This window comes from Cellulosimicrobium sp. SH8, assembly GCF_025818875.1.
GTDB classification, from domain to species: Bacteria; Actinomycetota; Actinomycetes; order Actinomycetales; family Cellulomonadaceae; genus Cellulosimicrobium; species Cellulosimicrobium cellulans_D.
Genome location: NZ_JAMXMH010000012.1, coordinates 133,835 through 240,137, shown reverse-complemented (window position 1 = coordinate 240,137; position 106,303 = coordinate 133,835). Strand labels below are relative to the sequence as shown.

Annotated in this window: 91 protein-coding genes and 1 pseudogene; 30 read left to right on the top strand and 62 right to left on the bottom strand. The window is 73.8% G+C overall.

Translation table 11 applies throughout. From position 1 onward, the window contains the following. The 3 genes and pseudogenes from narY to narI all read left to right on the top strand — a co-directional run. Positions 1–405, top strand: a pseudogene (narY, locus tag NF338_RS17470) (nitrate reductase subunit beta); the annotation flags it as partial. Next, a complete protein-coding gene (gene narJ, locus NF338_RS17465) occupies positions 402–1,109 on the top strand; it encodes a nitrate reductase molybdenum cofactor assembly chaperone (RefSeq protein ID WP_264031944.1) in 708 nt (235 codons plus the stop codon). The pseudogene narY and the gene narJ, both read left to right, overlap by 4 nt. Then, positions 1,106–1,840 (top strand): respiratory nitrate reductase subunit gamma, encoded by a 735-nt coding sequence (narI, locus tag NF338_RS17460; RefSeq protein WP_264031943.1) that lies wholly within the window; start codon positions 1,106–1,108, stop codon positions 1,838–1,840. Before narJ ends, narI begins: the two co-directional genes overlap by 4 nt. A gap of 173 nt (positions 1,841–2,013) precedes the next feature. On the opposite strand, the gene NF338_RS17455 is transcribed toward narI, so the two are convergent. The 8 genes from NF338_RS17455 to NF338_RS17420 form a co-directional block, all read right to left on the bottom strand. After that, complete coding sequence (locus tag NF338_RS17455) at positions 2,014–2,358, bottom strand: DUF2249 domain-containing protein (RefSeq protein ID WP_264031942.1); 345 nt, start codon at positions 2,356–2,358, stop codon at positions 2,014–2,016. 91 nt (positions 2,359–2,449) lie between these two features. After that, positions 2,450–5,440 carry a multicopper oxidase domain-containing protein gene (locus tag NF338_RS17450; RefSeq protein WP_264031941.1) on the bottom strand — a complete coding sequence of 997 codons (2,991 nt, stop codon included), beginning with the start codon at positions 5,438–5,440 and terminating at the stop codon, positions 2,450–2,452. After that, positions 5,437–6,696 (bottom strand): hypothetical protein, encoded by a 1,260-nt coding sequence (locus NF338_RS17445; RefSeq protein WP_264031940.1) that lies wholly within the window; start codon positions 6,694–6,696, stop codon positions 5,437–5,439. The genes NF338_RS17450 and NF338_RS17445 overlap by 4 nt, the downstream gene beginning before the upstream one ends. Before the next feature lie 180 nt (positions 6,697–6,876). Continuing rightward, a complete protein-coding gene (locus NF338_RS17440; RefSeq protein WP_264031939.1) occupies positions 6,877–7,947 on the bottom strand; it encodes a TIGR03842 family LLM class F420-dependent oxidoreductase in 1,071 nt (356 codons plus the stop codon). A gap of 26 nt (positions 7,948–7,973) precedes the next feature. Beyond that, entirely contained in the window at positions 7,974–9,410 is a 1,437-nt protein-coding gene (gene hydA, locus NF338_RS17435) for a dihydropyrimidinase (protein ID WP_264031938.1), read from the bottom strand. Positions 9,411–9,437: 27 nt separating this feature from the next. After that, positions 9,438–10,274 (bottom strand): nitrilase-related carbon-nitrogen hydrolase, encoded by an 837-nt coding sequence (locus NF338_RS17430; RefSeq protein ID WP_264031937.1) that lies wholly within the window; start codon positions 10,272–10,274, stop codon positions 9,438–9,440. 61 nt (positions 10,275–10,335) lie between these two features. Beyond that, positions 10,336–11,742, bottom strand: coding sequence for an aspartate aminotransferase family protein (locus NF338_RS17425; RefSeq protein ID WP_264031936.1), 1,407 nt, complete (start codon positions 11,740–11,742; stop codon positions 10,336–10,338). A 7-nt stretch (positions 11,743–11,749) separates the two neighbouring features. Further along, entirely contained in the window at positions 11,750–13,237 is a 1,488-nt protein-coding gene (locus NF338_RS17420; RefSeq protein WP_264031956.1) for a CoA-acylating methylmalonate-semialdehyde dehydrogenase, read from the bottom strand. Positions 13,238–13,453: 216 nt separating this feature from the next. Here NF338_RS17420 and NF338_RS17415 point away from each other — a divergent pair, with 216 nt between their 5' ends. From NF338_RS17415 to NF338_RS17405, 3 genes are all read left to right on the top strand, one after another. Further along, complete coding sequence (locus NF338_RS17415; RefSeq protein WP_264031935.1) at positions 13,454–15,574, top strand: endonuclease/exonuclease/phosphatase family protein; 2,121 nt, start codon at positions 13,454–13,456, stop codon at positions 15,572–15,574. A 144-nt stretch (positions 15,575–15,718) separates the two neighbouring features. Beyond that, positions 15,719–16,192 (top strand): hypothetical protein, encoded by a 474-nt coding sequence (locus NF338_RS17410; RefSeq protein ID WP_264031934.1) that lies wholly within the window; start codon positions 15,719–15,721, stop codon positions 16,190–16,192. Position 16,193: 1 nt separating this feature from the next. Beyond that, the gene (locus tag NF338_RS17405) at positions 16,194–16,787 is read left to right on the top strand and encodes a hypothetical protein (RefSeq protein ID WP_264031933.1); all 594 of its coding nucleotides are present in this window, start codon (positions 16,194–16,196) and stop codon (positions 16,785–16,787) included. A 35-nt stretch (positions 16,788–16,822) separates the two neighbouring features. Here NF338_RS17405 and NF338_RS17400 read toward each other — a convergent pair whose 3' ends face one another. Beyond that, a complete protein-coding gene (locus NF338_RS17400; RefSeq protein WP_412847142.1) occupies positions 16,823–18,274 on the bottom strand; it encodes an NAD(P)H-quinone dehydrogenase in 1,452 nt (483 codons plus the stop codon). Between the two features lie 119 nt (positions 18,275–18,393). Between NF338_RS17400 and NF338_RS17395 the strand changes: the two genes are divergently transcribed. The 5 genes from NF338_RS17395 (at position 18,394) to NF338_RS17375 (ending at position 24,647) form a co-directional block, all read left to right on the top strand. Beyond that, positions 18,394–19,245 carry a purine-nucleoside phosphorylase gene (locus NF338_RS17395; RefSeq protein WP_087471569.1) on the top strand — a complete coding sequence of 284 codons (852 nt, stop codon included), beginning with the start codon at positions 18,394–18,396 and terminating at the stop codon, positions 19,243–19,245. Between the two features lies 1 nt (position 19,246). Beyond that, positions 19,247–21,091 (top strand): phospho-sugar mutase, encoded by a 1,845-nt coding sequence (locus NF338_RS17390; protein WP_264031931.1) that lies wholly within the window; start codon positions 19,247–19,249, stop codon positions 21,089–21,091. 71 nt (positions 21,092–21,162) lie between these two features. Further along, a complete protein-coding gene (deoC, locus tag NF338_RS17385; RefSeq protein ID WP_264031930.1) occupies positions 21,163–22,224 on the top strand; it encodes a deoxyribose-phosphate aldolase in 1,062 nt (353 codons plus the stop codon). Positions 22,225–22,242: 18 nt separating this feature from the next. After that, complete coding sequence (locus NF338_RS17380; RefSeq protein ID WP_253051099.1) at positions 22,243–23,715, top strand: aldehyde dehydrogenase family protein; 1,473 nt, start codon at positions 22,243–22,245, stop codon at positions 23,713–23,715. Continuing rightward, positions 23,715–24,647: an aldehyde dehydrogenase family protein gene (locus NF338_RS17375; protein ID WP_264031929.1), complete on the top strand. Its 933-nt coding sequence runs from the start codon at positions 23,715–23,717 to the stop codon at positions 24,645–24,647. The genes NF338_RS17380 and NF338_RS17375 overlap by 1 nt, the downstream gene beginning before the upstream one ends. Before the next feature lie 84 nt (positions 24,648–24,731). Here NF338_RS17375 and NF338_RS17370 read toward each other — a convergent pair whose 3' ends face one another. From NF338_RS17370 to NF338_RS17310, 13 genes are all read right to left on the bottom strand, one after another. Then, positions 24,732–25,862, bottom strand: a complete 1,131-nt coding sequence (locus NF338_RS17370; protein ID WP_264031928.1) for an adenosine deaminase — start codon at positions 25,860–25,862, stop codon at positions 24,732–24,734. 62 nt (positions 25,863–25,924) lie between these two features. Next, complete coding sequence (locus NF338_RS17365) at positions 25,925–26,164, bottom strand: hypothetical protein (RefSeq protein WP_204540749.1); 240 nt, start codon at positions 26,162–26,164, stop codon at positions 25,925–25,927. A 50-nt stretch (positions 26,165–26,214) separates the two neighbouring features. Next, positions 26,215–27,189 (bottom strand): hypothetical protein, encoded by a 975-nt coding sequence (locus NF338_RS17360; protein ID WP_264031927.1) that lies wholly within the window; start codon positions 27,187–27,189, stop codon positions 26,215–26,217. Next, positions 27,186–27,533: a DUF202 domain-containing protein gene (locus NF338_RS17355; protein ID WP_264031926.1), complete on the bottom strand. Its 348-nt coding sequence runs from the start codon at positions 27,531–27,533 to the stop codon at positions 27,186–27,188. Before NF338_RS17355 ends, NF338_RS17360 begins: the two co-directional genes overlap by 4 nt. After that, a complete protein-coding gene (locus NF338_RS17350; RefSeq protein ID WP_264031925.1) occupies positions 27,530–27,937 on the bottom strand; it encodes a YidH family protein in 408 nt (135 codons plus the stop codon). The genes NF338_RS17355 and NF338_RS17350 overlap by 4 nt, the downstream gene beginning before the upstream one ends. A gap of 2 nt (positions 27,938–27,939) precedes the next feature. After that, positions 27,940–29,289, bottom strand: a complete 1,350-nt coding sequence (locus NF338_RS17345) for a thymidine phosphorylase (protein WP_264031955.1) — start codon at positions 29,287–29,289, stop codon at positions 27,940–27,942. 11 nt (positions 29,290–29,300) lie between these two features. Next, positions 29,301–29,699 (bottom strand): cytidine deaminase, encoded by a 399-nt coding sequence (locus tag NF338_RS17340; RefSeq protein WP_264031924.1) that lies wholly within the window; start codon positions 29,697–29,699, stop codon positions 29,301–29,303. Positions 29,700–29,712: 13 nt separating this feature from the next. Next, positions 29,713–31,008 carry an ABC transporter permease gene (locus NF338_RS17335; protein ID WP_087471559.1) on the bottom strand — a complete coding sequence of 432 codons (1,296 nt, stop codon included), beginning with the start codon at positions 31,006–31,008 and terminating at the stop codon, positions 29,713–29,715. Further along, positions 31,005–32,321, bottom strand: a complete 1,317-nt coding sequence (locus NF338_RS17330; RefSeq protein WP_412847136.1) for an ABC transporter permease — start codon at positions 32,319–32,321, stop codon at positions 31,005–31,007. Before NF338_RS17330 ends, NF338_RS17335 begins: the two co-directional genes overlap by 4 nt. Next, positions 32,318–33,952: an ABC transporter ATP-binding protein gene (locus NF338_RS17325; RefSeq protein WP_264031923.1), complete on the bottom strand. Its 1,635-nt coding sequence runs from the start codon at positions 33,950–33,952 to the stop codon at positions 32,318–32,320. Before NF338_RS17325 ends, NF338_RS17330 begins: the two co-directional genes overlap by 4 nt. Before the next feature lie 223 nt (positions 33,953–34,175). Beyond that, complete coding sequence (locus NF338_RS17320) at positions 34,176–35,270, bottom strand: BMP family lipoprotein (protein ID WP_087471557.1); 1,095 nt, start codon at positions 35,268–35,270, stop codon at positions 34,176–34,178. 226 nt (positions 35,271–35,496) lie between these two features. Then, positions 35,497–36,729, bottom strand: a complete 1,233-nt coding sequence (locus tag NF338_RS17315) for an amidohydrolase (RefSeq protein ID WP_264031922.1) — start codon at positions 36,727–36,729, stop codon at positions 35,497–35,499. Further along, complete coding sequence (locus NF338_RS17310; RefSeq protein WP_264031921.1) at positions 36,726–37,874, bottom strand: mannose-1-phosphate guanylyltransferase; 1,149 nt, start codon at positions 37,872–37,874, stop codon at positions 36,726–36,728. Before NF338_RS17310 ends, NF338_RS17315 begins: the two co-directional genes overlap by 4 nt. A 233-nt stretch (positions 37,875–38,107) precedes the next feature. On the opposite strand from NF338_RS17310, the gene sdhC reads away from it, so the two are divergent. The 4 genes from sdhC to NF338_RS17290 all read left to right on the top strand — a co-directional run bounded on the left by sdhC (position 38,108) and on the right by NF338_RS17290 (position 41,617). Further along, complete coding sequence (sdhC, locus tag NF338_RS17305) at positions 38,108–38,491, top strand: succinate dehydrogenase, cytochrome b556 subunit (RefSeq protein ID WP_087471554.1); 384 nt, start codon at positions 38,108–38,110, stop codon at positions 38,489–38,491. Beyond that, positions 38,491–38,952: a succinate dehydrogenase hydrophobic membrane anchor subunit gene (locus NF338_RS17300; RefSeq protein WP_047233508.1), complete on the top strand. Its 462-nt coding sequence runs from the start codon at positions 38,491–38,493 to the stop codon at positions 38,950–38,952. Before sdhC ends, NF338_RS17300 begins: the two co-directional genes overlap by 1 nt. A gap of 65 nt (positions 38,953–39,017) precedes the next feature. Further along, positions 39,018–40,850 carry a succinate dehydrogenase flavoprotein subunit gene (gene sdhA, locus NF338_RS17295; RefSeq protein ID WP_264031920.1) on the top strand — a complete coding sequence of 611 codons (1,833 nt, stop codon included), beginning with the start codon at positions 39,018–39,020 and terminating at the stop codon, positions 40,848–40,850. Continuing rightward, positions 40,850–41,617, top strand: a complete 768-nt coding sequence (locus NF338_RS17290; protein WP_087471552.1) for a succinate dehydrogenase iron-sulfur subunit — start codon at positions 40,850–40,852, stop codon at positions 41,615–41,617. Before sdhA ends, NF338_RS17290 begins: the two co-directional genes overlap by 1 nt. Before the next feature lie 760 nt (positions 41,618–42,377). Here the strand turns inward: NF338_RS17290 and NF338_RS17285 are convergent. From NF338_RS17285 to sigE, 7 genes are all read right to left on the bottom strand, one after another. Beyond that, the gene (locus NF338_RS17285; protein ID WP_264031954.1) at positions 42,378–43,487 is read right to left on the bottom strand and encodes a YihY/virulence factor BrkB family protein; all 1,110 of its coding nucleotides are present in this window, start codon (positions 43,485–43,487) and stop codon (positions 42,378–42,380) included. A gap of 70 nt (positions 43,488–43,557) precedes the next feature. Beyond that, positions 43,558–44,121: a 2'-5' RNA ligase family protein gene (locus NF338_RS17280; RefSeq protein ID WP_264031919.1), complete on the bottom strand. Its 564-nt coding sequence runs from the start codon at positions 44,119–44,121 to the stop codon at positions 43,558–43,560. Continuing rightward, on the bottom strand, positions 44,118–45,209 hold the full coding sequence (gene trpS, locus NF338_RS17275; protein ID WP_264031918.1) for a tryptophan--tRNA ligase: 1,092 nt from the start codon (positions 45,207–45,209) through the stop codon (positions 44,118–44,120). Before trpS ends, NF338_RS17280 begins: the two co-directional genes overlap by 4 nt. A gap of 71 nt (positions 45,210–45,280) precedes the next feature. After that, complete coding sequence (locus NF338_RS17270; RefSeq protein ID WP_087471548.1) at positions 45,281–45,628, bottom strand: twin-arginine translocase TatA/TatE family subunit; 348 nt, start codon at positions 45,626–45,628, stop codon at positions 45,281–45,283. A 9-nt stretch (positions 45,629–45,637) separates the two neighbouring features. Continuing rightward, entirely contained in the window at positions 45,638–47,095 is a 1,458-nt protein-coding gene (locus NF338_RS17265; RefSeq protein ID WP_264031917.1) for a S1C family serine protease, read from the bottom strand. Then, on the bottom strand, positions 47,092–48,057 hold the full coding sequence (locus tag NF338_RS17260; RefSeq protein WP_264031916.1) for a zf-HC2 domain-containing protein: 966 nt from the start codon (positions 48,055–48,057) through the stop codon (positions 47,092–47,094). The genes NF338_RS17265 and NF338_RS17260 overlap by 4 nt, the downstream gene beginning before the upstream one ends. Next, positions 48,054–48,680 carry an RNA polymerase sigma factor SigE gene (sigE, locus tag NF338_RS17255; RefSeq protein WP_412847129.1) on the bottom strand — a complete coding sequence of 209 codons (627 nt, stop codon included), beginning with the start codon at positions 48,678–48,680 and terminating at the stop codon, positions 48,054–48,056. The genes NF338_RS17260 and sigE overlap by 4 nt, the downstream gene beginning before the upstream one ends. A 252-nt stretch (positions 48,681–48,932) precedes the next feature. Between sigE and NF338_RS17250 the strand changes: the two genes are divergently transcribed. Then, a complete protein-coding gene (locus tag NF338_RS17250; RefSeq protein WP_269430019.1) occupies positions 48,933–49,538 on the top strand; it encodes an O-methyltransferase in 606 nt (201 codons plus the stop codon). Between the two features lie 12 nt (positions 49,539–49,550). On the opposite strand, the gene NF338_RS17245 is transcribed toward NF338_RS17250, so the two are convergent. The 6 genes from NF338_RS17245 to dapE form a co-directional block, all read right to left on the bottom strand. Continuing rightward, positions 49,551–51,179, bottom strand: coding sequence for a leucyl aminopeptidase family protein (locus NF338_RS17245; RefSeq protein WP_264031914.1), 1,629 nt, complete (start codon positions 51,177–51,179; stop codon positions 49,551–49,553). After that, entirely contained in the window at positions 51,180–51,347 is a 168-nt protein-coding gene (locus tag NF338_RS17240; protein WP_064506638.1) for a DUF3117 domain-containing protein, read from the bottom strand. Between the two features lie 120 nt (positions 51,348–51,467). Continuing rightward, positions 51,468–52,685 carry a hypothetical protein gene (locus NF338_RS17235; RefSeq protein ID WP_264031913.1) on the bottom strand — a complete coding sequence of 406 codons (1,218 nt, stop codon included), beginning with the start codon at positions 52,683–52,685 and terminating at the stop codon, positions 51,468–51,470. Next, the gene (gene folP / locus NF338_RS17230; protein WP_264031912.1) at positions 52,682–53,668 is read right to left on the bottom strand and encodes a dihydropteroate synthase; all 987 of its coding nucleotides are present in this window, start codon (positions 53,666–53,668) and stop codon (positions 52,682–52,684) included. The genes NF338_RS17235 and folP overlap by 4 nt, the downstream gene beginning before the upstream one ends. Positions 53,669–53,681: 13 nt before the next feature. Continuing rightward, positions 53,682–54,518 carry a TIGR00730 family Rossman fold protein gene (locus tag NF338_RS17225; protein WP_264031911.1) on the bottom strand — a complete coding sequence of 279 codons (837 nt, stop codon included), beginning with the start codon at positions 54,516–54,518 and terminating at the stop codon, positions 53,682–53,684. Between the two features lie 10 nt (positions 54,519–54,528). Then, positions 54,529–55,656, bottom strand: coding sequence for a succinyl-diaminopimelate desuccinylase (gene dapE, locus NF338_RS17220; RefSeq protein WP_264031910.1), 1,128 nt, complete (start codon positions 55,654–55,656; stop codon positions 54,529–54,531). A gap of 36 nt (positions 55,657–55,692) precedes the next feature. Here dapE and dapD point away from each other — a divergent pair, with 36 nt between their 5' ends. Then, the gene (gene dapD / locus NF338_RS17215; protein WP_264031909.1) at positions 55,693–56,685 is read left to right on the top strand and encodes a 2,3,4,5-tetrahydropyridine-2,6-dicarboxylate N-succinyltransferase; all 993 of its coding nucleotides are present in this window, start codon (positions 55,693–55,695) and stop codon (positions 56,683–56,685) included. 28 nt (positions 56,686–56,713) lie between these two features. Beyond that, complete coding sequence (locus tag NF338_RS17210; protein WP_264031908.1) at positions 56,714–57,691, top strand: hypothetical protein; 978 nt, start codon at positions 56,714–56,716, stop codon at positions 57,689–57,691. 72 nt (positions 57,692–57,763) lie between these two features. On the opposite strand, the gene NF338_RS17205 is transcribed toward NF338_RS17210, so the two are convergent. From NF338_RS17205 to fdxA, 3 genes are all read right to left on the bottom strand, one after another. After that, positions 57,764–59,062 carry a citrate synthase gene (locus NF338_RS17205; protein WP_087471542.1) on the bottom strand — a complete coding sequence of 433 codons (1,299 nt, stop codon included), beginning with the start codon at positions 59,060–59,062 and terminating at the stop codon, positions 57,764–57,766. 114 nt (positions 59,063–59,176) lie between these two features. Then, positions 59,177–60,319 (bottom strand): succinyldiaminopimelate transaminase, encoded by a 1,143-nt coding sequence (gene dapC / locus NF338_RS17200; RefSeq protein WP_264031907.1) that lies wholly within the window; start codon positions 60,317–60,319, stop codon positions 59,177–59,179. Between the two features lie 19 nt (positions 60,320–60,338). Beyond that, positions 60,339–60,656, bottom strand: a complete 318-nt coding sequence (fdxA, locus tag NF338_RS17195) for a ferredoxin (protein WP_024841122.1) — start codon at positions 60,654–60,656, stop codon at positions 60,339–60,341. Positions 60,657–60,810: 154 nt separating this feature from the next. Between fdxA and NF338_RS17190 the strand changes: the two genes are divergently transcribed. Beyond that, positions 60,811–61,113, top strand: coding sequence for a hypothetical protein (locus NF338_RS17190; RefSeq protein WP_264031906.1), 303 nt, complete (start codon positions 60,811–60,813; stop codon positions 61,111–61,113). 5 nt (positions 61,114–61,118) lie between these two features. On the opposite strand, the gene NF338_RS17185 is transcribed toward NF338_RS17190, so the two are convergent. From NF338_RS17185 to NF338_RS17145, 9 genes are all read right to left on the bottom strand, one after another. Further along, positions 61,119–62,117 carry a prephenate dehydrogenase gene (locus NF338_RS17185; RefSeq protein WP_264031905.1) on the bottom strand — a complete coding sequence of 333 codons (999 nt, stop codon included), beginning with the start codon at positions 62,115–62,117 and terminating at the stop codon, positions 61,119–61,121. Then, positions 62,114–63,067 (bottom strand): prephenate dehydratase, encoded by a 954-nt coding sequence (locus NF338_RS17180; RefSeq protein ID WP_264031904.1) that lies wholly within the window; start codon positions 63,065–63,067, stop codon positions 62,114–62,116. Before NF338_RS17180 ends, NF338_RS17185 begins: the two co-directional genes overlap by 4 nt. Next, positions 63,064–63,969, bottom strand: coding sequence for a hypothetical protein (locus NF338_RS17175; RefSeq protein WP_087471540.1), 906 nt, complete (start codon positions 63,967–63,969; stop codon positions 63,064–63,066). Before NF338_RS17175 ends, NF338_RS17180 begins: the two co-directional genes overlap by 4 nt. 32 nt (positions 63,970–64,001) lie before the next feature. Beyond that, positions 64,002–66,836, bottom strand: a complete 2,835-nt coding sequence (locus NF338_RS17170) for a VanW family protein (RefSeq protein WP_264031903.1) — start codon at positions 66,834–66,836, stop codon at positions 64,002–64,004. 132 nt (positions 66,837–66,968) lie between these two features. Beyond that, entirely contained in the window at positions 66,969–67,418 is a 450-nt protein-coding gene (locus NF338_RS17165) for a hypothetical protein (protein WP_264031902.1), read from the bottom strand. Positions 67,419–67,428: 10 nt separating this feature from the next. Beyond that, positions 67,429–68,457, bottom strand: coding sequence for a PIG-L family deacetylase (locus tag NF338_RS17160; protein ID WP_264031901.1), 1,029 nt, complete (start codon positions 68,455–68,457; stop codon positions 67,429–67,431). 13 nt (positions 68,458–68,470) lie between these two features. After that, entirely contained in the window at positions 68,471–70,381 is a 1,911-nt protein-coding gene (gene typA, locus NF338_RS17155; RefSeq protein ID WP_087471537.1) for a translational GTPase TypA, read from the bottom strand. Positions 70,382–70,612: 231 nt separating this feature from the next. Next, entirely contained in the window at positions 70,613–72,379 is a 1,767-nt protein-coding gene (locus NF338_RS17150) for a BCCT family transporter (RefSeq protein ID WP_264031899.1), read from the bottom strand. Between the two features lie 138 nt (positions 72,380–72,517). Beyond that, positions 72,518–74,347: an ABC transporter ATP-binding protein gene (locus NF338_RS17145; RefSeq protein WP_244286089.1), complete on the bottom strand. Its 1,830-nt coding sequence runs from the start codon at positions 74,345–74,347 to the stop codon at positions 72,518–72,520. 65 nt (positions 74,348–74,412) lie between these two features. Here NF338_RS17145 and NF338_RS17140 point away from each other — a divergent pair, with 65 nt between their 5' ends. Further along, positions 74,413–74,991, top strand: coding sequence for a PH domain-containing protein (locus tag NF338_RS17140; RefSeq protein ID WP_264031898.1), 579 nt, complete (start codon positions 74,413–74,415; stop codon positions 74,989–74,991). Positions 74,992–75,056: 65 nt separating this feature from the next. Here the strand turns inward: NF338_RS17140 and NF338_RS17135 are convergent, their stop codons facing one another. From NF338_RS17135 to NF338_RS17110, 6 genes are all read right to left on the bottom strand, one after another. After that, complete coding sequence (locus NF338_RS17135) at positions 75,057–76,094, bottom strand: ABC transporter permease (RefSeq protein ID WP_087471534.1); 1,038 nt, start codon at positions 76,092–76,094, stop codon at positions 75,057–75,059. Then, entirely contained in the window at positions 76,091–77,620 is a 1,530-nt protein-coding gene (locus NF338_RS17130; RefSeq protein WP_264031897.1) for an ABC transporter permease, read from the bottom strand. Before NF338_RS17130 ends, NF338_RS17135 begins: the two co-directional genes overlap by 4 nt. 246 nt (positions 77,621–77,866) lie before the next feature. Then, entirely contained in the window at positions 77,867–79,720 is a 1,854-nt protein-coding gene (locus NF338_RS17125) for an ABC transporter family substrate-binding protein (protein WP_264031896.1), read from the bottom strand. A 326-nt stretch (positions 79,721–80,046) separates the two neighbouring features. Continuing rightward, positions 80,047–81,132: a redox-regulated ATPase YchF gene (gene ychF, locus NF338_RS17120; protein WP_264031895.1), complete on the bottom strand. Its 1,086-nt coding sequence runs from the start codon at positions 81,130–81,132 to the stop codon at positions 80,047–80,049. 51 nt (positions 81,133–81,183) lie between these two features. Then, on the bottom strand, positions 81,184–82,734 hold the full coding sequence (locus NF338_RS17115; RefSeq protein WP_264031894.1) for a hypothetical protein: 1,551 nt from the start codon (positions 82,732–82,734) through the stop codon (positions 81,184–81,186). Positions 82,735–82,751: 17 nt separating this feature from the next. Continuing rightward, on the bottom strand, positions 82,752–83,636 hold the full coding sequence (locus tag NF338_RS17110) for an ABC transporter ATP-binding protein (RefSeq protein WP_264031893.1): 885 nt from the start codon (positions 83,634–83,636) through the stop codon (positions 82,752–82,754). Between the two features lie 120 nt (positions 83,637–83,756). On the opposite strand from NF338_RS17110, the gene rmuC reads away from it, so the two are divergent. Continuing rightward, on the top strand, positions 83,757–85,265 hold the full coding sequence (gene rmuC / locus NF338_RS17105; RefSeq protein WP_264031892.1) for a DNA recombination protein RmuC: 1,509 nt from the start codon (positions 83,757–83,759) through the stop codon (positions 85,263–85,265). Between the two features lie 45 nt (positions 85,266–85,310). Here rmuC and NF338_RS17100 read toward each other — a convergent pair whose 3' ends face one another. Continuing rightward, positions 85,311–86,321, bottom strand: coding sequence for a 4-hydroxy-3-methylbut-2-enyl diphosphate reductase (locus NF338_RS17100; protein ID WP_244286421.1), 1,011 nt, complete (start codon positions 86,319–86,321; stop codon positions 85,311–85,313). Positions 86,322–86,623: 302 nt separating this feature from the next. On the opposite strand from NF338_RS17100, the gene NF338_RS17095 reads away from it, so the two are divergent. From NF338_RS17095 to NF338_RS17080, 4 genes are all read left to right on the top strand, one after another. Next, a complete protein-coding gene (locus tag NF338_RS17095; protein WP_264031891.1) occupies positions 86,624–88,096 on the top strand; it encodes a polysaccharide deacetylase family protein in 1,473 nt (490 codons plus the stop codon). An 82-nt stretch (positions 88,097–88,178) separates the two neighbouring features. Continuing rightward, on the top strand, positions 88,179–89,519 hold the full coding sequence (gene xseA / locus NF338_RS17090) for an exodeoxyribonuclease VII large subunit (RefSeq protein WP_412847116.1): 1,341 nt from the start codon (positions 88,179–88,181) through the stop codon (positions 89,517–89,519). A 61-nt stretch (positions 89,520–89,580) separates the two neighbouring features. After that, the gene (locus tag NF338_RS17085; RefSeq protein ID WP_412847114.1) at positions 89,581–89,877 is read left to right on the top strand and encodes an exodeoxyribonuclease VII small subunit; all 297 of its coding nucleotides are present in this window, start codon (positions 89,581–89,583) and stop codon (positions 89,875–89,877) included. After that, entirely contained in the window at positions 89,874–90,839 is a 966-nt protein-coding gene (locus NF338_RS17080) for a carbohydrate kinase family protein (RefSeq protein WP_264031889.1), read from the top strand. Before NF338_RS17085 ends, NF338_RS17080 begins: the two co-directional genes overlap by 4 nt. Before the next feature lie 78 nt (positions 90,840–90,917). On the opposite strand, the gene NF338_RS17075 is transcribed toward NF338_RS17080, so the two are convergent. The 4 genes from NF338_RS17075 to NF338_RS17060 all read right to left on the bottom strand — a co-directional run bounded on the left by NF338_RS17075 (position 90,918) and on the right by NF338_RS17060 (position 95,488). Then, positions 90,918–92,171: an ABC transporter ATP-binding protein gene (locus NF338_RS17075; protein ID WP_264031888.1), complete on the bottom strand. Its 1,254-nt coding sequence runs from the start codon at positions 92,169–92,171 to the stop codon at positions 90,918–90,920. A 118-nt stretch (positions 92,172–92,289) separates the two neighbouring features. Beyond that, positions 92,290–93,141 carry a carbohydrate ABC transporter permease gene (locus tag NF338_RS17070; protein ID WP_253051041.1) on the bottom strand — a complete coding sequence of 284 codons (852 nt, stop codon included), beginning with the start codon at positions 93,139–93,141 and terminating at the stop codon, positions 92,290–92,292. Continuing rightward, a complete protein-coding gene (locus tag NF338_RS17065; RefSeq protein ID WP_264031887.1) occupies positions 93,141–94,199 on the bottom strand; it encodes a carbohydrate ABC transporter permease in 1,059 nt (352 codons plus the stop codon). The genes NF338_RS17070 and NF338_RS17065 overlap by 1 nt, the downstream gene beginning before the upstream one ends. Further along, entirely contained in the window at positions 94,196–95,488 is a 1,293-nt protein-coding gene (locus tag NF338_RS17060; RefSeq protein ID WP_253051039.1) for an extracellular solute-binding protein, read from the bottom strand. The genes NF338_RS17065 and NF338_RS17060 overlap by 4 nt, the downstream gene beginning before the upstream one ends. Positions 95,489–95,616: 128 nt before the next feature. Here NF338_RS17060 and NF338_RS17055 point away from each other — a divergent pair, with 128 nt between their 5' ends. Beyond that, a complete protein-coding gene (locus NF338_RS17055) occupies positions 95,617–96,294 on the top strand; it encodes a carbonic anhydrase (protein ID WP_264031886.1) in 678 nt (225 codons plus the stop codon). Positions 96,295–96,392: 98 nt separating this feature from the next. Beyond that, positions 96,393–97,838 carry a class II fumarate hydratase gene (locus NF338_RS17050; RefSeq protein ID WP_264031885.1) on the top strand — a complete coding sequence of 482 codons (1,446 nt, stop codon included), beginning with the start codon at positions 96,393–96,395 and terminating at the stop codon, positions 97,836–97,838. Positions 97,839–97,935: 97 nt separating this feature from the next. Here the strand turns inward: NF338_RS17050 and NF338_RS17045 are convergent, their stop codons facing one another. Next, positions 97,936–98,424, bottom strand: coding sequence for a MarR family winged helix-turn-helix transcriptional regulator (locus tag NF338_RS17045; RefSeq protein ID WP_087471517.1), 489 nt, complete (start codon positions 98,422–98,424; stop codon positions 97,936–97,938). 75 nt (positions 98,425–98,499) lie between these two features. On the opposite strand from NF338_RS17045, the gene NF338_RS17040 reads away from it, so the two are divergent. Continuing rightward, positions 98,500–99,921, top strand: a complete 1,422-nt coding sequence (locus NF338_RS17040; protein WP_264031884.1) for an FUSC family protein — start codon at positions 98,500–98,502, stop codon at positions 99,919–99,921. Between the two features lie 58 nt (positions 99,922–99,979). On the opposite strand, the gene NF338_RS17035 is transcribed toward NF338_RS17040, so the two are convergent. From NF338_RS17035 to NF338_RS17025, 3 genes are all read right to left on the bottom strand, one after another. Then, on the bottom strand, positions 99,980–101,356 hold the full coding sequence (locus NF338_RS17035) for a PhoH family protein (protein WP_264031883.1): 1,377 nt from the start codon (positions 101,354–101,356) through the stop codon (positions 99,980–99,982). 269 nt (positions 101,357–101,625) lie between these two features. Continuing rightward, positions 101,626–103,275 carry a DHA2 family efflux MFS transporter permease subunit gene (locus NF338_RS17030; RefSeq protein ID WP_412847108.1) on the bottom strand — a complete coding sequence of 550 codons (1,650 nt, stop codon included), beginning with the start codon at positions 103,273–103,275 and terminating at the stop codon, positions 101,626–101,628. Then, a complete protein-coding gene (locus tag NF338_RS17025; protein ID WP_264031882.1) occupies positions 103,272–103,892 on the bottom strand; it encodes a PadR family transcriptional regulator in 621 nt (206 codons plus the stop codon). Before NF338_RS17025 ends, NF338_RS17030 begins: the two co-directional genes overlap by 4 nt. Before the next feature lie 170 nt (positions 103,893–104,062). On the opposite strand from NF338_RS17025, the gene NF338_RS17020 reads away from it, so the two are divergent. Both NF338_RS17020 and NF338_RS17015 read left to right on the top strand, forming a co-directional pair. Next, on the top strand, positions 104,063–105,535 hold the full coding sequence (locus NF338_RS17020; protein ID WP_264031881.1) for an amidase: 1,473 nt from the start codon (positions 104,063–104,065) through the stop codon (positions 105,533–105,535). Beyond that, positions 105,532–106,086, top strand: coding sequence for a DUF1697 domain-containing protein (locus tag NF338_RS17015; RefSeq protein WP_264031879.1), 555 nt, complete (start codon positions 105,532–105,534; stop codon positions 106,084–106,086). The genes NF338_RS17020 and NF338_RS17015 overlap by 4 nt, the downstream gene beginning before the upstream one ends. Positions 106,087–106,303 lie beyond the last annotated feature (217 nt).

Sequence of the window (106,303 nt, the reverse complement as noted above, 5' to 3'; positions counted from 1 at the left end):
TCCTACATGCGCGACATCAACCTCGGCCACGACGCCAACGAAGAGACCGCGGCCGCGGTCGGCATGACCGGACAACAAGTCCAGGACATGTACCGCCTCCTGGCCATCGCCAAGTACGAAGACCGCTACGTCATCCCCACCGCCCACACCGAGATCGCCCGCGAGCTCGACGAGCTGTCCTGCTCGCTCGACTACGACGGCGGCCCGGGCATGGGCGGCGCGGGACCGACGACGGGCGAGTCCTTCCACGCGGTCGGCGCGGAGGAACGGGCCACCAGCCCGTACACCCCCTCCACCACGGGTCGGGTCAACCTGCTCAACTGGGACGGCGACGGGACCCCGGGCGGGCTCTTCCCGCCGCCGCGACCGGCGGGCGGAACCGAGCCCTCAGGGGGTGCGGCATGAGACGCACGACCAGGTCCCGGTCGGCGTCCTCGACGAGCGCATCGTCGCCCGGTCCCCTGCCGGACGACCAGCGCCGCGCCGCGCACACGGTGATCTCGCTCCTGCTCGACTACCCCACCGCGGAGGCCACCGCGCACCGCATGGACGTCGAGGACGTCGTCGCCGGGCTGCCGTCCGACGTGCGGCGGCCCCTGCGCGCGTTCCTCGACGCCACGGCGTCGCTGTCCCTCGGGGAGCGGCAGGCCGCCTACGTCGCGACGTTCGACCTCAAGCGCCGGTGCTCGTTGTACCTGTCGTACTACGCGGCCGGGGACACCCGAAAGCGCGGGGCCGCGCTCGTCACGTTCGTCGAGGCGTTCCGCGCGGCGGGCTGGGAGACGGACGGCTCCGAGCTGCCCGACCACCTGCCCACGGTGCTCGAGCTCTCCGCGCGCACGGACGGCGAGATCGCCGGCATGGTGCTCGACGCGCACCGCGACGGCATCGAGGTCCTGCGCGCCGCGCTCGAGACCGTCCGCAGCCCGTACGCGCACGTCGTCGCGGCGCTCGTCGCGACGCTGCCGGCGCTGCAGTCGGAGACGGCGGCACGCTTCCGCGACCTGGTCGCCGCGGGACCGCCCACCGAGCTCGTCGGCCTGAGCGACCTGTCCCACCTCACGCCGTTCGCCACGATCCCGAGCCTGACCGAGGAGACCCGACGATGAGCCCGCTCGACGTCCTGCTGTGGGTCGCCGTCCCGTACGCGGTGGCGGCGGTGTTCGTCGTCGGGCACGTGTGGCGGTACCGCTACGACCAGTTCGGCTGGACCACGCGCTCGTCGCAGCTCTACGAGAACCGCTGGCTGCGCCTCGGCTCGCCGCTGTTCCACGTCGGCATCCTCATGGTGATCGGCGGGCACGTCGTCGGGATCCTCGTGCCGCGCCCGTGGCTGGAGGCCGTCGGCGTGGACGAGCACGCCTACCACCTCGTGGCGACGATCGCCGGGACGTTCGCGGCCGTCCTCACGGTCGTCGGGCTCGTGATCCTCGTCCTGCGCCGGAGGCTCTCCGGCGCGGTCTTCCGCGTGACCACCCGCTCGGACAAGCTCATGTACGTCGTGCTCGGCGCCGCGATCGGGTTCGGCACGCTCGCGACGGTTCAGCACCAGATCTTCGGCGACGGGTACGACTACCGCGGCTCGATCTCGCCGTGGTTCCGCTCGCTGCTCACGTTCCAGCCGGACCCGTCCCTCATGGCCGACGTCCCGCTCGCGTTCCAGCTCCACGTCCTGTGCGGCCTGGCGCTGTTCGCCCTGTGGCCGTTCACGCGCCTCGTGCACGTGTTCTCCGCGCCGCTCGGCTACCTCACGCGCCCCTACGTCGTCTACCGGCGCCGCGCGGCCACGACGATGTCGCGCGCCCCGCGCCGGGGCTGGGAGCCTCCGACGACCCCGTAGCGAGGCCTGTGCTCGCCGAGCGATGCGTCCGCGCCCGAGCGATGCGTCCCGACACGCAGCACTCGGGCACCGACGCATCGCTCGATCCGGGGAGCGCACGACGACGCCCGGCGGCCATCCCCGTGCCGCCGGGCGTCCTCGCGTGCCGGGCCGGTCGGGCCGGCTCGGGCTCCTCAGTCCTGTGCGGGCACAGGACGGCGCGTGAGGCGGATGCTCACCTCGGTCGCCTCGCGCGACAGGTACTCGCGGTCGAACGCGCCGGGCTCGCGGCCCTCGAGCTGCGCGAGCAGCGGGAGCGGGTCGTGCGGCGCGACGAGGACGAGCCCGTCTCCGGGAGCGAGCGCCTCGAGCGCCCCGAAGACGACGCCGTGGCGCACGGCGTGCGGGATCGTGCGGACGTCGAGGACGATCTCGGCGTCGTCGTGCGCGCACCCGCAGGTGTGCCCCTCCTCGGGCCCCTCCCCGTGCACGGCCTCGTGCTGCGGGGGCTCCGTGATCTCGATCGGTTCTGCTGCCATGGTGGTCCTCCTGGTCGTGGCGCGAGCGCCGGGTGGGGTGCTGGGTCTGCGGTGCTGCCGGCGTGGACGACGACGCCGGCGGGCGGGCCGGTCAGGGCGTCACGGCGAACGCCCCGGAGGCGCCGCGTTCGGCGTCGGACATGGCGTGCGTGACGAACGGGTAGGTCCCGGCCTCGGGGAACGCGAGCTCGACGAAGCCGCCCTGCGCGGGCAGCAGGCCGAGCACCTGGCTGCCGCCGGAGGCGCCCGACGGCAGCGCGTAGGCGCCCTCGTGATAGACGGTGTCGAACTGGCCGCCGACGACGTGGAACGCGCTCGGGCGGTTCGGTCCGGCGTCGAGCACCCAGACGCGCACGCGCTCGCCGACCCGGGCCGCGAGCGGGTCGTCGCGGTACTGGTTCGCGTACCCGTTGAACGCGAGGAGGTCGGGTTCGGCGGCGGCGACCTTCGCGTCGTCCGCGGACGCGCCCCGCGCGCCGAGGTAGAGCTCGGACTGCACGACGACGTACTCGCGGTCCACGGGGGCGAGGTCCGGCGGGTCGACGATCACCGCGCCGAACATGCCGTTCGCGATGTGCAGCGACATGGGCATGGTCGAGCAGTGGTACATCCAGATCCCCGCCCGGGTCGCCGTGAAGCGGTAGGTCAGCGACTCCCCGGGCGCGATGGTCCGCATCGGCTCGTCGGGCGCGAGCGCGCCCGCGTGGAAGTCGATCGAGTGCCCGATCGTCCCGTCGTTGACGAGGGTGATCTCGAAGACGTCGCCGACCTTCCCCCGCAGCACGGGCCCGGGCGCGGTCCCGCCGAACGTCCACACGGTCTGCTCGACGCCGGGCGCCACCTCCTGCACCGCCTCCGTCACGGTGAGAGTGCGCCGGTGTACGACGGGCTCGCCCGCTGGGTCGATCTCGGCCGGTGCGAGGGTCGCGTCGCGCGCCGTGAACCCGTCGCCCGGGTGCGTCATGAGGTCGACGTCGGACGCGGCCAGCGAGTCCGCCCCGGCCGAGCCCGTGCTCGCGTGCCCGCCGTGCGCATCATGCACGTCCCGGCCGCCGTCGTCCGCCGCGAGCGTCCCGCCGGAGCCGTCCGAGCCGCCGGTGCCCTCGACGTCGATCGTGAGTGTCATGCCCATGAGCCGGTGGCCGGCCACGGAGCACCACCCGTCGAGGTCGCCGCTCACGACGCCCGCGTCGAGGGTCGCGGTCGCGCCCGGTGCGACACGACCGGTCGTCGCGCCGTCGGCGAGGACCAGGTCGTGCACGTCGTCGTCGGCGTTCGTCAGCTCGATGACGAGCCGGTCGCCCGCGGGCACGCTGATGACGTCCGGGACGAAGCGCATGTCGACGGCGTCGACCTGCACGGTCGTCGTGCGGCCGGTCGCCACGACCGGCACGCCGGCCCCTCCGGTCCCGGCGGCGGCCCCACCTCCCACGACGCCCGACCCGACGCCCGCCGCGACCGGGTCGGCCGCGACTCCGCCCACGACCGCGAGTGCCAGCGTCGCGACGGCGGCCGTCACCGCGCCCGCGAGCGGCCTGCGCGCCTGCGCGTCCCGGCGGGCGGCGACGGCGCGGGCGGCGTCGCCGCGGCGCGTGCCCGACGGCGGCGCGTCCGTCGTGAGACTGGCCCCGCCCGGGACGGGCGCCCTGGCCGCGGACGGGGCCGCGGTCTGCCGCGACGCGTCCTCGCGCGCGACCGTGTCGCCCCGCGGGGCTGTATCGCCCCGCCGGGCCGTGTCGCCCCGCGGGGCTGTATCGCCCCGCCGGGCCGTGTCGCCCCGCGAGGCCGTGTCGCCCCGCGAGACCGTGTCGCCCCGCGAGACCACGACGGCGCGCAGCGCGAGCACGAGGAACGCGAGGAAGGTCGCGAAGACGACGAGCGACAGCCCGACGCGCACCCACGACGGCAGCGGCAGGAGGTACAGCGCGAGCCCGCCGTTCGCGACGAGCACGCGGTACGCCCCGCCGACGCCGACGACGGCCTCGGTGCGCCGTCGTCGGGCCGGGCCGCCGCCGAGCACGACGGGGACGAGGTACGTGAGCGCGCCGAGGAGCACCTGCGCGGCGAACCCGACGACGAACGGGAGCAGCAGCCCGCCGATCGCGTCCTGCGCGGCGGCCCACGACGGCGCCGTCGCGACCCGGGCCCCGAACGCGGCGACGCTCCCGGCGAACCACACGACGGACGCGGCGAGGCTCCATGCCGCGAACCCCCAGGCGCCGCGCTGCGCGGCCCGACCCTGTGCCGCGAGGTGCCGCCCGACCGTCACCGTGCCGCTCAGCACGACGGCCGCCCCGGCTGCGACGAGAGGTCGCCAGCCGACCGCGCACGCCGCGACGACGAGCAGGATCCCGGCGGTGAGAACCGGCAGCGCGCGGCGGGCCGCGACGTCGGCGTCGGGCTCGATGCGGGTGCGCAGCACGGTCGGCCACAGGAGCACGAGCGTGCCGAGCACGGTGAGCCCCACCCACCCGAGGACGTTGAGCGTCACGTGCGCCACGTAGAGGCGGCCGTAGGCCTCCGTCCCCGCGCCGCCGCGGGCCATGAGGACGCCGAGCGTCACGCCGACCGGGAGGCACGCGGCGGCGACCACGTAGTAGCGGACGAGCCGGCCGAAGCGCGACGGCAGCGCGCCGCGGCCCTGGAGCACGAGCACCGTCGCGTGCGTCACCGCGCCCGCGCCCACGAGCACCCCGCCCGCCACGACGAGTGGCCATACGTCGGTGAGGAGCCCTGCGACGACGAGCAGCGCACCGGCCGTGTGCGCGGCGAGCCGCGCGAGGTGCAGCGGGCGCCCGCCCGGCGCCTGGCGGCGCAGCATCGTGTCGGCGAAGTGCTGGCTCCACACGAGGATCGCCGTGCTCACGGCGCCGAGCATGAGCACGTGGACCATGAGCCACAGCGCGTCGGGCACGAACCGGTGCACCACGACGAGCACCGCCTCCGCGACGAACCAGGCGAGGACGAGCGCGTGGAGCCACAGGTTGCGCGCGGTGCCCCCGACCTTCTGCGTACCCGGGAGCGGCCCGGCGGGCCGGGCCGACAGGAGCGAGGGTCGCGCGGGCGAGGTGGGCACGGTCACCTTCCGGAGACGATCGGGAGCGCGGCAGCCGAGGTAGAACCCTGGTCCGCTGAAGTAGACCCCCAGTTGGCCGAGGTAGAACCCTGGTCCGCCGACGTAGAACGCTGGTCTTCGCGCGCGTCCACGCGCGACCCTCCGGCCGCGCGGTCCCCGCGCAGCGCCGACCAGACCGCGACCCCGACGAACCCGAGGACGGCGACGACGTTCCCCGCCCCGCCGACGCGGACGGCCGCGACCGCGGCGGGGCCGTCGCCGGCGAGGTCGCCGCCGACCCGGACGGCGAGCGACACGTGCAGCAGCACGAGCGGCGCCCACATCGCGGCGCGGTACGGGAGCGGACGGCGCAGCACGGCGGGGAGGATGAGGGGCGCGTGCGCCATGATCATCGACAGCCCGAACCCGAGGAACACCGCGTGCACGACGGCGTCGTACGTCGTCCCGGAGCGCAGCGTCACCGCGGGGCCGAGCCCGGCGGGCCCCGCGCCGGCCGCGAGGAACAACCAGGCCGCGCCCGCGAGCATGAGCCACGCGTAGCCCGCGAGCATCGCCGCCGCGGCGAAGCGCGGGAGCCCGCGGCCGCGGACGGTGCGGCGCGCGACGTCGTGCCGCAGCAGCGTGACGGCCGACGCCGCGAGCGCCGCCCCAGCGAGGGCGTACCCGGGTGCGGGCGCGAGCAGGGCGAGGCACGCGGCACCGAGGTAGACCAGCGCCCCGACGAGGACCGCGCGCTCGGTGCGGGCGTCGATCTCGAGCCGCGCGAGCTCGACACGCTCGCCGAGCACGGTCCAGGCGACGAACCCGACGAGCCACGGCAGCAGGTCGGGCACCGCGACGCCCGCGGCCCAGAGCGCGGCACCCCCGACGGCGAGCACGGCGCCCGCGGCCTGGACCGCCGTCGCGACGGCGGGCTGCCGCCGCCACACGACGGCGTAGATCACGAGGAGCCCGAGCGTCCCCGCGACGAGGAGCCCTTGGCCCATCCCGCGGGGCAGGGGCGAGAGGAGCGCGAGCGCGCCGAGGCCGAGCGCGGCGGGCGCGAGGTAGGCGACCGGGCGCCGCACCGCGACGGCGCGCTCGAGCGTGACGAGCGTGCCGACGAACCCGAGCACCATGAGGAGGCCGTGCGCGTCCTGGACCCGCGCGGCGGGGACGGGCGACGGGAGCCCGAGCAGGGCGAGCCCGGTCGCGAGCCCCGTGAGCAGCGCGACCCCGGCGGGCAGCACGAGGAGCGCACGGAACGGCGTCCTGGTCGTCACGCCCCGAGGGTTTTCCACGGTCCCGACCGTAGGAATCCGGCGGTACGCCCGGACAGGGCCGAAGGTCCCGTCGCGCCCGGGGAGTCACGTGTGCTGGCTCACGAGGTCCGCCGTGCGGGGTGTCGCGCGGGGTCTCGCATCGGGTCTCGGGTGGGTGTCGCGTAGCTCGGTCGCGCACGCTCACTCGCGCGCGCGGACGAGGTCGCGCACGGCGGGGCCGACCGTCTCGCCGTACGCGCGCAGGGTCTCGTCCTTCGCGTCGTGCTGGAGGTAGACGGCGAACTGGTCGACCCCGAGCGCGGCGAGCTCGCGCAGGCGCTCGACGTGCCGCTCCGCGGGCCCGACGAGGCAGAACCGGTCGATGATCTCGTCCGTGACGAACGCCGTGTGCGTGTTGCCCGCGCGCCCGTGCTCGTTGTAGTCGTAGCCCTCGCGCCCGGCCACGAAGTCGGTGAGCGCGTGCGGGATCGTCACGCCGGCGCCCTCCTCGGACCCGCCGGGCCCGTAGCGCGCGACGATCTCGGCGACGTGGTTGCCCACCATCCCGCCGAACCACCGGCACTGGTCGTAGGCGTGCGCGAGCGCGCGCCGTCCGGCCTCCCCGTTCGACGGCGCGGTGCCTGTCACGTAGGCGGGGGCCGCCACGCAGATGCGCACCGCGTCCGGGTCGCGGCCCGCCCGCTCGGCGGCGGCGCGCACGGCCGCGACGGACCACGCGACGACGTCGGGGTCGGCGAGCTGGAGGATGAACCCGTCGCCCACCTCGCCGGTGAGCGCGAGCGCCTTGGGCCCGTACGCGGCCACCCACACCGGGAGCCGGGAGTCCGGGTTCCACGGCAGCCGCAGCGTCGAGCCGCGGTACTCGACCGCCTCGCCCGACGCGAGGCCCCGGATCACGCCGATCGCCTCGCGCAGCTCGGCGAGCGTCACGGGCCGCCCGTTGATGACGCGCACCGCGGAGTCGCCGCGGCCGATGCCGCAGATCGTCCGGTTGCCGAACATCTCGTTGAGGGTCGCGAAGAGCGAGGCGGTGACCGTGACGTCGCGCGTCGCGGGGTTGGTGACCATGGGGCCGACGGTGACCCGGTGCGTCGCGGCGAGGATCTGGGAGTAGACGACGAACGGCTCCTCCCACAGCAGGTGCGAGTCGAACGTCCACACGTGCGAGAAGCCGTACGTCTCCGCCTGCCGCGCGAGGTCGACGACCCGCCACGCGGGCGGGTCGTTCTGCAGCACCACCCCGAGGTCCATGCGTCCGCCTCCGATCCAGGCTGCGCTCAGCGCAGGTACGCCGACAGCCCGCGGCGCAGGAACCGCCCGTGCCCGGGGCTCCCGTGGTACGTGCCGTCCTCGACGACCACGCGCCCGCGCGACATCACGACGTCCACGTGCCCGGCGACCTCGAACCCCTCCCACGCGGAGTGGTCCATGTTCATGTGGTGCGTCTTCCCGTACCCGATCGACGTGCGCCCCGCGGGGTCGTAGACGACGACGTCGGCGTCGGCTCCCGGGGCGAGCACGCCCTTGCGGCCGTCGAGCCCGAACATGCGGGCCGGCGTCGTGCAGCACAGCTCGACCCAGCGCTCGCGCGAGATCCGCCCGTCGACGACGCCCTGGTAGAGCAGGTCGAGGCGGTGCTCGACGCCCCCGATGCCGTTAGGAATCTTCGAGAAGTCGCCGAGGCCGAGCTCCTTCTGCTCCTTCATGCAGAACGGGCAGTGGTCGGTGCTCACGAGGGACAGGTCGCCCGTGCGCAGGTACCGCCACAGCTCGTCCTGGTGGCCCTCGGCGCGCGACCGCAGCGGCGTCGAGCAGACCCACTTGGCGCCCTCGAAGTCGCCCCACTCCTCGCTGCGCGCGCCGAGCTGCTCCTCCAGCGACAGGTAGAGGTACTGCGGGCACGTCTCGCCGAACACGTTCCAGCCCTCGTCGCGCGCCTGGGCGAGCGTGGCCACGGCCTGCTTGGCCGACATGTGGACCACGTACAGCGGCGCCCCGGTCAGGCGCGCGAGCATGATCGCGCGGTGCGTCGCCTCCTCCTCGGTCTCCCACGGGCGGCTCGTGCCGTGGAAGTACGGGGCGGTGTCGCCACGGTCGAGCGCCTCGCGCACGAGCACGTCGATCGCGATGCCGTTCTCCGCGTGCATCATGATCACCGACCCGTTGTCGCGCGCCTTGCGCATCGCGCGCAGGATCTGCCCGTCGTCGCTGTAGAACACGCCCGGGTAGGCCATGAAGAGCTTGAAGCTCGTGATGCCCTCGGTCACGAGCTCGTCCATGGCCTTGAGCGAGTCGTCGTCGACGCCGCCGAGGATCTGGTGGAACCCGTAGTCGATCGCGCACTTCCCGTCCGCCTTGGCGTGCCACGCGGCGAGCCCGTCCTGGACGCGCTCGCCGGTGCGCTGGACGGCGAAGTCGACGATCGTCGTCGTCCCGCCCCAGGCCGCGGCACGCGTCCCGGTCTCGAACGTGTCCGACGCGTTCGTCCCGCCGAACGGCAGCTCCATGTGCGTGTGGCAGTCGACGGCGCCCGGGATGACGTACTTGCCCGTCGCGTCGATCACGCGCTCGGCGTTCGCGGCCAGGTCGGCCCCGAGGCTCGTGTCCCCAGGCCGCAGCAGCGCCGCGACCTGCTCGCCGTCGACCAGCACGTCGGCGGGCGTCGAGCCCGTGGGCCCGACGACGGTCCCTCCCCGGATCAGCGTGTGCGGCATCGCGTGCTCCCCTCTCGGATCCTCAGGTCACGGCCGGGTGAGGTCGTCGTAGGCGTCGGGGCGCCGGTCGCGGTAGAACTGCCACCGGTCGCGCACGACGCGCAGCAGGTCCAGGTCGAGGTCGCGCACCACGAGCTCCTCCTCGTGGTCGTCGGCGGGGTCGCCGACGAACGCGCCCTCCGGGTCGACGAAGTACGACGTGCCGTAGAAGTCGTCGTCGCCCAGGTCCTCGACCCCCACGCGGTTGATCGCGCCGACGTAGTACTCGTTCGCGACCGCCGCCGCCGGCTGCTCGAGCCTCCACAGGTAGTTCGACAGCCCGCGGCTCGTCGCGCTGGGGTTGAGCACGATCTCCGCGCCGTTCAGCCCGAGCGCGCGCCAGCCCTCGGGGAAGTGCCGGTCGTAGCAGATGTAGACGCCCACGCGTCCGACGGCGGTGTCGAACACCGGGTAGCCGAGGTTCCCGGGGCGGAAGTAGAACTTCTCCCAGAACCCACGCACGTGCGGGATGTGCGTCTTGCGGTACTTGCCGACGTAGCGCCCGTCCGCGTCGATCACGGCCGCGGTGTTGTAGAGCACGCCCGGCTGCTCCTCCTCGTACACAGGCAGCACGACGACGGTGCCCAGCTCGGCCGCGAGCGCCGAGAACCGCTCGACCGTGGGACCGGGGACCGACTCGGCGTACGCGTAGTACGCGGCGTCCTGCACCTGGCAGAAGTACGGCCCGTAGAACAGCTCCTGGAAGCACACGAGCTTCGCGCCCTGGTCGGCGGCGTCACGCAGGTGCTTCTCGTGGACGTCGATCATCGACTCCTTGTCGCCCGTCCAGCGGACCTGGGTGAGCGCGGCACGCACGGTGGTCATGACCCCTCCTCAGTTGTGGGCATGAAATGGGCCTGGTCTGGGGGCGCGAACCGGACCCTTTTCATGCCCGCACCGCCTCGGCCTGCTCGTCGGCGACGTCGAGGGCCGCGTCGATCGCGGCGAGGCCGTGCTCGAGGTCGTCGGCGGACGTGACGAGCGGCGGGGCGACGTGCAGGCGGTTGAAGTGGACGAACGGCCACACGCCGCGCTCCTTTATCGCCGCGACGACCGCACCCATGGGCGCGGCGGCCGGCCCGCTCGCGTTGAACGGGACGAGCGGCTCGCGCGTCTCCCGGTCGCGCACGAGCTCGACCGCCCAGAAGAACCCGAGCCCGCGCACCTCGCCCACGCTGGGGTGCCGGTCCGCGATCTCGCGCAGCCGCGGCCCGATCACGTCGGCGCCGAGCGCGCGCACCCGCTCCAGGATCCCCTCGTCCTCGAACGTGCGGACCGTCTCGACCCCGACCGCGCACGCGAGGGGGTGGCCGGAGTAGGTGAGGCCGCCGGGGAACACGCGGTCGTCGAACGTCCGCGCGACGTGCTCCCCGACGACCACGCCGCCCAGCGGCACGTAGCCCGAGTTCACGCCCTTGGCGAAGGTCACGAGGTCGGGCACGACGCCCCACCGGTCCACCGCGAACCACTCGCCCACCCGCCCGAACCCGACCATGACCTCGTCGGTCACCAGGAGGATCCCGTGCTCGTCGCACAGCGCGCGCACGCCCGCGAGGTAGCCGTCGGGCGGGATCAGCACGCCGTTGGTCCCGACGATCGTCTCGAGCAGGATCGCGGCGATCGTCCCGGGCCCCTCGAGCTGCACGACCTCCCGCAGGTGGGCGAGCGCACGGATCCCCTCCTCCGCGTCGTCGTGCGCCCCGAACGACGACCGGTAGGTGTAGGGCCCGAGGAAGTGACGCACGTGCGGGTCGGGCGCGACCTCGTTGGGCCAGCGCCGCGGGTCGCCCGTGAGGGAGATCGCCGTCGTGGTGTTGCCGTGGTACGACCGGTACGCGGAGAGCACCTTGGCGCGCCCCGTGTGCAGGCGCGCGAGGCGCACCGCGTTCTCGACGGCGTCCGCGCCGCCGTTGGTGAAGAAGACGCGCCACCGCCGCTCGTCGCCCGTCCCTCCCGCCGGACCGCGGGTGCCCGCGCCCGGCGCCCGCTCCGCGATGAGCCGCGCGAGCTCGCCCCGCACGTCGTTCGCGAACGTCGGTCCCACGGTCGCGAGCCGCCCCGCCTGGGCCTGGATCGCCGCGACGAGCCGCGGGTGCTGGTGGCCCAGGTTGAGGTTGACGAGCTGCGACGCGAAGTCGAGGTAGCGGTTGCCGTCCTCGTCCCAGAACCACGCGCCCTCGCCGCCCGCGACGGGCAGCGGGTCGATCGCGCCCTGCGCGGACCAGGAGTGGAAGACGAACCGGTCGTCGGCGCGCGTGCGCGACGTGCGCCGGGCGAGCTCCTCCGTCGTCATCGGTCGCTCACCGGGTCCGGGGGAAGCCGAGGTCGACGCCTGCCGTCGACGGGTCGGGCCAGCGCGTCGTGACGACCTTGGTGCGCGTGTAGAACTGCACGCTCTCCGGTCCGTAGACGTGCAGGTCGCCGAACAGCGAGCTCTTCCAGCCGCCGAACGAGTAGTAGCCGACCGGCACGGGGATGGGGACGTTGACGCCGATCATGCCCGCCCGGGCGTCGACCTCGAACGCGCGCGCCGCGCCGCCGTCGCGCGTGAAGATCGCCGCGCCGTTGCCGTACGGGTTGTCGTTCACGAGCCCGACGGCCTCCTCGTAGGACTCCGCGCGCACGACGGACAGGACCGGCCCGAAGATCTCCTCGCGGTACACCGTGTGCTCGGGCCGCACGTGGTCGACGAGCGTGGGGTGCAGGAAGAACCCCTCCCCCAGATCCCCCGCGCCCGCAGGCGCCTGGCGGCCGTCGACGACGAGCGTCGCGCCCTCCTCGGCCGCCGTGCCGACGCGCGCCACGACCCGGTCGCGGTGCTCGGCCGTGATGAGCGGGCCCATCTGCGACGCGGGGTCCGAGCCAGGCCCGACGACGAGGCGCGCCACCCGCTCCCGGATCGCCTCGACGAGAGGGTCGGCCACCGCACCCACGGCGACGAGCACGGAGACCGCCATGCACCGCTCGCCCGCCGACCCGTACGCCGCGGAGACCGCCGCGTCCGCCGCGACGTCCACGTCGGCGTCGGGAAGGACGACCATGTGGTTCTTCGCGCCGCCGAGGGCCTGGACGCGCTTGCCGTGCCGCGTCCCCGTCTCGTACACGTGCCGGGCGACGGGCGTCGAGCCGACAAAGCTCACGGCCTCCACGTCAGGGTGCTCCAGCAGGCGCTCGACCGCGACCCGGTCGCCCTGCACGACGTTCACGACGCCGTCGGGCAGCCCCGCCTCCTGGAGCAGCCGCGCGACGACGAGCGACGTCGAGGGGTCACGCTCGCTCGGCTTGAGCACGACCGTGTTCCCGCACGCGATCGCGTTCGGAATCATCCACAGCGGCACCATGGCCGGGAAGTTGAACGGCGTGACGCAGGCGACGACGCCGAGGGCCTGCTTCACCTCGTGCACGTCCACGCCCGACGACGCCTGCTCGGTGTACCCGCCCTTGAGGAGCTGGCCGATCCCGCACGCGAACTCGACGCACTCGAGCGCGCGGGCGACCTCGCCCGCCGCGTCGGAGAGCACCTTGCCGTGCTCGGCGCTCACCACCGCGGCGATCTCGTCGCGGTGCTCCACGAGGAGCTGGTGGAACGCGAAGAGGATCTCGACGCGCCGCGAGACGCTCGTCACGCGCCAGGCGGGGAACGCGTCGCGGGCCGCGGCGACCGCGGCGTCGACGTCCGCGGCGGACGCGAGCGCCACCCGCCCCGTGACCGCGCCCGTCGCCGGGTCGTGGACCGGTCCGTACCGCTCCGCGTCGGGCCGCGCACGACCCGCGACCCAGTGCCCGATGCGCGCTTCCCCGGCGCGCCCTTGCCCGTCGTCCGTCGCGGTCGGGGCGCTGGTGGCGCCCTCCGCGACCGGAGAGATCCCCGCGGTCGTCTCCACGTCCTCGCCTCCTCGCGCGCCGAGGTGGTGGCGCGCCGTCGCAGCCGATCCCTCAGTCTGGCACGGAAGACCCGATCGTGTGGTGCGGATCACAGCGCCTGCCCGGTAGCGTCGTGCCTCGTGAGCGCAGCGCAGCCCCCGTCCCCGCGGCCCGTGCCGAGGCCGGTCGCCCGGCCCGACCGGGCGACCGTCGTCCCGCTCCTGCTCGTCGTGACGGTCACCGCGATCGTCGTCGAGCTCGTGCGGTCCAGCGGCCCGCTGCTCGACCACGCGTTCTCCGCGGGCGTCGTCACCGTGGCGCTCACGGCGCTCGCGACGTACGCCGCGCCCGGCGTCCTCGTCGTGATGATCGCGGCGCGCCTCGAGCTCACGGGCAAGGTCGTGCTGCTCGCCGTGGCGTCGCTCGCCGTCGCGCGCCTCGCGCTCCAAGGCCTCGGCGCCGCCATCGCCGGGGGCGTCGACCTCGGGCTGGTCCGCTACGGCGTCGGGCTCGCGACGGTCGCGCTCGGGATCGGCGTGCTCGTGCTCGTGGCCGCGTTCGCGAGCGGGACGGGCGGACCGGCGGGCGGTGCGGACCCGGCGCCCGGGATCGACGCCGCGCCGGGGCCGACTCCGGTCCGCTCCGCGGCCACGCTCGCGCGCGGGTCGCTCGTCGCCGTCGGCATCGTGCTCGGCGCGCTGCTCGCCGGGGCGCTGAGCGCGGTCCTCGGCACCTGGGACGCGTACTGGCGCGCCGACGTCGCGGGATGGGTCGTGACGGTCGTGGTCGCCGCCGGTGCCGTCGCGTGCGCGTGGGCGCTCCGGGGGCGCGCCGCCTGGCCGGGGTCACGCGGGCTGTGGGTGCTCGGCCCGTTCGTCGCGCTCGTGGTGCAGGCGCTCGCCAACCCCGCGTTCGCCGCGTCCCAGACGGGCGTCGCGCTGCCGTTCGCGGTCGCCGCGCTCGCCGTCGCCGCCCTGCTCGCCGCGTGGTTCGTCCCGTGGGCGGGCCGCTCGACCCCGCCGGGATCGCCGTGGGTGTCCCCCGCCCTGCTCGTCGTGGGCGTCGCCGTCGTGTTCCTCGCCGTGCCGCGCATGGACGGGCCGGGGACCGTCGGGGGCTGGGCGCTCCTCGTCCTGCTCGTGCTCCTCGTCCCCGTCGCGGCCCGCACGCTCGCGCTCGCCCTGACGCGCGCGGCGCGCCCGCTCACCTGGCTGCGCCTCGCCGGCGCCGCGAGCGTCGCCGGGCTCGGGGTGGCGGTCCCCCTGCTCGGGTACCAGCTCGAGTACGACGTCCCGCTCCCCTTCCCGCACACGCTCGTCCCCGTCGCCGCGGCGCTCGCGCTCGCCGTGCCGGCCGTCGTCGCCGGCCTCCGCAGCCGGGGCGCCGCGTCCTCCGCGGGCGACCCCGCGGCGCCGGGCACGACGACCGCCGCCGGCCGCGCCGAGGTCCCGGCGCTCGCCGTCGGCGGGGCGGTCGCGGTGCTGGCGCTCGTCGGGGTCACGCAGGTCCACGTCCCGACCACGACGTCCGCCGTCGCCGACTACCCCGTCGGCGACCTGCGCCTGCTCGACTGGAACCTGCACTACGGCGTGAGCGCCGACCCGTCTGTCCGGCTCGACGAGATGGTCACCACGATCCAGGACTCCGGGGCCGACGTCGTCACGCTCCAGGAGGTGTCCCGCGGCTGGGTGCTCGGCGGAGGCGCCGACATGGCGACGTACCTCGCGCGCGAGACCGGGATGCGGGTCGTCTTCGTCCCCGCGGCCGACCGGCAGTTCGGCAACGCGATCCTCTGGGACCCCCTGCGCGGCGACCTCGCCGACGTCGCGCGCCACGCCCTGCCCTACGGCGCCGGACCGCAGGAGCGCTCGGCGGTCTCCGCGACGCTCGACGCCGCGGGCGTCCCGGTCCGGGTGACGTCCCTGCACCTGCAGCACCGCGAGGAGAACACCCCGACCCGGCTCGACCAGCTCGGGACGCTCCTCGCCGACGAGCCCGTGGAGGGCGCGTACGTCCTCGCGGGCGACCTCAACGCCGAGCCCGGCTGGGACGAGATCGCCCTCCTCGAGGAGCACGGCCTCGAGAGCGGTCAGGACGTCGCCGGCGACCCCGACGCGCTCACGTCACCCGCGGTCGCCCCGGCGCACCGCATCGACTGGGTCTTCGGGTCCGACGCCGTGACGTTCCGCTCCTTCGAGGTCCTCGACGTCACCGCCTCCGACCACCGCCCCCTGCTCGCCGAGCTCCGCGCGCGCGGCTGACGGCCGCGTCCGCGGCCCGCGGTCTGACGGCCCCGTGGCCGCGCGACCACGGCCCTGTCCCCGCGTGACCAGGGCTCTACCCCGCGCGACCACGGCTCTACCTCGTGCGACTCGGTTCTCACCTGGCCGCGTTAGGGTCGGCGGGTGCGTATCGAGCTGACCGTGACCGAGGCCGTCGAGATCGCGCGCGCGACGGGCGGGCTGCCGCCGTACGTGCGCTCGGTGACGAGCGAGGGCGACGACGTGCGGGTCGTCGTCGACCTGCGCGAGGTGCCCGACCCGCCGTCGGCGCTCAAGCTCGCCGCGCGGCTGGTCCCCGTGGTCCGGGCGACGCTGCACGTCGAGTCGGTCGTGGCCGGCACCGCCGTGCTCGCGGTCGAGGCCAACGCCGCCGGCCTGCCCGCGCACAAGCTGCTCGGCTTCGTCGAAGCACCTCTCCAGAGCGCGCTGCGCGCGAAGGACCTGCCGCCCGAGGCCGTGCGCGTGCTGCCCGACGCGCGGGTCGCGGTCGACGTGCAGGCGCTGCTCGGCGGGGTGCTCGAGCACACGTTCCCGGGGTTCCAGCTCACCGAGCTGGCGTTCGCGGACGGGACGCTGCACCTGGACGGCCGGCTCTGAGGTGTCGCGGCAGCAGGCGGACGGACGCGCCGCCGCGCCGGCCCTCGTCCTGCTCGGCCCTGCGGCCACCGGCAAGTCCACGCTCGGCGAGCTCGTCGCCGGGCTGCTCGGGGTCGCGTTCATCGACCTCGACGCCGTCGCCGACCGCTACTACCCGGACGTCGGGTGGAGCGTCGACCGGCTCGTCGAGCGCATCGCGGTGGTCGGCCGGGTCGCCGCCGAGCGGGAGTGGGAGCCGGCGCGGGCGCACGCCGTCGAGCGTGCGGTCACCGACCATCCCGGCGCGGTGCTCGCGCTGGGTGCCGGGCACGCGTCGTACACGGACCCGGCGTGCCTGGACCGCGTCCGTGCGGCGCTCGCGCCCGTGCCGCACGTCGTCCTCGTCCTGCCCGGCGCCGACCGCGAGCACGCCCTGACGATCCTGCGGGCCCGGTCGGTCGCGTCGAAGGGCACGGACTGGGTCCGCGACGGCCACGACTTCCTCGCCGAGTGGGTCGACGACCCGGGGACGCGGAGCCTCGCGCACCGCACCTTCGTCACAGGCACCGAGGATCCCGCCGCGAGCGCCCGTCGGCTGGTCGTCACGCTCGGCTGAGGCGCCGCGCCCGCCGGGGCCGCGTGGACGGGTGCTCAGTCCTCCCGGTGGTGCAGCATGCGCGCCACCTCGGCGATCGAGCCGCTGAGCGACGGGTAGACCGTGAAGGCCGACGCGACGTCGTCGACCGTGAGCCGGTGCGACACGGCGAGCGTGATGGGGAACACGAGCTCGCTGGCGCGCGGCGCGACGACGACCCCGCCGAGGACGACCCCCGCCTCGGGGTGCGCGAAGAGCTTGACGAAGCCGTCGCGCATGCCGAGCATCTTGGCGCGCGGGTTGCGCGCGAGCGGCAGCACGGTCGTCACGTACTTGCTGCTCTGCGCCTTGAGCTGCTCCTCGCTGTACCCGACGGTCGCGATCTCGGGTGCGGTGAAGATGTTCGCCGCGACGGTCCGCAGCTTGATCGGCACGACGGCGTCGCCGAGCGCGTGCGACATGGCGACGCGGCCCTGCATCGCGGCGACGGACGCGAGCGGCAGCACGCCGGTGCAGTCGCCGGCCGCGTAGATGCCGCGCACGGACGTGCGTGACACCTTGTCGACCTCGACGTGCCCGCTCGGGGTGAGCCGGACCCCGGTCTCCTCGAGGCCCAGGCCGCTCGTCGAGGGGACCGCGCCGACGGCGATGAGGACGTGCGAGCCCTCGACGACCCGGCCGTCGGAGAGCGTCACGCGCACGCCGTCCTCGGTGCGCTCGGCGGACTCGGCGCGGGACCGCGACATGACGGTCATGCCGCGCGAGCGGAACACGCCCTCGAGCAGCTCGGCCGCGTCGGCGTCCTCCCCGGGGAGCACGCGGTCGCGGCTCGACACGAGGACGACGTCGGACCCCAGCGCGTTGTACGCGCCCGCGAACTCGGCGCCGGTGACGCCCGACCCGACGACGATCAGCCGCTCCGGCAGCTCGGACAGGTTGTAGAGCTGGGTCCAGGTGAGGATGCGCTCGCCGTCGGGCTGCGCCGTCGGCAGGACGCGCGGCGTCGCGCCGACCGCGAGGAGGATCACGTCGGCGTCGAGCTCGAGGGGACCGTCCGCGCCGTCGGGCGCGTCGACGACGACGCGCTCGGGGCCGTCAAGGCGGCCCTCGCCGATGACGACGCGCACGCCCTCGCGCTCCAGCCGCGCGTGGATGTCCGCGGACTGTGCCGCCGCGAGCGCCATGACGCGCGTGTTCACGGCCTCGAGGTCGACGATGTGGCGGCGCATGGCGGGGTGCTGGGCCTTGGCGGTGTCGACGGGCAGGCGGATCCCGAGCTCGGCGGCGCGCTCGGCGATGGTCATCCAGTCCGCGGTCGCGATGAGCGTCTTGGAGGGGACGACGTCCGTGAGCACGGCCGCGCCGCCGAGGCCCTGGCGCTCGACGACGGTCACGTCCGCCCCGAGCCGGCGGGCGACGAGGGCGGCCTCGTAGCCGCCGGGCCCACCTCCGAGGACGACGATGCGGGTGGCCTGATGGTCGATGCTCGCGTGCGTCACGCCGGACATTCTGTCAGGCCGTCGCGTCCCGCGGTGTCAGCATGCGAGACGACGGCGCCGGTCAGGGCCGTGCGGCGGCGTCGCCGCTCGTCGGGTCGGGCGCCCGGGGACGGACTAGCCTTGCGACCATGACGACGACGCCTGCGAGCACACCCCCGCTCGACGACCCCGCGACCGACCCGTTCCTCGTGGCGAGGGCCGCCGCCGACCACATCGCGCAGGCGACAGGGGTCGACGGGCACGACCTGGCGCTCGTGCTGGGCTCGGGGTGGGGCGGCGCCGCGGAGCTCCTGGGCGACGTCGTCGCGGAGATCCCGACGCACGAGATCCCCGGCTTCTCCGCGCCCGCGGTCTCGGGGCACCTGTCGGTGACCCGGTCGATCCGGGTCGAGCGCGCCGACGGCTCGGTCCGGCACGCGCTGGTGCTCGGCTCGCGCACGCACCTGTACGAGGGCAAGGGCGTGCGCGCCGTCGTGCACGGCGTGCGCACGGCCGCCGCCACGGGCGCCGAGACGCTGATCCTCACCAACGGGTGCGGTGGCCTCAACCGGGACTGGGGCGCGGGCACGCCCGTGCTGCTCTCGGACCACATCAACCTCACGGCCCGCAGCCCGCTGGAGGGCCCGACGTTCGTCGACCTCACGGACGTCTACTCGCCGCGCCTGCGCGAGCTCGCGCACCGCGTCGACCCGAGCCTCCCGGAGGGCGTGTACGCGCAGTTCCCCGGGCCGCACTACGAGACCCCGGCCGAGGTGCGGATGGCGGGGGTCCTCGGCGCCGACCTGGTCGGCATGTCGACCACGCTCGAGGCCATCGCGGCCCGCCACTGCGGTCTGGAGGTGCTCGGCGTCTCGCTCGTGACGAACCTCGCCGCCGGGATCAGCCCGACGCCGCTCTCCCACGCCGAGGTCATCGAGGCCGGCCAGGCCGCGGGACCGCGGATCAGCGCACTCCTGGCCGACATCGCGAAGCTGGTGTGACATGACGGACCGCACCGCCGGGTACCGGACCGACCCTGCCGACGACCCGACGTTCGACCCGGGGACCGACCGCGGCGCGTTCCTCGAGCGCATCGCCGCGTGGATCGACGACGACGTCGACGCGGGCGACCAGGACGAGCTCCGGCACCTCCTCGACCTGGCCGACTCGCCCGACCCGCGTCAGCACGACGTGCGCGTCGCGGCCCTCGCCGAGCTGCAGGACCGGTTCTCCGGCCCGCTGGAGTTCGGGACCGCCGGGCTGCGCGGGCGCATGGCCGCCGGTCCGCACCGCATGAACCGCGCGGTCGTGATCCGCGCGGCGGCGGGGCTCGGGGCGTACCTGCGGGGCGCGCTCGGCCCCGCGGGCGCCGGCGGCGCGGCCCGCCCGCGCGTCGTCGTCGGGTTCGACGCCCGGCACCGCTCGCGCACGTTCGCGGTCGACAGCGCGGCCGTGCTCACGGCGGCGGGGATCGACGTCCTCGTGCTGCCGTCGGCGCTGCCCACGCCGGTCCTCGCGTTCGCGGTGCGCCACCTCGGCGCGGACGCGGGCGTCATGGTGACCGCGAGCCACAACCCGCCGGCCGACAACGGGTACAAGGTCTACCTCGGCGGGCGCGTCGTCACGGACTCCGGCCAGGGCGCCCAGATCGTCCCGCCGTACGACGCCCGCATCGCCGCCGCGATCGCGGCCGTCGGACCGGCGCGGTCGGTCCCGCGTGCGAGCGGGGGCTGGACCGTCCTGGACCGGGAGGTCGTCGGCGCGTACGTCCGCTCGGTCCTCGCGCTGTCCGACGGCGCCCCCCGCCGCCTCAAGGTCGTCACCACGGCGCTGCACGGCGTGGGCGGCGAGACGGTGGCGCACGTCCTGCGCGACGCGGGCTTCACGACCGTCGTGCCGGTCGAGGAGCAGCTCGACCCGAACCCCGACTTCCCGTCCGTCGCGTTCCCCAACCCCGAGGAGCCGGGCGCGATGGACCTCGCGCTCGCCGTCGCGCAGGACGCGAGCGCCGACGTCGTGCTCGCCAACGACCCCGACGCCGACCGCTGCGCGGTCGCGGTGTTCGACCCGCGCGTCGGCACCTACCAGGGCGCGGAGACCGCGCGCTCCAACGGGTGGCGCATGCTGCACGGCGACGAGGTCGGCGCGCTGCTCGGCGACGACGTCGCGCGCCGCGTCGCGGCGTCCGGTGCGGCCGGAGGCGTGCTCGCGTGCTCGGTCGTGTCCTCCCGCCTGCTGGGGAAGATCGCCGCCGCGCACGGCCTCGGCTTCGCGACGACGCTCACGGGCTTCAAGTGGATCTCGCGCGTCGACGGGCTCGTCTTCGGGTACGAGGAGGCTCTCGGCTACTGCGTCGACCCCGCGCACGTGCGGGACAAGGACGGGATCAGCGCCGCGCTGCTCGTCGCGCAGCTCGCGAACCGGCTCAAGGCCGAGGGGCGCTCGCTGGTCGACGCGCTCGACGACCTGGCACGCCAGCACGGCCTCCACGTGAGCGACCAGCTCTCCGCGCGGTTCACCGACCTCGACCGCATCGGCGAGACGATGACGCACCTGCGCGCCGCTCCCCCGCGCACGCTCGCCGGCGCCGGCGTCTCGGACGTCGCCGACCTGTCGGCCGGTCTCGACGGCCTGCCACCCACCGACGGCGTGCGCATCCTCACCGCCGACGGGACGCGGGTCATCGTCCGGCCGAGCGGCACCGAGCCCAAGGTGAAGTGCTACCTCGAGGTCGTGCTCCCGGTCGCCACCGACGCCTCGCGCGACGACCTCACGGCGGCCCGGGTCGCCGCCCGCGAGCGCCTCGACCGCGTCACGGCCGACATGGAGCGCGCCCTCGGTCTGTGACCCCCGGTACGGCTCGGACCGGGGTACCCACCGGACCCGACGCGAGCCGTACCGACGGGTAACCTGGGGCGATGAGCACAACGACACCGACGTCGGTCGCCGAGACCGGCCGGGCGGGTGCCGGAACGGCCCCGGCGACCCCGGGTTCGGCCGACCGGTCCGCTGCCGAGATCGCCGATCTCGCGCGCTCCGTGACGGGTTCCGCCCTCCTCGACGACACCGCCTGGCGCCGCTACCTGCACGGGCTGCCGGGGGTGGACAAGGTGGGCGCCGACGGCCGCGCGGCCGCCCTGGGCACCCGATCGATCAAGACCACGTCCAAGGCCTGGGCGCTCGACACGATCATCCGCATGGTCGACCTCACGACGCTCGAGGGCGCGGACACGCCCGGCAAGGTGCGCGCGCTCGCCGCGAAGGCGGTGCGCCCCGAGCCCGCAGACCCGTCGTGCCCGTCGGCCGCCGCCGTGTGCGTGTACAACGACCTCGTCCCCGTCGCCGTCGAGGCGCTCGCCGGGACGGGCGTCAAGGTCGCCGCCGTCTCGACCGCGTTCCCGTCGGGCCGCGCGAGCCGCGCCGTACGCCTCGCGGACACGCGCGACGCCGTCGAGGCCGGCGCGGACGAGATCGACATGGTCATCGACCGCGGCGCGTTCCTGTCCGGCCGGTACTCCCAGGTCTACGAGGACATCGTCGCCGTGCGCGAGGAGTGCCGCGCGAACGGGCACCACGCGCACCTCAAGGTCATCCTCGAGACGGGCGAGCTCGCCACGTACGACAACGTGCGCCGCGCGTCGTGGCTCGCGATGCTCGCGGGCGCCGACTTCATCAAGACGAGCACCGGCAAGGTCTCGCCCGCCGCGACGCTCCCGGTGACGATCGTCATGCTCGAGGCCGTGCGCGACTTCCGCGCCCTCACGGGCGTCCCGATCGGGGTCAAGCCCGCGGGCGGCATCCGCACGTCGAAGGACGCCATCAAGTACCTCGTCGCGGTCAACGAGACCGCGGGCGGCGACTGGCTCGACCCGGACTGGTTCCGGTTCGGGGCGTCGTCGCTGCTCAACGACGTGCTCATGCAGCGCAACAAGCTCGCCACCGGCACCTACTGGGGCCCCGACTACGTGACCGTCGACTGAGCGGGACTGAAGGACACCATGACCACCACAGCTAGCACGGCCGGCTCGCCGTTCGAGTACGCGCCGGCCCCCGAGTCGCGCGCCGTCGTCGACATCGCGTCGTCGTACGGCCTGTTCATCGACGGCGAGTTCACGCCGGCGTCGGACTCGGGCTCGTTCAAGACCGTCAACCCCGCCACGGAGGAGGTCCTCGCCGAGGTCGCGGAGGCGACCGAGGAGGACGTCGACCGCGCCGTCCGCGCTGCGCGCCGCGCGCAGGAGAAGGTGTGGGGCCCCATGCCGGGCCGCGAGCGCGCCAAGTACCTGTTCCGCATCGCGCGCCTGCTCGCCGAGCGCTCGCGCGAGTTCGCGGTGCTCGAGACGCTCGACAACGGCAAGCCGATCCGCGAGTCGCGCGACGTCGACGTCCCGACGGCGGCCGCGCACTTCTTCTACTACGCGGGCTGGGCGGACAAGCTCGAGCACGCGGGCTACGGCCCCGACCCGCGCCCGCACGGCGTCGCCGCGCAGGTGATCCCGTGGAACTTCCCGCTGCTCATGCTCGCGTGGAAGATCGCCCCGGCGCTCGCGACGGGGAACACGGTCGTCCTCAAGCCCGCGGAGACCACGCCGCTGACCGCGCTCCTGTTCGCGGACCTGCTCCGCCAGGCCGAGCTGCCGGCCGGCGTCGTCAACATCGTGACCGGCGCGCGTGCCACGGGCTCGGCCCTGGTCAACCACCCGGACGTCGACAAGATCGCGTTCACCGGCTCGACCCCGGTCGGCAAGCGCATCGCCCAGGAGATCGCGGGCACGCGCAAGCACGCGACGCTCGAGCTCGGCGGCAAGGCCGCGAACATCGTGTTCGACGACGCGCCGATCGACCAGGCGATCGAGGGCATCGTCAACGGCATCTTCTTCAACCAGGGCCAGGTGTGCTGCGCCGGGTCCCGCCTGCTCGTGCAGGAGTCGATCGCCGAGGAGCTCGTGGACCGGCTCAAGGCGCGCCTCGGCACGCTGCGCGTCGGTGACCCCATGGACAAGAACACCGACGTCGGCGCGATCAACTCGCCGCAGCAGCTCGCGCGCATCACCGAGCTCACCGACGCGGGCACCGCCGAGGGCGCCACGCGCTGGAGCCCCGACTGCGAGCTGCCGTCGTCGGGCTACTGGTTCGCCCCGACCCTGTTCACGGGCGTCTCCGCCGCGCACCGCATCGCGCGCGAGGAGATCTTCGGCCCGGTGCTGAGCGTCCTGACGTTCCGCACGCCCGCCGAGGCCGTGGCCAAGGCGAACAACACCCCGTACGGCCTGTCGGCGGGGATCTGGACCGAGAAGGGGTCGCGCATCCTCTGGATGGCCGACCAGCTCCGCGCGGGCGTCGTGTGGTCCAACACCTTCAACCGGTTCGACCCGACCAGCCCGTTCGGCGGCTACAAGGAGTCGGGCTACGGACGCGAGGGCGGCCGGCACGGCCTGGCGCCCTACCTGATCGAGGGGAGCACCTACTGATGGCCCGCACGACGAAGGCGCCCACCGCGACCCGCACGGCGCCCGAGCGCCTCGGGGTGCGCAAGACGTACAAGCTCTACGTCGGCGGGAAGTTCCCCCGCAGCGAGTCGGGCCGCACCTACGAGGTGACGGACGCCAAGGGCCGGTTCCTCGCGAACGTCGCCCAGGGCTCGCGCAAGGACGCGCGCGAGGCCGTCGTCGCCGCACGCGCCGCGCAGGCGAAGTGGGCCGGTGCGACGGCGTACAACCGCGGCCAGGTGCTCTACCGCGTCGCGGAGATGCTGGAGGGGCGCCGCGAGCAGTTCGTCGCCGAGGTCGTCGCGGGCGAGGGGCTCACGGCGCGCCAGGCCGAGGTCGCGGTCTCCGAGGCGATCGACCGCTGGGTCTGGTACGCGGGCTGGACGGACAAGGTCGCGCAGGTCGCCGGCTCCGCCAACCCGGTCGCCGGCCCGTACTTCAACCTGTCCTCGCCCGAGCCGACGGGCGTGGTCGTCGTGCTCGCCCCGCAACGCTCGTCGCTGCTCGGCCTCGTCTCGACGATCGTCCCGCCGCTCGTCACGGGCAACGCCGTGATCGTCGTCGCGAGCGAGCGGCGCCCGATCCCGGCCGTCACGCTGTCCGAGGTACTCGCGACGTCGGACGTCCCGGGCGGCGTCGTCAACGTCCTCACGGGCTTCACCCAGGAGCTCGCTCCCCCGCTCGCGTCGCACCTCGACGTCAACGCGATCGACCTCGCGGGCGCCGTCGGCGCCGAGGGCGTCGCGTGGGGCGAGCTCGAGGCCGCCGCGGCCGACTCGGTGAAGCGCGTCCTGCGCCCCGCCGTCGGCCGTCGCGGCGACGACGCCGAGCCCGACTGGACCGAGGCCCCGCGCCCCCAGCGCATCCTCGCGTTCACCGAGACCAAGACGGTCTGGCACCCCAAGGGCGCCTGACCCCCTGCACGACCGTGGTGCCGTGATCGACGATCACGGCACCACGGTCGTGTCAGCAACCCGCGGGAGGGTCTGCAGGTTCCGTCAGAGCTGGGCGCCCTGGACCTCCTGGTAGCCCGGGAGGATCACGTCGTCGACGAGCGCGCGCCGCTCGTCGTGGTGGACGAACGCGCTCCACGCGGCGGTCATCGTCACGTCGGCGAGGTCGTCGATCGTCCACCCGGCGTGCTCGACGAGGAGCGCCATCTCCTGGGTCATCGTCGTGCGCGACATGAGGCGGTTGTCCGTGTTGAGCGTGACCGCGAAGTCGAGCTCCTTGAGGCGCGTGATCGGGTGGTCCGCGACCGACGCCGCCGCACCGGTCTGCACGTTCGACGACGGGCACAGCTCGAGCGGGATCTGATGGTCGCGCACCCAGTGTGCGAGGAGACCGAGCGCGGCCGTCCCGGACTCGCCCTCCGCGCTGTGCGGGTGCTCCGGGTCGAACGTGATGTCCTCGACGATGCGCACGCCGTGACCGATGCGGCTCGCCTGGCCCAGGTGCACGGCCTCGGCGATCGACCCCGGGCCGGCGGCCTCGCCCGCGTGGATGGTGACGGGGAAGTTCTGGTCGGCGAGGTAGCGCCAGATCTCGGCGTGGCGCGACGGCGGGAACCCGTCCTCGGCGCCCGCGATGTCGAACCCGACGACGCCGTTCGCGCGGTTCGCGACGGCGAGCTCGGCGATCTCCTGCCAGCGGTCGGCGTGGCGCATGGCGGTGACGAGCTGCCCGACGCGGATGGTCCGGCCCTCGGCCTCAGCCTCAGCGACGCCCTGCTCGATGCCGGACTGGACGGCGTCCACCGTCTCCTGGAGCGTGAGCCCGCGCTGGAGGTGCTGCTCGGGCGCCCACCGCTGCTCGGCGTACACGACGCCGTCCCGCGCGAGGTCGAGCACCGCCTCGCGCGCCACGCGCGCGAGCGCGTCACGCGTCTGCATCACGGCGATCGTGTGGTCGAACGTCTCGAGGTAGCGCACGAGCGAGCCGGAGTCGGCCGACTCGGCGAACCAGGCGCCGAGGGACTCGGCGTCGCCCGCCGGGAGCTGGTGCCCGACGTCGGCGGCGAGCTCGAGGATCGTGGCGGGGCGCAGTCCCCCGTCGAGGTGGTCGTGCAGCACGACCTTGGGCAGCGAGCGGATGACGTCGACCGTCAGGGGGGCGTTCTCGGTGGTCATGCGCTCACGGTACCGGCCGGTACGCCTGCGCTCGCGCCGAACGGCCGGGCGCCCGGGGCCGGTCAGGCGTAGTCGTCCTCCTCGCCCGGCACGGCCGACGCCTGCTCGACGACGTCGGCCTCGTTCGCCTCGCCCTCGAGGTCGGGGCGCGCGGTGCGCGGACGGTACTCGTCGCTCTCGTGCTCGGCGTCGTCGACGCCGGGGCCGTCGTCCTCGGACTCCTCGACCAGGCTCACGACCTCGTCGTCCTGCTCGACCAGGCCGGCGTCCCGCCACGCGTCGTTCCCGGGCACGGTGCTCATCGCGACTCCTCACCTGACGACTCGGCGCGCCACGGCCGTGGCGGCCGTCTTCATCCTCCCGCCGGGTGCGGGGCCTCGCCAGCCCGGCCGACGACGGGCAGGAGCGCCCAGCAGACGTGCGGCCAGCCCCCGAGCGCGCTCCGCACCGCGGGCTGGCGGGCGCCGTCGAGCAGCGACGCCACGTCCAGGTCGTGCACCGTGCCCGAGGACGGCTCGTAGACTCGGCAGCGCCGCGCCCGAGCGCCGGACACGGTGCCGTCGTCGGCGTCGACGTCGGTGAGCAGCACGACGTGGCGCGGCACGGCGGTCGCGACGCCGAGGGCGAGGTCGCCCCCGGTGAAGAGCGGGACGGGCACGCCGCGCGCGGCCGCGACAAGGGCGGCCCGGACCACGGGGCCGCGCTCGTCCCGGTCTGCGGCGACGACACGCTCGGTGTAGCGCACGTCCGCGTGGCGAGCGGCCCGCGCGGCGCCCCACGGCGGGGTCCCGAGGGACGCGGGCCACGGCAACGGGCCGAGGGCGGCGTGGTTGGTGCGCCGCTTCACCACCCGCTGCAGCTCCCCGAACCGCGCCGCACCGCCCGGCCAGGAGCGACCGCCCGGCCCGGGGTCGTCGCCCGGTCGCAGGCCCGTGGCGAGCCACAGCGCGAGCACCGGGTCGCCGGCCGCGGCGAGCAGCCCGAGCACCGCCGAGCCGCACGTCGTCGCGTCGGTCTGGCGCGCCGGCTCCCCGCCGAGCTCGAGCGGTCGGACCCTGCGGTCGTCGCGCGACGTCACGGAGGCCGTACGACCCAGCGGGTCGACGACGGCGCGCCGGGCTCTGGGATCGAGCGCACCGAGCGTGCCGGCGAGCGCGCGCACCCGGTCCTCGGGGTGGCCCGCGCGGCGGGCGAGGCCGAGCGCCCGGTCTGTCCCGCCGTCGGGCCGGTAGACGCCGCCAGGAGGCGCCTGCGGCACCGCGCGCGCGGGCACGAGCCGCGCGAGGTCGGTGACGCGGAGCGCGCCGAGCCCGCCGCGGAGGTTCATGCCGTCCCCAGCGCCCGGCCGAGCGCCCAGACGGCGCCCACGACGGCCAGCACGACGACAAGGCTCGCGACGCGCACCAGGAAGGACCACGAGTACAGCCGCCCGTCGCCGGGCAGCCCGCCGGTCGGGGGCCTCAGGACGGCGGGGACGAGCGCCAGCACCCCGACGGCGACCGCCGCGCACACCGTGACCGTCGACCCCGAGCGGAGCCCCGCGCCGGCCAGCAGGAGCGCGCCCACGACCACGCCGAGCACCGTCCGCTGCCACGCGAGCGCCGTGCGCTCCGGCTGCATCCCCTCGTCCCGGGCCGGCGGCGAGGGCACCTCCCCCGGCGGCGTGCTCACGGCCCGCTCGCCGAACCCACGGCGTAGCCCGCGAGCAGCAGCGCGAGGACCACGACCCCCGCCACGAGCACGGGCAGCCCGCTCGGGGCGGGCAGCCGCCGACGCAGGCGCAGCGCGCGCTCGTTGCGGCGCCAGGAGACGAGCGCGTAGCCCGCGAACCCGGCGCCCACGAGGCACGCGACGCCGGCGACGACGTCGAGGACGCCCGGCATGTCGGCGAACGTCGCGAACGACGTGAGCGCGACGCCTCCCGCGACCAGGCCGAGGCCCGTGCGCACCCACGCGAGCGCCGTGCGCTCGTTGGCGAGGCTGAACCGGGCGTCGGGCTCGGTCCCGACCCCGTAGACGGAGCGCGGCCGACGCGTGTCAGCCGGCTCGCCGGCGCGCGGCTCGTCAGGTGCCACGCTCAGTCGACGCGGTCCAGGACGACGGGCCCGCGCTCGACGACGGTGCCCGGGTCCGCGATCCCCCATGCCCCCTCGAGCGCCTGCACGGCCCGCTCGAAGCGCTCCGGGGTGTCGGTGTGGAGCGTCATGAGGTGCTGGCCCTTGCGCACCGGGTCGCCCGGCTTGGCGAACAGCTCGACGCCCGCGCCCGCCTGCACCGGGTCCTCCTTGCGCGCACGGCCCGCGCCCAGGCGCCACGCGGCGACCCCGACGGCGTACGCGTCGAGCCGCTCGAGGACGCCGTCGCGGTCGGCCACGACGTGCTCGCGCTCGCGCGCGACGGGCAGCGGGGCGCGCGAGTCGCCACCTTGCTCCGCGATCATCTCGCGCCACTTGTCGAGTGCGCGACCGCCCACGAGCGCGTGCCGCACGTCGTCCTCGTCCTGCGGGCGTCCCGCCCCGGCGAGCATCTCCAGCGCGAGCGCGACCGTGAGGTCGACGACGTCCTGGGGTCCGGCGCCCTGCATCACCTCGACGGACTCGCGCACCTCGAGCGCGTTGCCCGCGGTCAGGCCGAGCGGCGTCGACATGTCGGTGAGGAGGGACACCGTGCGCACGCCCGCGTCGGTGCCGAGGTCGACCATGGTCCGCGCGAGCTCGCGCGCCGAGTCGAGCTCCTTCATGAACGCGCCGGACCCGACCTTGACGTCGAGCACCAGAGCCCCGGTGCCCTCCGCGATCTTCTTGCTCATGATCGAGCTCGCGATGAGCGGGATGGACTCGACCGTGCCCGTGACGTCGCGCAGCGCATACAGCAGCCGGTCCGCGGGCGCCAGGCCGGAACCCGCCTGGCAGATCACCGCGCCGACGTGCTCGAGCGCGTTCATCATCTGCTCGTTGGTCAGCGCCGCTCGCCACCCCGGGATCGCCTCGAGCTTGTCGAGCGTGCCGCCCGTGTGCCCGAGTCCACGCCCGGAGAGCTGCGGCACCGCGACGCCGTACACCGCGACGAGCGGTGCGAGCGGCAGCGTGATCTTGTCCCCCACGCCCCCGGTCGAGTGCTTGTCCGCGGTCGGTCGCGAGAGCCCCGAGAAGTCCATCCGCTCGCCCGAGGCGATCATCGCCTGCGTCCAGCGGCCGATCTCGGTCCGGTCCATGCCGTTGAGGTAGATCGCCATCGCGAGCGCGGCCATCTGCTCCTCGGCCACGACGCCACGCGTGTAGGCGTCGATCACCCAGTCGATCTGCGCCGGGTCGAGCCGCGCGCCGTCACGCTTCGTCCGGATGACGTCGACCGCGTCGAACGGCTCGGGCGCCGGTCCCTCGGCCGTGGCCTCCTGGTCCTCGGTCCCGCCACCCTGCGGGGTCACGTCGTCGCTGGTCACGAGCGATCCTCCAGATCCTCGGGCCCGAAGGCGTCGGGCAGCACGTCCTTCATCGTCTTGATACCACGCACGGTGTCGACCAGCAGGTCGGGGCCCCCGTGCTCCCACAGGAGCTGCCGGCAGCGACCGCACGGCATGAGGGTCGCCCCGTGCCGGTCCACGCACGCGAACGCCACGAGGCGGCCCCCGCCCGTCCCGACGAGCGAGCTCACGAGCGAGCACTCGGCGCACAGCGTCACGCCGTACGCGGCGTTCTCGACGTTGCACCCGACGACGACGCGGCCGTCGTCCACGAGTGCCGCCGCCCCCACCGGGAAGCCCGAGTAGGGGGCGTACGCGCGGGTCATGATCTCGCGCGCGGCGTCGCGCAGCGCGTCCCAGTCGACGTCCGTCATCGGCACCGCGGCCTCACTTCACGTAGGGGATGCCCTCGGCGGCCGGCGGGCGCACGCGCCCGACGAGACCAGCGACGGCGAAGATCGTCACGACGTACGGCGTCATGAGCATGATCTGGCTCGGGATCGGCGTGCCCACGATGCCGAGCACCGTCTGGAGGTTGTCCGAGAACCCGAACAGGAGCGCCGCGACGAGCGCGCCCACCGGGTTCCAGCGCCCGAGGATCATGGCCGCGAGGGCGATGAAGCCCTTGCCGCCCGTCATCTCCTTGCCGAACGCGAGCCCCGACGCGACCGTGAAGAAGGCGCCGCCGAGGCCCGCGACCGCGCCGCCGAGGATCGTGTTGCGCACGCGGGTCGCGTTGACCTTGATGCCGACGGTGTCGGCGGCCTTGGGGTGCTCGCCGACCGCGCGCAGGCGCAGGCCCCAGCGGCTCCGGAAGAGGAAGACCTGGAGCAGGATCACGACGACGTACATGATGTAGACGAGCAGGGTCTGGCGGAACAGCACGGGCCCGACGACAGGGATCTGCGACAGGACCGGGATCTCGATGACCGGCAGCGGGTTGCGCGAGTTCCAGGTCGCGGAGTCCTCGGTGAGGATCGTCGAGTACAGGTAGCTCGTCACGCCGACCACGAGCACGTTGAGCACGACGCCGACGATGATCTGGTTCACCCAGTACTTCACCGAGAAGAGGACGAGCAGCACGCCCACGAGGGCGCCCGCGATCGGGGCCGCGATGAGACCCGCGTACGCCGACGACGTGAGCGAGGCGACGACCGCGGCGAGGAACGCGCCCGCGAGGAGCTGACCCTCGATCGCGATGTTGATGATGCCGACCCGCTCGCAGAGCACGCCGGAGAGCGCGCCGAACACCAGCGGGACCGCGAGGAAGAGCGAGCCCTGCAGCAGACCCGTGAGCGGGATCGCGGACTTGCCCGCCCCCGCCCAGCACAGGAACGCGAAGACGACGGCGACGCCGAAGACGATGGGCAGCCAGATGCCGACCTTGCGGCGGTCGCGCGCGGCCCAGAAGGACAGGCCCGCGAGGAGGAGAGCGAGGATCGACAGGAACAGGGCGGCCCCGGTCGAGCTGACGGAGATCGGCTCGATCTGGAAGAAGTCGCTCGCGGTGGAGAGGCGGAACGTCGTCTGCGTCCCGCCGGCCGGCAGGAGCGCGAAGAAGACGAGCGAGAGCAGCCCGATGACCGCGTAGGCGATGGGGGCCTTCCAGCTGATCGGGGGCAGCGGCTTGGCGGCGCGCCCCGATGCGGTCGCGGGGGCCGGGGTGGTGGTCGCGGTGCTCATGCTCCGGCCTCCTGCGTCGTCGTGGTGGTCGTGGCCGCCTTCGCGCGCTGCCTCGCGGCGTGGCGCTCGGCCCGCGTCGGGCCGCCCGGCGTGGGCAGCCGGAAGATCGCCCGCACGAGCGGCGGGGCGGCGATGAAGAGCACGATGAGGGACTGGACGACGAGCACGATGTCGATCGGCGTCCCGGTCCGCGCCTGCATCGCGAAGCCGCCGGCGCGCAGCGCGCCGAAGAGGAGGCCCGCGAGGACCGTCCCGAGCGGGCGGGACCGGCCGAGGAGGGCCACCGTGATCGCGTCGAAGCCGAAGCTCGCCGCGACGCCCGCGGTGAGCACCTTCTCCGTGCCGAGCACCTGGGCGCTGCCGGCGAGGCCGGCGAGGGCACCGGCGATCGCCATGACCCAGACCGTGGTCCACGGCACCGACATGCCCGCGGTGCGCGCGGCGTTCGGGTTCTCGCCGACCGCGCGGAACCGGAAGCCGAGCGTCGAGCGCTCCATGAGCCACCAGACGCCCACCGCCACGAGGAGCGCGAGGACGAAGCCGAGGTGGAGGCGAAAGCCCTCGCCGAGCAGCAGCGGGAACGTCGCGCTGCCGGGGATCGGCGGGCTGATCGGGTTGCTGCTCCCCGGTCGCTGGAACGCCGGGGTGGTGAGCAGGTACGCGACGAGGTAGATCGCGATGTTGTTGAGCATGATCGTGACGATCACCTCGTGCGCGCCGGTCCGTGCCTTGAGCACACCGGCGATGCTCGCCCAGATCGCCCCGCCGAGCGCCGCGCCGAGCACGGCGAGCAGCAGGTGCAGGCCGGGCGGCAGCGCGAACGTGAAGCCGATGAACCCGGCGAAGATGCCACCGAGGATGATCTGACCCTGCGCACCGATGTTGAACAGGCCCGCACGGAAGCCGATGCCCAGACCCAGGCCGGCCAGGATGAGCGGCGTCGCCACCGTCATCGTCTCGGTGAGCGGTCGCAGCGCGCGGGCGAGGTCGGGCGCCTGGAAGTTGATGACGGCGCCCTGGAACAGGGCGCTGTACGCGCCGAACACGGCGTTCCACACCGCGGCGAAGAAGTCCGACGGGCGCGCGAAGAAGTACGTCGCCGCCTCCTGGACCGCCGGGTCGGCCGCCGCGATGAGGACGCCGCCGAGGATCAGCGCGGCCACGATCGCGAGCAGCGAGACCAGCCAGCTGCTCTCGAGCATCTCGCGCAGGATGTTCTGGCCCGCGGGCGGCTCCGTCTTCGGGGTGTCGCTGGGAGGCGCCGGCGTCGGCGGGAGCGCCCCGGCGTCGTCGGGCGTTGCCTGCTGGGTCACTGGATCTCCTCCTCGCGGGCGGCGGCCGCGTCCGTGTCGTGGTCGGCGCCCGTGCCGGACGGCGCGTCCTCCGCGACGATGTCGGCCTCGCCGAGGGTCGTGTGGTGCTCGGCGGCCTGGACGACGGCCTCCTCGAGCGGGACCCCGGCCATCATGAGGCCGAGGACGTCGCGGTCCGTGTCGCCCGGGACGACCCCGACGACGCGACCGCGGTACATGACGGCGATCCGGTCGGCGAGCGCGAGCACCTCGTCGAGCTCGGTCGACACGATGATCACGGGCGTCCCGTTGTCCCGTTCGGAGACGATGCGCTGGTGCACGAACTCGATCGAGCCCACGTCGAGACCGCGCGTGGGCTGCGACGCGATGAGCAGGCGCAGCGGGCGCGACATCTCGCGCGCCAGGACCACCTTCTGCTGGTTGCCGCCCGACAGCGTCCCGGCGGGAGCCTCGACGGACTGCGTGCGCACGTCGAACTCGACGATGCGCTGCTCCGCGTTGTCGCGGATGGTGCCGCGCGCCAGTGCCCCGCCCCGGGAGAACGGCGGCGACGTCACGAGGTCCAGGACGAGGTTCTCCTCGACGGAGAACGTCCCGATGATCCCGTCGGTGCTGCGGTCCTCGGGGACGTACCCGACCCCGGCCTCGAGCACCTGGGAGACGCTGCGGCCCACCAGCTCCCTGTCGTCGAGGCGGATCGAGCCCGCGACCGGCTTGCGCAGGCCCACGATCGTCTCCGTGAGCTCGGTCTGACCGTTGCCCTGGACCCCCGCGACCACGAGGATCTCGCCGCGCGCGACGTCGAGGCTCACCCGGTCGACCACCGCGGTCCCCGCGTCGTCCATGACGGTGAGGTCGTCCACGCGGAACGTCGCCTCTCCCGCGTCCGCCGGTGCCTTGTCGACGCCGAGCGAGACGGAGCGGCCGACCATGAGGGACGCGAGCTCGGTCTCGCTCGCGCTGGGGTCGGCCGTGCCGACGACCTTCCCGCGACGGATGACGGTGATGCGGTCCGCGACCGCGCGCACCTCGCGCAGCTTGTGGGTGATGAAGACGATCGAGGTCCCCGCCGCCTTGAGCTGGCGCATGATCGCGATGAGCTCGTCGGTCTCCTGCGGGGTGAGCACGGCGGTCGGCTCGTCCAGGATGAGCACGCGCGCGTCGCGCGAGAGCGCCTTGATGATCTCGACGCGCTGCTGCACGCCGACCGGGATGTCCTCGACCATCGCGTCCGGGTTCACCTCGAACCCGAAGCGGTCCGAGATCTCCTGGACCAGCCGCCGTGCGCGCCGGGCGTCGATGAGGCCCGCGCCCTTGACGGGCTCGTGCCCGAGCGCGACGTTCTCCGCGACCGAGAACACGGGCACCAGCATGAAGTGCTGGTGCACCATGCCGATGCCGGCGGCCATCGCGTCCCCGGGGCCGGTGAACTGCACCGGGGCGTCGTCGACGAGGATCTGCCCGTCGTCCGGGTCGTACAGCCCGTACAGCACGTTCATGAGCGTGCTCTTGCCCGCGCCGTTCTCCCCGAGCAGGGCGTGGATCTCGCCGGGCTCGATGACCAGGTCGATGTGGTCGTTGGCGACCAGGGACCCGAAGACCTTCGTGATCCCGCGCAGCTCCAGCTTCACCGGTCTGCCTCTCCTCGTGCTTCGCAGTGTTCGTCGCGGTGCCCGGCCCCGCACACGTCGCGGTACTCCATCGAACCGCACTCGCGGGAGCGCGGCGCGTCGTGGCCCCGTGGACGTCGTCGCAGGCCCGACGACCCCGTCGTCGTCATGACGGTGGCCCGGGCGTGGTGCCCGGGCCACCGGTGCCGGCTGCCCGGAGGCGGCCGGCGGGTTCAGCGTCGCGTCACGGCGAGTTCGGCGACTCGACGACGAGGTCGCCCGCGATGATCTGCTCCTGGTACTGCGCGAGCTGGTCCTGCAGCTCGGCCGGGACCGCGTCCTCGAAGTCGTGGAACGGCGCGAGGCCGACGCCCTCGTTCTCGAGCGTCCCGACGTACGGCTCGTTGGTGAAGTTGCCGTCCGCCGACTCCTTCACGGTGTCGAACACGGCCGGGCCGATCTGCTTCATGACCGACGTGAGGATGAGGCTCCCGTAGTCCGTCGTGAGGAAGCCGTCCGAGTCGACCCAGATGATCTTGGCGCCGGCGCCCTCGGCCGCCGCCGCCGCGCCCAGACCCACCGGACCGGCGACGGGCATGATGATGTCCGCGCCCTGGTCGATGAAGCCCTGCGTGACGTTCTGGCCGTTGGCCTGGTTGTCGAAGTCACCGGTGAAGGTGCCCGTCTGGGCCGCCTTGTCCCAGCCGAGGACCTTGACGTCGGTGCCGTTGTCCTCGTTGTACTTCGCGACGCCGTCGACGTAGCCGTCCATGAAGATGGCGACCGACGGGATCTGGATGCCGCCGAAGGTCGCGACCGTGCCCGACTCGGTCATGCCCGCCGCGAGGTAGCCGGCGAGGAACGCCGCCTCGGCGGTGTTGAACAGGATCGGCTTGGCGTTGTCGATCTCGACCGGGTTGAAGTCCGCGTCGGAGAACGCGGAGTCGATCAGCGCGAAGTGCGTGTCGGGGTTGGCCTCGGCAGCGGTCTGGATCGGGTCCTCGAGGAGGAAGCCGACGCCGATGATGAGGTTGCAGCCCTGCTGCACGAGGCTGTCGATGTTGGGCGCGTAGTCCGTGTCCGCCTGCGACTCGACCTCGTGGGTCGTGATGCCGAGCTCGTCCTTGGCCTGCATGAGGCCCTCGTAGCCGGACTGGTTGAAGGACTGGTCGTCGAACCCGCCGGCGTCGGACACCATGCACGCGGAGAAGTCGGAGTTGCCGCCCGCGGTGTTCTCGCCGCCGCCGGTGGTCTCGTCGTCCTCGGGCGCGGCGCCGCACGCGGCCAGCGCGAGCGCGGCGACGGCCGCGAGCGCGGTGACCTGAGTCGCTCTCTTCACCTGATAGCTCCTGTCGTTCTCGTAGCAGGGCCGCGCAGGGAAGGACCCCTGGGTCCTCCCGAGCGTCGTTGCACGGGAGGACCGGTCCGTCGGCCTCTATAGGACCGAACACTAATCAGCCGGAGGGGTCCTGCACGTTACTTGCCGGTAACGCGGCTGCTTCGTTATGCAAGCGTCACTTTGCGTCTGAGGCGTGACACACCCCTGTCCACGGTTCGGGACCGCTTCACCCACCCTGACCGGCGGCGACGCGGGCCAGGAGCCGCATCCCCGCGTCGACGGCGCGCTCGTCGACCTGGAGGTCGCCCTGATGGATGTCGTAGCTGCGCCCGCCCGGCGTCCGCGTGCCGAGCCGCGCCATCGCGCCGGGGACCTTCGTCAGGTACCAGGCGAAGTCCTCTCCCCCGAGCGACTGCTCGGTGAGGAGCACGGAGTCCGGGCCGAGGACGTCGCGCGCGGCCGCCTCGAGCAGCCCCGTGCAACGCTCGTCGTTCTCGACGGGCGGCACGCCGCGCGTGTGGTGCACGGTCACCTCGACCTCGTACGGTGCGACGACCTGCTCGACGGCGTCGTGCAGCACCTGCCCCGCGAACTCCCACGCGCGCACGTCCAGGCAGCGCAGGGTGCCCCGCACGGTCCCCGTGCTCGGGATCGCGTTGTGCGCGGACCCCGCGTGCACGGCGCCCCACGTGAGGTTCACGCCCGAGCGCGGGTCCAGCCTCCGGCCCAGCACCGCGGGGACCTGCGTGATGACCTGGCCCAGCGCGTACACCACGTCGCCCGTGAGGTGCGGGCGGGACGTGTGCCCGCCGGGGGACGCGATGGTCACGGAGACCTCGTCGGAGGCGGACGTGATGGGACCGATGCGCGTCCCGATGCGGCCCACGTCGACCTTCGGGTCGCAGTGCACGGCGTAGATCTCGTCGACGCCGTCCATGGCACCGGCGGCGAGCACGTCGAGCGACCCGCCCGGCTGGACCTCCTCGGCCGGCTGGAACACGAGCCGCACCCCGCGGCCCAGCTCGCCCTGCGCGTGCAGGTCCGCGAGGACCAGCCCGGCGCCGAGCACCGCCGCCGTGTGCACGTCGTGCCCGCACGCGTGCGCCACGCCCGGGACCGTCGAGGCCCACGGGAGGTCGCACCTGTCTTGCAGCGGCAGCGCGTCGATGTCGGCGCGCAGGGCGACACGGCCCGGGGCGTCCGACGACGCGCCGTCGGACGACGGCGCGGCCGCGTCCCCGGGCTGCGGGCCGACGTCGCACACGAGGCCCGTCCCGGGCAGGAGCCGCGGCTCGAGCCCCGCGGCGCGCAGCCGGTCGGCGAGCAGCGCCGTCGTCCGGGTCTCGGCCCGCGAGACCTCCGGGTGGGCGTGGATGTCGCGACGGATCGCGATGACCTCGTCCACGTGGCGCGCGACGGCGGCGCCGATCCGGGCGGCGAGCGTCACGTCGGCGCTCACAGGAGCTCGTCCATCCCGAGCTCGCGCACCGTGTCGACCATCGACTTCACCTGCTGGGCGCGGGCCCGCGTCGTGACGAGCAGGGCGTCCGGGGTGTCCACGACGACGACGTCGTCGAGGCCCAGCACCGTGACGACCCGGTCGCTCGCCGGCACGACCACCGACCCGGCGCTCTCCCGGCGGACGACCCGACCCGTGTCGCCGAGGACCTTCGAGCCCGCGCCGTCGACGGAGGGCAGCAGCGCGGCGAGCGAGTTGAAGTCGCCCACGTCGTCCCAGCCGAACGTGCCGGGCACCACCGCCACGCCGCCCACGGCGGCGACCGGCTCGGCGACGGCGTGGTCGATCGCGATCCGCTCGAGCGCCGGCCAGCGCTCGGCGAGCACGCGGTCGCGGTCAGGGCCGTCCCAGACGGCGGCGATCGCGCGCAGGCCGTCGTGCAGCTCGGGACGCTGGTCGGCGAGGTGCCCCAGCAGCACGGAGGACCGCACGATGAAGATGCCGGCGTTCCACCGGTACTCGCCGGACGCGAGGTAGCGCTGCGCGGTCGCGGCGTCCGGCTTCTCCGTGAAGCCGCGCACGTGCTGCGCGCTCGGCGCCCCCGCGACGCCGAGCGGCGCGCCGCTGTGGACGTACCCGAACGCCGTCGACGGCCGTGACGCCGCGATGCCGATCGTCACGACGTAGCCGGCGCGGGCCGCCTCCACCGCCTCCCGGACCGACGACTCGAACGCGTCCCGGCCCGTGATGACCTGGTCCGCGGCGAACGAGCCGACGACGACGTCCCCGTGCCGCTGCTCGAGGACCGCGGCGGCGAGCCCGATCGCCGCCATCGAGTCGCGCGGCGACGGCTCCGCCAGCACGTTCTCGGCCGGCAGCCCCGGGAGCTGGGTGCGCGCCGCGGCGACGTGCCGGTCACCCGTGACGAGGACGACACCCTGCGCGCCCGCGAGCGGCACCAGGCGGTCGACCGTCGCCTGCAGGAGGGAGCGACCCGACCCTGTGAGGTCGAGCAGGAACTTGGGCGATCCCGCGCGCGACAGCGGCCACAACCGCGTGCCCGCCCCTCCCGCCGGGACGACGGCGTGGAAACCGGGGATCGGCGCCGCGGGCACGGCGGACGAGGGCTGAGGCGAAGAGGCCATGGGGGCAGCATAGTGAGGCGCGCAGTTCCCCCGCGGGCTGTGGGATCAGTCACAAACCCCCCGCGCAGGGGCGTTCCGCCACCTCCGACGGTCCGCATCATGACGCCGATGTCACTATGGTGGAAGCCCAGAGACCGATGCCGACGACGGTCCCGCGGTCCGGACTGAGGGAGTTCCGGTCCACGGCCGGACGTGACATCTCCCCCCTGATCTCGCCACAGGAGGCCCCCAAAGTGCCGAGTGCACCAGCTGGCACGCTCTACCGCGGCCGTGAAGGCATGTGGTCGTGGGTCGCGCATCGCGTGACCGGCGTGCTCATCTTCTTCTTCCTGCTCGTCCACGTGCTCGACACGGCGCTCGTCCGGGTCTCGCCCGAGGCCTACAACGCCGTCATCGGGACGTACCAGACGCCGATCATGGGCCTGGGCGAGGCGGGACTGGTCGCGGCCATCGTCTTCCACGCCTTCAACGGCATCCGCATCATCCTCATCGACTTCTGGGCCAAGGGCCCGCGGTACCAGCGCACCATGCTGTGGATCGTCGTCGGCCTGTTCGTCGTGACGATGGCGGGCTTCCTGCCGCGTCACCTCATGAACGTCTTCGGAGGGGGGCACTGATGTCGACCACGACCACGGCCTCGGCGGTCGCGAGCCCGCGCGACCCGTACAAGCGCCGCAAGGCCACGCGCAGCAACTACGAGCTGTACAGCTGGATCTTCATGCGCGCCTCCGGCGTCGTGCTGATCGTCCTCATCTTCGGGCACCTCTTCGTCAACCTCATGGTCGGCGAGGGCGTGCACGCCATCGACTTCGGCTTCGTCGCCGGCAAGTGGGCCTCGCCGTTCTGGCAGATCTGGGACCTGCTCATGCTGTGGCTGGCCATGTTCCACGGCACCAACGGCGTGCGCACGATCATCAACGACTACGCCGAGCGTGACGGCACTCGCCTCGTCCTCAAGCTCGCGCTGTACCTCGCCTTCACGATCGTCACGGTCCTCGGCACGCTCGTGATCTTCACGTTCGACCCGTGCCCCGCGAACGCGCCGGCCGAGCTGCTCGCGTCGTTCTGCACGGCCTAGCACCCCCGCAACTCGCCCCCGTCTTCTCGCTCCACCCGGCTCTCTCCCAGGAGGCATCGACCCCGATGCAAACCCATCAGTACGACGTCGTCATCGTCGGCGCAGGCGGCGCCGGGATGCGCGCGGCGCTGGAGTCGTCCGGCAAGGTCCGCACGGCCGTCATCTCCAAGCTCTACCCCACGCGCTCCCACACGGGCGCCGCGCAGGGCGGCATGTGCGCCGCGCTCGCGAACGTGGAGGAGGACAACTGGGAGTGGCACACGTTCGACACGGTCAAGGGCGGCGACTACCTCGTCGACCAGGACGCCGCGGAGATCATGGCCAAGGAGGCCATCGACGCGGTCCTCGACCTCGAGCGCATGGGCCTGCCGTTCAACCGCACGCCCGAGGGCCGCATCGACCAGCGCCGGTTCGGCGGGCACACCCGCAACCACGGCGAGGCCGCGGTGCGCCGCTCCTGCTACGCCGCGGACCGTACCGGCCACATGATCCTCCAGACGCTCTACCAGCAGTGCGTCAAGCAGGACGTCGAGTTCTTCAACGAGTTCTACGTCCTCGACCTCATCACGGACCACGACCTGTCCACGGGCGAGATCCCCGACGGCGAGCCGGTCACCGCGACCGGCGTCGTCGCGTACGACCTGGCGACCGGTGAGATCCACGTCTTCCAGGCGAAGGCGATCATCTTCGCCACCGGCGGCGCGGGCAAGATCTTCAAGACGACGTCCAACGCGCACACGCTCACGGGCGACGGCATGGCCCTCGCGTACCGCCGCGGCCTGCCCCTGGAGGACATGGAGTTCTTCCAGTTCCACCCGACGGGCCTCGCCGGTCTCGGCATCCTCCTGTCGGAGGCCGCGCGCGGCGAGGGCGGCATCCTCCGCAACGCCGACGGCGAGCGGTTCATGGAGCGCTACGCCCCGACGATCAAGGACCTCGCACCGCGCGACATCGTCGCCCGCTCGATGGCGAACGAGGTCCGCGAGGGACGCGGCGCCGGGCCGAACAAGGACTACGTCCTGCTCGACCTCACGCACCTCGAGCCCGCGCACATCGACGCAAAGCTCCCCGACATCACCGAGTTCGCCCGCACGTACCTGGGCATCGAGCCGTACACCGAGCCCGTGCCCGTGTACCCGACGGCGCACTACGCGATGGGCGGCATCCCGACCAACGTCGAGGCCGAGGTCCTGCGCGACAGCCACAACGTCGTGAAGGGCCTCTACGCCGCCGGCGAGGTCGCGTGCGTGAGCGTCCACGGCTCCAACCGCCTCGGCACCAACTCGCTGCTCGACATCAACGTCTTCGGCAAGCGTGCCGGCCGCACGGCGGCCGCGTACGCCGCGACGGCGTCGTACACCGAGCTCCCGGAGAACCCTGCCGCGGCCGTGATCGCGCAGCTCGAGGAGATGCGCAACCGCCCCGACGGCGAGCGCGTCGCCGACGTGCGCAAGGCCCTGCAGGAGACCATGGACGCCAACGCCCAGGTGTTCCGCACCGGCGAGTCGCTCAACCAGGCCCTCGCGGACATCCGCGACCTGCAGAAGCGGTACAAGAACGTCTCGGTCCAGGACAAGGGCCGGATGTTCAACACCGACCTCCTCGAGGCCATCGAGCTCGGCTTCCTGCTCGACATCGCCGAGGTCACGGTCGTCGCGGCCATCAACCGCAAGGAGTCGCGCGGCGGCCACTACCGCGAGGACTTCCCGAACCGCGACGACGCCAACTACATGCTGCACACGATGGCGTACCGCCGCCCCACGTCGGCCAGCGACGTCGCCGACGGTCACGTCGCCGGCTACTTCGACCACGTCGAGGCGTTCGACGGCTACAAGGTCGCCCTGGGCTCCAAGCCCGTCACCCAGACCCGGTACGAGCCCATGGAGCGGAAGTACTGATGACTGCCACACTCGAGAGCCCCGCCCCCGAGGCCAAGGCCGGCGAGATCCCCTCGTTCGAGGTCACGCTCCGTATCCGGCGCTACCTCCCCGAGTCGGAGCACGGCGAGGACGCGTACTGGGACGAGTTCACCGTCCTGGCCCACGGCACCGACCGCGTGCTCGACGCCCTCCACAAGATCAAGTGGGAGAACGACGGCTCGCTCACGTTCCGTCGTTCGTGCGCGCACGGCGTGTGCGGCTCCGACGCGATGCGCATCAACGGCCGCAACCGTCTCGCGTGCAAGACGCTGCTCAAGGACGTCAACCCCGACAAGCCCATCACGGTCGAGCCCATCAAGGGCCTGCCCGTGGTCAAGGACCTCGTCGTGGACATGGAGCCGTTCTTCGCGTCCTACCGCGAGATCATGCCGTTCCTCATCACGTCCGGGAACGAGCCGAGCAAGGAGCGCCTGCAGTCCGCCGAGCAGCGCGAGCGCTTCGACGACACCACCAAGTGCATCCTGTGCGCGGCGTGCACGTCGTCGTGCCCGGTGTTCTGGACCGACGGCCAGTACTTCGGCCCCGCCGCGATCGTCAACGCGCACCGGTTCATCTTCGACAGCCGCGACGAGGGCGCCACGCAGCGCCTCGAGATCCTCAACGACAAGGAGGGCGTGTGGCGCTGCCGCACGACCTTCAACTGCACCGAGGCCTGCCCCCGCGGCATCGAGGTCACCAAGGCGATCCAGGAGGTCAAGCGCGCGATGATCACGCGCGCCTTCTGATCCCTCGCACGTCCCGCACGCAGGGCGCCGACCGTCACGGTCGGCGCCCTGCGTCGTGCGTACGGGGTCTTCGCGGTCCACGTGATCGTGCCGTGACCGGGTGGGGCTGCCTGCATGGTCACGTCCGGCACCCGGTCGACGCGCCACGCCCGTGGGTTGCTCCCACCCCGACGAAGCCGTCAGCGCCCCACGGACCCGGCCCCCTTCCAGCGCTGACAGCTCCCGGCAGCCCGCACCCGTCGGAACTCCCCCAGCCCCCAGGCCCCTGAGCCGTTGGCCAGCCGGCCCGTCGCACTCGGCGGGACCCGGCCAACGCCGTCCCGTCCCGACACGAGCCGCGCGCGAGGTGACGAGAAGCGAGAAATGGCCCCTGGGACGAGGCCCGGAGGGCCACTTCTCGCATCTCGGCCAGGAACCGCCCCACCACCGGTGGCACGACCGCCCGCCCGCCCGGGCCGACCATGACCGCCGAACCCAGGCCGCGGGTCGTGTGGTGACGGCCAGGACGAGCGGTGGGGTCGGACCGTGTGCGAAGGACGTCAGAGGCGCACTCCTAGAACCCCCGCCCGAGAGACCAGGGTGACGGTGCGCCAGTCCGAGCACACGGTCCGACCCCACCGCGGACCCGACTCAGCGAGCAGGAGACGCACCGACAACCGCGGACCCGACCCAGCGGGCACGAAACCCGGACCCCATCGCACCCCACCACGCGGGCACGAAACCCCAACCCCGACCACGAACCCGGCGCAGACGTCGAGCGCTACGCGCCGCGCGGGAGGCGTGCGCGGCGCACGCCGCGGACGATCGGGCTCCAGGGCCTGCCGGACCCTTGCCCGGCGCGGAGGAGCTCCTCCGTCGACGCGGCCACGACGACGGAGCCCGCGGCGCCCTCGGTCGCGGCGCCCTCGGTCGCGGCGTGGCGGGCGACGCGCGCGTGCCGGGCGTCGGTCGTGGGGGTGCCGTCGACCACGGGGAGCTCGGGGCGGCCGTCGCGGGCGTGCCGGGGGCCGTCGGGCTCGGGGTCGGGCGGGCGGGGCGGGTCCGCCATCCAGGCGCACACCGCGAGGAGGATGCGCGCGGTGAAGTTGACGAGAATGAGGAGCGTGACGAGGACGGCGAAGGAGGCGAGGAGCGCGTTCCTGCTGGCGCTGCCGGCGACGAACGACGACCCGAGGTAGCGGAGCACGCCGAACGCGACGGCGGCGGTGAGCGACCCGACGAGCAGGTCGCGGCGGCGTACGTGGACGCCCGCCAGCAGCGTGACCACCACGACGACGACCAGGGCGTCGAGCAGGATGCTCACCACCAGGCCGGCTCCGGTGACGAGGATCGCGGGTCCGCCGGAGAGCCCGAGCGCCTCCAGGAGCTGGTAGCCGATCGAGGAGACGGCGATGCTGGCGACGGCGGAGACGAGCATGCTCAGCGCGAGGAGGAAGAAGCCGAGGAGGGCGCGCGCCCGGGCGAGGACGGCGCTCTGGCCGACGTCGCTGACGCCGAACATCGTCCGGACGGCGCCGCGCAGGTGGTACATGAAGGAGACGACGGAGAAGAGCAGCACGACCCCGGCGACGATGCTCGTGACGCTGAGGCCGGGATCGAGCAGCAGGAGGTCGGGGTCGATCACGCCGTTCTCGCCGTCGACCGCGATGAGGCCGGGGACGAGCTCGTTGATCTCGCCGAACACGGCGTCCATGAGCTCCTGGCTGCCACCGAGGACCTGCATGAAGACGGTGTAGCCGATGGTCAGCGCGGCGAAGAGGGAGAACAGCGCCGAGTAGGCGATGCCGCCGCACAGCAGCGCGCCGCGTGCGTACAGGTAGCGGTAGGTCGCGCGCCCGGGGCGGCTGTCCTTCCACCACTCGACGAGCATCTCCACGCGCTCCCTCGTGCGCCTGACGGCGCTGGGGGCGGCAGGCGGGGGCGACGTCACGACCCGAACCCTACGAGGCGGTCACGGTCCCGGCATCCGCGGTGAGCGGGAAGACCTGCTCCGGGCGCCACACGCCGTCGTCGCCGTGCTCGTAGAGGGAGAAGCCGGCGACCTCGAACCGCGCCTCGTAGGTGGCCATCTCGTCGAAGGCCGCGTCGAGCGCGGCGTCCGGCACCTCGTGCGCGACGGTCACGTGCGGGTGGTAGTTGAACCGGAGGTCCTGGGCGAGCGGACCGGTGCGGAGCGTGCGCTCGAGGTGCTCGCACTCGGCGATGCCCTCGACCACCTGGATGAACACCACGGGCGAGATCGGCCGGAACGTGGCACTGCCGCGCAGGTGGACCTGGAACGGTGCCGCGGTGGCAGCGACGGCGGTGAGGTGCGTCCGCGCCGAGTCGAGCCCGACCGGGTCGAGCACCGTGGGCCCGAGGAGCGTGACGTGCGGCGGGATGGACCGTGCGAGCGGGTCGCCGAACCGTGCGCGCGCGTCCTGGAGTTGCGTCGCGAAGGGTTCGGGCACCTCGATCGCGATGCCGATCCGCACCTGGTCCGGCCCACGCTCCGGGAGGTTCACGCGGTCGGCCCTCCGACGGGCAGGAGGCCGACGCGGTCGTAGATGCGCGCGAGCGTCCCGGCGGCGATGTCGCGCGCCTTCTGGGCGCCCCGCGCGAGCACGGCGTCGAGCTCCGCCGGGTCCGCGAGGTAGGTGTTGGCGCGCTCCTGGAACGGGACGAGGAAGTCGACCACGACGTCCGCGAGGTCGACCTTGAGCCGCCCGTACCCCTGGCCGTCGTACTCCGCGGCGATCGCCTCGACGTCGCGACCGGTCAGCGCGGAGTAGATGGTGAGCAGGTTCGACACGCCGGGCTTGGCGACCGGGTCGTACCGGATCTCGGTGCCCGAGTCCGTCGCGGCGGACCGGATCCGCTTCGCGGCGGTCTTCGGGTCCTCCAGGAGCCAGATGACGCCCTTGCCGTTCGACGACGACTTGCTCATCTTCGCCGTCGGCTCCTGCAGGTCGTAGATCTTGGCCACCGAGCGGACGATGTGCGCCTCCGGCACGACGGCCGTCCCGTCACCGAAGCGGGCGTTGAGCCGCTCGGCGAGGTCACGGGTGAGCTCGAGGTGCTGGCGCTGGTCCTCTCCGACCGGCACGAGGGCCGCGTCGTAGAGCAGGATGTCCGCCGCCATGAGGACGGGGTAGGTGAACAGCCCCACGGTCGTGCCGTCGGCACCCTGCTTCGCGGACTTGTCCTTGAACTGGGTCATGCGACCGGCCTCGCCGAAGCCCGTCTGGCAGGACAGCACCCAGGAGAGCTCGGCGTGCTGCGGCACGTGCGACTGCACGAACAGGGCGGACCGCTCCGGGTCGACGCCGCCGGCGAGGTACTGCGCCGCCGTGCGACGCGTCCGCTCGCGCAGGCGCTCCGGGTCCGGGTTGACCGTCAGGGCGTGGAGGTCGACGACGCAGTACAGCGCGTCGTACGAGTCCTGGAGCGCGACCCACTGGCGCAGGGCGCCGATGTAGTTCCCGAGCTGCAGCGAGTCCTCCGTGGGCTGCATGCCGGAGAGGATCCGTGGCTTGGTGCTCGTCGGGTTCCCGTCCGCCTGCGCGGTCTCCGGGACCGGTGCCGGACCGGTGTGCGTCGCCTCGATGGACATTGCCCCATTCTGACAGGTGGTGCCGCGCCGGAACGAATCGCCTCCCGTCGTGCGGACGGTCGGCGACGGCGTCAGGTGGCCTCGTCGTCGAACGGCGCCGGGCTGCCCGGCGGCACGGGAGAGGGCGCCGGCGGCGGGGGCGGCGCGACCCGTTCGCGCACGGGCTCGTCGTCGAGGAGCGCCTCGCGCACGATCCGACGCGGGTCGTACTGGCGGGGGTCGAGCTTCGACCAGTCGACGTCCGAGATCTCGTCGCCGATCTCGGCGTCCACGCGGGCCTTGGCCTCCCGCAGGTACCCCCGGGCCGAGCGGACGAACGACCCGAGCTGCTCCGCGTAGCGCGGCAGGCGCTCAGGACCGATGACGACGACCGCCACGACGAGGAGCACGATGAACTCGGCTCCGTTGATCCCGAACACGCCGACAGACTACTCGCTCGTGGCCTCGTCGAGGACGACGCGGACGTCGCGCTCCTGGTCGCCCGTCCGGACCCGCAGGGTCACGGCGTCCCCCGGGGCCTTCGCCCGGATGGCGACGATGAGCTCGTCCGACTCCGTGACGGGCCGACCGTCGATGGTGAGGATCACGTCCCCGGGCCGGATCCCGGCGGCGTCGGCCGGGCCGTCGGGCGTGACGGCGGGCGTCCCGGACTGCGAGTCGGTCGACACCTGGACGCCCTCGCCCTGGTACCGCTGGTCGAGCAGCACGCCGATCACCGGGTACGTCGCGACGCCGTCGGCGATGAGCTGCTCCGCGGTCCGGCGCGCCTGGTTGGACGGGATGGCGAAGCCGAGCCCGATGCTCCCGGTCGCCGACTGGCTGCCCGGCGGCTGGGCGATGGCGGAGTTGATGCCCACGACCTCGCCGCGCCCGTTGACGAGCGGGCCCCCGGAGTTGCCCGGGTTGATCGCCGCGTCGGTCTGGATCGCGTTGATGAACGCCGTCTCGGCCGCGGCACCGGCCTGGACCGGACGGTTCAGTGCGCTGATGATGCCCGTGGTGACGGTCCCGTTGAGGCCCAGCGGGGCCCCGACGGCGACCACGGGGTCCCCGACGACGACCGCGTCGGAGTCGCCGAGCGCGAGCGGCGTGAGCCCCGAGTCGTCGACCTTCACGACGGCCAGGTCGTAGTCGACCGTCCGACCGACCAGCTCGGCCGGGCTCTCGTGCCCGTCGGAGAACAGCACGACGACGTCTCCGCCGTCGGCGGCCCCCGCGACCACGTGGTTGTTCGTGAGGATGTACCCGTCCTCGCGGAGGACGAAGCCGGACCCCGTGGCGACGCCGTCGGTCCCGCGGACCTGGAGCGAGACGACGCTCGGCAGCACCGTGGCGGCGATGTCCGCCACCGAGCCCGCGGGGCGGTCCGCGCCCGGCTCGACGCTCGCCGGCGGCAGGGCCGAGGTGTACGGGCCGGGCGTGTCCTGCCCGAGGAACCGGTCGGCGACGACGCCACCGAGCGCGCCGGCGACGAGCGCGAGCGCGGCGACGCCCGCCACCACGGCGGGACGCAGCCCGCGTCGGGTCGGCGGGCCGGCAGCACCCCGCGGGACGCCGACGAGCGTCGGGTCGACCGACCCGCCGGGTCGCGTCGGCGCCGAGGGCGGCTCGGGCTCGCCGAACGAGCGCAGGGTCTGCCACGGGTCGGAGGGACCTGCCGTGGCACCCGGTGCGACGACCGGGGCGGGGACCGGTGACGGCTGCGGTGGCACGCCCGGGGGCGGGGCGACCGCCCCCGGCGGGGGCGGGACCGGGCCAGGGCCGGCCGACGGCGGGACGGGCGGCACGCTGCGGTAGGCGGACGGCGGCGCGAACGGGTTGCGCGCGGCGTCGGGCGCCGCGGGCTGCTCCGGGCCGGTCTGAGGGCCGGTCTGGGGGTCGGTCATGAGGTGCCGAGCGCTCCTGTCATGGTCGTCCAGCCCCGGGAGATGCGCGCCGGGACCCCGGCATCGTAGTCACGTGCCGGGAAGGCCGCCACGAGGGCGGCGACCGTCTCCTGCTCCGTGTCCGCGACGACGTCGATCACCGTGTCGCCGGACTGCCAGACCACGTGCCACGGCGCCACGGAGAGCACGTGCACCTGGCGACCGCCGACGTCCCACGTCTCCCCGCCGCCGAGCGCGGCCGTGTCCAGAAGACCGGACTGCTCGCGCACCACGGCCTCGCCGCCGGGCGCCTCGAGGTCGATCTCGACGACGCCGCGCGCGGCGTCGTCCCGGACGTCGACCACGCTGAAACCCTCCGGGAGCGCCGTGGGGCAGGTCCAGCCCTGGGCGTCGAGCGCCGCGAGCGCCGCGGCCCCGTCGCCGCCGGGAGCGGTACCGTCCGCCTCGGCCTGGTCCGCGGTGCGCACCCCTCCCACGACGAGCGCCCCGGTGGCCCGGGGCGCCGCCTGCGCCAGCACGCTGAGCGGGTCGCTGCGATGCAGGTCGGGAGTGACCACCGGGCTCTCCCCCAGCGCGAAGAGACCGACCGCCGCGACGCCGACACCACCGACGACCAGCCCGACGACCCGTCGGCGCACCGCCCCCCGACGCACCTCCCCGCTCCATGCACCGCGCGGGAGCGGGACGGGCTGCGCCCAGGGGTCGCCCGCGACGGGAGCGGAGCGCAACGGGTCGCCGTCGGTCGAGGGGATCTGGGCCGACAGGGCGAGCAGGCGGGCGGCGAGGTCGGGCGCGGGCTCGACCGGCCCGGCGGAGCTCAGCGCGCGTCGTGCGGCGCGCGCCGCCGCCAGCTCGGCGGCGCACCGTGGGCAGCACGCCACGTGCTCCAGGGCGCGCTCCGCCTCGGCGGGCGTGAGCTGCCCGTCGACGAGAGCGGAGAGGCGGGAGCCGAGGTGCGTCACGCCGCCCCCCGGGCGGCCACGGGCGTCGGCACGTCGTCCGACGCCGGGCGCTCCGCGGGGTCGCGGTGCGGCAGCGCGGCGCGGAGCTGGGACCGCGCGCGGTGGATGCGGGAGCGGACCGTGCCGAGCTTGATCCCCAGCGTCACGGCGATCTCCTCGTAGGACAGGCCCTCGATGTCGCACAGCACGACGGCGGCGCGGTACTCGGGCGAGAGCGCGTCGAGCGCGCGCTGGACGTCGTGGTCGAGGTTGGCGTGCTCGAAGCCGCGCTCCGGCTGGGCCTCGGCGCGGGCCGGGTACTGCCCGTCGTCGTCACCCATGGCCTCCATGCGGATGCGCTGCTTGCGCCGGACCTGGTCGAGGAAGAGGTTCGTCGTGATCCGGTGCAGCCAGCCCTCGAACGTGCCCGGGGTGTAGCTCGACAGCGAGCGGAACACCCGGACGAACGTCTCCTGCGTGAGGTCCTCGGCGTCGTGCCGGTTCCCGGTCAGGCGGTACGCGAGGCGGTACACGCGCGCCGAGTGCTCCCGGACGATCTCGTCCCACGACGGCGGCACCCACGCGCTCCCGTCCTGCGTCCCGTGCGTGCTCGTCCCTGGTCGTGCGTCGTCCACGTCGTCCATCGTCCCAGAAGAACGTCCGGCACCCTCGCCGTGTTCCCCCTCTCGCGCGGGACGTGCGCGCGACGTCCACGGCCCGTGCACACACGCGCGGCGCGGGAACGGGCCGCCGTGGGAGGGGGCGGGTACGATCCGAGACAGCGCACCGGCCCGGGACGACCCGTCCCTGGGCCGCACGCGCGGACGACGGACCACCAGGAGGCACCGATCACCAGCGACGTCGGCACCCACCGCAGCGCCAAGGCGGCGAGCTGGGTGTACAGCGAGGAGTTCGTCCCCGAGGACGAGGTCCTCCTGCGTGCGCGGGACCGCGCCGCCGAGCTCGGCTGCCCGACGGTGCTCCCCGGCGTGGGTGCGGTCCTGCAGGTGCTCGCGGCGTCGCTGGCCGCCCGCGCGGTGGTCGAGATCGGCACCGGCACGGGCGTGGCGTCCCTCTGGCTGCTGCGCGGCATGCCGGCGGACGGCGTGCTCACGACGATCGACGTCGAGGTCGAGCACCAGCGCGCGGCCAAGGAGGCGTTCGCGGAGGAGGGCGTGCCCTCGGCGCGGACCCGCACCATCCCGGGCCGCGCGAGCGAGGTCCTCCCCCGGCTCACCGACGGCGCCTACGACCTCGTGCTCGTGGGGGCGGACAAGCACAGCTACCCCGAGTACGTCGAGCAGGGCCTGCGGCTGCTGCGACCGGGCGGCGTGCTCGCGGTCGACGGCGCGCTGTCGCACGACCGGGTCGCCGACCCCGCGCGGCGGGACGAGGTGACGACGATCGTCCGCGAGGTGGGCCGGTCGCTGCGGTCGGACGAGCGCGTCCTGCCCGCGCTGCTCCCGAGCGGCGACGGCCTCCTCCTCGCCGTGCGCCGCTGACGCGCCCGACGGTCAGAGCCGGTCGAGCGCCTCGAGCAGGAGCCGCGCGCCGTACCCCGTGGCACCGGCGACGACCTCGTGCCGGTCGGCCGTCGCCCGCGCCGGACCGGCGACGTCGAGGTGCGCCCACGGCACGTCCCCGACGAACTCGCGCAGGAACAGCGCGGCCGTGATCGACCCGCCGCCCGGGCTCTCGAGGGGCACGTGGCGGAGGTCGGCGACGTCGGAGCGCAGCGCGCTCGCGTAGTCCTCGACGAGTGGCAGGCGCCACACGCGCTCGCCCGTGGCGGTCGCGGCCTCCTCCAGCGCCCCGGCGACGGCGTCGTCCGTGGCGAACAGCGCGCCGTGCCCGCGGCCCAGGCCGAGGCTCGCCGCGCCGGTGAGGGTCGCGACGTCGACGAGCACGTCGGGCGCGAGCTCGGCCACGGCGTACGCGATCGCGTCGGCGAGGACCAGGCGGCCCTCCGCGTCGGTGTTCGCGACCTCGACCGTCCGGCCGGACCACGTGCGCAGCACGTCCCCGGGGCGGTACGACGCGGCGCCGACGTGGTTCTCCGCCAGCGGGAGCACCGCGGTCACCCGGCGGTCGGACCGTGCGCCGGCGGCGCCGAGCACCACCGCGAGGGCGACGGCGGCGCCGGCCATGTCGGTCTTCATCGGCACCATCGCCTCGCGCGGCTTGATGGAGAGCCCGCCGGTGTCGTAGGTGATGCCCTTGCCGACGACGACGACGTGCCGGACGTCGGCGCCCGCATCCGCCGGGACGACGCCGTGGTCGGCCGGGTCGTAGGTGACGGTCACGAGGCGCGGCGGTCGTGCCGAGCCCGCACCCACGGCCAGGATCGCCCCGAAGCCCTCCGCGCCGAGCTCGGCGGGACCGCGGACCGTCACGTCGAGCCCGAGGGCGTCGGCCAGCTCGACGGCGCGGTCGGCGAACCACGCCGGGTCCTTGACGTCGGACGGGACGTTGGCGAGGTCGCGGACCAGCCAGGTCGCGTCCGCCGCGCGGTGCGCGGCCTCGATCGGCATCGTGACGTCGGGCCGGTCCTCGGGCGCGAGCAGCACGAGCTGCTCGGCGGCCGCGTCGGCCGCGGGCCGCGCGGACCCGCTCCGCCGGGGCTGGTCGTACGCGGCGAGCAGGTAGCCCTCGACGAACGCGCGAACCTCGTCGGGACCCGAGTCGGCCGTGGCGGCGCTGACGACGCGCTCCAGGCCGCGCGACGCACGGGCGAGGGCCGCACCGGCACGCCGGAGGTCCGACGCCGTCCCGGCACCCAGGCCGAGCAGCAGGATCCGCGGCGGCAGGCCGGCCCACGGGAGTCGCGTCGCGGACCCACCGTGGGCACGAGGCAGGTCGACGCGCACGACCTCGCCGGACGCGCCGCGGAAGCTGCGCCCGCCCGCGCGCTCGGCGAGCTCCGCGAGGTCGACGCCGTACCGCACCGTGGCGTCGACGGTCCCGGCACGCGGCTGCAACCCGTCCTCGGCCTCGCGCGGGGGCGCGACAGCCACGACGACGGCGTCGACCTGCGCGTCGTCGAGGAGTGCCGTTCCGCTCAGAGCGCCCCGGGCGCCGACCACCTCGGGCAGCGTGCGCGGCAGCCCGGGGAGACCGGAGGCCCGGCGCTCACGTGCGGGCAATCAGCCCACCACGGCCTGGAGCGCCTCACCCAGCTCGCTGGCCTCGGTCGCGTTGAGCTCGACCACCAGGCGTCCGCCACCCTCGAGCGGGACCCGCATGACGATGCCTCGCCCTTCCTTGGTGACCTCCAGCGGCCCGTCACCCGTCCGCGGCTTCATCGCAGCCATCGATGGCACTCCATTTCCGTTGTCCCGAGTCCACCCCGCACGCGCGAGGAGGGGCGTCCGACCTCGGACGACGCCCGGGGACAGTCTAGTTCACGCGTGCCGACATCCCGGGCGTCCCGGTCACGGCGGCCAGCCGGACGGCGGGACGAGCCGCCACAACGACCACACCCACCACACCTGGCCCGCGACGCCGGCGACGGTCACGGCGGCGAGCCAGAGCCGTGACCGCGTCCACCCGACGGTCACCGCCGCGAGCGGGAAGGCCAGCAGCAGGAACCGCACGATCGAGGTGCCCGGCTGGATCGCCGCGACCAGGTAGGCGAGGTACGCGCCGGACCACGCGTGCATCTCCGGGCCGAGCCGGGCGGCGACCGGGTTGAGCACGAGCGCGGCCGTCGCGAGCAGCACGAGCGCGAGGACCCACGGACCGGCGTCGCCCGTCAGCCACCGCGACACGTCGACCCACGGGACGAACGGCACGATCTCCGCGCCCCCGCGCCACGCCTCCTGCGTGCGGAAGTACCCCTGGTGCACGCCCGTGACGACGCTGCACGCCCACGGCCACACGAGCCCGCTGGCCAGGGCGACCGCGAGGAGACCGCCCAGGCGCGCGGCGTCGGGCGCGCGCAGGTCCCTCCGGCGCCACCGGACGAGCCCGTGCCACAGGACGACCGCCGCCATGGGCAGCGCGACGGCGCGGGAGAAGCCGAGGAGGACGATCACGAGCGCCGCCCACCCGTAGCGACGCCGCGCCAGCAGCAGGAGCGCGGACGCCACGAGGAGGAGGGCCAGGGACTCCGTGTACGCGACCTGGAGGACGGGGCTGGACGGGAAGACGCTCACGAGCAGGACGGTCGCCAGCGGCAGGCCGGGCCTGCGCTCGACCGCCGCGGCGCCCGCCGTCGCGACGAGCCGGTGGATCACGAGGACGGCGCCGGCGCCGCACGCGAGCGCGACCGTGGGCGCGAGCGCGTCCCATCCGAGGCCGGTGACGGCGTCGAGGGCCCGGACCAGCGCCGGGAAGAGCGGGAAGAACGCCCAGACGTTCTGCTCGACGACGCCGTCAGGACCCACGGGGAGCGTGTCGGGGTAGCCGGACGCGTAGATCTGCTCGTACCAGCTCGCGTCCCACATCCGCGCGACGTACGGCAGGTACGACGGCGCGGCGTCCGTCCAGGGGTTCGCCTCCTGGGACCTCGCGACGACGAGGAGGATCACCGCGCTCACCGCGCGCGCGAGGCCGTACACCGCGAGGACCTGCGCCCACCACGGCCAGGTGGGCGGACGCAGCAGCCGCGGTCGCTCGCCCGGACCGGCCGCGGCGCGCGACGTCGTCACGCGAGACCCCGCAGTGCGGCCGCCGGAGGCGCCTCGTCGCGCACCGCGGCGACCAGGTCCAGGACGCGCCGGGTCGCCGCGACGTCGTGCGCGCGAAAGACGCGCGCGCCGAGCCACGCGGCGACGGCCGTCGCGGCGAGGGTGCCCTCCAGCCTCTCGTCGGCGGGCAGGTCGAGCGTCTCGCCCACGAAGTCCTTGCGGGACAGCGCCATGAGGAGCGGGAACCCGAGGCCCGCGAGGACCTCGGTCCGACGCAGGAGGTGCAGGGAGTGCCAGGTGTTCTTGCCGAAGTCGTGCGTGGGGTCGACGAGGACCGACGCCCGCGGGACCCCGCACGCGACGGCCCGCTCCGCCGCCGCGCGGAGGGTCGTCACGACGTCCTGGACGACGCCGTCGCGCGGGTCGGCCGCACCCGGCCGGGCCGGGTAGTCGACGCGGAACGGGTCGGTACGGGGCGTCGCGCCGCCCGTGTGCGAGCACACGACCCCGACGCCGTGCTCGCCCGCGACCTCGACCAGCCGCGGGTCGTGGCCGGCCCACGTGTCGTTGATGAGGTCGGCGCCCGCGAGCGCCGCCTCGTGCGCCACCTCCGCCCGCCACGTGTCGACGCTCACGAGCAGGTCGGGAAACTCCGCGCGCACCCGCGCCACGAACGGCACGACGCGACGGACCTCCTCGTCGGGGGTCACCACCGGGCCGACGCCGGCCCGCACTCCCCCCACGTCGAGGATCTCGGCGCCCTGGACGACCGCACGCTCGACCGCGGCGAGAGCCTCCCGGTCGTCGAGCTGGCGCGCTCCCGCGTAGAACGAGTCGTCGGTGCGGTTGACGATCGCCATCACCGCGGGCCGCTCGAGGACCCGCCCGCGCAGCACGAGCGACGTGCCGCGAGGTGGGACCCCGAGGGGAGGCAGCGGTTCGGGTGCGACGTCGGGGTGCCCGCCCGACGGCTCCCCGGGCGCGGCGGGGCCGGGTGAGGTCATCGCGCCGCGGCCCTCAGCTCGCGTCGCCGGCCTGCGCCCGCGCGAGCTCCTCGGTCGCCTCGAGCTCCTCGGCGCGCAGCTCGGCGCCGCGGTCGCACACGTACTCGACGGCCTCGGCGGGGTCGTCGCACAGGTGGACGAGGTCGAGGTCGTGCGCGCTGATCATGCCGCGCCCCGCGACCGCCGTGCGGGCCCAGTCGAGCAGGCCGCTCCAGTAGTCCGTGCCGACGAGCGCCACCGGGAACTCGGTGATCTTGTGCGTCTGGACCAGGGTGAGCGCCTCGAACAGCTCGTCGAACGTCCCGAACCCGCCCGGGAGGACGACGAAGCCCTGGGCGTACTTGACGAACATCGTCTTGCGGGCGAAGAAGTAGCGGAAGTTCACGCCGAGGTTCACGTACCGGTTCATGCCCTGCTCGAAGGGGAGCTCGATGCCGAGACCGATCGACAGCCCGCCCGCCTCGGACGCGCCCTTGTTGGCCGCCTCCATGATGCCCGGGCCCCCGCCCGTGATGACCGCGAAGCCCTCGTCGACGAGGCGGCGGCCGACGTCCTCGGCGAGCGCGTAGTCCGGGTGCTCCGGATTGGTCCGTGCCGACCCGAACACCGACACGGCCGGGCCGACCTCCGCCAGCGCGCCGAAACCCTCGACGAACTCGCTCTGGATGCGCATGACGCGCCACGGGTCCGAGTGGACCCAGTCCGCGCTCCCTCCGGTGTCGAGGAGTCGCTGGTCCGTCGTCTGGCGCGGGATCTGGTCCCCGCGCAGCAGCACCGGGCCCTTGCGGTACCCCGTCCCGGCCTGGGGCAGGCCGTCGTCGGAACCCTGGTCACGCACCGTGTCGCTCATGGTCACGAGCCTATGCCGCAGGGGCGGCCGTGAGCCACGCACGCAGCGCGTCGCGGCACAGCGCGAGCTCGCCGACCGGGCAGCGCTCGTCGTCCTTGTGCGCGAGCAGCGGGTCGCCGGGGCCGAAGTTCACCGCGGGGACGCCCAGCTCGGCGAAGCGCGCGACGTCGGTCCACCCGTACTTCGGGGCCGGCGCGCCGCCCGTGACGCCCAGCACCGCGGCGGCGAAGTCCGCGGCGAGCGGGTCGTCCAGCCCCGGGCGCGCGCCCGGGGCGGCGTCGGTGAGCACGACCTCGAAGCCGGCGAACAGCTCGCGCACGTGCTGCTCCGCCTCGGCGACCGTGCGCGAGGGCGCGAACCGGAAGTTCACCGTGACCACGCACTCGTCCGGGATCACGTTGCCCGCGATCCCACCGCGGATCCCCACCGCGTTCATGCCCTCCCGGTACACGAGACCGTCGACCTCGATCTCCTGCGGGACGTACGCCGCCAGCCGGCCGAGCACCTCGTGCGCAGAGTGGATCGCGTTCGAGCCCGTCCAGGCACGCGCGGAGTGGGCCGTCACGCCCGGGACACGCACGTCGACGCGCAGCGTGCCGTTGCACCCGCCCTCGAGACCCGCGGACGTCGGCTCGCCGAGGACGGCGAAGTCGGCCGCGAGCAGGTCGGGGCGGTTCCGCGCGAGGCGCCCGAGCCCGTTGAGGTCGGACGCGACCTCCTCGTTGTCGTAGAAGACCCAGGTCACGTCCTGCGCCGGGGCGTCGAGCTCGGCCGCGAGCGCGAGCGCGACCGCGACGCCGCCCTTCATGTCGACCGTCCCCCGGCCCCAGACCTCGGCGTGCGCACCCTCCCCCACGACGCGCGTCGGCAGGTTCGGCGGGTCCGTGAGCGGCACCGTGTCCAGGTGGCCCGCGACCACGACGCGCCGCTCCCGGCCGAGCGACGTGCGCGCGACGACCGTGTCGCCGTCGCGCACGACGTCCAGGTGCGGGTACGCCCGCAGCGCCGTCTCGACCGCGTCGGCGAGCGCCTGCTCGTCCCCGCTCACCGACGGCGTGTCGCACACGGCGCGGAAGAGCGCGACGAGATCGCCGCGGAGGTCGAGGACGGGCGTGGTGCCGGTGGTGGGAGAGGTCACGCCAGCACCCTACCGGCGGCGGATAGGGTGGGGCGCATGACTTCTGCGACCCCCGCGACCGCCCCCTCGGCGGCCGCGTCCGAGCCGCGTACGGCGTGGGGCTACGGCCTGGCGACCGTCACCGACGACGGCACGACCCTCGACGTCTGGTACCCCTCCCCGGCGCTCGGCAGCGCCCCGGCGGACACGACCGTCCCCGCCTCGCTCGACGCGCTCGCCGAGCGCGACGAGCCGCGCGGCGTGGACGTCGTCGTGGTCCGGACCGAGATCGACCTCGACGCCGCCCCCGCCGACACCGCCGACGCGTACCTGCGCCTCCACCTGCTCTCCCACCGCCTCGTCGCCCCGCACGGGCAGAACCTCGACGGGCTCTTCGGCGTGCTGACGAACGTCGTCTGGACCAACCACGGCGCGTGCGCCGTCGACGGCTTCGAGGAGACGCGCCTGCGCCTGCGCGCGACCGGGCAGACCGTCACCGTGTACGGCGTGGACAAGTTCCCGCGCATGGTCGACTACGTCGTCCCCTCGGGCGTCCGGGTGGCCGACGCCGACCGGGTCCGCCTCGGGGCCCACCTCGCGCCCGGCACCACCGTCATGCACGAGGGCTTCGTCAACTTCAACGCCGGCACGCTCGGCACCTCGATGGTCGAGGGCCGCATCTCCGCGGGCGTCGTCGTCGGCGACGGCTCCGACGTCGGGGGCGGCGCCTCGATCATGGGCACCCTGTCGGGGGGCGGCCGCGAGGTCATCTCCGTCGGGCAGCGCTCGCTGCTCGGCGCCAACGCCGGCCTGGGCATCCCCCTGGGCGACGACTGCGTCGTCGAGTCCGGCCTGTACGTCACGGCGGGGACCAAGGTGACCGTCGTCGGGCAGACCGACGCCGCGGGCGAGCCGCTCGTCGTCAAGGCGCGCGAGCTGTCGGGCCGATCCGGCATCCTGTTCCGCCGCAACTCGCTCACCGGCGGTGTCGAGGCCGTGTCCCGCACGGGCGCCGGCGTCGAGCTCAACGCCGCGCTGCACGCCAACTGACCCGCCGACGAGCACGACGGCGTCCCGCATGACCACCAGCCGAGCACCCCGCACCCGGGACCTGCCGGACGTCGGTCGTGCGCGCCCCCGGCGCCGCCCGCTCCGCGCCGCGGTCACCCTCGTCACGGTGGCCGCGGTGGGGGTGGGCGGGGTCGTCGTCGCCCTCAACCGGCTCGACGACGAGACGCCCGTCGCCGAGCGGTGCGCGGCCACGGCCGACGGCCGGACCTGGTACCTCTCCGTCACGCAGGCGGACAACGCCGCGCTCGTCGCGGGCACGGCCGTGCGCCGCGGCCTCCCCGCCCGCGCCGCGACGATCGGCCTCGCGACCGCGCTCCAGGAGTCCCGCCTCGTCAACATCGACTACGGCGACCGCGACTCCGTCGGCCTGTTCCAGCAGCGCCCGTCCCAGGGCTGGGGCAGCGTCGAGCAGATCATGGACCCCGTCTACTCGGCCAACGCGTTCTACGACGTGCTCGAGACGGTCGAGGGCTACGAGGCGATGGAGGTCACCGTCGCCGCGCAGACCGTCCAGCGGTCCGCGTTCCCCGACGCGTACGCGCAGCACGAGCCCCGGTCGCGCGCCTGGGCGTCCGCGCTCACGGGCTGGTCGCCCGCCTCGCTCACGTGCGACCTCGCCCCCGTCGCCACGACGGAGGTCCCCACCGACGGCGCCGCCACGCAGCCGTTCCAGGACCGCCTCGCCCGCGACCTCGGCGACGGCGCCCGCGTCGATCCCTTCGACGGCGGCGACGGGAGCACCCTCCAGGTCGACGCCTCGGGGCTGCCCACCGCGGGCGAGGACGGCGGCCTCGACCGTGCGGCCTGGGCCGTCGCGCAGTGGGCGGTCGCGACCGCGGACGCGACGAACGTCGTCGCCGTCGAGGTCGGGGACCGCCGCTGGTCCCGCGAGGACTCGACGTGGAGCCCGCTCGACCCCGACGAGCTCGCCCCGCTCGACGCGGGCCTCGTCCGCGTCCACGTCGCCGTCCCCGACGAGGCCTGACCGGCTACCGGAGACGACGGACGCCGCGTCGCTCACCGAGGGTGAGCGACGCGGCGTCCGGAGGAACGGGTGTCAGCGGTCGGAGACCGGGACGTAGTCGCGCTCGGTCTCGCCGACGTAGACCTGGCGCGGGCGGCCGATCTTGGTCTGCGGGTCCTTCATCATCTCGCGCCACTGCGCGATCCAGCCGGGCATGCGGCCGAGCGCGAAGAGCGGCGTGAACATCGCGGGCGAGAAGCCCATCGCCTTGTAGATGAGGCCCGTGTAGAAGTCGACGTTCGGGTAGAGCTTGCGCTCGATGAAGTAGTCGTCGTTGAGCGCGATCTCCTCGAGGCCCATGGCGATGTCGAGCAGCTGGTCCTTCTTGCCGAGCGTCGAGAGCACGGCGTCGGCGGACTTCTTCACGATGGCGGCGCGCGGGTCGTAGTTCTTGTAGACCCGGTGGCCGAAGCCCATGAGGCGGACGCCGTCCTCCTTGTTCTTCACCTTCTTCATGAAGGTGTCGACGTCGTACTCCGCGCCCGCGATCTTGTCGAGCATCGTGAGGACGGACTCGTTGGCGCCGCCGTGCAGCGGGCCGGAGAGCGCGTTGACGCCCGCCGCGACGGAGGCGTAGAGGTTGGCGTGCGACGAGCCGACGACGCGGACGGTCGACGTCGAGCAGTTCTGCTCGTGGTCGGCGTGCAGGATGAGCAGCTTGTCGAGCGCGTCGACGACGACCGGGTCGGCCTCGTACTGCTGGTACGGCGTCGCGAACGTCATGCGCAGGAAGTCGTCGACGTAGCCGCGCGAGTAGTCGGGGTACAGCAGCGGCTCACCGACGCGGCGGCGGTGCAGGTAGGACGTGATGGTGCGCGTCTTCGCGAGGAGCAGGACCGTCGCGAGCTCGACGGTCTCGTCGTCGAACGGGTCGAGCGACTCGGGGTAGAACGTCGACAGCGCGTTGATCGCGGAGGAGAGCACGGCCATCGGGTGGGCGTTGCGCGGGAACGTCCCCATGAAGGTGCGGAAGTCCTCGTGCACCAGCGTGTGCCGGTTCACGCGCTCGACGAACGCCTCGAGCGTCGGGGTGTCGGGAAGCTCGCCGTGGATGAGCAGGTACGCGACCTCGAGGAAGCTCGACTGCTCGGCGAGTTGCTCGATGGGGTACCCGCGGTACCGCAGGATGCCGGCGTCACCGTCGATGTAGGTGATGCTCGACTCGCACGACGCGGTGTTCATGAAGCCCGGGTCGACGGTCACGAGACCGGTCGACTTGAGCAAGGAGGACACGACAATGCCGTCGTTGCCGTCGGTCGCCGCGACCACGGGCAGGTCCTGCGCCTGGTCGTCGACGAGGAGGCGGACCTTCGCCTGCTGAGTGGTGGTCATGGTTCCCTTCCTGCTGCTGCTCGCGCCGTTGCCGCGCGGTCGACCGTACCCCGCTTCACCCGCACGTGACCAATCCTGAACCGTCACGAGAACACCACACCTCTGTGAGGCAGGTCACGTCAGCGATGAGGCTCCGGAGAGTCGAGCGGCGGCCTCGTGGACGCGCTCGTCGGTCGCGGTGAGCGCGACCCGCACGTGCCCCGCGCCCTCCGGTCCGTAGAACGCCCCGGGCCCCACCAGTATGCCGAGGTCGGCGAGGTCGGACACGGTCCGCCAGCAGTCGCCGCCGTGGTCCCCGGCCGGCCTCGACCACAGGTAGAGGCCCGCCTCGGAGTGGTCGACCTGCAGCCCCGCGTCGCCGAGGGCCGCGACGAGCACCTCACGGCGCCGCGCGTACACGTCGCGCTGCGCGGCGACGTGCTCGTCGTCGGAGAGGGCGGCGACCATCGCCGCCTGCACGGGCGCGGGGACGATCATGCCGAGGTGCTTGCGCGTCGCGAGCAGGTCCGCGACGAGGGCCGGGTCGCCGGCGACGAACGCGGCGCGGTAGCCGGCCATGCTCGACTGCTTCGAGAGCGAGTAGGTGACGAGCAGACCCTCGTGGGACCCGCCGGAGACGGCCGGGTCGAGCAGGCTCGGCACGCCCTGCGACGCGTACGGCTCGACCCACGCGAGCTCCGCGTAGCACTCGTCGCTCGCGACGACCGCGCCGATCTCGCGGGCCGCCGCGACGACGCGCGCGAGGCGGGCGGCGTCGAGCACCCGGCCGGTCGGGTTGCTCGGGGAGTTGACCCAGACGAGGCGCACGTCCGCCCTGCCCGCCCACTCGTCGACGTCGTCGGTCGCGAGCGGCGTCGCGCCGGCGAGGCGCGCGCCGACGTCGTACGTGGGGTACGCGGTCCGCGGGTGCACGACGACGTCCCCGGGCCCGAGACGCAGGAGCGCGGGCAGGAGCCCGACGAGCTCCTTGCTGCCGACCGTGGGCAGCACCGCGTCCGGGTCGAGGCCGGGCACGGCGCGCCGGCGCGCGAACCAGGCGACGACCGCGTCGCGCAGCGCGTGGGTCCCGTGCGTCGTCGGGTAGCCGTGCGCGTCCGAGGCCGCGGCGAGCGCGTCGCGCACGACGGCCGGCGTCGGGTCGACGGGCGTCCCGATGGAGAGGTCCACGACGCCCCGCGGGTGCGCGCGGGCGCGCTCCGCGTACGGGGTCAGCGTGTCCCAGGGATAGGCGAGACCGGAGAGGTCGGCGAGGCCCACGTGCCGCGGAGCCGGGTGCTCAGGCCTGCGGCGGCAGGGCGGCGATCATCGGGTCGTCCTTCTCGATGAGACCCATCTTCGCGGCGCCGCCGGGCGAGCCGAGGTCGTCGAAGAACTCGACGTTGGCGCGGTAGTAGTCGCTCCACTCCGTCGGCACGTCGTCCTCGTAGTAGATCGCCTCGACCGGGCAGACCGGCTCGCAGGCGCCGCAGTCCACGCACTCGTCGGGGTGGATGTACAGCGACCGCTTGCCCTCGTAGATGCAGTCGACAGGACACTCCTCGATGCACGCCTTGTCCTTGACGTCCACGCACGGCTGAGCGATCACGTAAGTCACGACCGAGTACCTTTCTGGATTCGTCCGGACCCCGACCCGGCGAGGGGCGAGGTCACGACAGGGAGACGCAGGACTAGTATCGCTCAGGTCGGGCCGTGCCCGACCCTCCCTGACCAGCCCGTGGACGAACGTCACAGACCCGAGGAGCGCTGCCGTGCCCGACGCGCCCTGGACGACGTGGGCCCCCGGCACGCGGGTGGTGGTGCGCCGTCGCCTCGCCCCGGACGAGGCCACCGCAGCGGGCACGCCGCTCACGGACGTGATCGGCGTGGTCGTCCGGACCACCCCGACGGAGCTGGTCCTGCGCGAGGACGCGGGCGGGAGCGCCGCCCCGCCGCACCGCGGTCACGGCGCGCACGACGACGTCCCGCCCCTCGTGGTGGTCCCGCTCGACGCGATCGTGGCGGGCAAGCCGGTACCGCCGCGTCCCCCGCGGCGACCCGCGTCACCGAGATAGCGGCGTCAGGCGAGGACGACCGCGCCGTCCTCGACGCTCACGACGACCGCACCCCGGGCGCCGGCGTCGCTCAGCGCCGTGCGCCAGTCCCCCGCCTCGTCGAGGTCGACCCGCAGCCGCTCCCCGCCGCCGGGCGCGCGGACCGGACCGCGGACCGGCTCGGGCCGGTCGAAGAACTCCCCCACCGGCGCGTTCGACTCGAGCGCCGCGACGAGCTGCTCGAGGTCGCGCACGACCACCCGCAGCGCGGACGCCACCCAGGCGGCGTTGTCGGTGACCATCGCCTCGGTGCGCCGCGGGTCGGTGCGCCCCACCCGCGTCGCGTCCCGGAAGCTGCCCGCGGCGAGCCCGAGCGCGACGTCCCGCACGGGCGCGTCCGCGACGACGCCCAGGAGCTCGGTGGCGAGGACGTGCGGGACGTGGCTGATGAGCGCCGTCGACTCGTCGTGGACCTCGTCCGTGAGGACGTGGACGGTCCCGCCGAGCGGTCCGGTCACGAGCCGCAGCACCGTCACGAGCGCCTCGCGCCGCGTCGTCCCGTCGACCGTGACGGCCCAGCGTGCGCCGTCGAGCATCGCCGGGTCGGACGCCTCGAATCCCGAGTGCTCGGTGCCCGCCATGGGGTGCGCCCCGACGTAGCGCGACCCGAGGCCGGCCGACCGGACGGCGTCGCGCACCGCGCCCTTCACGCTCCCGACGTCGGTGACGACGGTCGCACCGCGCACGTGTCGCGCGACCTCGGCCGCGACCGACCGCATGGCCCGCAGCGGGACCGCGAGCACGAGGACGTCGGGCTCCGCCGCGCACACGTCGGCCACGTCGCCGACGACCCGGAGGCCCGCGGCGCGCGCCGCGGCGCGCGTGGTCGCCGTCGCGTCGTGGGCGGTCACGTCGAGACCCTGCTCGTGCAGGAGCCGCGCGACCGAGCCGCCGACGAGCCCGAGCCCGACGACCCCCACCCGCAGCCCGTCGGCCCCGCTCGACGGGACGACGTCGGCCGTCACCACAGCAGGCCTGCCGCGAGGTCCGCCGGCGCCGCCGAGGCGTCCACGCTGCCCACGGGGACGTGCGCGACGTCGACGTCGGCGTGCACCGACTCGTCCAGCTCGCCACGCGCCGGGACGACCCCGAGCGTCTTGAGCGAGTCGCCCGCGCGGACGAGGTCGTCGAGCACGGCCCGCACCGGCGCGTCCCACGGAGCGCCGTCGACCGTCAGGACGAACACGTACGTGCCGGCCACCGCCTTGAGCGGACGCGTGATGAGGCTCGACAGGTTGACGCCGCGCTCGCCGAAGGACCGCGTGATCCGCGCGAGCACGCCCGGTCCGGTGACGACGGGAGTCACCGCGAGCATCGTGCGCCACGGACCGTCCCCCCGGGCGCGCGCGGCCCGCAGGGTCGCCGACGCCTCCGCCCGCGGCGCGAGGACGAGGAAGCGGGTCCGGGCACCGGCGAAGTCCTCGACCGCGCGCTCGAGGGTCTCGAGGCCGTAGAGCTCGCCGCAGATCGTGGGCCCGAGCGCCACCTGGTGCGACCCTGCGTCCCGGCACGCCGCCGCGTTCGACGACGCGGCGAGCGGCGCGAGGCCCGTCCGGCGGACGAACTCCTGGCACTGGGCGAGCCCGTGCGGGTGGGCGGTGACCTCCGTCAGCTCGCCGTGGCCGGGCCGCACGAACGCGTCGAACGAGATGTCGAGCACGACCTCGTCGACCGCGACGACCGTCGCGCTCCCGACGATCGCGTCGAGGGACGGCACCACGTAGCCCTCGACCGTGTTCTCGATCGCGACCACCCCGCGCGCGAGGTCGCCCGCGGCGACGTCGGCGAACACGTCCGCCACCGTCGTGCGCGCGGCGAGGCGGGCCGCCCGGTCGGCCCGGTCGTCCCCGCGCCACGCGGCGGCGGCCTGGTGCGTGAACGATCCCTCCGGGCCGAGGTAGCCGACGACGCTCACGCGCGCACGGGGTCCGCCGCCGACGCCCAGCGCGGCGCGAGCGCGTCGGGCCCGGGCACGAACTCCTGCCCGGGCAGGACGGCGAGCAGGCGGTGGGCGACGCCGCGCTCCGCGAAGCCCGCGACGAGACCGTCGAGCGTCCCCGCGTCGGGGCAGGAGAACGCGCAGAAGAAGATGTGGGGCCCGGCCTGGGAGCGGTGGCTGCGCAGGTGCTGCAGGTCGATGCCGGCCTGGGCGACGAGCGCGAGCGTCTCCTGGAGCGAGCCGCGGTGGTCGTCCCGCGGCCCGAACGCGAGCCAGACCTGGGCGACGCCCTCGGCCCGCGGCACGGCGTCCCGGCTCTCCAGGAGCCCGTACCAGACGGGCGCGCCGTCGCCGAGGACCTCGCTCCCGGCGAGCTCGGCGTACCCGAGCGCCGCGAGCGGCCCCGCGGCGACGGAGCGCTCCACGACGAGGCTGCCGTCGGGACCGGCGAGCGCGATGCGCTCCTCCAGGCTCGTCCGCGTCGGGACGAGGGACGGGCTCACGCCCATCGTGCGCAGCACGTGGCGGCGGTCGCGCATGCCCGCCTCGTCCACGACGACATGACCCGTCAGGTCACGCGCGGCCGCCGAGCGCCCGACCCAGACCCACTGCGCCGGAACGGCCGACGCGCCCGTGAGCACGAGCGAGGGCGGCGCGGCGAGCAGCGCCCGCTCCAGCTCGTGCGAGGGCTGGGCCGGGTGCCCCAGGTGCACGACGGCGGAGAGCCCGTCGATGCTCGCGACGGTCGACAGCGTGGCGGTCGTCGACCCGAGGTCGAGCAGCGCGTCCGCCTCGGCGGGGTCGCCCGCGACCCAGCCTGCCGCCGTGGCCGCGAGCAGCGCCTGCGCGCCCGACTCCCGTTCGCTCCGTCCGAGCATGGGACCTCCGTGTGTGTGGTGGACCGGGTCGTCTACTCGCAGACGACCGCGTTGTCCGGCTTGTACGTCCACCGGTAGGACTCGTCCTTGACGAGCTCGCCCTCGTGGTAGACCTTGCGGTAGTTCGTGATGGAGAAGCCCGGGCTGCCCGCGGGCGTCGGGGCGCAGTCGGCCCCCGAGTGCGTGACCGACGTCGGCTGGACGACGTTCGACTTGCCGCTCGACGACGTCTCCACGTCGTAGTACTTGGTGCTCCAGATCGCGACGTGCAGCTCGCCCCCGCCGACCCAGGACTGCATGAGGACGCCGTACGGGGTGTCGTTCTTGAACTTCATGTCGATCGACCCGACGAAGATCGTCGCCTCGCGCCCCGCGGGGTACCGCTCGAACCAGTAGCTGTGCGGCCGGTGCTCGACGTCCTCGAGGCCGGCGAAGAAGCCCGCGTTGTACGTGGTCGTCGCCATCTGCGACAGCCCGCCGCCGACGCCCTCGGTGTGCCGACCGCTCTCGACGATGCCCGCGGCGAAGTAGCCGCCCTCGAGCGTGATCGGCGACAACGTGTCCACGAGCGAGAACGTCTCGCCCGGCTTGACGAGCGTCCCCGTCACCTTCTCGGCGCCGCGGCGCAGGTTCGCGGTGCGGACCGGGACGTTGGGGACCGGGGTCGAGAACTCCGAGACCTTCTCCTTGATCCCGAGCGCCTCGAGCGCGGCGACCGACTGCGCCGGGTCGGACTCCACGAGCTCGACGGTCGCGGTCCGCTCGTCGCCGGAGGCTGCCGTCGTGACGGCGGCCGAGATGGCCGCGGGGTCGATCGTCGTGCCCGGCTCCCCGCCCACGATGACCGGGGCGCCGTCCTGGAAGACGAAGTGCGCGTCGTCCGCGGCGGTGAGCAGGTCGTTCGTCCGGTCGACCACCGACCCGACGAGCGTCGCCCCGTCGAAGGTCAGGGTGAGCACGCCGTCGGTCGCGGCGAACGACGCGGCGGCCGCGAGGGCCTCGGGCGGCAGCTCGGCGTTCTGGCCGCCCACGGACACGACGACCGGCGCCGACACGACCTTCTGCGCCTGCGCGAGCGCGGCGTCCGTCTCCTCCTGCGTGATCGCGGGCTCCACGGGCTCGGTCGGCAGGGTCACCGCCCCGTCCTGGACGAGCCAGCTCCCGGTGATGGCCGCCGGGACCTCGTCCGTCACGAGGGCGGAGCCGTCGGCCGCCGCCGTGCTCGTCGGCGCGCCGTCCACGAACTGCACGGTGCCGTCGACCGGCTCGATCTCGAGGCTCCCGCGCAGCGCCTCGACCTGGGCGTCGAGCGCCGCGTCGTCGACCGAGATCACCGGGGCCTCGTCCTCGCCGCCGAAGAGGTGCTGCCACAGCCGGGCCGGGCTCATCGAGAAGGCGGTGAGCTCCTCGGCGGTGGCCGCGGCGTCGAACGACAGGCCCGCGGCCGCCGGGTCGAGGGTCGTGCTCGCCTCGCCGGCGGTGAGCGTGACCGGCTCGGCCGCGCGCGGCCCGAGCTCCGCCTCGAGCGTGTCCTGCGCCGCCGTCCGGGTCAGACCACCGACGTCGACCCCGGCGACGCTCGTCCCGCTCGGGACCTTGTCCGAGAAGAACCACTGCGCGCCGGTGTACAGGCCGCCGAGGACGAGCACGCCGATGCCCGTCCACATCAGGCCACGCGCCCAGCCGCGCCGCGGGGTCTCCTCCTCGAAGCCCTCGAAGGGCGAGGCCTCCCGCGACTCGTCGGGCGGGACCGGGCCGAAGGCGCTCCCCAGGCCCGCCGCCGGGGTGACCGCGGGGGTCGCCGCCGGGGCGGCGGCCTCCGCCCCGGTCGGAGCGGCCGGTCGGACGGACGTGCGGACGACCGGGGCCGGCCGCGACCACGGGTCGACGGGCGGGATCACCTGCGTGGCGTCCGTCGGGGTCGGGGTGCCGGGTGCGGCCTCGGCGGCAGGTGAGGTGGGCACCACCGGCGGCACCGCGGGCACGACGGCGGTCTGCTCGGCGTCAGGCTCCTCCACCACGGGCGTCACCGCGGTCCGCTCCGCCGGGTCCGGCTCCGACCCGGGCGGGGGGACGAGCACGGCAGGCACGCTGGGGTCGAACGCGAACAGCCGCGGCACGTACGGCTCGTCCTCGTCGTCACCCTGCGCCGCAGGCGCCGCGGCGGCGCCCGCCCCGGCCGACGCCGCCGGCTCCGGTTCCGGCGCGGGGGCGTCTCCCTGCCCCTCGACCATCGCGGTTACGTCGGCCGTCGCGGTCACGTCGGCCGTCGCGGTCACGTCGGCAGCGCCGTCCCCGGCGACCGGGGCGCCCTCGGGGTCCGCGGCCACCGCGGAGGCGTCCTCGCCCGCCGTGGGTGTCTCGGCACCTGGTCGCTCCGCGACGTCGGGCTCGGCGGCGGCGACGGGCTCGGCCGGCCCGGCGGGCACGTCGGCGGCGACGGGCTCGGCCGGCCCGACGGGCTCGGCCGGTTCGACGGGCACGGCCTGTTCGACGGGCACGGCCTGTTCGACGGGATCCGTCACGGCCCCGTCCGCGACGTCCCCGGGGTGCTCGACCGTCACGAGGCCCGGTTCCTCGACCTGGTCGGCGGTGTTCCCCACCGCCTCGTCCTGCTCCGCTGCCGTCGCCGGCTCGGCGGGGTACTCGACCTGATCGTCCGGTCCCGCGGGCTCCGCAGGCGCGTCGTCCTGCTCCGCCACCGCGGGCACCGCGCCCTGCTCGGGTGCCGCGGCGTCGTCGGCCTTCTCGTCGGCAGCGACCGCGTCGGCCTCGGGCTCGGTGGCCTCGTCAACGGTCGCGGGCGCCTCGTCGCCGGTCCCGTCAGCACCCGCCGGCGCGGGCGCCTGGGGCTGCCCAGCAGGCACGGGCACGGCGTCCTTCGGGGAGTCGAGTTCGGCGTCTCGGTCGGTCGGCTGACCCATCCACTGTCTCCGTGACGAAAGGCGCGCGTCGAGCGCGCGACGACGAGGGGTGTGCGGGGATCCGCACCGCGAATCCTAGCGGGACGCGAGGGGGTCCTCGGGTCCGTCGTGCCTGGTGGGACGTCCGTGGAGCGCCGGGCGGACAGGGCGGTCACTGAACCACGAGCGCGGCAGGAACGCGACCGCCGCGACGACGAGGAGACCTCCGTAGATCCACACGTACCCGACGGGCTCGCTCGGCACGAGGACGTCGCCGCCGGGCCCCTCGAGCGAGAGGAGTTGGACCACGACGACCCATCCGATGCCGTAGCCGAGGAGACCCGCCAAACCGCCCCAGGCGCGCGCGAGGGTCCCGGCCGCGAGCACGGTCAGCAGGGCGAGCACGATGCCCAGCCCGACTCCCCCGGGGAGGTCCACGCCGAGCAGGTGCGCCCGGTGCGCGACGGTGCCGACGAGCCCCACGAGCGCGCCGACGAGCGCGCACGCCACCCCGCGGCCGATGTGCCGCCCCATGCCGGTCTCCACGGGCCCCAGGCTAACGCGTGGGCCCGCGCCGGACCTGGTCGCCCGGGAGAGCGCCGCCGGAGGGAGCGTAGAACTCGTGTGAAGGGACGGGCGCCAGCACGTCGTTGCTGAGGGCGTACCAGCCCAGGAGGCCCGTGGGCTCGTCCCCCGCCGTGGACCCCGCGGCGGTCACGTGCTGGACCTGCGTCGCGTGCGCGCGCATCGCCGCGAGGAGCTCGCCGAGGACGGGCGCCACGGGGGCGCCCACGAGCGGGGGCAGCGAGGCGTCGGGGCGCGCGACGGGCGGCAGGTCCTCGTCCGGGTCGGGCAGGGTGAGGTCCGCGTCCGCGGCGAGGAGCGCGCGGACCGCGGGGTGCGCGGCGAGCGCCCGCCGCGCCGCGCGCACCGTGCTCTCGGGGGCGACGGCGAGCCAGAGCGCCGGTGCGGGCTCTCCGGCGGCGTCGAGCAGCTCCAGCGCCCGGACCGTCACGTCGTGCGCGCGCACGTGGTCGGGATGCCCGTAGCCGCCGCCGGGCTCGTACGTCGCGACGACCGCGGGGCGGCGGTCGCGCACGACCGCCGCCAGCCGGGCGGCCGCCTCGTCGAGAGGGACGCCCACGAACGCGCGGGGCGGAAGCTGTTCCGCGGCGACCGAGCTCGCGACGCCCGGCGCGACCCACGCCATCCCGGAGTCCTCGAACCGTGCTCGGGCACCGTCGTCGGGGACCGTACCCGCAGCCGGGAACGCGACCGTGTCGAGGAAGACGTGGTCCGCGACGCCGAGCGCGGAGAGCGCGCGGGAGAGCTCGCCCTCGCGGTGCTGCGCGAGGGCGGGACCGTCACCCTCGAGGTGCCCGGCTCCGGTCGGGTGCGCCGCGGTGTCGATCACCTCGCCTCGCTCGCCGCGCGTGCACGTCACCACGGTGACGCGCTCCCCGGAGCGCGCCCACGTCGCGAGGAGCGCGCCCGTGGCGAGCGTCTCGTCGTCGGGGTGGGCGTGGACGGCCAGCAGGCCGCCGTCGGGCACGACGGCGGCCAGCTGGAACGACGGGGCGGTCACCCGCGCGGCGACGTCAGGCGCGCTTGGCGCGGGACGTGGCGCGGGCGCGCTCGGTCTGGTCGAGCAGCACCTTGCGGATGCGCACGACCTCGGGCGTGACCTCGACGCACTCGTCCTCGCGCGCGAACTCGAGCGACTCCTCGAGCGTGAGGTGACGCGGCGGGATGAGGTTCTCGAAGTTGTCGGCCGTCGAGGACCGCATGTTCGTGAGCTTCTTCTCCTTGGTGATGTTCACGTCCATGTCCTCGTTGCGAGAGTTCTCGCCGACGATCATGCCCTCGTAGACCTCCTGGGTGGGGTCGACGAAGAACGAGCCGCGCTCCTGGAGGTTGATCATGGCGAAGGGCGTCACCTTGCCGGCGCGGTCGGCCACGAGCGAGCCCGTCGTGCGGGTCTCGATGTGCCCGGCCCACGGCTCGTAGCCCTCGGAGATCGAGGCCGCGATGCCGGTGCCACGGGTCTCCGTGAGGAAGCGCGTGCGGAAGCCGATGAGCCCGCGCGCCGGGACCATGAACTCCATGCGGATCCAGCCGGTGCCGTGGTTGGACATGGTCTCCATGCGGCCCTTGCGCTGCGCGAGGAGCTGGGTGACGTTGCCGAGGTACTCCTCGGGGACGTCGATCGTCATGCGCTCCATCGGCTCGTGGGTCTTGCCGTCGATCGTGCGCGTGACGACCTGCGGCTTGCCGACCGTGAGCTCGAAGCCCTCGCGGCGCATCTGCTCGACGAGGATCGCCAGCGCGAGCTCGCCGCGGCCCTGGACCTCCCACGCGTCGGGACGCTCGGTCGGCAGGACGCGCAGCGACACGTTGCCGACGAGCTCGGTGTCGAGGCGGTCCTTGACCTGGCGCGCGGTGACCTTGTGGCCCTTGCCGCCCTTGCCCGCCAGCGGCGAGGTGTTGATCCCGATGGTCATCGAGATCGCCGGGTCGTCGACCGTGATGAGCGGGAGGGGGCGCGGGTCCTCGGGGTCGGTGAGGGTCTCGCCGATCGTGATGTCCGCGATGCCCGCGACGGCGACGATGTCGCCGGGCGCGGCCGACTCCGTGGGGACGCGGTCGAGCGCCTTGGTCTCGAGGAGCTCGGTGATCTTGACGTTCTGGAGCGTGCCGTCGTGCCGGGCCCACGCGACGACCTGGCCCTTGCGGAGCTCGCCGTTGAAGATGCGCAGCAGCGCGAGGCGACCGAGGAACGGCGACGCGTCGAGGTTCGTGACGTGCGCCTGGAGCGGCGCGCCCTCGTCGTACGTCGGCGCGGGGATCTTCTCGAGGATGGTCGTGAAGAGTGGCTCGAGGTCCTCGTTCGAGGGAAGCTGGCCGTCGAGCGGCTGGTCGAGCGACGCGCGCCCGGCCTTGGCCGACGCGTAGACCACCGGGACGTCGAGGATCGCGTCGAGGTCGAGGTCGGGGACCTCGTCGGCGAGGTCGGACGCCAGGCCGAGCAGCAGGTCGGTCGCCTCGGCGACGACCTCGGTGATGCGCGAGTCCGGACGGTCGACCTTGTTGACGACGATGATGACCGGCAGCTTCGCGGCGAGCGCCTTGCGCAGCACGAACCGGGTCTGCGGGAGCGGGCCCTCGCTCGCGTCGACGAGGAGGACGACGCCGTCGACCATGGAGAGGCCACGCTCGACCTCGCCGCCGAAGTCGGCGTGCCCGGGCGTGTCGATCACGTTGATCGTGATGCCGTCGGGCTCCCCCACCGCGGCGGCGGCCGGGCCCGCATAACGGACCGCGGTGTTCTTCGCGAGGATGGTGATGCCCTTCTCGCGCTCGAGGTCACCGGAGTCCATGACGCGGTCGTCCACGTGCTGGTGCGCGGAGAAGGCGCCGGACTGGCGCAGCATCGCGTCGACGAGCGTGGTCTTGCCGTGGTCGACGTGGGCGACGATCGCCACGTTGCGCAGGTCGGAGCGCACAGACATCTACGGTTCTCATTTCGTGGGGTTCGAGGGGCGACGACGGCCGGCCACCTCTGCGCGCACGGCGCGGGAGCAGCCCGCCGCGGCATCACGGAGCACGGGCCGTCACCCGGGCACGGCTATCCTACCGGGTCGCGGTTCCCGCCACCATGACCCGCGTCACTCTCGCGCATCCCTCGCCGTGCCGGGGCCCGTGCCGGGCCCGTGACGGCCCTCGTCGCGGCGCCGTCGACGTCACCGCGGCGAGCCCTTGCGCGGGCGCCGGGCCAGCGCGCGCCACCGGTCCGGCCGGTCGGGGTAGAGCTCTTCCCACTGCTCCGAGATGCTCTCCGAGACCCGCGTGGTCACGTGCTCCGTCAGCTCCGTGCGCGCCGCCCGGCGCTCGGCGCGCAGGATCGCGGCGTGCTCCGCACGCAGGGCGCGGACGGTCGAGACGGCCATCCCGATCATGACGACGGAGAACGGCAGCGCGATGAGGATCGCCGCGGTCTGGAGCGCCTGCAGCCCGCCCGCGAGCAGGAGCGCGATGGCCAGCAGGCCCGAGACGCCGGCCCAGAAGATGCGGCTCCACGTGGGCGGGTTCGGGTTGCCCCCGCTCGCGAGCATGTCCACCACGAGCGAGCCGGAGTCCGACGACGTCACGAAGAACACGACGATCAGCAGGATCCCCACGACCGAGAGGACGTTGCCGAGCGGCAGACCGTCGAAGAGCTGGAACAGCGTCGTGTCGGTGTCGACCGCGCCGTCGACGAGCATGCTGCCCGGCTCGGTCAGCTCACGGTAGAGCGCCGACCCGCCGAAGATCGAGAACCACAGGGTCGTGACGACCGTCGGGACGAGGAGCGTGCCGAGGACGAACTCCCGCACGGTGCGCCCGCGCGAGATCCGGGCGATGAAGACCCCCACGAAGGGCGCCCAGGAGATCCACCAGCCCCAGTAGAAGATCGTCCAGGACGACTGCCACTCGAGCCCGGCCTCGCCCTGGAACGCGGTCGTGTCGAAGGACAGCCGCACGATGTTCTGGACGTAGTAGCCGAGCGACTGGACCCACTCCCGCAGGAGGAAGAGGGTCGGCCCCAGGGCCAGCACGAGGACCAGCACGACCCCCGCCAGGATCATGTTGCCGTTGGACAACCACTTGATCCCCTTGCCGAGCCCCGACACGACCGAGATCGTCGCAAGGGCGGAGATCGCCGCGATGAGACCGATCTCGAGCGCCGTGCTGGGCTGCACCACGTCGAGGTAGCCGAGGCCCGCCGCGATCTGGAGGACACCGAAGCCGAGGGAGGTCGCGACGCCGAAGACGGTCCCGATGATCGCGACGACGTCGATGACGTCCCCGAGCCGACCCCGGACCCGGTCCCCGAACAGCGGCTCGAGGGCCCAGCGGATCGACACCGGCCTGCCCTTGCGGTGGATCGCGTACGCGAGCGCGAGACCCGCCACGACGTAGATCGCCCACGCGTGGACCCCCCAGTGGAGGTAGCTCTGCCCCATGGCGGCCTGGGCGAGCGCCGGGTCGCTCCCCTCGACGCCCGGCTTGGGGCTCACGTAGTGCGACAGCGGCTCCGCCACGCCCCAGTAGACGAGCCCGATCCCCATGCCCGTCGCGAAGAGCATCGCGAACCAGACGGGTAGCCGGAACAACGGCTCGTCCTCGTCCTTGCCGAGCACGATGTCGCCGAAGCGGCTCAGGCCCATCCACAGGGAGAACACGACGAACCCCGCCACGACGATCACGTAGTACCAGCCGAAGACCCCGATGACGTCACGCTGGAGCGTGTTCATGAGCGCCGTCACCGTGTCGGTGAAGAAGACGGTCGCCAGCACGAAGAGCAGGATGATCCCGGCCGCCGGGTAGAAGACCCGGGGGTCGGGACGCCCCGTGCGCGGGCTGTCGAGATCATCGGCCGCGGTCGCCCCGTGAGCCGGGCCTCCCGCGTCGACCGGTGCGGGCTGGTCCGCGCCGGGCTTCCCGGAGGCGTCGTCGGCTGGGCTCATGCCTCCCAGGCTTGCCGCGCGGACCCCGCCCGGCAACCGGAACGCCCCGGCGTGGGCCACGATCGTGGCCCGCGCCGGGGCGTCGGTGTCATCGGTCGGGCGAGCTCGTGCGCTCGACCCGGTGAGATCGCCCGGGGCTCAGAACCCCGCGCCCGCCGTGGGCGGTGCGCTGCGTTCGTGGTCGATGTCCTCGCGAGACTCGGCGAGCGAGCGCTCCTCGTCCACCAACGACGACAGCTCGTCGTTCGCGATGTCGCGCGCCGCCGCCTCGAGCAGCGCGTCTCGCGCCGCACGACGCTCGCGCTGCGCGGCCGGGTCCGGCACCGGCACCGCGGCGAGGAGCCGCTGCGTGTACGGGTGCCGCGGGGCGTGCACGATCTGGGACGTCTCGCCCACCTCGACGAGCTTGCCCTTGTGCATGACGGCGATGCGGTCCGACAGCATCTCGACGACCGCGAGGTCGTGCGAGATGAAGAGGCACGCGAAGCCGTGCTCGCGCTGCAGGTCCGTGAACAGGTCGAGCACCTTGGCCTGCACGGACACGTCGAGCGCCGACGTCGGCTCGTCCGCCACGAGCAGCTTGGGCTCGAGCGAGAGCGCACGCGCGATGCCGACGCGCTGGCGCTGACCGCCCGAGAGCTCGTGCGGGTAGCGGTTGCGCATCGCGCGCGGCAGCTCGACCTGGTCGAGCAGGCGCTCGACCTCGCGGCTGAGCTCCTTGCCCTTCACGCCCTTGTGCAGCATGAGCGGCTCGCCGATGGACTCGCCGATCGGCAGGCGCGGGTTGAGCGACGACCCCGGGTCCTGGAACACGATGCCGACCTCGGTGCGCAGCGGCTTGAGGTCCCTGGGCGTGGCGCCCACCATGTTCCTGCCGACGATCTCGAGCGAACCGCCCGTGACGGGCAGCAGGCCGACGGCCGCGCGGCCGATCGTCGTCTTGCCCGAGCCCGACTCGCCGACGAGCCCGAGCACCTCGCCCTGGCGGATCTGCATCGACACCTCGTCGACCGCGCGGAACGCGGCCTGGCGGCGTCGACCCGGGTACTCGATGACCATGTCCTGCGCGTCGAGGACCAGGGCGCGGTCCTGCGTCGTGGCGGCCGGGACACGGTCCGTCGTCGTGGTCGCGTCGCGCGTGGACCCGAGGTGCGGCACCGCCTCGAGGAGGCGGATCGTGTACGGGTGCTGGGGCGCGCCGAAGATCTCCGCCGACGTCCCACGCTCGACGACCTGGCCGTCCTTCATGACCATGATCGAGTCCGCCATGTCCGCGACCACGCCCATGTCGTGCGTGATGAGGATGATCGCCGCGTCGACCCGGTACCGCAGGTCGCGCAGGAGCTTGAGGATCTCGGCCTGGACCGTGACGTCGAGCGCCGTGGTCGGCTCGTCCGCGACGAGCAGCTTGGGGTCGCACGCGAGCGCCTGGGCGATCATCGCGCGCTGGCGCTGGCCGCCGGAGAGCTGGTGCGGGTACGCGTCGAAGCGACGCTCGGGCTCCGGGATCTCGACGAGCCGCAGGAGCTCGATCGCGCGCTTCTTCGCGTCGGCCGGGCCGACGTTGAAGTGCGTCCGGATGGTCTCGACGATCTGGAAGCCCACCGTGTACACGGGGTTCAGCGCCGTCATCGGCTCCTGGAAGATCATGGAGATCTCCTTGCCGCGGACGTGCCGCAGCGAGCCGTGCGACATGCCGATGAGCTCGCGGTCGCCGAGCTTCGCGGAGCCGCGCGCGCGCCCGTTCGGCGGGAGCAGGCCCAGCAGCGCGAGCGACGACTGGGACTTGCCCGAGCCGGACTCGCCGACGATCGCGAGGACCTCACCGGAGTGGAGGTCGTAGCTCACGTCCGTGGCGGCGGGGTACCAGGCCTTGTCGACGTAGAAGTCCACGCCGAGGTTGCGCACGGTCAGCACGGGGCTGCCCTGGCGCGCGGCCGGGGCCGCGGGAGACGTCTCGATGGCCACGCTGATCAGTGTCCTTCCTGCTGGAGCCGGCGCTCGTGGCGCCGCGACTCTGCGAGCATGGGCGCATGGGTCCCACGCTGGTCTTCCGTTCGACGTACGGCCGAGTCCTCACGCTGGCGACGGGCGCCGTCGCCGTCGCGCTGGTCGTGGTCACGGCCATGACGGGGGACGCCGGCGCGATCGTGGGGGCTCTGGTGCCCACCGCGCTCGTGACGTACCTCGTCTGGATGCTGTTCTGGCGTCCCGCCGTGGAGGTGTCCGACGGCGGCGTCGAGGTCCGCAACGTGACCCGCACCGTCCACGTGCCGTGGACCGCGTACGAGGGCGTCGAGACCCGGTACTCGCTCGAGGTGCGCTACGACGGCGGACGCGTGACCGCCTGGGCGGCGCCCCGGTCGAGCGGGTCGGCCCGCTGGCTGCGGAGCTCCCGCCGGCACCCCGTGGACCGCGAGCGTGTGGTCACCGGCGCGAACGCCGAGACGGTCGCCGAGGCCGTGACGCAGCGGCACGGCCTGCTCGTGGCCGCCGGTCACCTCGACCGCGCGATGCCGGGCGCTCCCGGTGCGCGCACGACGTGGCACGTCGTGCAGCTCGCCGTGCTGGGCGCGCTCGTCGCGGGGACGGTCGTGGCGCTCACCGCCTGACCGCGGCGCGCCGCGCCGCCCGAGAGGTCCACGACCTCCCGGGCGGGCGGCGACGACGGCGGTCATCAGCTCGCCCCGGCCTCACCGGTCGCGCCCGGCGTGGCGCTGGCCGTCGGACGCGCGACGCGCCGCGCGCGGGCCATCTTGCGCTCCGACGGGATGCGCTTCTGGCGCGGGTCGAACGCGTCGCGCAGGCCGTCGCCGATGAAGTTGACGCACAGCGCGATCGCGACGATGAACAGGCCCGGCCACCAGAACAGCCACGGACGCGTCGCGAACGCCTCCTGGTAGTCGCTGATGAGCTTGCCGAGCGAGGTCGCCGGGTTCTGGATGCCGACGCCCAGGTAGCTGAGCGCCGTCTCCAGGAGGATCGCCGAGCTCATGAGCAGCGTCACGTTGACGATGATCACGCCGACGGCGTTGGGCAGCATGTGCTTGAAGATGATCCGGCTGTTGCTCGCCCCCGCGACGCGCGCCGCGTCGACGAACTCGCGCTCGCGCAGGGAGAGGAACTCGCCGCGCACGAGACGCGCGAGCGGCGGCCACAGCACGAGGCCGAGGAACGCGCCCAGGATGAGCGGGTTGCTCCCGCCGGAGAGCAGGGCGAGGACCGCGCCGATGACGATGACCGGCATCGTGATGATGAGGTCGGTGAACCGCATGAGCCACGAGTCCACGCGACCGCGGAAGAACCCGGACAGCGCCCCGAAGAGGATGCCCGCGACGGTCGAGATGACGCCGACGGAGAGCACCACGAGGAGCGACGTCTGGGTACCCAGCATGACGCGCGCGAAGACGTCGCGGCCCGCCTCGTCCTGGCCGAAGATGTGCTCGGCCGACGGGGCGCCGCCGTTGACGAGCGGGTACGTGGAGCCCTGGCCCGTCGCCTTGTAGGCGTACCAGCCGTTCCAGCCCGCGACGCCGATCGACGTCACCGCGAGGAGCACGATGCCGATGAGGACGACGAGCGCGACGACCGCACCCTTGTGGTGGAAGAAGCGTCGCCGGACGATCTGGCCCTGCGACAGGCCCTCCACCTCGAGCAGCTCGATCTGGTTCTCGAGCGCGCCGCTCTGCGACGCGTCGTTCGGTGTGTTGCTCATGCGTTCACCCGGATCCGCGGGTCGAGGGCTGCGTAGATGAGGTCAGCCACGATGTTGGCGATGATGGCGAGGGCCGCGACGATGACGAGGTAGGCCATCACGGGGTCGATCTCACCTCGTTGGAGCGAGTTGAGGAAGAGCAGGCCCATGCCGGGCCGGCCGAAGACCTTCTCGGTGATGATCGCGCCACCCAGGAGCGTGATGACGTCGATCGGGACGATCGTCGCGAGCGGGATCAGCGTGTTGCGGAACCCGTGCCGCATGACCACGGTCCGCTCGGGCAGGCCCTTGGCGCGCGCGGTGCGGATGTAGTCCTGGCTCATCACCTCGAGCATGCTCGCGCGCGAGTACCGGGTGTACCCGGCGAACTGGATGAGCACCAGCGCGATCGTCGGGAGCAGCAGGTGGGTGTACTGGTCGAGGACCTGCACCCAGAAGTTGCCGCCGAGGTTCGGCGTGCTGTTGCCGATCGTCGGGATGGGGCGGCCGTTGATCGCCGGGGCGGCGAAGTAGGCGGGCCACACGGACATCACCTTGTCGACGAAGATCATCGACCCCACGAGGAACGCCGTGATGGCCGCCGCTCGCGCCGACACGCCCTTGTCCGGGCCGCCCCACGCGAACCCGATCCCGATGCCGACGGCGACGGTGACGACGGCGAGGACCAGCACGAGCCACCAGCCGTCGACCTGGCGGAGCACGGACTGGATCGGGAAGTAGACGACGACGCCGACGACGACCGTGGTGAGCGCGGCGTAGAGCGCACGACGGTTCTGCAGGCCCGAGACGAGGGCCGTGATCGCGAAGGCGAGGGCGGTGCCGGTCACGACGATGATCACGGGACCGAGGTTCGGCTCGTCCCACCAGCCCGAGAGCTGGAGGTAGAGCAGCGCGAGCGCGCTCGCGGCGAAGCCCATGCCGAACACCGTCGCACGTCGTCGTGCGGTCCCGCCGAACGCGAGCGACCACAGGAGACCCATGATCACGCCGACCACGGCGATCACGAGGATCGAGAGGTTGGGGTCCCGGAGGAAGTCGTTGAAGCCGATCGCGCCCCACTGCTTGAGCAGGACGGCGACCCAGAAGGCCGGGAGCGAGTACAGGACGAACGAGACGAAGATCGTCAGGTAGTCGAAGGTGCTGTACTGACGCAGCGCGCTGACGATGCCGACCATGACGCCGAAGACGACCGCGAGCACCGTTGCCGCGGCGACGAGCTGGATGGTCGAGATGACCGCGCCCTGGAGCAGGGCCGAGACCGACTGGCCGCTGCGCCAGGCGACTCCGAGGTCACCGGTCACGAAGTCGCCGAGCCACTTGAAGTAGCGGATGACGACGTTCGTGTGAAGGTCGAGGTCGATCGTGCGCTGTTCGATCAGCTGGGCCTTGTTGGGGTTGGTGCTCCCCTCGAGATCCATGAAGATGTACGGCCGGATCGCGGCGCTGACGAGCAGGAACATCGCGAACGTGGACACGAGGAGGGTCGCCAACCCTGCCAGCACACGCCGCGAGATGAAGGAGAACATCGGAGGTCTTACCTCGCTGGTCGGTAGGGACCCCGGGTCTGGGGCCGGTCGATTCTACGCGTGGGTCTCGCGTGATCGTGAACCGAGGGGCACGGGACGCCGTGGTATCAGGACGTCGGGGACGGGAGCACGCGAGGACCGGGGGCCTCGACGGGCGGGCCGTCGAGACCCCCGGTCTCTCACGTCCGGACGGGCCCGCCGTCGTCCTCGCGGACGGCGACGGGCCACGTCAGGCGGTCAGGACTGTCAGCCCTCGAACGACCAGTCCCAGAAGCCGTGGAAGATGGTCGGGCTGATCGTGATCGGCTCGACACCCTTCAGGCCGTCGTTCCAGCCCTGGATGGCCGGGAACTGGAAGATGGTCACACCGAAGGCGTCCGCCCACAGGTTCTTCTCGACCTCGAGCTGGAGCTGGAACTGCTCCTCGGGGTCGGTCGAGACCTGGAGCTGGTCCAGCGCGGCGTCCACGGCCGGGTTGTTGTACTGGCCGTAGTTGTTGATGCCCGGCGTCGGCGACCAGCGGAAGTTGGCGTCCGACTCGGTCACGGCGGTCGAGGTCGACTGCCAGCCGAAGAGCGAGGCGTCGTACTGGTCCTGGCCGGACTGGAGCAGCGTGCCCCACTCGGCGGCCGGGCGGCCCGTGTCGACGATCGTGAACCCGGCCTGAGTGGCGGTGTCCGTGATGAGCGCGAGCTCGTTCACGCGGCGCGTGTTCTCGTTGTTGTACGCGAAGCGCACGTTGATCGGCGTCGCGACGCCCGCGTCGGCGAGCAGCTGCTGCGCCTTGGCGATGTCACCCTCGTTCGGGTAGTCCGCCGAGCCGTTCTCCGCGACCATCTGGTCGTAGTTCGGCGAGCCGGGGATGAGGATGTTCGAGTTGCGCACCTCGGCGTCCGGGTTGAGCGGCTTGATGAGGTTGTCGACGATCGTCTGGCGCGGGATCGACAGCAGGAACGCCTGGCGGACGGCCTTGGCCTTCTCGGCGTCGCCACCGTAGGTCGCCGGGTCGAACGGACCGCCGTTCTGGAAGACCAGGTCGACGTGCTCGTACGTGCCCTCGATGCCCGAGCGGGTCTCGATGCCGTCGAGCGCCTCGAGCGCGGTGCGGACGTCGGCGGACGCCTGCGGGCCGATGAGGTCGACCTCACCGTTCTGCAGCGCCTGGACCTGGGCCATCGGGTCGTCGATGTAGCGGACCGTGACCGTGTCGATCGAGGCCTTGTTCTGGCCCGCGAAGTCGGGGTTGGCCTTGAGCGTGAGGAACTGGTTCTCCTCGTACGCGTCGAGCGTGTAGGCGCCGGTCGAGACCGTCAGCGCGGGGTCGTCCGGCATCTTGACGAACTCGAAGCCCGAGTTCCAGAACGCCGAGATCTTCGACAGCGCCTCGACGTCGTTGTTGAGGATGGCGTCGCGAACGGCGTCCTTGGCCTCCTGCGCGTCCTCGATGCCGAGGGCCTTCTGGCCGACGACGTGCGCGGGGACGAACTGGTTCGTGAAGTTCAGCTCCCAGTCACCGAACGGCTTCGAGTAGACCGTCGTGATGGTCTTGCCGTCGTCGCTGATCGTCGGGGTGTCCTGGATGAGCGCCACGCCCGGCGAGCTGCCGTCGAAGTAGACACCGGCGTCCACTGCGTCCTGGTTGGTGACGTTGCCCTCTTCGTCCGTCTCCGCCTGGACCGTGTTGAGGTTGGTCCCGGAACCGGCCCACTCGAGGAGGATGTCGGTCGCGTCGAACGGGGTGCCGTCGGACCACTTCGTGTCGTCCCCGACCGTGTACTCGATCGTCAGCGGGTCGTCGGACACCTTCTTGTACGTGCCGAACGACTCGTCCTGGACGAGGTTCAGGTCGGCGTCGTAGTAGTTGAAGCCCGAGTTGAGCATGTAGTTGATGACCGCGTTCTGCGTCGCGTTGCCGTTCGCGGAGCTCAGGTTGAGCTCGTTGAGGGGCGCCTCCCACGCGACGGTGACGGCGGACTCGGTGTTGATGCCGGAGTCGTCGGTCTCGGTCGTGCCGTCACCCGACGTGCCGCTGCACGCGGAGAACAGCAGTGCCCCGGTGACCGTCACCGCAAGGGCGGCACTCGTGCGCCTGATCTTCAATGTTCCTCCTCCAAGGGATGGTGGGCGCGGACGGACGAGCGTTCGTTCGCCCCCCGGCCGCCCCGTCGCCCGCGCGTCCGGTTGGTGTCGGTGCGCGTGGACGGGCATGCCCACCACGGTTTGAGGCAACGCTACCCAGCAAGTTGCGAGGCTTCTCCCCCTTGCCCGGTTGCTGCGGTCGATCGTTATCGAGTTGATACTGGCCGGTACGGCCGCGTGTACACCCCGAGACAGCAGAGAAACACGCGCGAAACCTGCCCGGGCGTGAGACGACGACGCCCGCCGCATCTCACGATGCGGCGGGCGCGCTGTGCCGTAGCAGGGGCTCAGACGTTGAAGCGGAACTCCACGACGTCGCCGTCGACCATGACGTAGTCCTTGCCCTCGACGCGCGCCTTGCCCGCCGCGCGCGCGGCCGCGACGGACCCCGTCGCGACGAGGTCCTCGAACGACACGACCTCGGCCTTGATGAAGCCGCGCTCGAAGTCGGTGTGGATGACCCCCGCGGCCTGCGGCGCGGTCCAGCCCTTGCGGATGGTCCAGGCGCGCGCCTCCTTGGGGCCCGCGGTGAGGTAGGTCTGGAGCCCGAGGGTGTCGAACCCGACGCGCGCGAGCTGGTCCAGCCCGGCCTCGTCCTGCCCCGACTCGGCGAGCATCTCCTTCGCCTCGTCCGGCTCGAGCTCGACGAGCTCGGACTCGAACTTCGCATCGAGGAAGATCGCCTGGGCGGGCGCGACGAGCGCGCGCAGGCGGTCCTGCAGGCCGTCGTCCGCGAGTCCGGCGTCGTCGGTGTTGAAGACGTAGATGAACGGCTTCGCCGTGAGGAGCTGGAGGCTCGCGACGTCGGCGAGGTCGAGCCCGGCGGCGGCCGCGCCCTGGAAGAGCGTCGTGCCGGCCTCGAGGATCGCCTGCGCCTTCTGCGCGGCGTCGAGGAGGGCGACGTCGCCCTTCTTGATCTTCACCTCCTTCTCGAGGCGAGGAACCGTCTTCTCGAGCGTCTGGAGGTCGGCGAGGATGAGCTCGGTGCTGATGGTCTCGATGTCGCCCTCGGCGTCCGTCGAGCCCTCGACCCGGACGACGTCCGGGTCGGCGAACGCGCGGGTCACCTGGCAGATCGCGTCGGCCTCGCGGATGTTCGCGAGGAACTTGTTGCCGAGCCCCTCCCCCTCGCTCGCGCCCTTGACGATCCCGGCGATGTCGACGAACGACACGGTCGCGGGCAGGATGCGCTGGCTGCCGAAGATCTCGGCGAGCTTGTCGAGCCGCGGGTCGGGGAGCGAGACGACGCCGACGTTCGGGTCGATCGTCGCGAACGGGTAGTTCGCCGCGAGGACCTGGTTGCGCGTCAGGGCGTTGAACAGGGTGGACTTGCCGACGTTGGGCAGGCCGACGATGCCGATAGTGAGTGCCACGTCGCCCGAGTCTACGGGCCGGGGCCGCGGTGCGCGGACCCGGCCCGCAGGTCAGGCCGCGGACATCACCTTCTGGAGCAGCTCGGGCGCGCGCCGGTCGTACGCGCGAGCGCCCCAGCGGACGCCGAGCAGCAGCACGACGACCCCGACGACGGCCCCCACGACGAGCGTCACCCAGCCCACGACCGGCTGGTCGGCCAGGATCGCGACCAGCCCCGGCACGAGGAACGGGAGCGACAGCGCGAGGACGAGCAGCATCGCGACCGACTGCGCGACGAGCGTCGCCATGGCGGCGCCCTGCGGCTGCTTGAACGGGCTGTCGCCGGGCTTGGGCACCGGGTACAGCAGCCGCGCCGACGTCGCGCTCGACACGCCGGTCGCGACCAGGAGCGTGCCGACCGTCAGGCCGAGCAGCGCCGGCAGCGCGTCCCAGCGTCCGGCCACGGCCACGGAGGCCACCGCGAAGACGAGCGTCACGACGCTCCCCGCGACCAGCACCGGGAGGGCGCGGCCCCACCGGTCCGCGCGCCCGGAGACTCCCGTCGACACGTGCAGCGCGAACGCCGTGTGGTCGTACGCGATGTCGGCCGAGATCGAGAACCCGAGGATCCACGCGGTGAACGGCGCGAGGGCGAGGAAGATCTCGGACCCTGACCCCCCGCCCACCACGAGCAGCACGACGGGGATGAGCGGGACGACCGCGATGGACCCCGAGTACCGCGGGTCGCGGAGCCAGTACGTCGCGGTGCGCGCCGCGACGGCGCCGGTCGGCGTCGCGGGGAACCGGGAGAAGAAGCCCAGCCCCTTGGCCCGGCCTCCGGAGCCCGCCGCGGGCGGCGTCACGAGCGCGCGGGCGAGGGCCTTGTCCCACACGACCCACGCCAGCGCGAGGGTGACCAGCGCGACGACGAGCCGCGCGAGCGCGAGGCCCCACGCGCCGTCGTGCACCGCGGCACCCAGGCCCCACGGGGCGCCGAACGGGGTCCAGGCCGCGATCTCGGCGAGGCGCGTCACCATGCCCCGCACCGCGTCGCCGTCGACCGGGCCCTCCCCGAGCTGCGAGCCGACCCAGGCGAAGGCGGGCCCGACGAGGACGAGCGGCACGAACGCGGCGATCGTCACGACCTCGCGGTAGCGGCGCGACTCGAGCAGCGGGGCGAGGGCCGTCGTCGTCGCGCGCGAGCCGACGACGCAGAGCGCCACCGCGAGGACCGCGCCGACGAGCGCGGCGAGCACCGCGAGCGGCGTGCGCCACCACGCGAAGGAGACGCCGAGCGCGGCGAGGGCCGTGACGATCCCGGGGATCGACACGACACCCGCCACGGCGAGCCCGGCGAGGAGCCGGCGCTGCGGGATGCCGAACAGGACGAAGCGCTGCGGGTCCAGGGTGGCGTCCACCCCGAACGCGAAGAGCGGGATCACCCACCACCCGAGGACGGCGAGCGCCCCGACGAGGATCATGATCGACCCGGCGAGCGCGGGGTCATCCGTGCCGAGCACCACCATCCCCACGACGAGCATCCCGACGACGAACAGCCCGTAGAGCGCGCCGACGAGGAACCCGATGGTCTGCCACACGCTCCGCCGGAACGTGTTGCCCATCAGGGTGAGCTTGAGCCTTACGAACTGCGCAACCACGCCAGGCCCTCCGTGCTCTGCCGGCCGCCGACGAGGTCGACGAAGCGATCCTCGAGGCTCTGGTCGCCGCGCACCGCGTCGACCGTCCCGGCCGCGAGGACGTGCCCGCCCGCGACGACCGCGACGTGGTCGCACATGCGCTGCACGAGGTCCATGACGTGGGACGACACGACGACCGTCCCGCCGCTCGCCACGTAGCCCGCGAGGATGTCGCGGATGTTGGCGGCCGAGACCGGGTCGACGGCCTCGAACGGCTCGTCGAGGACCAGCGTCCGCGGCGCGTGGATGAGCGCGGTCGCGAGCGCGATCTTCTTCGTCATCCCGGCCGAGTAGTCGACGACGAACGTGTTCGTGTCCTTGGCGAGGTCGAGCGCGGCGAGGAGCTCGGCGGTGCGCTGGGCCACGGTGTCGCGGTCCATGCCACGCAGGAGGCCCGCGTACGTGACGAGCTGGGCGCCCGTGAGCCGGTCGAAGAGCCGGACGCCGTCGGGCAGCACGCCGAGCTGCCGCTTGCCCGCGACGGGGTCCGCCCAGAGGTCGGTGCCGTGCACGTGCGCGGAGCCCGCGTCGGGACGCAGGAGCCCGGTCGCCATGGAGAGCGTCGTCGTCTTGCCCGCACCGTTGGGCCCGACGAGCCCGTAGAACGAGCCCGCCGGGACGTCCAGGTCGATGCCGGCGACGGCGATCTTCTCGCCGAACCGCTTCCACAGCCCGCGCAGCGAGAGCGCGGCGGCGGGGTCGGGCGGCGTCGGGAGGCCGGGCTGCGTGCCGGCGAGGGGACCTGGCACGGTGCCGGGCGTCGGGCCCGGCGCGGAGGCGGGCGCGCCGGCCGGCGCGACGGGTGGAACGGGGGTGGGATCGACCATGCGGCCCAACGTAGCGGAGCCCTCCGACCTGGTGCGGTGCCTTTTGTCACGACCTGTCCGCCACGGCGCGCGCGACGTGTCGGAGGCCGTCGTGTCGGTCCCCCGTGGGAGGGTGCCGCCATGGACACGTCGGGATGGTTGCTCTTCGCGGTCGGCCTCGTGCTGGGGCTCGTCGGCGGCGCCGCGCTCGTCCTCACCGTGCGGCGAGCGTCGCCCGACGCCGCCGCCGCGGAGGTCCGTCGGCTCACGCAGCTCCTGGGGCAGGCGCAGCAGGAGGCGGCGCGCGGCGCCGGGCTGGCCGAGCGGCTGGAGGCCGAGCGCGAGGGCTTCGTGCGCCAGCTCGGCGCGGCGCAGCGCAGCGCGGACGAGCGTCTCGACCTCGCGCGAGCGACCCACGAGCAGCAGCTCGCGGAGCTGCGGGTCGCGGCCGAGCGCCGCGTCGAGGAGGTCCAGGGCGACCACCGCCGGCTCGAGGGGCAGTTCGAGGCGCTCTCGCGCAAGGTGCTGGCCGCGGGCACGGAGCAGTTCCTCGTCCAGGCGGAGGAGCGCCTGCGCCGCAGCCAGGAGCAGGGCGCGGCGGAGCTCGAGCGCCGCGAGGAGGCGGTGCGGCACCTCGTGGAACCGCTCGCGGGCGCGCTCGAGAAGGTGCGTGCCGAGGTCGCCGAGGCCGAGCGGGCGCGGCTCGCGGCGCACGGCAGCCTCGCCGAGCAGGTGCGCGGGGTCCGCGACGCGTCGGAGCTGCTGCGGGTCGAGACGTCGCAGCTCGTGACCGCGTTGCGGTCGTCGCAGGTGCGTGGCGCGTGGGGCGAGCTGCAGCTCCGCCGCGTGGTCGAGGCGGCCGGGATGCTCCCTCACGTCGACTTCGTGGAGCAGGACCAGGTCGCGACGGACGACGGCGCGCTGCGCCCCGACATGGTGGTGCGGCTCGCCGGGGGCAAGCAGGTCGTCGTCGACGCCAAGGTCGCGTTCCTCGGCTACCTCGACGCGCAGGGCGCGACCGACCCGGCGGTGCGCGCCGACCGGCTCGCCGCGCACGCGCGCCACATGCGCAAGCACGTCGACGACCTCGGCGCCAAGCGCTACTGGGACCAGTTCGGCCCCGCGCCGGAGTTCGTCGTCATGTTCGTGCCCGCGGAGTCGTTCCTCTCGGCGGCCGTCGAGCAGGACCCGTCGCTCCTGGAGCACGCCGTCGCGAAGAACGTCGTCATCGCGACGCCCATGACGATGGTCGCGATGCTCCGGACGATCGCCTACGCGTGGCGGCAGGACGCGCTGGCCACCAACGCGCAGCAGGTCCTCACGCTCGGCAAGGAGCTGCACGGGCGGCTCGCGGTCATGGGCTCGCACCTGGCCAAGCTCGGGCGCCAGCTCCAGAGCGCCGCGGACTCCTACAACCGGACCGTCGGCTCGCTCGAGACCCGCGTGCTCGTCAGCGCGCGCCGGTTCGCGGACCTGCACGTCGTGGACGACGACCTCACGACGCCGCCGACGGTGAACCCGCAGCTCAGCGCCGTGAGCGCGCCCGAGCTGCTCGCGTCCGTCAACGAGTCCGTGGTCGCGATCGACGAGCGCCCCGAGGATCGCGAGGAATCGCGTCGGGAGCCGTCGGCGGGCGGCGCGAGCGCCTGATCGCTCACCCGGGTCGGCGGGCTGCGGCCGATTCCGGCGCGGGCGTCAGACGGGCTGGACGGAGAGCGAGGTGCGACCCCCGCGGGCGGGGCGACCGCCGTCGGACCCGGACGACTTGAGGTCGGCGCGCAGCTCGCGCGGCAGCGAGAACATGAGGTCCTCCGTCGCGGTGCGCACCTCCTCGACCTCGCCGAACCCGCGCTCCGCGAGGTAGGCGATCACGTCGTCTACGAGGATCTCGGGCACCGACGCCCCGGACGTCACCCCGACGGTCGTCGCGCCGTCGAGCCAGGCCGGGTCGATCTCCTTCGCGCGGTCGACCCGGTACGACGCCCCGGCACCGGCCTGGAGCGCGACCTCGACGAGGCGCACCGAGTTCGACGAGTTCGCCGAGCCGACGACGATGACGACGTCCGCGTCGGGCGCGAGCTTCTTCACCGCGACCTGGCGGTTCTGCGTCGCGTAGCAGATGTCGTCGCTCGGCGGGTCCTGGAGGGTCGGGAACTTCTCCCGCAGCCGGCGGACCGTCTCCATGGTCTCGTCGACGGAGAGCGTGGTCTGCGAGATCCACACGACCTTGTCGGGGTCGCGGACCACGACGTCGTCGACGTGGTCGGGCGAGTCGACGACCTGGACGTGGTCCGGCGCCTCCCCGGCCGTGCCCTCGACCTCCTCGTGCCCCGTGTGGCCGATGAGGAGGATGTCGTAGTCGTCCTTGGCGAAACGGACGGCCTCCTTGTGCACCTTGGTCACGAGCGGGCACGTCGCGTCGATCGTGTCGAGGTTGCGCGCCGCGGCGGCGGCCTTGACGGCGGGCGAGACGCCGTGCGCCGAGAACACGACGCGGGCGCCCTCGGGCACCTCGTCGGTCTCGTCGACGAAGACCGCACCGCGCTCGCTCAGCGTCTCGACGACGAACTTGTTGTGCACGATCTCCTTGCGCACGTACACCGGCGCGCCGTAGTGCTCGAGCGCCTTCTCGACCGCGACGACGGCGCGGTCCACGCCCGCGCAGTAGCCGCGCGGCGCGGCCAGCAGGACGCGCTTGCGCGGCACGGAGCCCTGCGGGGCCGCCTCCGACGGGACGGCGGGGCGGTCGGACGGGTGCGCGGACGAGCCGGCGGGGAGGTCGCTCACGCCACCGAGTCTAGGCGAGCGCCCGCGCACCGACCCCGGTGCGGCCCGTCACCAGCGGCCGACGCCCGCGCTCCTCCCGCCCTCCGCACAGCACCGACGCCGGTGCTCCACCGTCCCTCCCCACCGTCCGGGCGAGGCGCAGGAGGGCGGGAGACGGATCTCACCCGGGCGGGACGGCCCTCCGGGTCGCCGGACCTCCGGGCGCCCCGGAGGATCGAGGGATGGCCGACGACCTCGACCCGACCGACCCCGACGCTCCCCCCGACGCCGCCGACCCGAGCGAGCCCGCGGGAACCGCCGACCCCGTCGCCCCTGCCGACGCTGCCGGGCCGGGGAGGCCTCGGCGCCGTCTGTGGCGGTGGCTCGCGCCCGCCGTCGCCGTCGTCGTGGCGGGGGTGCTGGTCCTCGCGGCGACCGTGGAGCACGACCGGTGGGTCGCGTCCGTCGACCAGCACCGCGCCGACGTCGCGCAGGCCGAGCGCGACGCCGAGACCGCCCGCGCCGACGCGGTAGCGGCGTACGTGCCCCGCCTCGCGACGCTCGCCGCCACGGAGGTGGTCGGGGGTGCCGTGCTGGCGGGCAGCGAGGGCCAGGTCGAGGACCCCGCCGTGCGCGACCCGCTGGCGGCGGCGCTGCCGGAGGCCGGGTCGCTCGTCGGGACACCCGTCGAGTACCCGGTCGAGGTCCGCACGGTCGACGCGCTGTCGCGCCCGAACCCGTTCTTCCCGCGGACCCTGCCGGAACGGCGGTTCGAGGTCGTCACGGGGTCCACGCCGTCGCCCGAGGCGCTCGACGACGCCGCCTCGGCGGTCGCCGCCGCGACGCAGGACGTCGCGACGGCGTGGCAGCAGTGGGCGTACGACGGGCTCGAGGGCGCGGTCACGGACGGGCGCCCGGTGCTCGCGGAGTCGGCGGGGCTCGTCTCGGACGAGGCGCACCGCACGGCGCTCGACACGGCGCTCGCCGCCGCGGGCACGACGCTCGACGCCGGCGTGGGCGGCGCACCCGTCGCGGAGACGGTGGCGCAGCGGGACGCCGTGCTCGGCGCCACCGAGGCGGTGTGGAGCGACCGGCTGGCGCTGACGCTGCAGCAGCGCCGCGAGCTGGGGCGCGCGCAGGGCGTGGACTGCACGGTCGACCGGTGCGTCGCCCTGACGTTCGACGACGGGCCCGGTGCGGACACCGAGCGCCTGCTACAGACGCTCGCGGACAAGCACGTCACCGCGACGTTCTTCCTGGTCGGGACCAACGTCGAGAAGCGCCCCGACGTGGTGCGGGACACCGCCGCCGCGGGCCACCTGCTCGCGAACCACACGTGGGACCACCCCCAGCTCACGACCCTCGACGACGACCAGGTGCGCGCCGAGCTCGAGCGGACGCAGGAGGCGATCACGCAGGCGTCCGGCGCGACGCCGACGTTCCTGCGCCCGCCCTACGGCGACGTCGACGACCGCGTCCGGTCGGTCGCGACCCGCACGGGGCTGCAGGTGATCCTCTGGAACCTGGACACGCTCGACTGGAAGACCAAGGACGCCGCGGAGACCCGACGGCGCGCCGTCGAGGGCGCCCGGCCGGGGAGCGTCGTCCTCATGCACGACATCCACGCCACGACGGTCGACGCCGTGCCCGGCATCATCGACGACCTGCGCGCCCAGGGGTACCTGCTCGTGACGGTCGACCTGCTCGCTCCGTGAGCGGCCGCGCAGACCCGACGGCGCACGCTCCGACGGGCGGGCGCACCGGGTGGGCGTGGGTGGCGTGCGGCAGGCTGGACCCGTGACCGCCTCGATCCCCCTGCCCGACGACGTCCCGCGGCCGGGCACGTCCGCGGGGGGCTCCCGGCCCGGGGACCGCGGCCCGCTCCCGGCGCGCGCGCTCGAGACGAGCGCGGAGCACCCGTGGCCCGTGCGGCTCCTCGCCCGCAAGATCGAGCAGTACGTGGAGCGGATGGCTCCCGTGTGGGTCGAGGGGCAGGTCGTGCAGCTCAACCGGAGACCGGGCACGTCGACGGCGTTCCTCACGCTGCGCGACACGGACCTGGACATGTCCCTGCCCGTGTCCGCGGCCACGCGCGTGCTGGACGGCACGCCGCTCGCGGAGGGCGCGCACGTCGTCGTGCACGCCAAGCCGGTCTTCTGGACGCGGCGCGGCACGCTCCAGCTCCAGGCGCGCGAGGTCCGGCCGGTCGGTGTGGGCGACCTGCTCGCGCGCATCGAGCACCTCAAGCGTGTGCTCGCCGCCGAGGGGCTGTTCGACACCGACCGCAAGCTGCCGCTGCCGTTCCTGCCGAAGGTCGTCGGGCTGGTGTGCGGCCGGGAGTCCAAGGCGGAGCACGACGTGGTGGTCAACGCGCGCGCCCGCTGGCCCCAGGTCCGGTTCGAGATCCGGGAGGTCGCGGTCCAGGGCGCGCACGCCGTCCAGCAGGTCGGCGACGCGATCCGGGCGCTCGACGCCCACCCGGACGTCGAGGTGATCGTCGTCGCGCGCGGCGGCGGCGCGGTCGAGGACCTGCTGCCGTTCTCGAACGAGGCCCTCGTCCGGGTCGCGGCGGCGTGCCGCACGCCGCTCGTGAGTGCGATCGGGCACGAGACGGACAGCCCGCTCCTCGACCTCGTGGCGGACTACCGCGCCTCGACCCCGACGGCCGCCGCGCGGCGTGTCGTCCCGGACGTCGCGGAGGAGCGGGCCCGGACGGCCCAGGGCCTCCACCGGCTGCGCACCGCGATCGCCGGGCGCGTGGCGCGCGAGCAGGCCCTGCTCGACGGCCTCCGCTCCCGCCCGGTGCTGGCCGCCCCCGGCACGATGCTCGCCGACCACGCCGAGCGCGTCGTCGCGCTGCGCGACCGCGCACGGCGCGCCCTCGACACGCGGCTCGTGCGCGCCTCGGGAGAGGTGGGCCGGCTGGAGGGCCAGGTCCGGGCGCTGTCGCCGGCGTCGACGCTCGAGCGGGGGTACGCCGTCGTGCAGCGTGCGGACGGCCACGTGGTCCGCTCCCCCGACGACGTCGCGGCGGGCGACGTCGTCCACGTGCGGCTCGCGCGCGGTGCGCTCGACGCGGCGGTCACCGCCACGCACGACGGCGAGCCCTCGTCCGACGCCTCCCGGGACGCGTCGTGAGGCGCATCCTGCATCCCGCGGCGCCCGGTTCCCGGACGCCTGGTCCGACCATGACGCACAGATGGGGTTGAATACTGCCGTGACTTCCTTTGACAACGCTGTCACGACCGACGTCGCGACGCTCTCCTACGAGCAGGCGCGCGACGAGCTCGTGCAGGTCGTCGCGCGGCTCGAGGCCGGCGGAGAGCCGCTCGAGGCGTCGCTCGCGCTCTGGGAGCGCGGCGAGGCGCTGGCCGCGCGCTGCCAGGAGTGGCTCGACGGCGCCCGGGCCCGGCTCGACGCCGCGCGCTCCCCGGAGGCACGCACGCACGACGAGTCCGACGACACCCCCGACGACACCACCGGAGACGACCGATGAGCACCTCCCCCGCCGCCCCTTCGACCGACGACGCGCCTGCGCACGGCGAGCACGTGCTCGTCGTCGGCGAGGCGTTGATCGACGTGGTGCACCGCGCCGACGGCAGCGTCGACGAGCACCCCGGCGGGAGCCTCGCCAACGTCGCGCTGACCCTGGGACGGCTCGGCCGCGACGCCCGGCTCGCCACGTGGCTCGGCCAGGACGCGCGCGGCGACGTGATCCGCGCCTGGCTCGACGACTCCTCCGTGACCCTCGCCCCGGGCAGCACGGGCGCCGCCGCGACGAGCGTCGCCACGGCACACCTCGACGAGCAGGGGGCGGCGACCTACGAGTTCGACCTCGAGTGGCGCGTCCCGGTGGGCACGGCGGCCGCCACCGACACCCTCGCCGTGCACACGGGTTCGATCGCCGCGGTGCTCGAGCCCGGCGCAGCCGACGTGCGCGCACTCGTCGCGGCCGCGCGCGAGACCGCGACGATCACGTACGACCCCAACGCCCGCCCCGCCCTCATGGGCGACCCCGCCGACGCGCTCGCCCGGATCGAGGCGCTCGTCGCGCTGGCCGACGTCGTCAAGGTCAGCGACGAGGACGTCGCGTGGCTCGTGCCGGGTGCGGACCCGGTCGCCGTCGCGCACCGGTGGCTCGCGCTCGGCCCCGCGCTCGTCGTCGTGACGTTCGGCGGCGAGGGAGCGGTCGCCGTCACCGCTGCCGGAGAACAGCGCGTCGCCGCGCCGCGCGTGGGCGTCGTCGACACCGTCGGGGCGGGCGACTCCTTCATGGGCGCGCTCGTCGACGGGCTCTGGGACGCGGGCCTGCTCGGCGCGGACCGCCGCGACGCCCTGCGCGCGATCGACGCAGCAACGCTCGCCGGTCTGCTCGAGCGCTGCGTCGCCGTCGCCGCGATCACCGTCTCGCGCGCGGGCGCCAACCCGCCGCGCCGCACCGAGCTCGCGCGCGCCTGACCCGGCGTCCGAGGGGCTCCGTCACGTCCGAGGTGCACCGGGTGGGACACCTCGGACGTGAGGAGTGCCTCGCGGTCGTCAGACCTGGGCGTCCTGCTTCTGGGCCCGCTCGAGGGACCGCTTGCGGTCCTCGGCGTTCTCCTCCTCGATCCGGTCGGCCTCGGCGTCGTCGCGGGTGAGGTTCTCGCTCGTCTCGGGGTCGAAGATCATCATCTTCGTCGGGTCGAACCAGAGCTCCGTGGTGTCGCCGTCGCGCACGCGCGACGCGGAGTCCAGGGCGACGACGAACTGGGTGCGCAGGCCCTCGCCGTCGAGCTCGCGGTCCAGCTCCTCGAGCTGGCCCTTGACGGACTCGTGCATCTCGAACGGGACGTACGCGTAGAGCTCGGCCCCGAGCCACTCGGTGACGTCGATCTGGATCTCGAAGGTGTGGCCTCGGTCCTTCTTGGACGGGTCCACGAGCTGCGCGTCCTCGAAGTGCTCGGGCCGCAGCCCCACGATGACCAGTCCGCGGTCCCCCACGACCGACGCGACGTTCTCCGGCATGTCGAACTCGCCGAACGGCAGCGTGATCCGCCCGCCCGACACCTCGCCGGGGAGGAAGTTCATGGGCGGCGTCCCGATGAAGCCCGCGACGAACAGGTTGACGGGCTGCTCGTAGAGCCCGCGCGGGCTCGCGACCTGCTGGAGCACGCCGCGGCGCAGCACGGCGACGCGGTCGCCGAGCGTCATGGCCTCGGTCTGGTCGTGGGTGACGTAGACGGTCGTCGTGCCGAGGCGACGCTGGAGGCGCGCGATCTCCGTGCGCGTCTGCCCGCGCAGCTTGGCGTCGAGGTTGGACAGCGGCTCGTCGAAGAGGAAGGCCTTCGCGTCGCGCACGATCGCGCGCCCCATCGCGACGCGCTGGCGCTGCCCGCCCGACAGGTTCGCGGGCTTGCGGTCCAGGTGCTCGCGCAGGTCGAGCATGTCGGCTGCCCGCTCGACCTTCTCGCGGATCTCGGCCTCGCTGTGCTTGCCCTTCGCGAGGCGCAACGGGAACGCGATGTTCTCCGCGACCGTGAGGTGCGGGTAGAGCGCGTAGTTCTGGAACACCATCGCGAGGTCGCGCTCGCGCGGCGCCTTCTCGTTGACGCGCACGTCGTCGATGTCGAGCTCGCCGGACGTGATGTCCTCGAGCCCGACGATCATGCGCAGGACCGTCGACTTCCCCGAGCCGGACGGCCCGACGAGGATGACGAACTCGCCGTCGGCGATGTCGAGGTTCACGCGGTCGACCGCGAGGAACCCGTCGCCGTAGCGCTTGACGATGTCCTTGAGGGTGATCGACGCCATCAGCTCTCTCCTCGGGTTCGGCGTGCGGCACGGTGCCCGACGGCGCGGGCGGGGCGCGGCGGCGCCGCGGCGGGCTGCGGGGTTGGCTGCCGGGCGGTCGCCCGGCGATCAGTCGTGCTCATCCCTTCACCGCCCCCTGGGTGAGACCGGAGACGATCTGACGCTGGAAGAGCACGACCAGCACCACGACCGGGATCGTCACGACGACGGCCGCCGCGGAGATCGCGCCGGTCGGCTCCTCGAAGTACGACGCACCGGTGAAGAACGCCAGCGCGGCCGGGACCGGGCGCGCGGCGCTCGTCGACGTGAGCGAGATGCCGTAGACGAAGTCGTTCCACGCGATGAAGAAGGCGATGAGCGCCGTCGTGAAGACGCCGGGCGCCGCGAGCGGGACGATCGCCTTGCGGAAGGCCTGCCACGGCGTCGCGCCGTCGACCTGGGCTGCCTGCTCCAACTCCCACGGGATCTGGCGGAAGAACGCGGCGAGCGTCCAGATGGAGATCGGGAGCGTGAGCGACAGGTACGGGATGATGAGACCGAGCCACGTGTCGTAGAGGCCGATGTTGCGCCACAGGTTGAACAGCGGCGTGACGATCGAGACGACCGGGAAGATCGACACACCGAGCGCCGTCGTAAGGATGAGGCGCTTGCCCGGGAAGTTCAGGCGTGCGATGGCGTAGGCGCACAGCGTGGCGAGCACGACGGCGATGACCGTCGCGATGAGCGAGATGCCGATCGAGTTGCGCAGCGCGGAGAGGAACAGCTCCTGCGCCGAGCCGCCCGTGGCGAGGATCTGCTCGTAGTTGTCGGTGCTCCACTGCGGCGGCAGGAACGTCCCGGAGTTGATGTCGCTGGGACCCTTGAAGCTCGTCATGAAGATCGACAGCACGGGGAACAGCGCCCCGACGAGGACGACGACCGTGATGACGGCCCACCAGATCTTGGCCCGGGTGCTGAGGACGCTGCCCATCACTTCTCCCCCCTCGCGCCGGCGAGATCCACCTTGAAGAGCTTGATCGCGATGAAGCAGATGAGCACGACGCACAGGAACAGCAGCACGGAGATCGCCGAGCCCATGCCGATCTGGAGCTGGCCGATCGAGGTGCGGTACGCGAGCAGCGAGAGCACCTCCGTGCCGTTGGCACCGTTCGTCATGATGAAGACGTTGTCGAAGATGCGGAACGCGTCGAGCGCGCGGAACAGGACGGCGACCATGATCGCGGCCTTCATGTTCGGCACGATGACCCGCGTGAACCGCTGCCACGCGGTCGCCCCGTCGACCTTCGCGGCCTCCTCGAGGTCGCCCGGCACCTGCGCCAGGCCGGCGAGCAGCAGGAGGGAGATGAACGGTGTCGTCTTCCACACCTCGGACGCGATGATGACGAACAGGCTCGTGCCCTGCTGCGCGAACCAGTTGAGGTCCGGTCCGACGCCGGGCACCCAGTCGAACCAGTGGTTGACGTACCCGGACGTGATGTCGAACGCGTAGAACCACGCGAACGCCGAGACGACCGTGATGATCCCGTACGGCACGAGGATCGCGGTGCGCAGGAGCCCGCGCAGGCGCTTGATCGCGCGGTGCATGACGAGCGCGAGCGCGAAGCCGAGGACGAGCTCGATGGCGACGGTGATGACGGTGATGAGGAGGGTGACCCACAGGGCCTTCCACCAGACGGGGTCCGTGAGGATCACGACGTAGTTGTTGATCCCGACGAACGCCCGGTCGTCCGGAGCCGTGAGCTTGTAGTTGAAGAGCGAGTCGTAGACGGCCTGAAGGATCGGGTACAGCGTCACGGCGAGCATGACGACGAACGCCGGCCCGGCGAGGTACCACCCGAGGCGTGCCTCGGCGCGGGCGCGGTCGCTGCGCGCGGCCTTCGCGGCGGCGTCGGGCGCGCCGCGGGAGTCCTCCCGGGACTCGCGACGGGACGCGTCGCCGCGGCGGGTCGGCGCGTCCTCGGTGGCGGTCGAGGGAGTGGAGGCGTGCCGGCCGCGGGGTGCGGGCTCGGCAGGAGGTCCGGCGTTCACAGGAGTCGCTCCCCTCGCAGGACGGCGGTGATGAACTCGGTGGACTGCTGCGGGGTCGTGTCGGGGTCGACGGACGCGGGCGGGTACCACGTCTGCTGCAGGCCCGTGGAGACCTCGTTGTAGAACGGCGTCTGCGGTCGCGGCGCGGCCTGGTCGAGCGAGTCGCGGATGACGTCGTACATGGGGAACGCCTTCTGGACGTCGGGGTCGTCGTAGGCCTTGGTGCTCGCCGCGGGGTTGCCGTTGGTGACGAAGTACTCGGCCTGGTTCTCCGGGCTGACGATGCACTGCGCCGCCTCGTACGCGAGGTCGGTGTGCTTGCCGAACGCCCCGATGCCGAGCGAGATGCCGCCGTAGGGCGGGCGGGCGTCCTCGCCCTCGGTGGTCTGCGGGTAGAGGGCCCAGCCGATGTCGTCGAGCAGCGACTGGTCGAGCGATCCCGCGTCGACCGCGCCCTGGGTGGAGGACCAGACGAACGGCCAGTTGACCATGAACGAGCCGCGGTCGCCCTGGAACTTGGTGAGGGACGCGGGCTCGTCCTCGCTCGGGAGTCCCGGTCCGCCGACGCCCGACGTGCCGATGTCGCCGATGATGGTCGCGGCCGCCTTGCCCGCGTCGGAGTCGAGGCCGAGCTTCACCTCGTCCGCCGGTGCCTCCGGGTTCTCGAGGATGTGCCCACCGGCGCCCTCGACGAGCGCGTTGATCCACACCGTCAGCGACTCGGCCTTGGCACCCTGGACCGCGAGGAGCTTGTCCTGGTCCTGCGCGGCCTGCATGATCTGGTCCCACGTGACGGGCTGCGACATGTCGAGCCCCGCGGCCTCGGCGACCGACTTGCGGTACCAGAGGAGCTGGGTGTTGGCCCAGAACGGGATGGCGACCAGCTCGTCCTTCCACGTCGACGCGTCGATCGCGCCCTGCACGACGTCCTGCGTCGTCGCGTCGGCGACGTCGTCGGGGACGGGAGCCAGGAAGTCGGCCTCCGCGAACTCGGCGATAAACACCGGGTCGAGGCTCATGATGTCGATCGACGAGTCCTTCGCCGCGAGGCGGCGGGCGAGCTGCTCCCGCTGTGACGCGGCGTCGCGCGGCAGGAGCTCGGTCTGGATCCGGTACGCGCCCCCGGCAGCCTCCGTGCAGGAGGCGGCGATGTCGGCCTGGCCGCCGTTGTCCGGGTTGATGTACCACGTGAGCACCGGCGTCCCGTCGTCGCCCGGGCCGCACGCGGCGAGCGGCGCCACGAGCCCCACGGCGACCAGGACGGCGAGCGCTCGGGTGCGTCGACGCACGTCAGCTCCCCTCGGTCGCGGCTTCCCCGTCTCCGGGGTGTCACCCTCCATGGCTACACCTCCCGGGCGCGGCCCGCCATGCGAACGGGCACGTCATGAGGGCCGCGGGGTGCGCGATGATGGGGGCCATGACCTCTCCCACCTCCGCGCCGCCGGCCCGTTCGCTCACCCCCGCCGAGGCGTGGGCGACGCTGCGGGCGGGCAACGACCGTTTCGTCGCCGACGCTCCGATCCATCCCTCGCAGGGCGCGGACCGACGACGGGAGACCTCCGCGGCGCAGCACCCGCACACGGTGCTGTTCGGGTGCTCGGACTCGCGTGTCGCGGCGGAGATCATCTTCGACCAGGGGCTCGGCGACATGTTCGTCGTGCGGACCGCGGGGCACGTCGTCGACACGACCGTGCTCGGGTCGATCGAGTACGGCGTGGAGATCCTGTCCGCGCCGCTCGTCGTGGTCCTCGGGCACGACTCGTGCGGCGCCGTGGGCGCCGCGGTGGAGACGCTCACGACGGGCGCCCAGGCCGACGGGTTCGTCCGGGCCGTCGTCGACCGGGTCATCCCGTCGATCGCGAAGATCACGGGTGCCGGGAACGGCTCGCTGGAGAACCTCGACCCTGCCGTGCTGCGCCGCGAGCACGTGCGCAACACGGTCGACATGCTCCACTCGTACTCCGCCGGGCTCGCGGCCGCGGTCGCGGAGGGGCGCTGCGCGATCGTCGGCGTCGAGTACGACTTCGCGGAGGGTCGTGCCCACCTGGTCGACGTCGTGGGCGACGTCGGCGAGGCACCCCTCGCCGACGCCTGAGGCGGCGACGCCGGCGCGTGACCGGCCCGCCCCGCGGCCCGCGTGACCTCGGTCACGCGGGTTGCGGGTGCCCGCGCGCGGTGCGGCAGGATGGCCCCATGACTGCATCTCCCGAGGCTTCCGGCGCCGCCGCCGGCGAGGCCGCACCGACGACCGAGTACCGCATCGAGCACGACACCATGGGCGAGGTGCGCGTCCCCGCGCAGGCTCTCTACCGCGCGCAGACGCAGCGTGCCGTGGAGAACTTCCCGATCTCCGGCACCCCGCTCGAGCGCGGCCACATCGAGGCCCTCGCGCGCGTGAAGAAGGCCGCGGCCCGGGCGAACGCCGAGCTCGGCGTGCTCGACGAGGACGTCGCCGGCGCCATCGTCGCCGCGGCCGACGAGGTCGCGTCGGGCGTGCACGACGCGCACTTCCCGGTGGACGTCTACCAGACCGGGTCCGGGACGTCGTCGAACATGAACACGAACGAGGTCCTCGCGACGCTCGCGACGCGCTCGCTCGGGCGCGACGTGCACCCGAACGACCACGTGAACGCGTCGCAGTCGTCGAACGACGTGTTCCCCACGTCGGTCCACGTCGCCGCGACGGCCGGGGTCGTGCGCGACCTGGTGCCCGCGCTGGGGCACCTCGCCGAGGCGCTCGAGGCGAAGTCCGCCGAGTTCGCCACGGTCGTCAAGTCGGGCCGCACGCACCTCATGGACGCCACTCCCGTGACGCTCGGCCAGGAGTTCGGCGGGTACGCCGCCGCGATCCGCTACGGCATCGAGCGGCTGGAGTCGGCGCTCCCCCGTGCTGCGGAGGTCCCGCTCGGCGGCACCGCCGTCGGCACGGGCATCAACACGCCCGCCGGGTTCCCGCAGCGCGTCATCGCGCTGCTCGTCGAGGACACGGGCCTGCCGCTCACCGAGGCGCGCGACCACTTCGAGGCGCAGTCGTCGCGCGACGGCCTCGTCGAGCTCTCCGGCGCGCTGCGCACCATCGCCGTGTCGCTCACCAAGATCTGCAACGACCTGCGCTGGATGGGCTCCGGCCCCAACACGGGCCTGGGCGAGATCTTCATCCCCGACCTGCAGCCGGGCAGCTCGATCATGCCGGGCAAGGTCAACCCGGTCGTCCCGGAGGCCGTGCTCATGGTCGCCGCGCGCGTAATCGGCAACGACGCGACCGTGGCCTGGGCCGGCGCGTCGGGCTCGTTCGAGCTCAACGTCCAGATCCCGGTCATCGCGCAGGGCGTCCTCGAGTCGATCCGCCTCCTCGCCAACGCGTCCCGCGTGCTCGCCGACAAGACCGTCGCGGGCATCACCGCGAACGTCGAGCGGGCGCTCGCGCTCGCCGAGTCCTCGCCGTCGATCGTCACGCCGCTCAACCGCGTGATCGGCTACGAGGCGGCGGCGAAGGTCGCGAAGCACTCCGTCAAGGAGGGCCTCACCGTCCGCCAGGCCGTGATCGACCTCGGCTTCGTCGAGCGCGGCGAGGTCACCGAGGCGCAGCTCGACGAGGCGCTCGACGTGCTGTCGATGACGCGTCCGCCGCAGGCCTGATCCGCCGGGACGACCGGTCCGCCCGAGAGCCGGGCGGGGTGCGCACGCATCCCGCCCGGCTCTCGGCGTCCGGGCGGCCGGGCGTCTCGGCGGACGGTCAGTAGTCGACCGGGTCCAGGCGGCGAAGGACGACGCCCAGCAGCCGCGCGAGCTCGGCGCGCTCGTCCTCGTCGAGGTCCGCGAGCGCCGCGCGCTCCCGGTCAAGCTGCTGCGGGAACACCTCGTCGACGAGCGCGACGCCGTCCACCGTGAGGGCGACGAGGACGCCGCGACGGTCCCGCTCCGCGACGGTCCGCTCGACGAGCCCGGCGCGCTCGAGCCGGTCGAGGCGTTTGGTGATCGACGCACCGGGGGCGCCGGTCATCGTCGTGACCTCTCCCGCGCGCAGCGGCCGGCCCGCGCGGCGGAGCGCGGCGAGCACGTCGAACTCCGCGCGCGAGACGTCGTGGCGGGCGGCCGACCGTTCGAGCGCGCCTTCCAGGAGTCCGGCGACGCGCCGGAGCCGCGCCCCGACGGCGGAGGTCGAGGTGTCGAGGTCCGGTCGCTGCTCGGCCCACTCCGCACGCACGCGGTCCACGTAGTCCACGGTCCCAGGATAGGGCGGGCATCACAGTATTTCACTAGTGAAACATCATCGAATAACCGGTACCCTGGGGCGGTCATGCCTCTCCTCACCCCCGCACCAGCCCCCGTCCCCTCCCCGGCGCCGTCCGCGCTCGCGCCCGTGCGCTCCGCCGCCCGGGACGCCCTCGACCCCGCCCACCTGCGCGCCGCGCTCCGCGTGAGCCCTGCCGACGCGACGCTCGCCGCCGCGCTGCGGTGCGGCGCGGCCGTCGCCCTCGCGATCGCAGTGCCGGGCCTGCTCGGCCGCCCCGACCTCGCGGCGTTCGCGTCGCTCGGTGCGCTCACGTCGCTCTACGGCCGGTACGACCCCTACCGACGCCGCGCCGCCCTGCTCGCCACCGTCGGCGTCCTGATGACCGGCACGATCACGGCGTTCACCGTCCTTGCGGTCGTCGGCGCGCCCACGCTCGCGACGACCGTGGCCGTCGCCGTGCTCGCCGCAGGTGCGACGGCCTTCTGCCTCCTCGTCCGGACCGGTCCGCCGGGGGCGACGATCGTCGTCTTCGCCGCCGGGGCCGGGCTCGCCGGGTCCCCTTCGCTCGCCGATCTCGGCCCGCGCGTGCTCGCCGGTGCCCTCGGCGCACTCCTCGCATGGCTCGTCTGCATGGCCGGCGCGCTCGTGCGCCCGACGGCGCCCGCACGCCTCGCCGTCCGGCGCGCCGCCGACGCCGCGGCGGTGGTCGCGCGGGAGGCCTCGCGCGGCGCGGACGCCGCCGGCCTGCGGCCGACCGACGCAGCGCTCGCCGTTCCGACCCCGCACGGCGCGCACGCCGCCCGGGCCGCCGTCGGCCGGGCGCGCGAGGTGCTCGCCGACGACGCGTCGTGGCGCGTGCCCCGGGACGCCGTCCCTGCGCTCTCCCGCGAGCTCGACGAGATCGAGCGGGCCCTCGACGCCCTGGGCGTCCCGCGCGAGGACGCCGCTGCGCCCGTCCGTGCCTCGCTCACCGCTCAGGCGCGGTCCCGCGTCCGTGGCCCGTGGCGGCTCGCGACGGCGCGCGTCGGGGTCGCCGGTCTCGTCGCGGGCGGCCTCGCCGCTGTCGCCGGCCTCGGGCACGCCGCCTGGGCGACCATGGGCTCGACCGCCGTCCTCCAGGGCGAGTCGGCCCGCCACGCCGTCGTGCGGGCCATCCAGCGCGGGGCCGGCACCGTCACGGGAGCGCTGCTCGCGTGGCCGCTGCTCGCGGCGCCGCTCGGCTTCTGGGGGACGGCCGCCGTGGTCGTGGTGCTGCAGACCGTGACCGAGACGATCGTGGGCCGCCACTACGGCCTCGCGATGCTCACCATCACGCCCATGGCGCTCCTCATGACGTCGCTCGCGCACCCGGCCGACCCTGCCGGGCTCGCCCTCGACCGCGCGCTCGACACGGTCCTGGGTGCCGTCGTCGGCGTCCTCGCGGTGGTCCTCGTCCACCCGCGGACCCGCCCCCGCACGAGCGAGATCCCCGGTCCGCCGAGGTAGAGGCCCGGCACCGCGAGGGAGAGGCCTGGTCAGGACCATGCCTCTCCCTCGCGGCGGGTCACACCTCGATCGACTCCAGCATCTCCGTGACGAGCGCCGCGACGGGCGAGCGCTCGGAGCGCGTGAGCGTCACGTGGGCGAACAGCGGATGGCCCTTGAGCGCCTCGATGACCGCGGCGACGCCGTCGTGCCGCCCCACGCGCAGGTTGTCGCGCTGCGCGACGTCGTGCGTGAGGACGACTCGCGACGACTGCCCGATGCGCGAGAGGACCGTGAGCAGCACGTTGCGCTCGAGCGACTGGGCCTCGTCGACGATGACGAACGCGTCGTGCAGCGAGCGTCCGCGGATGTGCGTGAGGGGCAGCACCTCGAGCATCTCGCGGTCGATCACCTCGTCGAGCACCTGCGGGGAGACGAGCGCGCCGAGCGTGTCGTAGACGGCCTGCGCCCACGGGTTCATCTTCTCGGCCTCGGATCCCGGGAGGTAGCCGAGCTCCTGCCCGCCCACCGCGTAGAGCGGGCGGAACACCATGACCTTGCGGTGCTGCCGGCGCTCCATCACCGCCTCGAGTCCCGCGCACAGCGCGAGCGCCGACTTGCCCGTCCCCGCCCGGCCGCCGAGCGACACGATCCCGACGGACTCGTCGAGGAGCAGGTCGATCGCGACGCGCTGCTCTGCCGAGCGACCGTGCAGCCCGAACAGCTCGCGGTCGCCGCGCACGAGCTGGACGTGCTTGTCCGCGGTGACCCGGCCGAGGGCCGAACCGCGCGGCGAGTGCACCACGAGCCCCGTGTGGCAGTGCAGCGGCCCGGCGGCCTCGACGACCTCCGGGTCCAGGCTCGTCAGCTCGACCGACTCGTGCTCCCAGAGCGCCGCGGCCTCCGCGTCGGTGAAGGAGATCTCCCCCATGCCGGTCCAGCCCGAGTCCACGGCGAGCTCGTGGCGGTACTCCTCCGCGCGCAGCCCGACCGCCGACGCCTTGACCCGCATCGGCAGGTCCTTGGACACGACCGTCACGTCGTGGCCCTCCGCCGCGAGGTTCGCGGCGACGGAGAGGATGCGGGTGTCGTTGTCGCCCAGCCGGAAGCCGGCGGGCAGCACGTCGGGATCGGTGTGGTTGAGCTCGACGCGCAGGGTCCCGCCGACGTCGCCGACGGGGATCGGTGCGTCGAGCCGGCCGTGCTTCACGCGCAGGTCGTCGAGCATGCGCAGCGCGCTGCGGGCGAAGTACCCCAGCTCGGCGTGATGGCGCTTGGCCTCCAGCTCGGTGATGACGACGACCGGGAGGACGACGTCGTGCTCGGCGAACCGCCCGATCGCGCGGGGGTCGCTCAGCAGGACGGAGGTGTCGACGACGAACGTGCGGCGCGCGTCGTCGCCCCCATCGTCCTGCGGGGTGGGTGAGGTACCGGGGGTGGGTGAGGTGCGGACCACGAGGGCTCCCCTCCGGCGCGCGGGCGCCGTTCTCTCTCTGGGCGAGGCAGGCGACCGGCCGTCGGGCCGTGGGTGCCACGGCTCAGCAGCGCCGGTGCCGGCCCTCCTGAGCGGAGCGTGAACCCCATCGGCTGGCCTCCCGGAGGACGGCGGTGGTGCCGTCCGTCTCCTCGAAACTACGCCCGTGTGATTCCGCGCACCACCCCCGACACACCTCCGGGACGAGGTTTAACCCCCCGTTCACGCGAGGGTCCGGAGGCGTGCTCGAGTCAGTGCTCGACGTGCTTCGGTGCCATCGCGATCGCGCACACGAAGCCCACCACCAGCACCGCGGCCGTGACGGCGAGGGTCTGCCCGACGGCGGTCGCGAACCCCTGGTGGAACGCGGCCGTGGCGGCGTCGGTCACCTGGCGCGCGACGTCGTCGGGCACCCCGGGCGGGAGGTCGAACGACCCGCCCGCACCGCCCCCCTGGAGGGAGCCCGCGTTCGCGAACCCGTCGACGAACTGCTGGCGGAACTGCTCGGGGAGCGACGCCGCCGCGTCCCGCGCGGCCGCCGGGAGGGTGACGGCGAGGCGCGCGGTGAGCGTCGCGACGATCGCCGCGGAGCCGATGACGCCGCCCACCTGGCGCGTGGTGTTGAAGGCGCCCGCCCCGGCGCCCGCGGTGCGATGGTCGAGGCCCGACGTCGCGAGGTTGGCGAGCGGCGAGAACACGCAGCCCGTGCCGATGCCGAACAGCGCCATGGGCAGCACGATCGTCACGACCGACACGCCGGGGCCCACGACTGCGGCGAGCCAGCCGATCGCGACCGCGAGGACGCCGAACCCCGTCGCCACGACCCACTTGGCGGGCACCTTGTCGGACAGGCGACCCGCGAGGGGCGCGACGATCCCGGAGACGAGCGACCCCGGCAGGTTGACGAGCGCGGCGTGCAGCGGGGACAGCCCGAGGATCGACTGCAGGAAGATCGTCAGGGGGAAGAAGATGCCGATCATCGCGAACGAGACCGACATGCCGGCGACGTTGGCGAGCGAGAAGTTCCGGGAGCGGAAGAGCTTCAGCGGCAGGAGCGCGCCGTCGCCGAGGTGGCGCTGCCACAGGACGAACCCCACGAGCACCAGCAGCCCGGCGCCGATGACGCCCCAGACCGTGATCGGGCCGGTGATGGTGCCCCAGTCGTACGTCTCGCCCTCCTGGAGGCCGAAGACGACGGCGAACAGGCCGACGACCGAGAGCACGACGCCGAGGACGTCGAACGAGCGCTTGTTCGTCGCGAGGCGCGGCAGGCGCGTGAGCGCGAACCACAGCGCCACGACGCCGACCGGCACGTTGACGAAGAAGATCCACTCCCAGCCCCACGACTCGACGAACACGCCGCCGAGCAGCGGTCCGGCGATCGTCGCGACGCCCGCCGTGGCGCCCCACAGGCCCATGGCCGCACCACGCTGCCGCGGCGGGAAGACGCGCGTGATCATCGCCATGGTCTGCGGCGTCATGAGCGCCGCGCCGACGCCCTGGACGACGCGCGCCGCGATGAGCATCTCGATGGAGCCCGAGAACCCGCACCAGGCGGACGCGAGCGTGAACACCAGCAGGCCGACGACGAACACCGGCTTGGGGCCGTACCGGTCGCCGAGGCGCCCGGCGAGCAGGAGCAGCACCGCGTAGGAGAGCAGGTAGGCGCTGTTCACCCAGCCCACCGCGACGAGCGACGCGTCGAGCTCGGTCTGGAGCGTGGGGACGGCGATGTTCACGATCGTGGTGTCCACCATGATCATGAAGAAGCCGAGGATGAGCGGCGGCAGGATGCTCCAGGCGCTGCGGCCGTGGAGGTCGACGAGGGGCACGACGCGCGAGCCGGCGTCGGCGGGGGCCGGGGCCGTGCTCGGGCTGCTGCCCGGGGTGGGAGTGGTCACGAGGTCTCCTGAGGTGAGGCAGTGCGGGGGAAGCGGAAGGCGTCCGCGGGCTCCTCGGTCCAGCTCAGCGCACCCGACTCGACGTCGGCGATCGTCGCGTCGAGCCACGCGATCTCCGCCGCGGCCTGGTGGAGCTGGAAGGACGCGTCGAGCAGGTAGCGCCGGGGCAGTCCGCGCGCCACGACACCGTCGAGGTGCTCGCGCACCCCGTCCGTCGCCGCGGCGAGAGCCGCGCGGCGCTCGCGCAGGAGCGCGAGGGCGTCGTCGAGCGGGAGGTCGTGCAGGAGCGCGAGCCCGACGGGGAAGGCGGGGTACTCGGGCGGCGTCTCGCGCACGAGCTCCCGCGTGCGGTCGTGGTGCGCGGCGACGCCCGCGTCCGTGATGGCGTAGACCGTGCGCTCCGGCCGGTTGCCGTCCCGGTCGACGCCTGCACGCTCGACGAGGCCGTCGCGCTCGAGCCGGTCGACGGCGTGGTAGACGGCGCCCGGGTTGAGCCGGACGAGGCGGTCGTCGCGCCGCTTGCGCAGGCGTACGAGCATCTCGTACGGGTGCATGGGCTGGTCGAGCAGCACGGCGAGCACGAGGGTCGCCGTTGGGCTGAGGCGCGGTGCGGGCACGGTCGTCTCCGGGACGGTCTCACGGGCGGGAGGAGCGGACGGTGCGGGCGGGCGGCCCGGACGAGGAGGTCCGCGGGGAATATTCCGCTTGGAATATACGCCTCGGCCGAGCGGCGTGTCGACCCCGGACGGTTCGCGCGGTCGTGGCACGCCGCGTAGGTTCACGACCCATGAGCGTCACCGACCTGCTCGACCTCGACGCGACCGCCCTCGCCCACGCGCTCCGGACCGGCGACGCCTCCCCCACCGAGGTGCTCGACGCGACGCTCGACGCCGCCGCGAGCGTCGGCGCGGACGTCGGTGCCTTCACGGTCCTCACCGCCGACCTCGCGCGCACGCAGGCGCTCGCCGCCGAGTCAGCGCTCGTCGCAGCGCGCCGCACGGGGAGCGCGGTCGAGGGGCCCGCGCCCGGTCGACCCGACGGGCTCCCCCCGTTCCTCGGCGTCCCCTGCCCGGTCAAGGACCTCACGATGGTCGAGGGCGTGCCGATCCGTGCCGGGTCGGCAGCGATCGACCCGTTCCCGGCCCCCTACGACGACGGCGTCGTGACGCTCCTGCGCGCCGCGGGCACGGTCATGGTCGGCAAGACGACCACCCCCGAGCTCGGCCTGCCCTGCTACACCGAGCCCGACGTCGGGCCGACCGCCCGCACGCCATGGGACCTCGCGCGGTCCGCGGGCGGGTCGAGCGGTGGCGCGGCGGCCGCGGTGGCGGCGCGCGTCGTCCCCGTCGCGCACGGGAGCGACGGCGGCGGGTCGCTGCGCATCCCGGCGAGCGCGTGCGGGCTCGTCGGGCTCAAGCCGTCGCGCGGGCTCGTGAGCCCGGGGCCGTACGGGGTGGACGGCGCGGGGCTCGCCACGCACGGCGTCCTCACGCGGTCGGTGCGCGACGCCGCGGCCTTCCTCGACGTGCTCGCCCGCCCGTGGCCGGGCGACACCTTCACGGCGCGCCTCGCGACCGCGCCGGGCGAGCGACGGCTCCGGGTCGGGCTCCTGCTCGACCCCGTGATCGCCGCCGACGCCCCCGTGCACCCCGCGTGCGCGGACGCCGCCCGCGCGACCGCGGCGCTCCTCGCCGGGCTCGGGCACGACGTCGTCGAGATCCCCCCGCCCTTCGGCGCCGAGCGCTGGGACGCGTTCGCCGCCCTGTGGTCCGTCGGCGCGCTCCAGGCGCCCGTCCCGCCGGACCGCGAGCACCTGCTCGTCCCGCTCACGCGGTGGTTGCGCGAGCGCGGGCGCGGCGTGAGCGGGCTCGCGTACGCCACGGCCCTCGCCGGGGTGCAGCAGCTCACGCGCGAGGTCGCCGCCGCCTGGGCCGGGGTCGACGTCGTGCTCTCCCCCACGCTCGCCCAGCCGCCCGCGCTCGTCGGCAGCCAGCGGATCGACGACGACCCGGCCGCCGACTTCGCCGCGCAGACCGCGTTCACCCCCTGGACCAGCGTGTGGAACCTCACCGGCCGCCCCGCGATCTCGCTCCCGCTCGGGGAGACGCAGGTCGCCGACCCGGGCCACGCGCAGCGGACCGTCCCCGTCGGTGTCATGCTCGGCGCCGACCACGGCGACGACGCGCTCCTCCTCGCCCTCGCCGCTCGGCTCGAGGAAGCCGCGCCGTGGTCCCACCGACGACCGGGGACAGCGTCGTGACCGCCTACGTCGCCCTGCTGTTCGCCGTCAACGTGGGCGGGCGCAAGGTCCCCTCCACCGCGCTGCGCGAGCTCGCCGGCGAGCTCGGATTCGCGCACGCCCGCACCGTCGTCAACAGCGGCAACCTCGTCGTCGCGCCCGGGACCTCGGGCGTGTCCGGTCCCGACGACGTCGCACGGCTCCTGCACGACGCCGTCGCCGAACGCTTCGGCGTCGACGCCGCCGTCGCGGTGCTCACGACCGAGCGGCTGCGCAAGATCGTCCGCGGCAACCCCCTCCCCGACGACGCGCAGGAGCGGCCCGCCGCGCTCCTCGTCCTCGTGGGCGAGTCCCCGGTCGACCCGGACGGCGCCGCCACGATCGACGACCGCGGCGGGACGGAACGCGCCGCCGTCGCGAACGGCGTCCTCTACGTCGCCTACCCCGACGGCATCGGCCGCTCGACGCTCACGACGGCGGTCCTCACGAAGGCCGCCGGCACCCCGGTCACCGGCCGCAACTGGAACACCATGACCCGCCTCCTCACCCTCGCCGAGGACACCCCCGCCTGACCGCCCCGCCGAGGGAGAGCCACAGTCACGCGAGGTAGAGCCGTGGTTCGGCGAGGTGGGCGTGGTCGGATTTCAAGCCCGCGGGGTCGGGTCCGCGGTAGGGGCTCGGGCCTCAAAGCCCGCGGGTCGGGTCCGCGGTAGGGGCTCGGGCCTCAAAGCCCGCGGGTCGGGTCCGCGGTGGGGGCTCGGGCCTCAAAGCCCGCGGGTCGGGTCCGCG

Coding starts and splice junctions, on each gene's coding strand:
- narJ (WP_264031944.1), top strand. CDS start 402: ATGAGACGCACGACCAGGTCCCGGTCGGCGTCCTCGACGAGCGCATCG.
- narI (WP_264031943.1), top strand. CDS start 1,106: ATGAGCCCGCTCGACGTCCTGCTGTGGGTCGCCGTCCCGTACGCGGTG.
- NF338_RS17455 (WP_264031942.1), bottom strand. CDS start 2,358: ATGGCAGCAGAACCGATCGAGATCACGGAGCCCCCGCAGCACGAGGCC.
- NF338_RS17440 (WP_264031939.1), bottom strand. CDS start 7,947: ATGGACCTCGGGGTGGTGCTGCAGAACGACCCGCCCGCGTGGCGGGTC.
- hydA (WP_264031938.1), bottom strand. CDS start 9,410: ATGCCGCACACGCTGATCCGGGGAGGGACCGTCGTCGGGCCCACGGGC.
- NF338_RS17430 (WP_264031937.1), bottom strand. CDS start 10,274: ATGACCACCGTGCGTGCCGCGCTCACCCAGGTCCGCTGGACGGGCGAC.
- NF338_RS17425 (WP_264031936.1), bottom strand. CDS start 11,742: ATGACGACGGAGGAGCTCGCCCGGCGCACGTCGCGCACGCGCGCCGAC.
- NF338_RS17400 (WP_412847142.1), bottom strand. CDS start 18,274: ATGTCCGGCGTGACGCACGCGAGCATCGACCATCAGGCCACCCGCATC.
- NF338_RS17395 (WP_087471569.1), top strand. CDS start 18,394: ATGACGACGACGCCTGCGAGCACACCCCCGCTCGACGACCCCGCGACC.
- NF338_RS17390 (WP_264031931.1), top strand. CDS start 19,247: ATGACGGACCGCACCGCCGGGTACCGGACCGACCCTGCCGACGACCCG.
- deoC (WP_264031930.1), top strand. CDS start 21,163: ATGAGCACAACGACACCGACGTCGGTCGCCGAGACCGGCCGGGCGGGT.
- NF338_RS17380 (WP_253051099.1), top strand. CDS start 22,243: ATGACCACCACAGCTAGCACGGCCGGCTCGCCGTTCGAGTACGCGCCG.
- NF338_RS17375 (WP_264031929.1), top strand. CDS start 23,715: ATGGCCCGCACGACGAAGGCGCCCACCGCGACCCGCACGGCGCCCGAG.
- NF338_RS17370 (WP_264031928.1), bottom strand. CDS start 25,862: ATGACCACCGAGAACGCCCCCCTGACGGTCGACGTCATCCGCTCGCTG.
- NF338_RS17365 (WP_204540749.1), bottom strand. CDS start 26,164: ATGAGCACCGTGCCCGGGAACGACGCGTGGCGGGACGCCGGCCTGGTC.
- NF338_RS17360 (WP_264031927.1), bottom strand. CDS start 27,189: ATGAACCTCCGCGGCGGGCTCGGCGCGCTCCGCGTCACCGACCTCGCG.
- NF338_RS17340 (WP_264031924.1), bottom strand. CDS start 29,699: ATGACGGACGTCGACTGGGACGCGCTGCGCGACGCCGCGCGCGAGATC.
- NF338_RS17335 (WP_087471559.1), bottom strand. CDS start 31,008: ATGAGCACCGCGACCACCACCCCGGCCCCCGCGACCGCATCGGGGCGC.
- NF338_RS17310 (WP_264031921.1), bottom strand. CDS start 37,874: ATGGCCTCTTCGCCTCAGCCCTCGTCCGCCGTGCCCGCGGCGCCGATC.
- NF338_RS17300 (WP_047233508.1), top strand. CDS start 38,491: ATGTCGACCACGACCACGGCCTCGGCGGTCGCGAGCCCGCGCGACCCG.
- sdhA (WP_264031920.1), top strand. CDS start 39,018: ATGCAAACCCATCAGTACGACGTCGTCATCGTCGGCGCAGGCGGCGCC.
- NF338_RS17290 (WP_087471552.1), top strand. CDS start 40,850: ATGACTGCCACACTCGAGAGCCCCGCCCCCGAGGCCAAGGCCGGCGAG.
- NF338_RS17285 (WP_264031954.1), bottom strand. CDS start 43,487: ATGCTCGTCGAGTGGTGGAAGGACAGCCGCCCCGGGCGCGCGACCTAC.
- trpS (WP_264031918.1), bottom strand. CDS start 45,209: ATGTCCATCGAGGCGACGCACACCGGTCCGGCACCGGTCCCGGAGACC.
- NF338_RS17265 (WP_264031917.1), bottom strand. CDS start 47,095: ATGACCGACCCCCAGACCGGCCCTCAGACCGGCCCGGAGCAGCCCGCG.
- sigE (WP_412847129.1), bottom strand. CDS start 48,680: ATGGACGACGTGGACGACGCACGACCAGGGACGAGCACGCACGGGACG.
- NF338_RS17240 (WP_064506638.1), bottom strand. CDS start 51,347: ATGGCTGCGATGAAGCCGCGGACGGGTGACGGGCCGCTGGAGGTCACC.
- folP (WP_264031912.1), bottom strand. CDS start 53,668: ATGACCTCACCCGGCCCCGCCGCGCCCGGGGAGCCGTCGGGCGGGCAC.
- NF338_RS17225 (WP_264031911.1), bottom strand. CDS start 54,518: ATGAGCGACACGGTGCGTGACCAGGGTTCCGACGACGGCCTGCCCCAG.
- dapD (WP_264031909.1), top strand. CDS start 55,693: ATGACTTCTGCGACCCCCGCGACCGCCCCCTCGGCGGCCGCGTCCGAG.
- NF338_RS17210 (WP_264031908.1), top strand. CDS start 56,714: ATGACCACCAGCCGAGCACCCCGCACCCGGGACCTGCCGGACGTCGGT.
- NF338_RS17205 (WP_087471542.1), bottom strand. CDS start 59,062: ATGACCACCACTCAGCAGGCGAAGGTCCGCCTCCTCGTCGACGACCAG.
- NF338_RS17175 (WP_087471540.1), bottom strand. CDS start 63,969: ATGCTCGGACGGAGCGAACGGGAGTCGGGCGCGCAGGCGCTGCTCGCG.
- typA (WP_087471537.1), bottom strand. CDS start 70,381: ATGTCTGTGCGCTCCGACCTGCGCAACGTGGCGATCGTCGCCCACGTC.
- NF338_RS17150 (WP_264031899.1), bottom strand. CDS start 72,379: ATGAGCCCAGCCGACGACGCCTCCGGGAAGCCCGGCGCGGACCAGCCC.
- NF338_RS17140 (WP_264031898.1), top strand. CDS start 74,413: ATGGGTCCCACGCTGGTCTTCCGTTCGACGTACGGCCGAGTCCTCACG.
- NF338_RS17135 (WP_087471534.1), bottom strand. CDS start 76,094: ATGAGCAACACACCGAACGACGCGTCGCAGAGCGGCGCGCTCGAGAAC.
- NF338_RS17130 (WP_264031897.1), bottom strand. CDS start 77,620: ATGTTCTCCTTCATCTCGCGGCGTGTGCTGGCAGGGTTGGCGACCCTC.
- NF338_RS17115 (WP_264031894.1), bottom strand. CDS start 82,734: ATGGGCAACACGTTCCGGCGGAGCGTGTGGCAGACCATCGGGTTCCTC.
- NF338_RS17110 (WP_264031893.1), bottom strand. CDS start 83,636: ATGGTCGATCCCACCCCCGTTCCACCCGTCGCGCCGGCCGGCGCGCCC.
- rmuC (WP_264031892.1), top strand. CDS start 83,757: ATGGACACGTCGGGATGGTTGCTCTTCGCGGTCGGCCTCGTGCTGGGG.
- NF338_RS17095 (WP_264031891.1), top strand. CDS start 86,624: ATGGCCGACGACCTCGACCCGACCGACCCCGACGCTCCCCCCGACGCC.
- NF338_RS17085 (WP_412847114.1), top strand. CDS start 89,581: ATGGGGTTGAATACTGCCGTGACTTCCTTTGACAACGCTGTCACGACC.
- NF338_RS17080 (WP_264031889.1), top strand. CDS start 89,874: ATGAGCACCTCCCCCGCCGCCCCTTCGACCGACGACGCGCCTGCGCAC.
- NF338_RS17075 (WP_264031888.1), bottom strand. CDS start 92,171: ATGGCGTCGATCACCCTCAAGGACATCGTCAAGCGCTACGGCGACGGG.
- NF338_RS17070 (WP_253051041.1), bottom strand. CDS start 93,141: ATGGGCAGCGTCCTCAGCACCCGGGCCAAGATCTGGTGGGCCGTCATC.
- NF338_RS17055 (WP_264031886.1), top strand. CDS start 95,617: ATGACCTCTCCCACCTCCGCGCCGCCGGCCCGTTCGCTCACCCCCGCC.
- NF338_RS17050 (WP_264031885.1), top strand. CDS start 96,393: ATGACTGCATCTCCCGAGGCTTCCGGCGCCGCCGCCGGCGAGGCCGCA.
- NF338_RS17040 (WP_264031884.1), top strand. CDS start 98,500: ATGCCTCTCCTCACCCCCGCACCAGCCCCCGTCCCCTCCCCGGCGCCG.
- NF338_RS17020 (WP_264031881.1), top strand. CDS start 104,063: ATGAGCGTCACCGACCTGCTCGACCTCGACGCGACCGCCCTCGCCCAC.